The sequence below is a fragment of the Microvirga flocculans ATCC BAA-817 genome (genome assembly GCF_000518665.1).
In the GTDB taxonomy this organism is placed as follows: Bacteria; Pseudomonadota; Alphaproteobacteria; order Rhizobiales; family Beijerinckiaceae; genus Microvirga; species Microvirga flocculans.
This window is the reverse complement of the sequence record NZ_JAEA01000007.1, coordinates 1-115,343: the sequence shown is the minus strand read 5'-3', so window position 1 is coordinate 115,343 and position 115,343 is coordinate 1. Positions and strand designations below refer to the sequence as shown.

101 protein-coding genes, 1 tRNA gene and 1 pseudogene (1 of these 103 running past the window's edge) are annotated in these 115,343 nt (G+C 61.6%); 47 read left to right on the top strand and 56 right to left on the bottom strand.

Annotated elements, in window-relative coordinates:
* A protein-coding gene (locus L879_RS0108890; RefSeq protein WP_154664151.1) for a S8/S53 family peptidase crosses the window boundary here: on the top strand, positions 1-760 show its 3' portion. The gene continues 887 nt to the left of window position 1, outside the view; only the last 760 of its 1,647 coding nucleotides appear in the window; its start codon lies off the left edge, out of view; it ends in the stop codon at positions 758-760.
* 15 nt (positions 761-775) lie between these two features.
* On the opposite strand, the gene fdhD is transcribed toward L879_RS0108890, so the two are convergent.
* Positions 776-1,771 carry a formate dehydrogenase accessory sulfurtransferase FdhD gene (gene fdhD / locus L879_RS21045; RefSeq protein WP_084020890.1) on the bottom strand — a complete coding sequence of 332 codons (996 nt, stop codon included), beginning with the start codon at positions 1,769-1,771 and terminating at the stop codon, positions 776-778.
* 167 nt (positions 1,772-1,938) lie between these two features.
* On the opposite strand from fdhD, the gene selD reads away from it, so the two are divergent.
* The gene (gene selD / locus L879_RS0108880) at positions 1,939-2,985 is read left to right on the top strand and encodes a selenide, water dikinase SelD (protein ID WP_027315794.1); all 1,047 of its coding nucleotides are present in this window, start codon (positions 1,939-1,941) and stop codon (positions 2,983-2,985) included.
* Positions 2,986-3,053: 68 nt separating this feature from the next.
* Complete coding sequence (locus L879_RS22735) at positions 3,054-3,389, top strand: hypothetical protein (protein ID WP_051435172.1); 336 nt, start codon at positions 3,054-3,056, stop codon at positions 3,387-3,389.
* 63 nt (positions 3,390-3,452) lie between these two features.
* Here the strand turns inward: L879_RS22735 and L879_RS23615 are convergent.
* The 10 genes and pseudogenes from L879_RS23615 to L879_RS21035 all read right to left on the bottom strand — a co-directional run bounded on the left by L879_RS23615 (position 3,453) and on the right by L879_RS21035 (position 17,282).
* Positions 3,453-3,548 (bottom strand) — tRNA-Sec (locus L879_RS23615).
* Between the two features lie 117 nt (positions 3,549-3,665).
* Positions 3,666-5,501: pseudogene (selB, locus tag L879_RS0108870) on the bottom strand (selenocysteine-specific translation elongation factor); the annotation flags it as partial.
* The gene (selA, locus tag L879_RS0108865) at positions 5,498-6,901 is read right to left on the bottom strand and encodes an L-seryl-tRNA(Sec) selenium transferase (protein ID WP_027315792.1); all 1,404 of its coding nucleotides are present in this window, start codon (positions 6,899-6,901) and stop codon (positions 5,498-5,500) included. The gene selA and the pseudogene selB, both read right to left, overlap by 4 nt.
* 2 nt (positions 6,902-6,903) lie before the next feature.
* Entirely contained in the window at positions 6,904-7,821 is a 918-nt protein-coding gene (gene fdhE / locus L879_RS0108860) for a formate dehydrogenase accessory protein FdhE (protein WP_027315791.1), read from the bottom strand.
* A 40-nt stretch (positions 7,822-7,861) separates the two neighbouring features.
* Positions 7,862-8,557 (bottom strand): formate dehydrogenase subunit gamma, encoded by a 696-nt coding sequence (locus L879_RS0108855; RefSeq protein WP_027315790.1) that lies wholly within the window; start codon positions 8,555-8,557, stop codon positions 7,862-7,864.
* A complete protein-coding gene (gene fdxH, locus L879_RS0108850; protein ID WP_027315789.1) occupies positions 8,557-9,507 on the bottom strand; it encodes a formate dehydrogenase subunit beta in 951 nt (316 codons plus the stop codon). Before fdxH ends, L879_RS0108855 begins: the two co-directional genes overlap by 1 nt.
* A gap of 11 nt (positions 9,508-9,518) precedes the next feature.
* Positions 9,519-12,602 carry a formate dehydrogenase-N subunit alpha gene (gene fdnG / locus L879_RS0108845; protein WP_154664150.1) on the bottom strand — a complete coding sequence of 1,028 codons (3,084 nt, stop codon included), beginning with the start codon at positions 12,600-12,602 and terminating at the stop codon, positions 9,519-9,521.
* Between the two features lie 143 nt (positions 12,603-12,745).
* Positions 12,746-13,636, bottom strand: coding sequence for a DMT family transporter (locus tag L879_RS0108835; RefSeq protein ID WP_035459131.1), 891 nt, complete (start codon positions 13,634-13,636; stop codon positions 12,746-12,748).
* Between the two features lie 6 nt (positions 13,637-13,642).
* Positions 13,643-16,039 (bottom strand): PIG-L family deacetylase, encoded by a 2,397-nt coding sequence (locus L879_RS0108830; RefSeq protein ID WP_027315785.1) that lies wholly within the window; start codon positions 16,037-16,039, stop codon positions 13,643-13,645.
* Entirely contained in the window at positions 16,029-17,282 is a 1,254-nt protein-coding gene (locus tag L879_RS21035; protein WP_035459128.1) for an ROK family transcriptional regulator, read from the bottom strand. The genes L879_RS0108830 and L879_RS21035 overlap by 11 nt, the downstream gene beginning before the upstream one ends.
* 155 nt (positions 17,283-17,437) lie before the next feature.
* On the opposite strand from L879_RS21035, the gene L879_RS0108820 reads away from it, so the two are divergent.
* Genes L879_RS0108820 through L879_RS0108795 form a run of 6 tightly spaced genes read left to right on the top strand, consistent with a single transcriptional unit; the run spans position 17,438 to position 23,982 of the window.
* Positions 17,438-18,703 carry a sugar ABC transporter substrate-binding protein gene (locus tag L879_RS0108820; RefSeq protein ID WP_438268098.1) on the top strand — a complete coding sequence of 422 codons (1,266 nt, stop codon included), beginning with the start codon at positions 17,438-17,440 and terminating at the stop codon, positions 18,701-18,703.
* A 24-nt stretch (positions 18,704-18,727) separates the two neighbouring features.
* On the top strand, positions 18,728-19,654 hold the full coding sequence (locus L879_RS0108815; protein ID WP_027315783.1) for a carbohydrate ABC transporter permease: 927 nt from the start codon (positions 18,728-18,730) through the stop codon (positions 19,652-19,654).
* The gene (locus L879_RS0108810; protein ID WP_027315782.1) at positions 19,654-20,505 is read left to right on the top strand and encodes a carbohydrate ABC transporter permease; all 852 of its coding nucleotides are present in this window, start codon (positions 19,654-19,656) and stop codon (positions 20,503-20,505) included. The genes L879_RS0108815 and L879_RS0108810 overlap by 1 nt, the downstream gene beginning before the upstream one ends.
* Positions 20,506-20,510: 5 nt before the next feature.
* Entirely contained in the window at positions 20,511-22,019 is a 1,509-nt protein-coding gene (argH, locus tag L879_RS0108805) for an argininosuccinate lyase (RefSeq protein WP_027315781.1), read from the top strand.
* A complete protein-coding gene (locus L879_RS0108800; RefSeq protein ID WP_027315780.1) occupies positions 22,019-23,089 on the top strand; it encodes an ABC transporter ATP-binding protein in 1,071 nt (356 codons plus the stop codon). Before argH ends, L879_RS0108800 begins: the two co-directional genes overlap by 1 nt.
* Positions 23,086-23,982, top strand: coding sequence for a carbohydrate kinase family protein (locus L879_RS0108795; protein WP_027315779.1), 897 nt, complete (start codon positions 23,086-23,088; stop codon positions 23,980-23,982). The genes L879_RS0108800 and L879_RS0108795 overlap by 4 nt, the downstream gene beginning before the upstream one ends.
* Before the next feature lie 53 nt (positions 23,983-24,035).
* Here L879_RS0108795 and L879_RS23965 read toward each other — a convergent pair whose 3' ends face one another.
* The 4 genes from L879_RS23965 to L879_RS0108775 all read right to left on the bottom strand — a co-directional run bounded on the left by L879_RS23965 (position 24,036) and on the right by L879_RS0108775 (position 26,721).
* On the bottom strand, positions 24,036-24,629 hold the full coding sequence (locus L879_RS23965; protein WP_027315778.1) for a nucleotidyltransferase family protein: 594 nt from the start codon (positions 24,627-24,629) through the stop codon (positions 24,036-24,038).
* A complete protein-coding gene (locus tag L879_RS23960; protein WP_027315777.1) occupies positions 24,626-25,645 on the bottom strand; it encodes a molybdopterin-binding protein in 1,020 nt (339 codons plus the stop codon). The genes L879_RS23965 and L879_RS23960 overlap by 4 nt, the downstream gene beginning before the upstream one ends.
* Positions 25,642-26,334 (bottom strand): XdhC family protein, encoded by a 693-nt coding sequence (locus L879_RS0108780; RefSeq protein ID WP_027315776.1) that lies wholly within the window; start codon positions 26,332-26,334, stop codon positions 25,642-25,644. The genes L879_RS23960 and L879_RS0108780 overlap by 4 nt, the downstream gene beginning before the upstream one ends.
* Before the next feature lie 63 nt (positions 26,335-26,397).
* A complete protein-coding gene (locus tag L879_RS0108775; RefSeq protein ID WP_027315775.1) occupies positions 26,398-26,721 on the bottom strand; it encodes an XdhC family protein in 324 nt (107 codons plus the stop codon).
* A 213-nt stretch (positions 26,722-26,934) separates the two neighbouring features.
* On the opposite strand from L879_RS0108775, the gene L879_RS0108770 reads away from it, so the two are divergent.
* The 7 genes from L879_RS0108770 (at position 26,935) to L879_RS0108740 (ending at position 34,816) form a co-directional block, all read left to right on the top strand.
* Complete coding sequence (locus L879_RS0108770; RefSeq protein WP_027315774.1) at positions 26,935-27,396, top strand: SRPBCC family protein; 462 nt, start codon at positions 26,935-26,937, stop codon at positions 27,394-27,396.
* A gap of 174 nt (positions 27,397-27,570) precedes the next feature.
* Positions 27,571-28,065 carry a (2Fe-2S)-binding protein gene (locus L879_RS0108765; RefSeq protein ID WP_027315773.1) on the top strand — a complete coding sequence of 165 codons (495 nt, stop codon included), beginning with the start codon at positions 27,571-27,573 and terminating at the stop codon, positions 28,063-28,065.
* 150 nt (positions 28,066-28,215) lie between these two features.
* On the top strand, positions 28,216-30,579 hold the full coding sequence (locus L879_RS0108760; protein WP_027315772.1) for a xanthine dehydrogenase family protein molybdopterin-binding subunit: 2,364 nt from the start codon (positions 28,216-28,218) through the stop codon (positions 30,577-30,579).
* A gap of 12 nt (positions 30,580-30,591) precedes the next feature.
* Positions 30,592-31,398, top strand: a complete 807-nt coding sequence (locus tag L879_RS0108755) for an FAD binding domain-containing protein (protein WP_027315771.1) — start codon at positions 30,592-30,594, stop codon at positions 31,396-31,398.
* Between the two features lie 111 nt (positions 31,399-31,509).
* A complete protein-coding gene (locus L879_RS0108750; protein WP_027315770.1) occupies positions 31,510-32,424 on the top strand; it encodes an AAA family ATPase in 915 nt (304 codons plus the stop codon).
* A complete protein-coding gene (locus L879_RS0108745) occupies positions 32,421-33,638 on the top strand; it encodes a vWA domain-containing protein (RefSeq protein WP_027315769.1) in 1,218 nt (405 codons plus the stop codon). Before L879_RS0108750 ends, L879_RS0108745 begins: the two co-directional genes overlap by 4 nt.
* A gap of 359 nt (positions 33,639-33,997) precedes the next feature.
* The gene (locus tag L879_RS0108740; protein WP_027315768.1) at positions 33,998-34,816 is read left to right on the top strand and encodes a pseudouridine synthase; all 819 of its coding nucleotides are present in this window, start codon (positions 33,998-34,000) and stop codon (positions 34,814-34,816) included.
* A gap of 103 nt (positions 34,817-34,919) precedes the next feature.
* On the opposite strand, the gene pbpC is transcribed toward L879_RS0108740, so the two are convergent.
* Positions 34,920-37,022, bottom strand: coding sequence for a penicillin-binding protein 1C (gene pbpC, locus L879_RS0108735; RefSeq protein WP_035459125.1), 2,103 nt, complete (start codon positions 37,020-37,022; stop codon positions 34,920-34,922).
* Positions 37,023-37,024: 2 nt separating this feature from the next.
* Positions 37,025-42,214: an alpha-2-macroglobulin family protein gene (locus L879_RS0108730; RefSeq protein WP_245265205.1), complete on the bottom strand. Its 5,190-nt coding sequence runs from the start codon at positions 42,212-42,214 to the stop codon at positions 37,025-37,027.
* A 172-nt stretch (positions 42,215-42,386) separates the two neighbouring features.
* Here L879_RS0108730 and L879_RS21030 point away from each other — a divergent pair, with 172 nt between their 5' ends.
* The 8 genes from L879_RS21030 (at position 42,387) to L879_RS21020 (ending at position 52,497) form a co-directional block, all read left to right on the top strand.
* Complete coding sequence (locus tag L879_RS21030) at positions 42,387-43,778, top strand: peptidoglycan-binding protein (protein ID WP_035459122.1); 1,392 nt, start codon at positions 42,387-42,389, stop codon at positions 43,776-43,778.
* 199 nt (positions 43,779-43,977) lie between these two features.
* Positions 43,978-44,799, top strand: a complete 822-nt coding sequence (locus L879_RS0108720) for a universal stress protein (protein WP_027315765.1) — start codon at positions 43,978-43,980, stop codon at positions 44,797-44,799.
* A 25-nt stretch (positions 44,800-44,824) separates the two neighbouring features.
* Positions 44,825-45,997, top strand: a complete 1,173-nt coding sequence (locus tag L879_RS0108715) for an ABC transporter permease (RefSeq protein ID WP_084020847.1) — start codon at positions 44,825-44,827, stop codon at positions 45,995-45,997.
* 7 nt (positions 45,998-46,004) lie between these two features.
* Positions 46,005-47,366 (top strand): nicotinate phosphoribosyltransferase, encoded by a 1,362-nt coding sequence (locus L879_RS0108710; protein ID WP_027315763.1) that lies wholly within the window; start codon positions 46,005-46,007, stop codon positions 47,364-47,366.
* 136 nt (positions 47,367-47,502) lie between these two features.
* Complete coding sequence (locus tag L879_RS24070; RefSeq protein ID WP_210163815.1) at positions 47,503-48,318, top strand: hypothetical protein; 816 nt, start codon at positions 47,503-47,505, stop codon at positions 48,316-48,318.
* Positions 48,319-48,379: 61 nt separating this feature from the next.
* Positions 48,380-49,348 (top strand): phosphoribosyltransferase, encoded by a 969-nt coding sequence (locus L879_RS21025; RefSeq protein WP_368086315.1) that lies wholly within the window; start codon positions 48,380-48,382, stop codon positions 49,346-49,348.
* Positions 49,349-49,384: 36 nt separating this feature from the next.
* Entirely contained in the window at positions 49,385-50,872 is a 1,488-nt protein-coding gene (locus L879_RS23190) for a ribose-phosphate diphosphokinase (protein ID WP_084020884.1), read from the top strand.
* Positions 50,873-50,916: 44 nt separating this feature from the next.
* Positions 50,917-52,497, top strand: a complete 1,581-nt coding sequence (locus tag L879_RS21020; RefSeq protein WP_084020843.1) for a bifunctional aminoglycoside phosphotransferase/ATP-binding protein — start codon at positions 50,917-50,919, stop codon at positions 52,495-52,497.
* On the opposite strand, the gene cysQ is transcribed toward L879_RS21020, so the two are convergent.
* Genes cysQ through L879_RS0108680 form a run of 3 tightly spaced genes read right to left on the bottom strand, consistent with a single transcriptional unit; the run spans position 52,425 to position 53,981 of the window.
* Positions 52,425-53,321, bottom strand: coding sequence for a 3'(2'),5'-bisphosphate nucleotidase CysQ (gene cysQ, locus L879_RS23185; protein WP_275944454.1), 897 nt, complete (start codon positions 53,319-53,321; stop codon positions 52,425-52,427). The two genes, L879_RS21020 and cysQ, sit on opposite strands and share 73 nt — an antisense overlap.
* The gene (locus tag L879_RS23865) at positions 53,290-53,529 is read right to left on the bottom strand and encodes a hypothetical protein (RefSeq protein WP_161634649.1); all 240 of its coding nucleotides are present in this window, start codon (positions 53,527-53,529) and stop codon (positions 53,290-53,292) included. The genes cysQ and L879_RS23865 overlap by 32 nt, the downstream gene beginning before the upstream one ends.
* Positions 53,530-53,558: 29 nt before the next feature.
* Positions 53,559-53,981, bottom strand: a complete 423-nt coding sequence (locus L879_RS0108680) for a DUF2267 domain-containing protein (protein ID WP_027315760.1) — start codon at positions 53,979-53,981, stop codon at positions 53,559-53,561.
* 265 nt (positions 53,982-54,246) lie between these two features.
* Here L879_RS0108680 and L879_RS21010 point away from each other — a divergent pair, with 265 nt between their 5' ends.
* Together L879_RS21010 and L879_RS24605 are read left to right on the top strand one after the other, a co-directional pair.
* Positions 54,247-54,438, top strand: coding sequence for a hypothetical protein (locus tag L879_RS21010; RefSeq protein WP_035459116.1), 192 nt, complete (start codon positions 54,247-54,249; stop codon positions 54,436-54,438).
* A gap of 190 nt (positions 54,439-54,628) precedes the next feature.
* A complete protein-coding gene (locus L879_RS24605; protein ID WP_368086314.1) occupies positions 54,629-57,160 on the top strand; it encodes a hybrid sensor histidine kinase/response regulator in 2,532 nt (843 codons plus the stop codon).
* Positions 57,161-57,184: 24 nt separating this feature from the next.
* On the opposite strand, the gene L879_RS0108670 is transcribed toward L879_RS24605, so the two are convergent.
* The 3 genes from L879_RS0108670 to L879_RS0108660 all read right to left on the bottom strand — a co-directional run bounded on the left by L879_RS0108670 (position 57,185) and on the right by L879_RS0108660 (position 60,055).
* The gene (locus L879_RS0108670; protein WP_027315759.1) at positions 57,185-57,928 is read right to left on the bottom strand and encodes a response regulator; all 744 of its coding nucleotides are present in this window, start codon (positions 57,926-57,928) and stop codon (positions 57,185-57,187) included.
* 776 nt (positions 57,929-58,704) lie between these two features.
* Positions 58,705-59,454, bottom strand: a complete 750-nt coding sequence (locus tag L879_RS21000; protein ID WP_051435169.1) for a Crp/Fnr family transcriptional regulator — start codon at positions 59,452-59,454, stop codon at positions 58,705-58,707.
* 151 nt (positions 59,455-59,605) lie between these two features.
* Positions 59,606-60,055, bottom strand: a complete 450-nt coding sequence (locus L879_RS0108660) for a host attachment protein (RefSeq protein ID WP_027315758.1) — start codon at positions 60,053-60,055, stop codon at positions 59,606-59,608.
* Positions 60,056-60,415: 360 nt separating this feature from the next.
* Between L879_RS0108660 and L879_RS0108655 the strand changes: the two genes are divergently transcribed.
* Positions 60,416-60,739 carry a c-type cytochrome gene (locus L879_RS0108655; RefSeq protein WP_051435168.1) on the top strand — a complete coding sequence of 108 codons (324 nt, stop codon included), beginning with the start codon at positions 60,416-60,418 and terminating at the stop codon, positions 60,737-60,739.
* 9 nt (positions 60,740-60,748) lie between these two features.
* Positions 60,749-61,282: a CDP-archaeol synthase gene (locus L879_RS0108650; protein ID WP_084020839.1), complete on the top strand. Its 534-nt coding sequence runs from the start codon at positions 60,749-60,751 to the stop codon at positions 61,280-61,282.
* A gap of 58 nt (positions 61,283-61,340) precedes the next feature.
* Here L879_RS0108650 and L879_RS0108645 read toward each other — a convergent pair whose 3' ends face one another.
* From L879_RS0108645 to L879_RS0108625, 5 genes are all read right to left on the bottom strand, one after another.
* The gene (locus tag L879_RS0108645; protein WP_245265196.1) at positions 61,341-62,009 is read right to left on the bottom strand and encodes a protein-L-isoaspartate(D-aspartate) O-methyltransferase; all 669 of its coding nucleotides are present in this window, start codon (positions 62,007-62,009) and stop codon (positions 61,341-61,343) included.
* A gap of 62 nt (positions 62,010-62,071) precedes the next feature.
* Complete coding sequence (locus tag L879_RS0108640; RefSeq protein WP_027315754.1) at positions 62,072-62,419, bottom strand: GYD domain-containing protein; 348 nt, start codon at positions 62,417-62,419, stop codon at positions 62,072-62,074.
* Positions 62,420-62,670: 251 nt separating this feature from the next.
* Entirely contained in the window at positions 62,671-63,792 is a 1,122-nt protein-coding gene (locus L879_RS0108635; protein ID WP_027315753.1) for an ABC transporter permease, read from the bottom strand.
* A 3-nt stretch (positions 63,793-63,795) separates the two neighbouring features.
* A complete protein-coding gene (rbbA, locus tag L879_RS0108630) occupies positions 63,796-66,543 on the bottom strand; it encodes a ribosome-associated ATPase/putative transporter RbbA (protein WP_035459113.1) in 2,748 nt (915 codons plus the stop codon).
* Between the two features lie 8 nt (positions 66,544-66,551).
* The gene (locus L879_RS0108625) at positions 66,552-67,619 is read right to left on the bottom strand and encodes an HlyD family secretion protein (protein ID WP_027315751.1); all 1,068 of its coding nucleotides are present in this window, start codon (positions 67,617-67,619) and stop codon (positions 66,552-66,554) included.
* 303 nt (positions 67,620-67,922) lie between these two features.
* Here L879_RS0108625 and L879_RS0108620 point away from each other — a divergent pair, with 303 nt between their 5' ends.
* From L879_RS0108620 to L879_RS0108610, 3 genes are all read left to right on the top strand, one after another.
* Positions 67,923-68,411, top strand: coding sequence for a CreA family protein (locus L879_RS0108620; RefSeq protein ID WP_027315750.1), 489 nt, complete (start codon positions 67,923-67,925; stop codon positions 68,409-68,411).
* 619 nt (positions 68,412-69,030) lie between these two features.
* The gene (locus L879_RS23605; RefSeq protein WP_154664148.1) at positions 69,031-69,648 is read left to right on the top strand and encodes a hypothetical protein; all 618 of its coding nucleotides are present in this window, start codon (positions 69,031-69,033) and stop codon (positions 69,646-69,648) included.
* Between the two features lie 103 nt (positions 69,649-69,751).
* Positions 69,752-70,198 (top strand): GNAT family N-acetyltransferase, encoded by a 447-nt coding sequence (locus tag L879_RS0108610; RefSeq protein WP_027315748.1) that lies wholly within the window; start codon positions 69,752-69,754, stop codon positions 70,196-70,198.
* A 96-nt stretch (positions 70,199-70,294) separates the two neighbouring features.
* Here L879_RS0108610 and lpdA read toward each other — a convergent pair whose 3' ends face one another.
* The 7 genes from lpdA to L879_RS0108575 all read right to left on the bottom strand — a co-directional run bounded on the left by lpdA (position 70,295) and on the right by L879_RS0108575 (position 77,446).
* Entirely contained in the window at positions 70,295-71,692 is a 1,398-nt protein-coding gene (lpdA, locus tag L879_RS0108605) for a dihydrolipoyl dehydrogenase (protein WP_027315747.1), read from the bottom strand.
* A 5-nt stretch (positions 71,693-71,697) separates the two neighbouring features.
* A complete protein-coding gene (locus L879_RS0108600; protein ID WP_027315746.1) occupies positions 71,698-73,023 on the bottom strand; it encodes a dihydrolipoamide acetyltransferase family protein in 1,326 nt (441 codons plus the stop codon).
* A 1-nt stretch (position 73,024) separates the two neighbouring features.
* A complete protein-coding gene (locus tag L879_RS0108595; protein WP_027315745.1) occupies positions 73,025-74,038 on the bottom strand; it encodes an alpha-ketoacid dehydrogenase subunit beta in 1,014 nt (337 codons plus the stop codon).
* Positions 74,039-74,041: 3 nt separating this feature from the next.
* Complete coding sequence (locus L879_RS0108590; RefSeq protein WP_027315744.1) at positions 74,042-75,274, bottom strand: 3-methyl-2-oxobutanoate dehydrogenase (2-methylpropanoyl-transferring) subunit alpha; 1,233 nt, start codon at positions 75,272-75,274, stop codon at positions 74,042-74,044.
* Positions 75,275-75,442: 168 nt separating this feature from the next.
* The gene (locus L879_RS0108585; protein ID WP_027315743.1) at positions 75,443-75,811 is read right to left on the bottom strand and encodes an SPW repeat protein; all 369 of its coding nucleotides are present in this window, start codon (positions 75,809-75,811) and stop codon (positions 75,443-75,445) included.
* A gap of 57 nt (positions 75,812-75,868) precedes the next feature.
* The gene (locus tag L879_RS0108580) at positions 75,869-76,702 is read right to left on the bottom strand and encodes a universal stress protein (protein WP_027315742.1); all 834 of its coding nucleotides are present in this window, start codon (positions 76,700-76,702) and stop codon (positions 75,869-75,871) included.
* Positions 76,703-76,810: 108 nt separating this feature from the next.
* Entirely contained in the window at positions 76,811-77,446 is a 636-nt protein-coding gene (locus L879_RS0108575) for a GntR family transcriptional regulator (protein WP_161634648.1), read from the bottom strand.
* Between the two features lie 461 nt (positions 77,447-77,907).
* Here L879_RS0108575 and L879_RS0108565 point away from each other — a divergent pair, with 461 nt between their 5' ends.
* On the top strand, positions 77,908-79,425 hold the full coding sequence (locus L879_RS0108565; RefSeq protein WP_027315740.1) for a UxaA family hydrolase: 1,518 nt from the start codon (positions 77,908-77,910) through the stop codon (positions 79,423-79,425).
* Between the two features lie 231 nt (positions 79,426-79,656).
* Here L879_RS0108565 and L879_RS24235 read toward each other — a convergent pair whose 3' ends face one another.
* Positions 79,657-80,466, bottom strand: coding sequence for a hypothetical protein (locus tag L879_RS24235; protein WP_245265207.1), 810 nt, complete (start codon positions 80,464-80,466; stop codon positions 79,657-79,659).
* On the opposite strand from L879_RS24235, the gene L879_RS0108555 reads away from it, so the two are divergent.
* From L879_RS0108555 to L879_RS0108535, 5 genes are all read left to right on the top strand, one after another.
* Positions 80,347-80,979 (top strand): MotA/TolQ/ExbB proton channel family protein, encoded by a 633-nt coding sequence (locus tag L879_RS0108555; protein WP_245265202.1) that lies wholly within the window; start codon positions 80,347-80,349, stop codon positions 80,977-80,979. The two genes, L879_RS24235 and L879_RS0108555, sit on opposite strands and share 120 nt — an antisense overlap.
* On the top strand, positions 80,979-81,425 hold the full coding sequence (locus L879_RS0108550) for an ExbD/TolR family protein (RefSeq protein WP_027315737.1): 447 nt from the start codon (positions 80,979-80,981) through the stop codon (positions 81,423-81,425). The genes L879_RS0108555 and L879_RS0108550 overlap by 1 nt, the downstream gene beginning before the upstream one ends.
* Positions 81,426-81,440: 15 nt before the next feature.
* Positions 81,441-82,298 (top strand): energy transducer TonB, encoded by an 858-nt coding sequence (locus L879_RS0108545; protein ID WP_084020837.1) that lies wholly within the window; start codon positions 81,441-81,443, stop codon positions 82,296-82,298.
* Between the two features lie 321 nt (positions 82,299-82,619).
* Positions 82,620-84,224 (top strand): FAD-dependent oxidoreductase, encoded by a 1,605-nt coding sequence (locus L879_RS0108540; RefSeq protein WP_027315735.1) that lies wholly within the window; start codon positions 82,620-82,622, stop codon positions 84,222-84,224.
* Positions 84,221-84,457, top strand: coding sequence for a DUF2783 domain-containing protein (locus L879_RS0108535; protein WP_027315734.1), 237 nt, complete (start codon positions 84,221-84,223; stop codon positions 84,455-84,457). Before L879_RS0108540 ends, L879_RS0108535 begins: the two co-directional genes overlap by 4 nt.
* Here the strand turns inward: L879_RS0108535 and L879_RS0108530 are convergent.
* From L879_RS0108530 to L879_RS0108510, 5 genes are all read right to left on the bottom strand, one after another.
* A complete protein-coding gene (locus L879_RS0108530; RefSeq protein WP_027315733.1) occupies positions 84,454-85,155 on the bottom strand; it encodes an ABC transporter ATP-binding protein in 702 nt (233 codons plus the stop codon). The genes L879_RS0108535 and L879_RS0108530 overlap by 4 nt on opposite strands.
* Positions 85,148-85,930 carry an ABC transporter ATP-binding protein gene (locus tag L879_RS0108525; RefSeq protein WP_027315732.1) on the bottom strand — a complete coding sequence of 261 codons (783 nt, stop codon included), beginning with the start codon at positions 85,928-85,930 and terminating at the stop codon, positions 85,148-85,150. The genes L879_RS0108530 and L879_RS0108525 overlap by 8 nt, the downstream gene beginning before the upstream one ends.
* Entirely contained in the window at positions 85,927-86,874 is a 948-nt protein-coding gene (locus L879_RS0108520) for a branched-chain amino acid ABC transporter permease (protein ID WP_027315731.1), read from the bottom strand. The genes L879_RS0108525 and L879_RS0108520 overlap by 4 nt, the downstream gene beginning before the upstream one ends.
* Before the next feature lie 2 nt (positions 86,875-86,876).
* On the bottom strand, positions 86,877-87,749 hold the full coding sequence (locus L879_RS0108515; RefSeq protein ID WP_027315730.1) for a branched-chain amino acid ABC transporter permease: 873 nt from the start codon (positions 87,747-87,749) through the stop codon (positions 86,877-86,879).
* A gap of 72 nt (positions 87,750-87,821) precedes the next feature.
* Complete coding sequence (locus tag L879_RS0108510; RefSeq protein ID WP_027315729.1) at positions 87,822-88,988, bottom strand: ABC transporter substrate-binding protein; 1,167 nt, start codon at positions 88,986-88,988, stop codon at positions 87,822-87,824.
* Positions 88,989-89,303: 315 nt separating this feature from the next.
* On the opposite strand from L879_RS0108510, the gene paaG reads away from it, so the two are divergent.
* Genes paaG through L879_RS0108490 form a run of 4 tightly spaced genes read left to right on the top strand, consistent with a single transcriptional unit; the run spans position 89,304 to position 92,573 of the window.
* Entirely contained in the window at positions 89,304-90,098 is a 795-nt protein-coding gene (gene paaG / locus L879_RS0108505; protein ID WP_027315728.1) for a 2-(1,2-epoxy-1,2-dihydrophenyl)acetyl-CoA isomerase PaaG, read from the top strand.
* Positions 90,098-90,571: a hydroxyphenylacetyl-CoA thioesterase PaaI gene (gene paaI / locus L879_RS0108500; RefSeq protein WP_027315727.1), complete on the top strand. Its 474-nt coding sequence runs from the start codon at positions 90,098-90,100 to the stop codon at positions 90,569-90,571. The genes paaG and paaI overlap by 1 nt, the downstream gene beginning before the upstream one ends.
* Before the next feature lie 23 nt (positions 90,572-90,594).
* Positions 90,595-91,929 carry a phenylacetate--CoA ligase PaaK gene (gene paaK / locus L879_RS0108495; RefSeq protein WP_035459109.1) on the top strand — a complete coding sequence of 445 codons (1,335 nt, stop codon included), beginning with the start codon at positions 90,595-90,597 and terminating at the stop codon, positions 91,927-91,929.
* A gap of 8 nt (positions 91,930-91,937) precedes the next feature.
* Positions 91,938-92,573, top strand: a complete 636-nt coding sequence (locus tag L879_RS0108490) for a TetR/AcrR family transcriptional regulator (protein WP_027315725.1) — start codon at positions 91,938-91,940, stop codon at positions 92,571-92,573.
* A gap of 40 nt (positions 92,574-92,613) precedes the next feature.
* Here L879_RS0108490 and L879_RS0108485 read toward each other — a convergent pair whose 3' ends face one another.
* From L879_RS0108485 to L879_RS0108455, 7 genes are all read right to left on the bottom strand, one after another.
* Positions 92,614-93,378, bottom strand: a complete 765-nt coding sequence (locus L879_RS0108485) for a Phenylacetic acid catabolic protein (RefSeq protein WP_027315724.1) — start codon at positions 93,376-93,378, stop codon at positions 92,614-92,616.
* A 16-nt stretch (positions 93,379-93,394) separates the two neighbouring features.
* Positions 93,395-94,474 carry a 1,2-phenylacetyl-CoA epoxidase subunit PaaE gene (gene paaE / locus L879_RS0108480; protein ID WP_027315723.1) on the bottom strand — a complete coding sequence of 360 codons (1,080 nt, stop codon included), beginning with the start codon at positions 94,472-94,474 and terminating at the stop codon, positions 93,395-93,397.
* Positions 94,475-94,490: 16 nt separating this feature from the next.
* The gene (gene paaD, locus L879_RS0108475) at positions 94,491-95,000 is read right to left on the bottom strand and encodes a 1,2-phenylacetyl-CoA epoxidase subunit PaaD (protein WP_210163813.1); all 510 of its coding nucleotides are present in this window, start codon (positions 94,998-95,000) and stop codon (positions 94,491-94,493) included.
* A 15-nt stretch (positions 95,001-95,015) separates the two neighbouring features.
* The gene (gene paaC / locus L879_RS0108470) at positions 95,016-95,774 is read right to left on the bottom strand and encodes a 1,2-phenylacetyl-CoA epoxidase subunit PaaC (RefSeq protein ID WP_027315721.1); all 759 of its coding nucleotides are present in this window, start codon (positions 95,772-95,774) and stop codon (positions 95,016-95,018) included.
* Positions 95,774-96,061 carry a 1,2-phenylacetyl-CoA epoxidase subunit PaaB gene (paaB, locus tag L879_RS0108465; RefSeq protein WP_027315720.1) on the bottom strand — a complete coding sequence of 96 codons (288 nt, stop codon included), beginning with the start codon at positions 96,059-96,061 and terminating at the stop codon, positions 95,774-95,776. Before paaB ends, paaC begins: the two co-directional genes overlap by 1 nt.
* A gap of 16 nt (positions 96,062-96,077) precedes the next feature.
* Complete coding sequence (paaA, locus tag L879_RS0108460) at positions 96,078-97,073, bottom strand: 1,2-phenylacetyl-CoA epoxidase subunit PaaA (RefSeq protein WP_027315719.1); 996 nt, start codon at positions 97,071-97,073, stop codon at positions 96,078-96,080.
* 219 nt (positions 97,074-97,292) lie between these two features.
* Entirely contained in the window at positions 97,293-98,189 is an 897-nt protein-coding gene (locus L879_RS0108455; RefSeq protein ID WP_027315718.1) for a PaaX family transcriptional regulator, read from the bottom strand.
* A 211-nt stretch (positions 98,190-98,400) separates the two neighbouring features.
* Between L879_RS0108455 and paaZ the strand changes: the two genes are divergently transcribed.
* Genes paaZ through L879_RS0108440 form a run of 3 tightly spaced genes read left to right on the top strand, consistent with a single transcriptional unit; the run spans position 98,401 to position 102,992 of the window.
* Positions 98,401-100,428 (top strand): phenylacetic acid degradation bifunctional protein PaaZ, encoded by a 2,028-nt coding sequence (gene paaZ, locus L879_RS0108450; protein WP_027315717.1) that lies wholly within the window; start codon positions 98,401-98,403, stop codon positions 100,426-100,428.
* Complete coding sequence (locus L879_RS0108445) at positions 100,425-102,518, top strand: 3-hydroxyacyl-CoA dehydrogenase NAD-binding domain-containing protein (protein ID WP_027315716.1); 2,094 nt, start codon at positions 100,425-100,427, stop codon at positions 102,516-102,518. Before paaZ ends, L879_RS0108445 begins: the two co-directional genes overlap by 4 nt.
* Before the next feature lie 54 nt (positions 102,519-102,572).
* The gene (locus tag L879_RS0108440; RefSeq protein ID WP_035459107.1) at positions 102,573-102,992 is read left to right on the top strand and encodes a PaaI family thioesterase; all 420 of its coding nucleotides are present in this window, start codon (positions 102,573-102,575) and stop codon (positions 102,990-102,992) included.
* Between the two features lie 15 nt (positions 102,993-103,007).
* On the opposite strand, the gene L879_RS0108435 is transcribed toward L879_RS0108440, so the two are convergent.
* Positions 103,008-103,463 (bottom strand): Lrp/AsnC family transcriptional regulator, encoded by a 456-nt coding sequence (locus L879_RS0108435; protein ID WP_027315714.1) that lies wholly within the window; start codon positions 103,461-103,463, stop codon positions 103,008-103,010.
* Positions 103,464-103,612: 149 nt separating this feature from the next.
* Here L879_RS0108435 and L879_RS20990 point away from each other — a divergent pair, with 149 nt between their 5' ends.
* Positions 103,613-107,083 (top strand): indolepyruvate ferredoxin oxidoreductase family protein, encoded by a 3,471-nt coding sequence (locus L879_RS20990; RefSeq protein WP_051435167.1) that lies wholly within the window; start codon positions 103,613-103,615, stop codon positions 107,081-107,083.
* Between the two features lie 37 nt (positions 107,084-107,120).
* Here L879_RS20990 and L879_RS0108425 read toward each other — a convergent pair whose 3' ends face one another.
* Together L879_RS0108425 and L879_RS0108420 are read right to left on the bottom strand one after the other, a co-directional pair.
* Positions 107,121-108,713: an ABC-F family ATP-binding cassette domain-containing protein gene (locus L879_RS0108425; protein WP_027315713.1), complete on the bottom strand. Its 1,593-nt coding sequence runs from the start codon at positions 108,711-108,713 to the stop codon at positions 107,121-107,123.
* 259 nt (positions 108,714-108,972) lie between these two features.
* Positions 108,973-110,646 (bottom strand): methyl-accepting chemotaxis protein, encoded by a 1,674-nt coding sequence (locus tag L879_RS0108420; RefSeq protein WP_368086313.1) that lies wholly within the window; start codon positions 110,644-110,646, stop codon positions 108,973-108,975.
* A gap of 151 nt (positions 110,647-110,797) precedes the next feature.
* Here L879_RS0108420 and L879_RS0108415 point away from each other — a divergent pair, with 151 nt between their 5' ends.
* Positions 110,798-111,433 carry a hypothetical protein gene (locus L879_RS0108415; protein WP_027315711.1) on the top strand — a complete coding sequence of 212 codons (636 nt, stop codon included), beginning with the start codon at positions 110,798-110,800 and terminating at the stop codon, positions 111,431-111,433.
* A gap of 47 nt (positions 111,434-111,480) precedes the next feature.
* On the opposite strand, the gene L879_RS0108410 is transcribed toward L879_RS0108415, so the two are convergent.
* Together L879_RS0108410 and L879_RS23600 are read right to left on the bottom strand one after the other, a co-directional pair.
* Complete coding sequence (locus L879_RS0108410) at positions 111,481-112,110, bottom strand: transglutaminase-like cysteine peptidase (protein ID WP_027315710.1); 630 nt, start codon at positions 112,108-112,110, stop codon at positions 111,481-111,483.
* Between the two features lie 249 nt (positions 112,111-112,359).
* Positions 112,360-112,497 (bottom strand): hypothetical protein, encoded by a 138-nt coding sequence (locus tag L879_RS23600; RefSeq protein WP_154664147.1) that lies wholly within the window; start codon positions 112,495-112,497, stop codon positions 112,360-112,362.
* Positions 112,498-112,703: 206 nt separating this feature from the next.
* Between L879_RS23600 and L879_RS0108400 the strand changes: the two genes are divergently transcribed.
* A complete protein-coding gene (locus L879_RS0108400; protein WP_154664146.1) occupies positions 112,704-113,072 on the top strand; it encodes a hypothetical protein in 369 nt (122 codons plus the stop codon).
* Between the two features lie 51 nt (positions 113,073-113,123).
* Here L879_RS0108400 and L879_RS0108395 read toward each other — a convergent pair whose 3' ends face one another.
* From L879_RS0108395 to L879_RS0108385, 3 genes are all read right to left on the bottom strand, one after another.
* Entirely contained in the window at positions 113,124-113,909 is a 786-nt protein-coding gene (locus tag L879_RS0108395) for a DUF1217 domain-containing protein (RefSeq protein WP_027315708.1), read from the bottom strand.
* A gap of 38 nt (positions 113,910-113,947) precedes the next feature.
* On the bottom strand, positions 113,948-114,532 hold the full coding sequence (locus tag L879_RS0108390) for a hypothetical protein (protein ID WP_027315707.1): 585 nt from the start codon (positions 114,530-114,532) through the stop codon (positions 113,948-113,950).
* A 75-nt stretch (positions 114,533-114,607) separates the two neighbouring features.
* Positions 114,608-115,343 (bottom strand): flagellin (locus tag L879_RS0108385; protein ID WP_027315706.1); only part of this gene is annotated, 736 nt, incomplete at its 5' end.

The window sequence follows — 115,343 nt, the reverse complement described above, 5'->3', positions numbered from 1 at the left end:
GAGCGGCAACCAAACTTACGCCAAAGCCCATTACGTCATCTCGCCGATCACGCAGCGCGGCATGTTCCTGATTGCACTCGCGCCGACCGCCCAGCTCGATCCAACGGCAACGCTTTCTCCCGCAGGAACATGGACAATCGAGCTCAGGAACAGGGGTCTTTCACGGGCCGATACGATCCATGCCTGGATTCAGCGGGATGACACGCTCTATGGCTTTCCCTCCCAAGGACGACAGTCCTGTTTCGACCATGCGTGTTATGCACGCTACGATCATGCCGGACGCGACAACGAGATGGACGACGCGGCCTGCGTGGTGAAGCGCGACAGCACGATCAACGGAATCGCGACGGGACAGCACCCGATCGTGATCGGCGGGTACCTGGGGAAGGAGATGGTGGCCGCCCCGTATTCCGCAGCGGGCTCTTCAATCCCATCGGCCTCCTCTCCGCGCAAACCCGATGCCCTGGCGATCAGCGACAATTCGCGTGTTCACCGCGGGGTTCTCGCAGCCGGGACACGCAGCGGATCCGTGGTCGCGATTGGGGGAACCAGCGTTGCGGCTCCCCAGGTCGCAAGGTGGTGCGCATCGCAGTTGGCTTCAGGAAACGCAGGCAATCGCGCGAGCGTCCAGGCGCTTGCGGCGCAGGATGAAGCGGGCTTGCCCGCAGGAACACCGGCGGTCCCATCGCCTCAGCGGGGCGGTTCGGGACGCTTGCGTCTTCCTTCGCCTGGTCCCTTGAAAGGACGAATGGACCCGTGATGGCCGGGCATCGTCCTAAGGCAGGTCCAGGCCGGATGTCTGTTCATGCAGAGCCTCTCGAACCCGCTCGAGGCCATGAAAGACCGTCACCGAGTCACGGCGGGCGATTCCGATAAGCGTGATGTCGAGCTTGCGGGCCCGTTCCAAGGCGAGCGCGGTTGGGGCCGAGATCGCGACAAGCGTCCTCGCGCCGAAAGCGGCGATCTTCTCGACGAGTTCGAAGGAGCAGCGGCTCGTGACGACGACGAAGCCGGTGTCGGGCCTTATGTCTTCGCGGCACAGGGCGCCGAGAAGCTTGTCGAGGGCATTGTGCCTTCCCACATCCTCGCGGACATGCCGGATCGTCCCGTCGAGATCCGCCCAGGCCGCCGCATGCACGGCATGCGTCAGTTCATTGAGCGCCTGCTCGCGGTCGAGACCCAGAAGGGCCTGCTGGATGGCCGATGCCGAGAGACTCGGGGCAGCCCCTTCCATGTTCCTGGCCTGAGGAAGGGAATCGAAATCGTCGACGCCGCACAAGCCGCACCCCGTCCGCCCGGACAGGGCGCGCCTGCGCGCCAGATGCTCGTGCAGCCGGTTCGGCACCAGGTCGATGGCGAGCCGGATCCCGCGCTCGTCGGGCTCGATGCGAATGCCGCGAATGTCGTCTCTCTGCCGGATCACGCCTTCGGTCAGGCTGAACCCCACTGCGAAGTCTTCGAGGTCGGAGGGGGTCGTCATCATCACGGCGAACGGAATTCCGCCATAGACGAGATTGACGGGAACCTCAGCGGGGATCGCCCTCGTGCCGGAAAGCGCACGATCCTCGTCGAAGGAGATTACGGCAACCGGCACCTCAGCCGCCGTCGGCTCTCCGCAAGCATCGCGCCCTTCACGCCGGGCGGCATAGCAAGCCTCCGGCACGGCTGTTGTCTCAACCGTCGGATCGGGGGCGGCGTCACGGACCGCTCCTTCCGCGCCGGGCCGCGACGCACCCGCCACATCTGCCAGATCCGCGCTCTTTACCGGCATCATGCGCTCCTTCGCTTCCGGCCAATCCTCTCCAACGCTTGACTCACTGCGCCCGGTCCTTGCCGCATTCGGCGCCCTCCGCGTCAGCGCTGGGCTTTTTCGGCGATCTCTGGAAGATTATCGTTCATGCGCCCTATCTTCCAAGGTCTGATACCGGGAGGGTTTCTATGGACATCCAGAACGTTCAGCTCAGTCATTTGTCCCATGGCGGCGGCTGCGGCTGCAAACTCGCCCCCGCCGTTCTCCAGAAACTCCTCTCGGATCAGCCGGTTGCCGGACCCTTCAGTCAGCTTCTCGTCGGCACGGAAACGGCGGACGATGCCGCCGTCTGGCAGCTCGACGACCGGACCTGCATCATAGCGACCACGGACTTCTTCATGCCCATGGTGGACGATCCGTTCGATTTCGGGCGGATCGCGGCCACGAATGCCATTTCCGACGTTTATGCCATGGGCGGGCGGCCGGTCATGGCGCTCGCGATCCTCGGCATGCCGCTCGGCAAGATCGCGCCGGAGACCGTCCGCGAAATCCTCAGGGGCGGCGCTGCGATCTGTGCCGAAGCCGGCATTCCGGTGGCGGGCGGCCATTCCATCGACTGCCCCGAACCGGTCTATGGCCTCGCCGTGATCGGCACGGCCAAACCCGAAGACATTCGCCGCAACAGCGGGGCGAGGCCCGGGGATGCGCTCATTCTGACGAAAGCTCTCGGCGTCGGCATCTATTCCGCCGCCTTCAAGAAGGACGCGCTTTCCGCCGATGCCTATGCGGAAATGATCGCCTCGGTCACGCTTCTGAACAGAATCGGAGCGGAACTGGCGCAGGACCCCGATGTGCATGCGATCACGGATGTGACCGGCTTCGGCATCCTCGGTCATGGCCTCGAAATGGCGCGTGGGTCCGGATTGACGCTTGCCATCGACAGCGCGCGGCTGCCCCTGTTCCGCGAGGCCGGGGCTCTTGCCGCGAAGGGCTATGTCACAGGCGCCTCGACGCGGAACTGGGACAGCTACGGCGAGAGCATCATGCTTCCCGACGGGCTCGAGCTCTGGCGGCGGCAGCTTCTGACGGATCCCCAGACTTCAGGCGGACTTCTCGTGGCCTGCGCGCCGGAGAGGGCGGAACGGATCCTCGAAAACATCGTTCGAGCCGGATACCCCTCTGCACGGATTGTCGGTCGCGCGGAGGAAGGGCCGGCGCAGATCAGGGTGGCCTGACACCTGCCGGAACCCGCCGCGCCGCGCCACGTTGCTCCGAAAGACTTGTCCAACAGGAGCCCCGCCCGATGCGTGCCCTTCTGATCATCGCCGTCACCGCCAGTCTTTCGACGCCCGCCTGGGCGCAACCGGCGGCCCAGTCTCCTTGCCGGGCGGAGCCTTCGACCACGGCCGCGACGCCTACCGATCCGAACAGCCCCGCCTCGGGCACCTCGCCGGGAACGGCCGGATCGACCGGATGGACGGGCGGAACGGGCGGCTCCTACATCGGCACGGCTCCGAAGGGCCCCACCCCTCAATCGCCATCGGAGCATGCCGAAACCGCGAGCGGCCTCGATCCGATCAAAGGCTCTTCCGCCGCAGCCGCGGCGCAGCCTTCCGGCGATTGCGGGCCGCTTCGTTGAAGTGGCCGCTCAGCCTCATGTGCAGCAGGCGATGCGCCGTGCCGCATTTCACACCGGAGATGATGGCGGAAGAGAGTGGGAGTCGAACCCACCTAAGACCGGCTCGCGGCCCCACCCGGATTTGAAGTCCGGACGCCCCACCGGGGACGCTTCTCCTCCATGATCCTTCTCATGCGGCTGGGAGATCGCAAAAAGGTCCAGCCGATGCGGATTGATGCGCCGAAGATCGCCACGGCGCAAGGTGACGCCGTGACGATCGAAGAATTCCAGGATCTGGATGGCGACCTTGCGGCCGTTCAGCACGCGGTCACGGAACTGCGCCGCCGTGAACTGCCCGTCAGGGGCGGCGAGCGCGAGTTCCTGGACGATCCCGACCATCTCGGAGACGGTGCCTCGCAAAAAGAAATGGTCGTGCGCCACCTCGTCCACGTGCCCAAGGCGACCGAGCAGCTTGCACAGGGCGCGGATCTCATCCTCCGGCACACCCGTCACGCCCGCGATGTCCCGCACGCGTGGAGGGCGAAAGCGCTCCTCGCCTTCACCGGCAAGCAGCGGCCGGATTTCCTGCCACAGGCGCTCCTCGCGCTCGGCCAGGCGGACCTCATGCCCGGGCAGGCGCACCCACGAGCCCTCGACCTTCAGTCGCCCCGCCACCACCAGAACCTGCAGAGCGGCGCGGAAGGCGGGCGCAGGCAGGCGCGGATCGCATTGCAGGCGCAGACGCTCGAAGCCCATGCCCTGGAGATCGGGATTGTCCGCATGAAACCTGTCGAGGATGTCGAGCACGGCGGCCTCGAAGGCCGCCCAGCGGCCCTTTTCGAGGGCAAGCAGGGTCGGACCGATCGTCAGGCGCATCAGTCCGAGCCCGTCGGCGATGGCCGTCGCCGCGGCGCGGGACATGGCTCTGTCCCGCGCGAAAGCCGAGATGTCGAAGTAATGCGGTGGGGCCGCAGCGAGGCTCGCCATTGCAGCGGCCGGATCCGCCTGCGCGAGCGCCCGAATCTGGACACGCCGCTCATCCGTGCGCCGATGGCGCGAAGGCGCGCGCAGATCGATGAAGACCCCTCCCCCGATCGTCCGCTGGGCAGAGGTATCCCGCAGCACGAAGGTGTCATGTGCGGCCGCGGCGATCGGGCGTTCGAGGACGAGTTGGACCATCGCCCTTCCACCGGGTGGAACCGGATCGTCTTCCAGAAGCACGATCCGCGCCCCGACTTCCTCTGCCGCATGATGCAGACGAACCGGAAACCATTGGCCGACGGGCTTTCGTTCGCTCGTCAGGATGCGCAGGCTTGCATCGATCCGGTCGGTCGGCGCGTGAAGCTCGGGCGCGAGCACCATGTCGCCCCGGGCAACGGCATCCTTGGAGATGCCCTCTCCGGCCAGGTTGAGGGCGCAACGCTGACCGGCGACGCCCTGCTCCGCGGGACGGTTCTGAGCATGGATCGAGCGCACGCGGGCCATTCGCCCGCAGGGGCTGACCATGACGGGATCGCCCACCCGTATGGCACCGGACAGAACGGTTCCCGTGACGACGGTGCCCGCGCCGGACAGGGTGAAGCTGCGATCCACGGACAGGCGGAACAGGCCGGAAGCGTTCCGCTCTTTCTGGGTCAGAGCTGCCTCGCGCAGATGACGCCGCAAGGTATCGAGCCCCTCGCCCGTGTATGACGAGACGAGGATGATCGGGCTATGGGCGAGCGTCGTACCGGTGAGCGCATCGCGGATTTCGGCCGATGCGGCCGCCCGGCGATCTTCTCCCGCGAGATCGGCCTTGCTGAGCACGACGACGCCCTTGTCGATCCCGAGGATGTCGAGGATCGCCAGGTGTTCCAGGGTCTGCGGCATCACGGCGTCGTCCACTGCGACCACGAGCATGGCGAAATCGATGCCGCTTGCGCCGGCCACCATCGTGTGCACGAAACGCTCGTGGCCGGGCACATCCACGAAGCCGATGACATCGCCATTGTCCTGCGGCCAATAGGCGAAGCCGAGATCGATGGTGATGCCGCGCGCCTTTTCTTCCTTGAGGCGATCAGTATCGGTGCCCGTCAGAGCTTTGACGAGCGCCGTCTTGCCATGGTCGATATGTCCGGCCGTGCCGACGATCATGACGCGTTCCCGAGACGAAGGGACGAAAGAGCCTGACCGAACAGCTCTTCGTTCTCCAGGCACCTGAGATCGAAGACGAGCGCGCCCTCGGTCACGCGGCCGATCACAGGCCAAGGCAGGGCCCGGAAGGCGGCGCTGAGTTCTTCGACCGCTCGCCCTCCTCCTCTCGGCTGCAACGACAGGCCGAAGCTCGGGATGGTATCGAGCGGCAGCGCTCCCGATCCGATCTGGCTCCGGCATGGCACGGTTTCGACGGTGACACGGGAGCCGAGGTGGCAGGCCACGACAGGCGCGAGACGCTCGGCCTGATCGCGTATGTCTTCCACGGAGCGCGACAGGAAGCGCATGGTCGGCAGCCTCTGCGCGAGGCGCTCGGGATCGCGGTAGAGCTTCAATGTCGCCTCGCACGCCGCAAGGCGCAGCTTGTCCACCCGCAACGCGCGTTTCATGGGATTGCGGTTGATGGCGGCGATGAGGTCCTTCCGCCCGACGATGAACCCCGCCTGCGGCCCGCCGAGGAGCTTGTCGCCGGAAAAGGTGACGAGATCGGCGCCCTCCTCCACGGCCTCGCGAACGGTCGGCTCCTTCGTGAGACCGAAGCGGGAGAGATCGACGAGCGTTCCCGAACCGAGATCGTTGACCAGGGGTATGTCGTGCCGATGGGCGATGGTCGAGAGCTCGCGAGCGCCGACTTCCGCCGTGAACCCTTCGATGCGGTAGTTCGAGGTATGGACTTTCAGGAGAAGCCCCGTCTGGGGTCCGATGGCCTCCACGTAATCGCGCGCATGGGTGCGGTTCGTCGTCCCGACCTCCCGCAGCTGTGCTCCTGCCCGCGCCATGATCTCCGGCATGCGGAAGGCGCCCCCGATCTCGATGAGCTCTCCCCTGGAGACGATGGCATCCTTGCCCTGCGCGAGCGTGTTCAGGACGAGAAGAACCGCGGCCGCATTGTTGTTGACGAGGGTCGCATCCTCTGCGCCCGTCAACTCGCACACGAGGGAGCGAACGTGATCGTCGCGCTCTCCCCTCTTGCCGCTGGCGAGATCGAATTCAAGCGAGACCGCATGACGCATGGCGGACGTTGCGGCTTCGATGGCCTCTTCGGCGAGGATCGCCCGGCCGAGATTGGTGTGCAGCACCGTCCCGGTGAGATTGAAGAGCGCTTTCAGCCGTGGGCTTGCCCGCGCCTCGACACGGGACAGGACGGAGGCGGCGATGACACCATCGTCGATGTCCTTGCCGGACCGCATCGCCTCACGGAGCTCTTTGAGAGTTTCGCGAACGGCCTGCGTTGCCTCTGCACGCCCATGCTTCTCGATCAGAACGGCGATGTCCGGATTCCGCAGCAACCGGTCCACGGAAGGAAGGCTGCGCAAGGAAGGCAGGGCCGAAACCGCCATGCTCAGATCCCCAGCAGGAAGGGGTTGAAGCTGCCCCGGCGGTATTCTCCTTCCTGCAGGAGAAGATCGAGCCCGAGGCTGGCGATGTCGTCCGCAACGGGATCAAGGGCCGCATCCTTCTGCTGGTAGAGAAGCTTGACGTAGCCGCGGCAATTGTCGCAGCACTCCGCCTTGACCGTTCCAGGCCCACCCTCGATCTCCTTGTAGCCGATGCCCTTCCCCGAACTGCACAGCACGCATTTGACGCGCACCACATTCCACAGTGTGCCGCAGAGAGAACAGGAACAGTAGCGCGCGCCCTCCGCCTCCATCCACCCGACGACAAGGGACGAGGTCGGCGCGCCGCCGCAGCAGGGGCAAGTTCCGTCTCCGATCCTGACGAGCTGGGCGGAGCCTAGCTTTGCCGCGAGCCTGGCGAAATGAACCTGCAGCCCCGCCGCCACGTAGACATGCTCGGCAATTGAATCGGCAGGGATAGCCTCCATGAGAACGCTGTTGAGCATTCCACCCATCTGCTCAGGCGTTGCAGCCTTCACCCGCTCGAGTGCGGCCTGTGCCTCGAGCGGCTTGGTCAGAGGTGAAACCGCATCGAACAGACGGGTCAGTGTCTCGCTCAGAACATCGTCGTGCGCGATCCGATTGCGGTCGAGCGGCGGCATTCCGAACGCGCGGGCGCGGTCGAGGGCATCGGCAGGGGGAAGTTCCGGCTCGGGCAGAGCTTCCTGTATGGCGCTCTGCGCCGATGCAATGCCTGCGACGAAGCGCAGATAAGGGGCAAGTTCGCTCGCCTGGGCCAGGAATTCGAGACGCTCCCTGCGCGCCTCGAACAGTCTTCCCGGGTCGGGAAGGCGAACGAAGGGAGGGGCTGGAACGCGGCCGATGGCAGCGGGATTGGGCTCGATGGAACTTGAATTCGTCATTCGACCTCACGAACCGCACGGGTCACGTGGCATGAAGGCCCTATTCGGCGGGCGCCGCCGGCTTCTTGAATCTATGGCGCTCCGCCAGTTCCTTCAACCAGCGGCGATGATGTCTCCAGGCCCAGCCGCCCGTCACCGAACCGCGCGTCATAGCCCGGAGCGTGCCGCGCGCCCAGATCACCGCATAGACATGAACGATCCAAACGCAGATAAGCGCGACCGCCGCGAGGGAATGGACGAGAACCGCAGCGCGCTTCTGAGGAATAGTGGTCCAGTCGTAGAAGTACTGATCCCAGATCGCGAGACCGGTCAGGATGAGGGCGATGATCAGGAGGGACATGGCCCAGAAGTTCACCTTCTGGATCGGATTGTACCGTCCGGCCTCGGGCAGCTTCTCCTCGTTTCCGGCAATCACGTCATTGGCATGCGCGAGCCATTCCCTGTCGGACTTCTCCGGCAGGTTGGCTCTCCAGAAGCGGATGAAGAGACCTGCGAAGCTGAAGAACAGAACGACGCCGATCCAGGGGTGGAGGGCGCGGGCGCTTTGCCCGCCCCCGAAGAGGCCCGTGAGGAAGAACAGGGACGGATGGAAGAAGGCCAGTCCCGACGCTGCGAGAAGAATGAGCGATATCGCCGTGATCCAGTGATTGATCCGCGCTGCCAGGTTATAGCGGTCGACGACGACCGGCTTGCCGGGATGGATCGCATCTTCATTCTCGATGCCGGTCGTTGCCATCAGGCCTTCTCCTTCACCAGATCCTCGGCCTTCTCCTCATCCTCCCGCGTGACGCGATTGGGACCGGCCAGCGCCGCATGAACCACGCCTGCCGCGGCCGCCAAGCCCATGGCCGCGAAGCCAAGATACTTCGCCATGCCCTTCCAGGCATTGACGACGGGACTGATCTTCGGGTCCTTTGGCAGGCCCGAATAGATTTCCGGCTGGTCGTTGTGATGGAGCACATACATCACATGCGTTCCGCCGACCCCGGGCGGATCGTAGAGACCCGCCTTCTCATAACCGCGGGACTTGAGGTCCTCGATCCGGCTTGCAGCCAGCTTCTTCATGTCCTCCTTGGTGCCGAAGGTGATCGCGTGGGTCGGGCAGGCCTTCGCGCAGGCCGGCCCCTGCCCCACCGCGACACGGTCGGAGCAGAGCGTGCACTTGTAGGCCGTATGATCGACTTTCGAGATGCGCGGGATGTTGAAGGGGCAGCCCTTGATGCAATAGCCGCAGCCGATGCAGTTCTCGTGGACGAAATCGACGATGCCGTTGGAGTACTGGACGATGGCGCCTGGCGCCGGACAGGCCTTCAGGCAGCCCGGGTCCTCGCAATGCATGCAGCCGTCCTTGCGGATCAGCCATTCGAGATTGCCCGTCTGCGGGTTCTCCCATTCGGAGAACCGCATCAGAGTGAACATGTCGGGAGTGAGATCGTGCGGATTCTCATAGATGCCGACATTGGTCTCGACCGCCGGGTGCGTGTCGTTCCATTCGATGCAGGCCGACTGGCAGGCCTTGCAGCCGATGCACTTGGAGACGTCGATGAGCTTCGCCACCGGTTCGAGCTGCCGCACTGGCGCCGGAACGGACGAGGCGGAGCGGCGCACGAGATCCCGCTCCGTCAGGTTCGCAGGGGTGACGGCGACCGGCGGATTGCTTTGAGCGGTATGGGGACTTGGTTCCATTCCACTTCTCCTCAAACCGTCGCCGGAGCCGTCGTGGGCTCGATATTGACCAGGAACGCCTTGTATTCGGGCGTCTCGATATTGGCGTCTCCGACGAAGGGCGTGAGGGAGTTCGGCCCCCAGCCCTTCCGGGCCTGGCCCGTGAAGCCCCAGTGGAGCGGAATGCCCACCACGTGGACGGGCTTGCCGTCACAGATGAGAGGCTTGATGCGCTTCGTCACCACGGCCTTGGCCTTCACCTCGCCGCGTTTGGACCACACCCGCACCCAGGAGCCGTGCGCGATTCCTTTCTCCGCCGCGAGCTGTTCGGAGATCTCCACGAAGAATTCCGGCTGAAGCGTCGCATTCACGCGGTTGTGCTTGGTCCAGTAATGGAAATGCTCGGTCAGCCGGTAGGAGGTCGCCGCATAGGGGAACTCCTCGGAAGTCGCGAATTGCGGCACATCGCTCTGGAAGATGCGCGCCACCGGGTTGCCCCGGATCTTCGGCGCGATGACGTTGGCGATGGGGGCCTCGAACGGTTCGTAATGAACCGGGAACGGTCCGTCCCGCATGAGCCCCCGGGCGAAGAGGCGCGACACGCCCTCCTGGTTCATGATGAAGGGGCCGACCACATCGGGCTTTGCATTGGGCGCGATGTCCGGAACGTCATAGCCGGACCACTTCGTCCCATCCCAGGCGATGAGCTTGCGCGTCGGATCCCACGGATTGCCCTGCAGGTCCGCCGAGGCGCGGTTGTAGAGGATGCGCCTGTTGAGCGGCCACGCGAAGGTCCAGTTGAGATAGGCGCCCGTGTCGTCCGGATCGGAATTGTCCCGGCGCGCCATGTTGTTGCCGGCCTCGTTGAAGCAGCCGGAATAGATCCAGCAGCCGCAGGCCGTGGTGCCGTCATCGCGCAGGACGGAGAAGTTGACGACCTGCTTGCCCTTCTCCAGCACGACCTTCGTGGGGTCGGCAGGATCATAGAGGGTCTCGACCGCATAGCCGTTGATCTCCTTCGCCAGCTCCTCCGGAGACGGCTCACCGGGATCCTTGTAGTTCCAGGTGAGGTTCAGAATCGGATCGGGGAAGGCCCCGCCCTCTTTCTCATAAAGCGCGCGCAGGCGGCGATGGATCTGCGCCATGATCCAGGTATCGTGCTTCGCCTCGCCGGGAGGCGTCCCGCCTGCCCAGTGCCATTGCAGCCAGCGTCCGGAATTGGTGAGCGATCCGTCATCTTCAGCGAAACAGGTGGAAGGAAGCTGGATTACCTCCGTCTGGATCGAGGCGGAGTTCACATTGTTGTACTCGCCATGGTTCTCCCAGAACCGGGACGTTTCCGTCTCGAGGGGATCCATGGTCACGAGCCATTTCAGCTTGGACAGGGATTCCGTGATCTTCTGGCGGTTCGGGAAGGCCAGAAGCGGGTTGAAGCCCTGGCAGAAATAGCCGTTCACCTTTCCCTGATGCATCATCTCGAAGGTGCGCAGCACATCGTAGGCCGGCACGTCGAGCTTGGGCAGGAAATTGTAGGCGAAGTCGTTTTCCGCCGTCGCCGCCCCGCCCCACATGGCTTTCTGGAAGCTCACGAAGAACTTCTTGTAGTTCTGCCAGTAGCTGGTCTGGTTCGGCCGCAGCGGCTTGAACGCCCGGCTCGACATGTAGGTCGCGAGATCCGTTTCCCGTTCGACCGGAATGTTCAGGTATCCAGGCAGGAGATTCGACATCAGGCCGACGTCGGTCAATCCCTGGATGTTCGAATGCCCGCGCAGGGCATTCATGCCGCCGCCGCGCACGCCGATATTGCCGAGGATGAGCTGCAGCATCGCCATGGAGCGGATATTCTGCGATCCCTTGGAATGCTGCGTCCACCCCAGCGCATACATGGACGTCATGGTCTTCGTCGGCGAGGAGCACTCCGCGATCATCTGCGCAACCTTCAGGAACTTGTCCTTCGGCGTGCCGCAGATGCGCTCGACCATCTCTGGCGTATAGGCCGCCACGTGAGCCTTGAGCAGGTTCCAGACGCAACGCGGATTCTGAAGCGTTTCGTCGACGACCGCGAATCCGTCCGGACCGATCTCGTATTCCCAGGTCGAGCGGTCGTAATCGCGCTTGTTTTCGTCATAGCCCGTGAACAGGCCGTCCTTGTAGGCGAAGCCGTCCTTGACGACATAGGCCGCGTTGGTGAACGCCTTCACATACTGCCACTGCACCTTGTCGTTCTGGATGCAGTAATTGATCACGCCGAGCAGGAACGCGATATCGGTCCCCTGCCGGATGGGCGCATAGAAATCGGATACCGATGCCGAGCGCGTATAGCGCGGATCGACGACGATGAGCTTGGCGCCGCGATTGGCCTTCGCCTCGGTCACCCACTTGAAACCGCACGGATGCGCCTCGGCGGCATTGCCGCCCATGATGATGACGAGATCCGTGTTACGGATATCCGTCCAAGAGTTGGTCATCGCGCCACGACCGAAAGTTGGGCCCAGACTGGACACCGTGGGGCCGTGTCAAACGCGCGCCTGATTATCGAATGCGACGATTCCTGTGCTGCGAACGACCTTGTAGGTCAAATAGGCGGTCTCGTTCGTGGTCGCCGAGGCGGCGAGGAAGCCGACCGTCGTCCACCGGTTGACCGGAACGCCCGCCGCGTTCGCGGCAATGAAGTTGGCGTCGCGATCGTCCTTCATCAACCGGGCGATGCGATCGAGCGCCTGATCCCACGAGACCCGCTCGAACTTGTCCGATCCGGGCTTGCGGATCATGGGATATTTCAGCCGAGTTTCGGCCTTCACGAAATCCTTGAGCGCCGCACCTTTCGGACACAGCGTTCCGCGGTTGGTCGGATGGTCCGCGTCGCCTTCGATGTGGAGGATCTCGGCCGTTTCGCCCTTCCGAAGGTCGCCCTTCGAATACATGATGATGCCGCAGGCGACGGAGCAGTACGGGCAGGTATTGCGCGTCTCCATCGTGTTCGCCAGCTTGAAGGGCCTGATCGCCGCGGCGTGCGCCGCCTCAAGTTCTGCGAACCCGAAGGCTCCAATAGTGGTCCCTGCAACACCCACGCCGGCAGCTTTGAGAAAGCCGCGTCGTGAGAGTTCCACATTCATGGTAACCCTCCCTCTGGTTTTGCACTGCAGCAACTTATCTCTTTAAAATAGAGTAGTTTCGATCATTTCCAGTGTCAAACAACCCGATTATTGGCAATTGCCGACCAGGCGCGCTGCAGACCCGAGCTTGCGCCCGGGCTCCATCACCGGCTTTTGAACCACCGTTCGGCCGGCGTCGCGAGGATCGTTGTCATGACGACGATGGCGGCGCCGATGCACAGGCCGAGCGACGGCACCTCCCCGAAGAAAAGCCAGCCTGCGGTGCCCGAGAAAACGATCGACAGATAGCCGATGGGAGCCAGAAGGCGTGCCTCCTGTTTCTGATAAGCCTGGAGCCAGCAATATTGCCCCAGCTGGGCAAGAACGCCGACGAGGATGATGTTCGGCGCCTCGGACCAGGGGATCGGAACCCAGGCGATGGCCGCGGGAACGGCTGTCAGAACGGTCAGCCCGACCGTGTAGAACAGCATCAGCACCACTGTGTCCTCGCCGGCGAGACGCCTCGTCTGCACCACCGCCAGCGCCCCGAAGAAGACGGACCCGAAAGCTGCCAGGATTCCCATGTTCCACGGAATCGCATCGGGCCGAATCATCATGACGATCCCGAGGAAGCCGAGTACCGTGAAGGCATAGCGGATTCGGCTGATTCTTTCCCCGAGCAGAATCGTCGCCATCGCCAGCAGCACGAGCGGCCGGGTGAAGCCGATGGCCGTCACCGATGCGAGCGGAAGCGCCGCGAAAGCCGCGAAGTTGAGCGTCAGCGCCGCGGAGTTGAACGCGACGCGGGCGAGGTGGCCGCGAATGTTGGAAAGGTCCGTCAACTTACTGCGGTGACGCCACACCAGCGGCGTCACTGAGAGGAATCCGATGAGCGAGCGTAGGAAGACGAGCTGGATGGCCGGATAGACCTGTCCTTCGGCCCTGACGATGGCCTGCATGATCGTGACCAGCGCCATGTCGAGCAGCAGCCATCCCACGCTGGTCCAGAGCGGAACGGGGGGTTGCGCCGGGCTGATATGAGGAGCGTCCGGCATGTCCTCTCAGGCCGGCTGGACCAGGTTCGCCAGGAGGCGGAAGGCTCCAGGAACGAGCTTGTCCAGCTGATGATGCAGCACGAGCGCGAGATGGGTATGACGCCCGCGCCCGATCCGCGCCGAAACGAGGGAGCCCTTGAGAGGCTTCTCTCCCGGATCGTTCAGGGCGAGCAGCTCGTCGTAGGCGGCATCGTAGTCCGATGCGAAGTAGAGTCCCCGCTCCTTGTCCCAGCCCTGCCAGTCCGCCTCTCCGATGCGGTTCGGGTAGGTCAGCAAGGGGCTGTCCGGCTGCAGAACCGTGACCGGCGCCGACGGATCCGTCACGCGCCAGCGAAGCGAGGGCGATCCGATGACGAGGCGGCGGGGAGGCGTGCGGTCAGGATCCCAACCGTCGGTGGGCCGGTGATAGAGTGTCACCAGATGCCCGCCCTCCTCGACGAAGCGATGCAGGCGCTCCGTCGCGGCCTGAAGATCGCGCCGCAATCCGAAGGCGAAAATTCCGACGACGAGGGTGGTGAATTCAGACAGAGCCCCCGCCTTCAGATCGGCCTCCCCGAGATCCGTGACATCGAGGCCGAGGCGGCGCATGTGGATGCCGACATTATCACTTCCGGCCCCGATATAGCCGATGCGCGCCCTGCTCGGAAGGAAGACATCGAGGGACAGGACCTTGAGTTCCGCAGGCGCGATAAAGGTTGCCGGTCGAATGTGAGGATAAGCGATGACCTCAACCCGGCTCGCAGGCCTGCCGTCCAGAAGGGGGACGAGCGTTGCAACACCGGCATCCATCCGTTGCGGCGGCTCGACGATCCAGTCCGCCCCATCCTTTCGGACGTTCCAGCCTTCCGGCACCTGCCACTCCGCCGGATCGCCCCCCGCGACCTGCACCCGAAGGCCGGCGGGTTTCTCTCCGCTCCGGACGAGGGCGACGGCGGGATCGAGCGTCAGCGAATGTGGCGGAGCGATCTTCAGAGGCTCCTCGGGGTCGAGATCGACACAGACCTCGCGGCCGCCGACCCGGCCCGAAACGCGAATGCCGGCCTCTCCGTTATTGCCCATGGAATCGAAGAATTCCGGATAATTGCCGGAGTGCGATGCCGAGGCCGGGATTGTCAGCGCAAAACGAACATGCCCCGGCTCCTTCACCGTCTCGACGGCTCCGATCCCGGCTGGAAGCCTTGGGGTAACCGTCACGTCGGAAAGGCCGGGCGCCGTGACGTGGACATCCAGTGACGCCTGCGCGCCCGGATGGCACGCGCCGCTGAAAGCGGCACGGAAGGTGCTTGCATTGGCCTCGAAGATGGCCGCATCGATCTCCCGCAGCTTGCGGTCGAGACGATGTCCCATCCGGTCGAGGATCTCCTGCCCCAGACCTTTCCTCACCTCTTCGATCAACTGCGCCGCGCGAACGAGCGCCGCGCTGATCCTCACACGGTCGGGAAAGGCTCCGATGGCTGCATAGATATGCTCCTGCGCTTCCCGCAGAGCGGCGGCATCCGCCTTCTCAAGTCCCGGCTCGGCTGCGAGCGCGGCCACGCTGGCGGGGAGCCGATCGCGAATGTCGTTCTCGATCCCGGCCTGGCCGCCGGCCAGCAGCTTCAGGTGGAGGCTCCACTGATCGATGCGCTTGTCGCGCCACACGCCCATGCCCTGGGACGCATGCGCCGCGCGCGACCATTCGCCGAGCTGACGGAAAGCCAGGCCGGTCACCTCGTCGCCTCCGGCCATCGCGACGCTCAACGTCGCGGGCGGCGGGGGCACCTCGTCGTCATAGGCATAGCCCGCACCCGACCAGGCCGGGAGATAGAGTTTCGACACCTGCCAGGGCCGGAGCCCCTCTCGAGCGTGCTCCGGAAAGGCGAAAGGATCGGCGGCGAGCGTCCATGCGGTCTCGGCGGCGCGGGTCATGGCGCGGTGATGACCGTGCTGCCCCGGCACGTCGAGGAAGGTGGGAATGACGATGTCCGGACGGTATTGCCGATAGGCGCGCACGAGCCGCTCGACGATGCGCTCTTCTCCCCAGCGGCGGAGCGTATCGTCCCCGTTCTTCGAGAAGCCGAAATCATGCACCGGGTCGTCCGGCCCGTGCCCGAGCCACGCCACATCGGCGTCGATGCGGCGCGCGGCCTCTTCCATTTCGGCGGTTCTGAGCACGCCGAGAGCCGCTCCCCGCTCCGGGCCGAGCGCATTCTGGCCGCCCTCACCTCGCGTGGAGCAAGCCACCACGATGCGCATTCCATGCGAAAAGCGGAGGGCCGCCAACATGCCATTGATTTCGTCGTCCGGATGCGCCCCCGTATTCATCACCGTGAGGACGGATCGCAGCCTGCTCAGGGCGCGATGGAGACGGACGAGAGCCGGTTGATGAACGGCGCGGGCGAGACGGCTGTGGTCATCCAGCAAAGGTGATCTCCTCGTTCGGTTGTTCGCGTTGGGCAGCCTGAGCGGTGTCGAGCCGGGGCGTCATCGCGTCGAGAAGCGGCAGGGCCGCAGCTCCGAGAGCAGCCGTGAGCCGGCCGGTGCGCCCGTGAATGAGCCGCGCTTCGCTTCGGTTCCTGCGGCGTGCAACGGACAAGGGCAACGGCTGCATGGCTTGGGTGAGATTCTCCAGAAGTCCTGGCGGAAGAGCGCCGCCGATCACGATCGCTTCGGGATCGAAGAGGTTTTCGAGCATGGCGATCTGAGGCGCGAGGTACGCGGCCGCCTCCTTGATCCAGGCCTCGACGACGGGATGCCTGTCACGGTGAAGCTGCTCCAAGCCCGGGTAGTCGACCCCGTGGATACCGGCCGCGGCCAGCCTTTCCGTCAAGGCATGGATAGAGGCATAGGCTTCGAGGCAACCATGCTGCCCGCACGAGCACCGCCGCCCGCCCTTCTCCACCAGCACATGGCCGATCTCGCCCGCGTTGCCATTGGCACCCCGATAGGGACGGCCGTCGATCATGATTCCCAGACCCAGCCCCTGCCCAAAGAAGATCAGGCAAAAATTCTTCAGGTCCTTGGCCGCACCGTGGAGGCGCTCCCCGACGGCGGCGGCGGTGGCATCGTTCTCGAGCGTGATGGGAGCATCCAGAATCCTCCCGATGCCGGCAACCGCGTCGAAATCCAGCCATCCCGAAAGCGTCGTCGGACCGACCGAGGTCATGCCCTCGACGTTGAAGGGCCCGGGCATCACCACGCCCACGCCGAGAAGCTGCGGCACCGGCGGCTTCAACTGGGCCTGAGCCAACTCGATCTCAGCCCTGATGACCGGAAGCACGGCTCCAGGATCGTTCCGCTGGATCGGCAGGGTCCGCTGGGCACGGACGCGGCCGCCGATATCCACGAGGAGTGTCGAGACATGGTCCGCCGCGATCTCGATTCCCGCCGTCATGCCGCCGTTCGGGTTCACGGCGAACTGAATCGGCGGCAAGCCGCGGCCGGCCCGCAGCCGCCCCGCCTTGATGAGCAGGCCGTCCTCCACGAGTTCCTCGACGATGTTCGAGACGGCCTGGGTGCTCAGATGGGCATGGCGCGAGATTTCCATCCGCCCGACGGGGCCGAGCTGCCGCACGACGTCCAGCACCACGCGACGGTTATGGGAGCGGTTGCGCTCCGGATTGCTTCCGATGGTCGATTGCGCCCCGGCTTTGGATTTTCTCGGCATCTCCGACACTCCGCAATGTTACGATGGCGCGGACAAAAGAATAACTCAAGTGAATTATCTTATTGACAGGTTGATGACTCTCGACGAGCCTTGAGGCCGGACGGTCCTTGCGAAGGCCGCACCAGAGAAGAAGTAGGGGCTTCGCGCCCAGCATAATGGAGAGGGATATGCGTTTTCGTCATCTGCTTGCGAGCGTCGCTTTAGGCTTCGCCACCCTTGCCGCATCCGGCGCCAAGGCCGTCGAGATCGAATACTGGCAGTATGTCTTCGACACCCGGGTCAAGGCGATGAACCAGCTCATCACCAAGTTCCAGGAGGCCAACCCGGACATCAAGGTCAAGCAGACCACTTTCCCTTACGCGGACTATCAGACCAAGGTGGCCGCCGCTATTCTGGCAGGCCAGGGACCGGACGTTGTGCAGCTGTTCTACGGCTGGACCGACAATTTCATCGCCGGCAAGATGATTCGCCCCCTGCGCGCCGAAGCGTTCCCGGCAGCCGATATCGAGCGTGACTTCTTCCCGATCGTTTCCGCAATGAAGCGCGGGAACGACTATTACGGCCTGCCGACGGCCGTTCGCTCCCTTGCGCTCTTCTATAACAAGAAGGTGTTCAAGGAGGCGGGCCTCGATCCCAACAATCCCCCCAAGACCCTTGACGAGCTCGTCGCCGCAGCCGAGAAGACCACCAAGCGCGACGGCAGCGGCAACATCGTCTCCGCCGGCATCACGCTCGACATGGGCGGGCAGGATCATCAATGGTGGCGCGAAGTGCTGGTCCGCCAGTTCGGTGGCGTGCCCTACACGGACAACGACACGAAAGTCGCCTATAACGATGAGGCGGGCCTGAAGGCGCTGACCTTCTACACGGACCTTCAGAAGAAGCATAAGGTCGGTCAGGCCGGCTTCATGGACGAAGGACAGGCCGCCTTCCGCGCCGGCCTTGCCGCCATGACCATCGACGGCACCTTCCGCCTCGGCTCGTTCAACACGATCAAGGGCTTCGAATGGGGCGTGACCGAGCTTCCTGCGAATGCCCAGGGCGTGCGCAGCAACTATGCCAGCTACTTCGCCAACGCGATCACCACGAAAGCCGAAGGCGAGAAGCTGGCCGCCGCAGAGAAATTCCTGGCCTACATCTCCTCTCCGGAAGCCATGAAGATCTGGCTGGAGGTCGTGGGCGAGCTGCCGGCGCGGCGCACTGCGGCTCTGACGCCTGAGAATATCGCTCATCCCGTCTACGGCCCGTTCCTCAAGGGACTGGAATACGCCCACACGACCCTGTTCAAGGACGAGGCCGCGCAGCGTCAGGGCGCTATCGACATGGTCAACCGCATCCTGATCGGCGGCGAGGATCCCAAGACCTCGCTCGCCAAGGCCGCCGAAGCCGAACAGGCCATCATCGACCGCGCCAAGCGCTAAGCTGCATCCGCGAGGATTGAACCGATGTCCGCTGTCGCACATCGAGAGGCCGCCACCGGCGGCCTCTGGTCAAGGATGAGCCTCGGCCAGAAACAGGTCATATGGGCGTGGGGCTTCCTCGCGGTTCCGCTTGTCTTTTATGCGGTGATCCGCTTCTGGCCGACCTTCCAGGCCTTCTACCTGTCGGTCACCGACTGGACGATTACCCGGCCCGCCTCCTACGTCGGGCTGGAGAACTACAAGAGGCTGTTTGCGGATCCCCTGTTCTGGGAGGTGTTCCGCAACACCTTCATGTATCTGATCCTCGGCACCCCGATCAGCCTGCTGATCTCCTTCGTCGTCGCTTATTACCTCGACCGGGTGCGTTTCATGCACTCGTTCATCCGCGCGCTGTACTTCCTGCCGTTTCTGACGACGGCAGCCGCGATGGCATGGGTGTGGCGCTGGTTCTACCAGCCGGTTCCCATCGGCGTGATCAACGACATTCTCGCCGGTCTCGGCATCCCGCAGCAACCCTTCCTGCGCTCGACTTCGCAGGCGCTTCCGGCCGTGCTGGCGCCGGCAGTCTGGGCAGGCCTCGGTTTCCAGATCATCATCTTCCTCGCGGGCCTGCGGGCGATCCCCGTCACCTATTACGAGGCCGCACGCATCGACGGACTTTCGGAAGGTGCGATCCTACGAAAGATCACCATTCCGCTGCTCAAGCCGACGCTGGTCTTCCTGGTCGTGTTCTCGTCGATCGGGTTCCTGCGAATCTTCGATCAGGTCTACAACATCAACTCGAACGATCCCGGCGGCCCCCTGAATTCGACGAAGCCTCTCGTCCTGATGATCTATCAGACGGCTTTCAGCTCCTATGAGATGGGATATGCCGCCGCGCAGACGGTCGTCCTGTTCATGATCCTGCTCGTCATCTCCCTCGTTCAACTGCGCCTCATGAGAGACCGCTGATGAGTGCTGCCGCAACCTCCCCTGGCCTTCCCATGTCGCGGATCAAGCCCGGACGGATCGTCGCCTGGACGTTCCTGTTCATCGGAGGCGTCATCATGGTGACGCCTCTCCTCTTCATGCTGTCGACATCCCTCAAGGACGCCTCCCAGGTCTACGATCTGCGCGTGATCCCGCAAGCGCCGACGCTCGACAACTATATCGAGATCCTGGGGGACGGACGTTTCACGCGATGGTTCGTCAACTCGGTCATCGTCGCGGTAATCGTGACGATCTCGAACGTCTTCTTCGACAGCCTCGTCGGCTACACACTGGCGAAGTTCCGGTTTCGGGGACGCTACATCGTCTTCATCGCGATCTTGTCGACTCTGATGATCCCCACGGAGATGCTGGTTCTGCCGTGGTACCTGATGGCCAGCCAGTTCGGGTGGCTGGACAGCTACTGGGGCATCATGTTCCCCGGCATGATGACGGCTTTCGGAACCTTCCTGATGAAGCAATTCTTCGAAAGCGTGCCGGACGACTTCCTGGAAGCCGCCAGGATCGACGGCCTGAACGAGTTCACCATCTGGTGGAAGATCGCCATGCCACTCGTGACCCCGGCCCTGTCGGCGCTAGCGATCTTCACGTTCCTCGGCAACTGGACAGCGTTCTTCTGGCCCCTCATCGTGACCACGAGCGCAGAGCTCTACACCCTGCCTGTCGGCCTCTCCAGCTTCGCGGTGGAGCAGTCGATCCAATGGGAGAAGATCATGACGGGCGCGAGCATCGCAACCCTGCCGACCCTCATCATCTTCCTGTTCCTCCAACGCTACATCGTCCGAGGCGTGATGCTGGCCGGACTTAAAGGCTGAAGCCGATGACCGCAGGCCCTTTCAACGATACCTCCGTCTTCCCGGACCCGGTCTACAAGGAGACCGTCCTGCGCCCGCTCTTCGATGGCGCGAAGGACCATCATGTGGACGGGTTCCGGCTGATCGACCGAGCCCATCTCGTGATGCTCCACGAGACCGGCATTCTGACCATCGAGCAGGCGCGACCCATCGCACAGGCTCTCGAGGCCATCGACCGCGAGATCGACGTCAGCACGCTCACCTATACCGGCGAAGTCGAGGATTTCTTCTTCCTCATCGAGAAGCAGTTGCGCACCCGCCTGGGTCCCGATCTGGCCGGTCGCCTGCACACGGCGCGCTCCCGAAACGACATCGACCACACCCTGTTCAAGCTCGGCCTCAAGCACCGGATCGATCCGCTCCTGGAGCGCCTGACGCGGCTCGCCGAGACCCTGGCTTCCGTCGCGGAGCGGGAGAGCAACACCCTCATCGTCGCCTACACCCATGGACAGCCGGCGCAGCCCACCGTCTTCGGCCATTATCTCTGTGCCGTTCTGGAAACCCTGCTGCGCGATATCGCCCGTCTTGAATCGGCCCGCGACATCGTCGACCGCTGCCCGATGGGTGCTGCTGCCATCACCACGAGCGGATTTCCCATCGACCGGGAGATGATGGCCCGCCTCCTCGGCTTCAGCCGCCCCTTGCAGAATTCCTATGGCTGCATCGCATCCATCGACTACATCACCTCGACCTATTCTGCGATCGAGCTGATCTTCCTGCATCTCGGCCGCTTCATTCAGGACCTGCAATTCTGGACGAGCTTCGAGGTCGGCCAGATCTATGTTCCGAACGCGTTCGTGCAGATCAGCTCGATCATGCCGCAGAAGCGCAATCCCGTTCCCATCGAGCATATGCGGCATCTGGCTTCGCAAACCGTCGGGCGCGCGCAGGCCATGCTCACGATCATGCACAACACGCCGTTCACCGACATGAACGACAGCGAGGGCGAAAGCCAGGGATTCGGCTATGGCGCCTTCGAGAGCGGCGGGCGTGTCCTCGACCTGCTTGCGGCCCTCGTCCCCGCCCTGAGGATCAATCCCGACAGGGTTCGCCAGAATATCCGCCGCAGCTGCATCACAGTCACCGAGCTCGCGGACAGCCTGGTGCGCCGCGAAGGCCTGTCCTTCCGCGAAGCGCATGAGATCGCAGCCGAGGTTTCTCGCGCCGTGGTCGCAATCGGCGGCGATATCGCCGCCGACGGCTACGAGGCCTTCCAGGAGGCTTTCGAGCGCTGCACGAAGCGCAAAACGGCTATCGACAAGGCTCTCTTCGCGGATATCGTCTCGCCGGAAACCTTCGTCGCCGTTCGCGACCGCTTCGGTGGGCCGGCCCCGGCCACACTGTCCAGGGCGATCGCGGGATACAACCAGGAAATTTCCGGCATCCGCAGCCGCATGCAGGAGACGCAGCGCCGCACCGATGCCGCCCTGCAGGATCTCAAGACCCGTTTCACCGCACTTCTCGGAGCACGTTAATGGCGACCATCGAACTCGATCGCCTCGTCAAGCGCTATGGACAAACGACCGTGGTCCACGGAATCGATCTGTCGATCCAGGATGGCGAGTTCGTCGTTCTGGTCGGCCCATCGGGATGCGGCAAGTCGACGACCCTGCGTATGATCGCAGGGCTTGAGGAGATCAGCGGCGGCGAGATCCGCATCGCCAACCGCGTCGTCAACGACCTGCAGCCGAAGGACCGGAACATCGCCATGGTGTTCCAGAACTACGCCATCTATCCCCACATGACGGTGGCCGAGAACATCGCTTTCGGCCTCTACCGCTCCACGCTCTCGAAGAGCGAGAAGCGCCAGCGCGTCGAACAGGCCGCCGAGACGCTCGGCCTATCGCATCTCCTGGAGCGCCGCCCCTCGGCCCTGTCGGGCGGCCAGCGCCAGCGCGTCGCCATCGGACGCGCCATGGTCCGCGATCCCGCCGCGTTCCTGTTCGACGAACCCCTCTCCAACCTCGATGCCCAGCTGCGCACTCAGATGCGCATCGAGATCAAGCGTCTCCATCATCGCCTCGGCACCACCTCGGTCTTCGTGACGCACGATCAGGTGGAAGCCATGACCATGGCCGACAGGATCGTGGTGATGCGCGACGGCCACATCCTCCAGGTCGGCACCCCCCTGGAGCTTTACGAAAAGCCTGTCGACGTCTTCACGGCGCGCTTCATCGGAAGCCCGACCATGAACCTGTTGCCGGCCACTCTCAAAGAGGGCGGAGCCGAGCTGTCGACCGGCGGTCTTATCCGTGTTTCGCCTCCCTCGGCCCCGCGCGCGGACGTTCTTATCGGAGCACGCCCGCAGGACCTCGTGCCCTCGTCGCCGGATACGCCGGGCCTGACCGTGTCCGGAAATGTCGTGGTCGTTGAGACCCTGGGTTCCGAGACGCTCGTCCATATCGAGAATGCAGGACAGACCATCATCGGCTCTGCGCCCGGACGGCAGATCCCGAAGGTCGGCGAGCATCTGACGCTCCATGCGCCACTCGATAGGCTCTATTGCTTCGACAAGTCGACCGAGAAGGCACTGGCCATCCGATGACAGAAACGCCTATCGGCCGGAACAAGGTCCTGTGCCTTGGCCGGACATATTGCGACATCATCTTCACGGGACTGCAGCACATGCCGCAGCTCGGCCGGGAGCGATTTGCGGACGACGTGACGATCACGGCGGGCGGCGGTGCCTATATCACGGCGGCCCATCTTGCCGCGCTCGGCCGGTCTTCGGCTCTCCTCACGCGTCTGGGCAATGACCCCCTGTCGCGCAGCCTGGACCCCGAACTTGGAGCCAGCGGTATCGATCTTTCCTTCGTGGAGCGATCGGACGACGCCGGGCCGCAGCCGACGGTCGCCCTCGTAAAGGATGGCGAACGCGCTTTCGTTTCACGCCGCGCAGGCGGATCGCGGCCCCTCACCCTCGAGCGGGCTCTCTCGGCCGATGACATCGCTCATCTGCACATCGCGGAATTTGCCACCCTCAAGGACAGCCCGGATGCGATCGCTCTGGCCAAGAGCCGAGGGCTGACGGTTTCGCTCGATCCGAGCTGGGACGATCAGCTGATCCACCAAGGCGCGGACTTCTTCGCGCTTTGCCGCGGCGTCGATATCTTCCTCCCCAATGTGGAGGAAGGCAAAGCCCTGACCGGCGCGGATAGGCCGGAAGACATCCTGCAGAGGCTGCAGGAGCACTTTCCTCTCGTCGTCCTGAAGCGCGGCCCGTCCGGCGCCATGGCGTCGCGCGGCTCGTCCTGCGTCTCGGCAGAAGCGCTCCCCGTCACTGTTGTGGATACGACAGGAGCAGGCGACGCGTTCAATGCAGGCTTTCTGCACGCGTGGCTCCAGGCCGCAGATCTCGAGCGAAGCCTGGCCGCCGGCATCGAAGCGGGCACGCTGTCCGTCCAGTCGGCAGGAGGAGCCCCGGTCCGTTCCTCCTGACGGATCCCCGCCGGATCGCAACCCGGCGAGTGCTGTTTCCGGCCGGTTCGCGTTCACGAGGACTGCTGATGCTTGCTCAGCTCGTCCCGCGTATCGATATCCTGAACGATTGCGGAATCCGTCGTCGGCCATTCCAGGACGTCCGGCCTTCCACGGAGAATCGGACCCGCACCGGCATCTCCGGACAGTCCTTCGATCACGGCCTGGAGTTCGCGCGCGATGATGACAGGATTGCCGCGCTGCCCTTTGAAGGTAGGGACGAGCGCCGGCGGCTCTCCCTTTTCCCGCCAGCCGGCGACGAGAGCGTCGATGAGACCGGCCGTCACGAACGGCATGTCCCCGAGGAGGATGACGGCAGCGCGCGTCGTAGCCGGAAGAGCGGCGAACCCGGCCTTCAGCGATGTCGACATCCCTTGCGCGAACCGAGCGTTATGAATCATCTCGACAGGGAGGCCTTGCAGCGCGGCCGCGACTTCGCCGGATCGATGCCCAGTCACCACGATGACCGGATCGACGGATGAACCGACGGCAGCTTCTGCGGCATGTCGCACCAGAGCCTTGCCGCTCAGCGGGGTCAGCAGCTTCGGCTCTTCACCGAACCGCGTGCCGCGTCCGGCGGCGAGAAGAATGGCTGCGACATCGCTCATTCCTCATCCTCGCTCTCGCCGCCTCCACGTGGTTGCGGCCGTGACACGATCTCCATGAGAAGTCCGCCGACCCCGAGGGACATGATATCGGCGCGCGTAACAGGCAGATCGGCCAGAAGACGATGCAGGATCCAATCGAAACCGTTCTCCCTTGGCGACCGGGCGCAGCCCGGAGCACCGATAACAGGCTTGCCTGCGATGGAGCCGAGAAGAAGCAGGTTGCCCGGATCGACCGGCATGCCGAAATGCTCGACCCTTCCCCCAGCGCTTTCAATGGCGGAAGGAATGACGTCGCGACGATCGGCGATGGCCGACGCGCCGAAAACAATGATGAGCTGCGCATCGCTCGACGCCCGCGCAGCAAGCTCCTGCGCCAAGGCTGCCGTGTCATGAGGCACGCGGCGCTCCCATACGATGCTTGCATTCGCGGGCTGGAGTCGCTTGGCGAGCACTGCAACGGTCTTATCGACCACCCCCGGCTTGAGCCCAGGAAGCATCGTCGAGATGACGCCGACCGAGCGGCGGCCATAGGGAGCGACGCGCAAAGCATCCCTGCCAATTCTCGATAGGCCCTTTTGCACGAGAGCCTCCGGGATGGCGTAGGGAATGATCTTCACGGTACCGACCATTTCTCCTGCGACGACGGGTTTGTAAGCCAGCAAGGTGGCGGTCGTCATGGCTTCGTCGATGGCGTTGAAGCCGTCAATCGCATCGGCATCGACGACGAGCACGCCCGAGGTCTTCGCATAAAGGTTGGACCGACCTGTAAAGGGCGCTTCCACCCTCACGTTTTCACCCGCGAGCGCCTGAGCAAGGCGTGCGGCGGCCTCATCCTCGCCCATGTCACCGGGCTCCAGCCGTGCCGAGATGATCGTCTCGACACCGGCTTTCTTCAGTTGACGCGCGATATCCGGCGAGACGAGCGTTCCTTTTTTAACGACCATCTCTCCGGCCCGCACACTGTGAGCAGCCAAGGCTCCGATGGCCTCATCGACCGGAACGGCACCGAACTTCACGCCGAGCGCCTCCGCTCCTTGCGCAGGGCCGAGACGATTTCGGCCAGAATGGAAACGGCGATCTCCGCCGGAGAGACGGCTCCGATGTCGAGCCCGATCGGCGCATGGATACGGGCGATGTCCTGTTCGGAAAAACCGGCAGCGGTCAGGCGTTGGATCCGGCGCTCATGGGTTTTGCGCGAGCCGAGCGCACCGATATAGAAGCATGGCGACCGCAAGGCCGCAGCCAGAGCGGGATCGTCGATCTTGGGATCGTGCGTGAGCGTTGCGACAGCCGTGTACCGATCAATCTTGATCTCCGGCAGGACGGTGTCGGGCCATTCGGCCAGCACCGGTACATCCGGGAAGCGTTCAGGGGTCGCGAAGGCCGTGCGCGGATCGATGATCGTGACGTCGAGATCCACCCCCTTGGCCATGGGAGCCAATGCCTGGCTGATATGCACGGCTCCAACGATCACAAGCCGAACCGGCGGGGTCTGCACGGCCAGGAAGAACTGGCGGCCATCCTGTTCGACGAGGGCGCTCTTGCCCTGGCGCAGGCGCTCCTGCAGTTCCAAGGCCAGAGGATCGCTGTCCACCTCGTCGTCCAGAACGAGGCGCTGCTCGCCCGAAGCGGTGTCGGTCACCAGCACGGCCGCCCGCCGGGCGGCTCTCTGCGCATTGAGATCGGCCAGGAGGCTCAGGCGCATAGGGCGCTCTCGCTTTCCATCCGGACGCGGAGACGCGAAAGGGACATGCAGGAGGCAACCATGCTAATCCACACGCTCCACATAGATCCTGATCCGGCCGCCGCAGGACAGACCGACCTGCCACGCGGTCTCGTCGGCGACACCGAACTCGAGGACACGCGGGTTGCCATCGGCAATGACGTCGAGAGCCTCCGTGATGACGGCGCCTTCGACACAGCCGCCGGAAACGGATCCCAAGAAATTCGTGTCCTGGTCGATGACCAGATGGCTTCCGACAGGGCGAGGCGCCGAACCCCAGGTCTCGATTACGGTCGCGACCGCAACGCCCCTGCCCTCGCGCCGCCAGGCTTCCGCGGCTTGCAGGATATCCGTATCGGTCGACAGCATGAGACGTCCCGCCGAATGTGCATTCCATGCGGATACTGCCATCACCGCCCCTCGGACCGCAACCGGAATGCGAGAAGCCCCCCCTGAACCGCCTCCGATGATCCCGCGCCGCACCAAATCCGGAGTGCGACGCAACAACGCTTGGCAGGTGACGCATTGCCCGATTTGCTCATACTCTGTCCTGAAGGCTCGCAGATACGAGGAGAGCGAAACATGGCGATGACGATGCAGGGTGAAGTCACGCTTCCCGCCGACCGGGCGACGGTATGGGCAGCCCTCAACGATCCGGAGGTTCTGAAGGCGTCCATTCCCGGCTGCCAGGAACTGAACAAGATCGGCGACACGGAATTCCAGGCCACGGCCAAGGTCTCCGTCGGCCCCGTCAAGGCGACCTTCAAAGGCGGCGTGACCCTTGCCGATCTCGACCCGCCCAACGGCTACACCATCAGCGGCGAAGGACAGGGCGGGATCGCCGGCTGGGCCAAGGGGGGAGCGAAGGTTCGCCTGGAGGAGATCGAGGGCGGCACCAAGCTGGTCTACGATGTCGAAGCCAATGTGGGCGGAAAGATTGCCCAGCTCGGTGGCCGGCTGATCAACGGCGTAGCCAAGAAATACGCGGACGAGTTCTTTGCGAATTTCGCCAAGATTCTCTCCCCCGCGGAGACCGCCGCATAGCAGAAACCCGGAGATATTCCTGCCGGTTCTCCGATACTTGACCGCTCAGTCGGGGCGGTTCACACTTGCCGTCGACCGGCCGCATTCATGCGACCGTCCAATAAGAATACCTGCCGGTGCCTGAGACCACCTGAAGGTTGGCCTGGTTGCCGGCATTTGAGGAGGATAGCACGCATGACCACCGTCTCCCTGACGGTGAACGGTCAATCCGTCACCGCAGACGTCGATCCCCGTACCCTGCTCGTTCAGTTCCTGCGCGACAATCTGAGGCTTACCGGAACCCATGTGGGCTGCGACACCAGCCAGTGCGGCGCCTGCGTCGTTCATCTGAACGGGCAAGCCGTGAAATCCTGCACGGTCCTCGCGGTTCAGGCCGATGCCGGCACCGTCACCACCATCGAAGGCCTTTCCCAAGGCGGCGACCTCCACCCGATGCAGGCCGCCTTCCGTGAACACCATGGCCTGCAATGCGGCTACTGCACGCCGGGCATGATCATGTCAGCCGTCGATATCGTGAACCGTAAAGGGCACTCCCTCGACGAGGAAACCATTCGCGCCGAGCTGGAAGGCAACCTGTGCCGTTGCACGGGTTATCACAACATCGTCAAGGCCGTTGCAGCCGGAGCCCAGGCCATGGGCCAGACACCTCTGCCGCAGGCGGCAGAGTAAGGCAGGCCGATACGCTCGTCCAAGGCACGACGCGCCTCCCGAACAGGTGCAAGCTGCAGGCGAGCCTCGGAACAGGGGCCTTCTCCAAAGCCCTCTTCGAGGTTCCTGCGTCTCTCCACGGTGAGGCCAACGAAGACAAGGGAGAAGATCATGAGCGCAACAGGGATCGGCGCGCCGGTACGCCGGAAGGAAGATCAGCGTTTCGTCACCGGGCAGGGACGCTATGTCGACGATTTCAACCGGCCTGGCCAGGCTTACGCATACTTCCTCCGCTCGCCGCACGCTCATGCGGCCATACGGTCCATCGATGTCAGTCAGGCCAAGGCCATGCCGGGCGTTCTCGCCGTTTTCACGGGAGACGATCTCGCGGCAGACAGGATCGGGGGCCTCATCTGCGGCTGGATGATCCATTCCAAGGACGGCACGCCCATGAAGGCCGGGCCGCATCCGGCTCTCGCCCAGGGCAAGGTGCGTTATGTGGGCGATCACGTCGCGGTCGTGATCGCGGAAACTCTCGCACAGGCCAAGGATGCGGCGGAAGCCATCGCGGTCGATTACGACGTGCTCCCGGCGGTCGTGGATACGGCCCAGGCCACAAAAGCCTCGGTTCAGGTGCACGACGTCTCGCCGGACAACACAGTGTTCAACTGGCATCTCGGCAACAAGGACGAAACGGATGCCGCCTTCGCCCGCGCGAAGCACGTGACGAAGATCGACCTGATCAACAACCGTCTGGTGCCGAACCCGATCGAACCCCGCGCGGCTTTGGGCGAGTATGATCCCGGAACCGACAACTACACGCTCTACACGACGAGCCAGAATCCCCATGTGGCGCGCCTCGTTCTGTCGGCCTTCATCGGTGTCGCGCCCGAGCACAAGCTGCGCGTCATCGCCCCCGACGTGGGTGGCGGCTTCGGTTCCAAGATCTTCATCTATGCCGAGGAGACGGTTTGCGTCTGGGCCGCGAAGAAGGTCAAGCGGCCCGTGAAATGGACGTCGGACCGCTCGGAAGCCTTCCTGTCCGATGCGCATGGGCGCGACCACGTCACTCATGCGGAAATGGCGACCGACGAGAACGGAAAAATCATCGGCCTGAAGGTGCACACCATCGCCAATCTCGGCGCCTATCTTTCCACCTTCTCCTCATCCGTGCCGACCTATCTCTACGCCCCGCTCCTTTCGGGGCAATACGATATCCCGGCGATCTATTGCGAGGTGGACGGCGTCTATACCAACACCGCGCCCGTCGATGCCTATCGCGGTGCAGGGCGGCCCGAGGCCACTTTTGTGATCGAGCGGCTTGTCGAGAAGACGGCGCGCGAGCTCGGCCAGGACCCGGCGGAGTTCCGCAGGAAGAACTACATCACGCAGTTCCCGCATGCGACACCCGTCATCATGACCTACGACACGGGCGATTATGCCGCCTCCCTCGACAAGGCGCTGGAACTCGCCGACTACAGGAACTTCCAGGCGAGAAAGCAGGACAGCGCCCGCCGCGGAAAGCTGCGGGGCATCGGCTTCTCGAGCTACATCGAAGCCTGCGGCATCGCGCCATCTCAGGCCGTCGGGTCCCTCGGCGCAGGCGTGGGCCTTTGGGAATCCGCCGAGGTGCGGGTCAACCCGACCGGCTCCGTCGAGGTGCTCACGGGTTCGCACAGCCATGGCCAGGGCCACGAGACGACCTTCGCGCAGCTCGTCTCGGACCGGCTCGGCATTCCCATCGATCAGGTCAGCATCGTCCACGGCGACACCGACAAGGTGCAGTTCGGCATGGGCACCTATGGATCGCGCTCGGGAGCCGTGGGCATGTCGGCCATCGCCAAGGCTCTCGACAAGGTGATCGCCAAGGGCAAGAAGGTCGCCGCCCACGTTCTCGAAGCCTCCGAAGGCGATGTCGAGTTCAAGGACGGGCGTTTCGGCATCGCCGGGACGGATCGCTCGCTGGCCTTCGGCGAGGTCGCCCTGCAGGCTTACATCGCCCACAAGTTCTCCGGACAGGAACTGGAGCCCGGGCTGAAGGAGGGGGCGTTCTACGACCCCACCAACTTCACCTTCCCGGCCGGGGTCCATATCTGCGAGGTCGAAATCGATCCCGAAACCGGCGTAGCCAAGATCGAGCGGTGGACGGCCGTAGACGATTTCGGGGTGATCATCAATCCGATGATCGTCGAAGGCCAGGTTCATGGCGGCATCGCGCAGGGCGTCGGGCAAGCGCTTCTCGAAGGCGCCGTCTACGACCAGAACGGCCAGCTCGTGACGGCCAGCTTCAACGATTACTGCATGCCGCGCGCGATCGACCTGCCGTCGTTCCAAGTCGGCATGACGGTGACGCCCTGTCCCTCGAACCCGCTCGGAATCAAGGGCTGCGGCGAAGCGGGAGCCATCGCCGCCCCGCCCGCCGTCATCAACGCGATCACGGATGCGTTGGGCCATGAGGACATCGCCATGCCGGCAACGCCACAGGCGATCTGGCGCGCGGCGCAGAAAGCGCGCATGCCCATGGCGGCGGAATAAGGAGGGACAGGGATGTACGCTTTCGAATACCATCGCCCGGCAAGCGTCAAGCAAGCTGCCGATCTCGCCTCCCAGTTCGAGGACAGCAAGTTTCTTGCCGGGGGGCATACCTTGCTGCCCACAATGAAGCTGCGGCTCGCAGCCCCTGCCAATCTGGTCGATCTCGGCCAGATTGCAGAGCTTCGCGGGATCGAGCGCTCCGGCAGTACCGTCACCATCGGCGCCATGATGAAGCATGCGGAGGTCGCAAACTCGGGCGACATACGCTCTTCCATTCCGGCACTGGCAGAAATGGCGGAGCTCATCGGCGATCCTCATGTGCGCAATCGCGGCACCATCGGGGGCTCGATCGCCAACAACGACCCGTCTGCGGATTACCCGGCTGCCTGCCTCGCCTTGAATGCGACGATCGTCACCGACAGGCGGAAAATCGCAGCGGACGATTTCTTTCAAGGCATCTTCAGCACGGCTCTGGATGAGGGAGAGCTCATTACGCGGGTCGCCTTTCAAACTCCCAAGCAAGCCGCCTATGCGAAATTCCGGAACCCCGCCTCGCGCTACGCCCTTGTCGGCGTGTTCGTCGCCAGGCATGCGGACGGCGTGCGCGTGGCGGTGACCGGAGCAGGCTCCAATGGCGTGTTCCGCGTACCGGAGATGGAAGCGGCCCTGAACCTCAGCTTCACGCCGGAAGCGCTCGATGGCATTTCCGTGTCAACCGATGCGATGAACAGTGATATCCATGCGGATGCCGCCTATCGGGCACATCTGGTCGGCGTCATGGCTCGCAGGGCGGTTCAAGCCGCAGCCTCCCGCAGCTAAGGCTTCCATCGGTCTTGCCCTGGAACGCCACAGCTGCAAACCTGACGAAGGCGCTGAAGCATCCATGCCCGGGATTTCCCGGGCATGTCCTCTTGGGGAGCATTGAGACCCGTGGCTGAACAACCCGGCTCCATCGACGAAACGCTCGCTCTCCTGAAAGGCGCGGGCTATGTCGCAGACCGCCCGCTGGCGACGGTTCTGTTTCTCGCGCTGAAACTCGGACGACCGCTCTTCCTGGAAGGCGAAGCCGGCGTCGGCAAGACGGAAATCGCGAAGGTCCTGTCATCTGCCCTCGAACGCCGTCTGATCCGACTGCAATGCTACGAGGGCCTCGATATCACCTCCGCGGTCTACGAGTGGAACTACGCTGGACAGATGATGGCGATCAGGCTTGCCGAAGCTGGAGGGACGGTGGACCGGGATCTCCTGGAGAGCGACCTGTTCTCCGAGCGTTACCTCGTGAAGCGGCCCCTTCTGAAAGCACTCGAACCTGATACGTCAGGTCCTCCCGTTCTCCTGATCGACGAGCTCGACCGCACGGATGAGGCTTTCGAAGCCTTCCTTCTGGAGGTTCTTTCCGATTTCCAGGTTACGATTCCGGAACTCGGCACCGTCAAGGCTGAGCATCCGCCGATCGTCATCATTACGTCCAATCGCACGCGAGAGATCCATGACGCGCTCAAGCGGCGCTGCCTCTACCATTGGGTCGATTATCCAGACGCGGAGCGGGAACTCGCCATTCTCAGGAGCCGCGTGCCGCAGGCTCCCGAGCGACTGTCCCAGGAGATCGTCGCCTTCGTCCAGGCAATCCGCCAGGAAGACCTGTTCAAAGCCCCTGGCGTCGCCGAAACTCTCGACTGGGCTTCGGCGCTGGTGGAACTCGACGCCGTCGCGCTCGATCCGGAGCTGGTATCCGACACGCTTGGCGTTCTGCTGAAATACCAGGACGACATTCAAAAAATGCAAGGCAGCAGGGCCAAGGACATGCTCGACCGGGTCCAGGACGCCTTGAGGACAGCAGGTTGACCGCCGCTTTCTCTTCACAAGGCGAAGGCCATCTTGCTGACAACATTGCCTATTTTGCGCGCGCCCTTCGGCATGCCGGCCTTCCTGTTGGACCAGGCGCGATTCTGGATGCCATCGTGGCAGTCGAAGCTGCCGGCATCGGCACGCGCGAAGATTTTTACTGGACGCTCCACGCCGTCTTCGTGAAGCGTCACGAGCATACCATTCTCTTCGATCAAGCCTTCAGAATCTTCTGGCGACGCCGCGCGCTGATCGAAAAGCTCATCGCTCAAATGTCGCCGATAGCCCCTGGAAGGCAGGAAGACAAAAAGCCTCAGGCTGGCGCGCTGCGCGTTGCGGAAGCCTTGACGGCACACCGACAGGATGAGCCTAAACCGGTCGAGAAGACAGAATTCTCTGCGCGCCTCACCGTGTCCGATCGGGAGGTTCTGAAGGCGAAGGACTTCGCGCAGATGTCGGCCTCCGAAATCACGATCGCAAAACGTCTGATCGCCACCATGTCCTTGCCCGAAGACGAGGTGACGACGCGACGTTTCCTGCCGGACGCGAGAGGGCGACGGATCGACCCGCGCAGAACCTTTCGACGCTCACTGCGTGGAGGCGGTTCCATAATCGATCTCTCCTACCGCTCTCCTACCGTGAGGCATGCCCCGGTTGTGGCGCTGATCGATATCTCGGGGTCCATGGCGGAATACTCGCGACTATTCCTGCACTTCCTGCACGCGATCGCCGAAAAGAGGCGAAAGGTTCACTCCTTCGTCTTTGCAACACGCCTGACCAACATCAGTCGCGAACTGACGAGCCGCGATCCGGATGAGGCGCTCGCACGTGCGGCGAAGCGCGTTCAGGATTGGGAGGGTGGGACGCGCATTGCCCAAGCCCTGCACGACTTCAACCGCCATTGGTCGCGCCGGGTTCTCGGTCAGGGCGCCATCGTTCTGCTGTTCACGGATGGTCTCGAGCGTGAGGTAACGACAGATCTGACCTTCGAGATGGACCGTCTCAGACGCTCATGCCGCCACCTGATATGGCTAAATCCTCTCCTTCGCTTCGAGGCCTTCGAGGCTCGCGCCTCCGGTATCCGCGCGATGCTTCCTTATGTCGATGAGCTTCGCCCCATTCACAATCTGAGATCCATGGAAGAGCTCTGCCAAGCTTTGTCCGGAAAGTCTCTCAAGCCAAGCAATCCCCGCCATTGGCTCCGCGCGTCCTGATGAGCAGGATGAGTTAACGCCAAATGAATCTGCCAGTCGCACGCGGGACAGGCGATCCATTGTCCAGAAAACGCAGTCCGATGACTTCGAGAGGGTTGCATTGTCTATGCCAACACGACAAGAGATATGGATCGAAAGTCAATTTCTCAGGAGCGAGATAGATTGTCTGTAGTCCCCATGCCGGAACGAACCTTCATTGGCAAGGCCGTCAAGAAAGGCATTCTGAGTCGGGCGCGACAATCTTGGACGAAGCCAGGCTCGCCTATTAACCCGCAATGTCGAATTTCCTGATGAGCTTGAGCGACAAAGCCTGCAGCTTCCTATTGCACTTTTCGATCTAACTCAAAGACGATACCATTATGACCCATCCGCCTCGGGTGAGAGGCGTGAAAGGCGCGCGGCGCAATGACGGCGCTGTCGTGAGCCTTGCGCGCGCTTTGTCAAAACTCGGCTTCTGTTCCCGAACGCAAGCTGAAGCCCTGATTGCCGAAGGGCGCGTGCGTGTCGACGGTCACGTCGTCCGTCATGCGACGGTGCGCATCGATCCGCGTCGCGCTCGCATTGCCGTAGACGATCAACCGGTCGCGGCCGAGCGCAAAGTGTACCTGATGCTCAACAAGCCTCGCGGATTGGTGACGACACGCGACGATCCCCAACAGCGTGGAACGGTGTACGACTGTCTCACAGGGCTCGATTTGCCGTTCGTTTCGCCCGTCGGGCGCCTCGACAAGGCCAGCGAAGGCCTGTTGCTTCTTACCAACGACACCCGCTGGGCGCAGCGTATACTGGATCCCGCCTCCAATGTCGAAAAAGTCTACCATGTTCAGATCGACCGCATGGCTGACGATACCCTGTTCGACCGGCTTGAGACGGGCATGGTTCTCGAGGGTGAGCGTCTCGCCACGAAATCTGCAAGGTTGCTTCGAGCAGGAACCCACAATGCATGGCTTGAAGTGGTCCTGAGCGAAGGAAAGAACCGCCAGATCCGCCGTCTGCTTGCCGCGTGCGGTGCCGATGTCATGCGCCTTGTCAGGATCGAAGTCGGTGGGCTGCAGCTCGGCGATTTACCGAGGGGTGCGGTCAGGCTCCTGAGGCCCGAGGAAAAAGCGCTGCTGGATGTTCCTGACCGCCGGACCTCTCGTAATCGCCAAGCCGTTGAGCGCCAGAGAACCATATAGGGAATTCGAGGTAGGCACAGCGATGGAGAGTTTGGCGCAGATCGGTCGAGGGGCTGGCCCTACCTGGAGCGCAGAGAAGTTTTATCGAGACGGGTTCTAGTCCCTACTCCACTCGCACCATGACGCTGTCCGTCGCTCCCTTTGCATCGATCACGGACAGGCGAACGAACCCAGCCCCATCCGGCTGCCAGTGAGCTTCACGGCGCATGGTGCCGGCCTCCACAGGGGCTCCATCCACAAGCCACGTCATCGGAGGTACGCCGCCGGACGCCTTGAGGACGAGACTTCCCTTCCCCTCCGACGGTTGAGACAAGCCGAGTTCCACACGCGATCCGTCGAGCGGGAACGCAATCTTGAGAGGAGCCTGGATTGTCGAGGCAATGGTCTTTGGCACATCCTTGCGGACATGGCGCAGGGGCGGCGGCAGTGTTGCAGTCGTCGCCTGGAGAGCGAAGGGAGGCATCGTCAGGGCTTCCGGCTCAAGGCCCAGGCGGCCATAAGCATCGAACAGGATCGGCGCGGCCGCGAGGCGGCCGACGAGCCCTGGAACCGCCGTGCCGTCGGGCCGCCCGACCCAAACCCCGATCGTGAACTGCCTGTCGTACCCGACGGCCCACGCATCGCGATAGCCGTAGGACGTACCAGTCTTATAGGCGATACGCCCGGCAAGGGCGTTATCAGGGGGTGGAGCGCCACGAAGAATGTCGAAGACATACCAAGCCGAAACAGGATCGGCGATACGACGCTCAGGCCCCGATGATGCGGCGTCATCGGCATAGCGCTTGAGATTCGGCACCGATCCTCCCCGCGCAAGGCCGCTGTAGAGCCGCGTCAGATCCGTAAGCGTGATGCCGAGGCCGCCGAGACCGACGGCAAGCCCGGGGGCGGCCTCCTTCGGCAGCGCAATGGCGGTTTCCGTATCCCGCAGTCGCGCCAGCAGGCGGGCAGGCCCCAATTCGTTCAGCAATTCGACCGCAGGCACGTTGAGAGACAATTGCAGGGCCTTGCGCGCCGTCACTGTCCCCTGGAACGCGAGGTCGAAATTCTCCGGCTGATAAATTCCATAGCGGGAGGGCCTGTCGTCGAGCAGCGTCTCGGGGTGTGCCAGTCCGCTCTCGAATGCAAGGGCATAGATGAAGGGCTTGAGAGCGGAACCGGGCGAACGCAGCGCCAGCGTCATGTCGATGGCTCCGGACCGATCCCGGCTCATGTAATCGGGGCTGCCGACCTGCGCGCGAATCTCGCCCGTCACATTGTCGAGCACCAGGATCGCAACAGATAGCCTTGGATCGAGCCTCTCGATCCGTTCGCGTGCCAGGCGTTCGAGGCTCACCTGCAACCGGGCATCGATGGCGAGCCGATGCATGGTCCGGTCCGGCCGCGCCGCGATGGCCGCTTCCGCTGCATGAGCCGCCAGCATCGGAAAGGGACGGCGGGTGTCAGGCACAGGCGCGGCTTTCGCGGCCTCGGCTTCGGCTGCGGAGATCACGTTGCTCTCTCGGGCCCGGTCGAGCACCCGGTTGCGCGCAGCCGTCGCATGTCGGACGAAGCGATCCGGACGCCGCGTCTCCGGTGCCTGCGGCAGCGCCACGAGAAGGGCGGCTTCGCTGAAGGAGAGACGTTTCGGCTCACGCCCGAAATAGGAGAGGCTCGCCGCGCGAATCCCTTCCAGATTGCCGCCATAGGGCGCCAGGGTGAGGTAAAGCCGCAGGATCTCGTCCTTCGAGTAACGGCTCTCAAGCTGGATTGCCCGAACCATTTGACGGAATTTTGTCGTCAATGTCCGCTCGTCGCGCGGTTCCAGAAGGCGCGCAACCTGCATGGTCAATGTCGAGCCGCCGGAAACGATCCGGCCATTGCCGGCAAATTGCGCGGCCGCTCTCAGGAGCGCCAACGGATCGACGCCGAAATGCCGGTCGAAGCGCGAATCCTCATAGGCCTTCAGGATCGCGAAATAGCGCGGGTCGACATCGGAGACTTCAACCGGAAGCCGCCAGCGCCCCTCGCGGGTCGCGAAGGGGCGAAGCAACTGTCCATGGCGATCGAGCACGACGGTCGAGCGGTTATCGGCAATCGTCAGGTCGAGCGGCCCCAGACCTTCAACGGCCCGCCACAGCACGAGAGCGCAAACAATGAGGGACAACGCCACGGCCACGGCGAGAATTGTCACTCGCTTCAGCTTTAGGTGCTTTCCCTCGCCCTTCATCGTTATCGCGCCTGAACCACCTCAACGGAGCCGAATGCCGTGCGGCCGTAGCGCTCGGGCCTGTACATATCCTCGACGAGGGCCGAGGGATGCACGTAAACGCCGGGCGAGACGGCGCGGATCATGTAGGCCACTGAAAAGAAGGCCGGTTGATCCGGCTGCCGGTCGAAGGCGGCGACGAAGCGATCGTCACGGTACTCCGTGTGGGCCGGCTCCACATCCCGCTTCAGCCATGCAAGGTTTGCCACCGTGTCGCTGTCCACGAGCTTCGGATTGTCGATCTCGAAGCCGGCGGGCAGACGATCCACCAGAAGCAGCCTCGCCTCGCGCGCTTGCGCCTCGGTGACTTTCAGCACGACGACGAGACGCTCGTTCTGCCGTACGGCGGACGGCTGAATTGGACTGCCGTCGAGGCGATAATAACTGCGATCCAGCGTATAGCCCCGCGATATGGCCGGCTCAGGCTCGATCGGATTGCCCGTGACCGTCACCACGGCCTGAACCGGCACCGATCCAGCATTTGTGAGAGCGACCGAATCGTTGGCCAGCGTCACATCCTTATAGGTGCGGTAAAAGGCCCCGCGATGGTCCGCGCCGTTCGTTCGCAGGACGATGCTCTCCGCATCCCTGGCCACGGCTTGAGCGGCAAGAACGAGCCATGCTTCCTCCTGAGTGCTGGTGCGCCGGGTGCCGCGCTCTTCCTCGATAACTCTCGCCACCGGCTGCATGAGGGAGGCAGCATTGTCCACCTCCGATGCAAGCGTGAGAAGTCCTGCCCCATCACGCAGGCGAGAACCGTAATCCGCACGGTATGCGCCCGTATCGCGTTCGCTTCTGAGAAGATCGACCGCCGCACCGAACGCCGCCTGCGCACGTGCCCGGTCTCCCAAAAGTGCAAGAGCGGCTGCGATCTGCCCGCGGGACAACGGCGACGTAAAGGCATCCATCTTCGTGTCGGCGAGATAGCGCAGATCCCCCATTACCGGACGGCCGTTGCGCGCCAGAACATAAGCCGCATATGCAAGACCGGCCGCATTCTCTTCCACCTGCGTCGTATTGGCGACGAAGTTCCGCAACCGTTCAATCGCGAGGTTGAAGGCTACCTGAGGCACCGAGAAGCCGCGCTCCCGCGCACGCGTCAGGAAGTCGCCGACATAGGCATCGAGCCACAGATCGTCTCCGCCAACCGACCACAAGCCGAAAGAGCCGTTGGAATCCTGCCGCGACAGCACCCGTTCGATGGCGCGCCGCACACGCTCGTCCGCCTTGTCGTCGAGGGAGAGATTTTCCTCCCCGGCAAGCCGGTTGACATAGAGCAGCGGCAACGCGCGGCTGACGACCTGCTCCGTGCAGCCATAGGGATAGCGGTCGAGTGTCTTGAGCAGGCCCGGCACGTCCAGGCTCGCAAGGGGCGAGACGGAGACGGATACCGTGCCGGTACCCGACAAGATGTCCGCAACGAGGTCCTGAGAGAGGGAAAGGCTTGCTCCCGGAACGATGCTTTGCACCGTTCGACGCACGAGCGCCCCGGTCCCGGGCTGGATGGCGACGGCAAAGCTCTGAGACAGGGGCTCGATGTTCGGCCCTTTGAGTGTCACATCGATCACGGCCAGCCCTTGACCTGCCGCAGTGACCGGAATGATCGTGCTGCCCCTGGCCTTGGCGTCGAGCCTGACGGTCGAGCGCAGAGCGTCCGCCGCCACGAGAACTGGACCGCGAATGTCGAGATCGACAGTGTAATCACCCGCCGGCCCCTCCACATTGTCGAACTGCATGAAGAAGCGGGACCGGTCGCCGACGGACAGGAAACGCGGGAGCGTGCCGGTCAGGACCACGGGATCACGAACGATCACGTCGGCGCTGGCACTGCCGACACGATCTTTCGTCCATGCAACGGCCATGACCCGGACGGTGCCGTTAAAGGCAGGGATGTCGAAATCCACATTCGCGGACCCGTCCGCCTCCACCTTCACCACGCCGGAGAAGCGCGCCAAGGGTTCCTGTGTCGGCGGGATGCCGTCAAGGGCCTTCGGCTCCATGTCGCCGCCGGAACGAATGGCACCGCGCGAGCCTTGCATCCCGTCGATGAGATAGCCGTAAAGATCGCGGATTTCCGAGGATAGCTGCTTCTGACCGAAGAAATACACGGAGGGGTTGGGCGCCTCGTAGCGCGTGAGGTTGAGGATGCCCACATCGACGGCGGCAACGGTGATGCGCGCCTCCTCACCGGGCGCCAAACCCGCAACCTTGATCGGCAGAGCCAGGCTGCCGCGCGGCTTGATCTTGTCCGGAGCGTTCAAACTCACCTGCAGATCGCGCTTCTCCCGGTCGATCTCGAACCATGCCGTTCCGAGCGAACGGCCGGGCATGCGCTTTGCCGCCTGATCGAGCGGCCGGTGGGCCAGGGCGACGACATAGGCTCCCGGACCCCAGGCAGTCTGCACAGGCAGACCGATCGTGGAGCCCTCCGCCGCGACATCGATCACCCGGATATCGTGCACCCGGTCGCCGACGATCGCCAGGGTCGCCTTGCCCTTGAAGCGCGGGTTGAGGCGCAGTTGCATGGTCTCACCCGCCCGATAGCCCGCCTTGTCGAGGGTCATATCGAGAAGATCCGGCGTATCCGCCGTCTGGTCGCCCGACCATCCCACCGTGAACGAGAGGCTGGTCTGAGCGGTTTCACCGAGATCGGCGGCGCTGACATCGAGCCTGTAGGTCCCCCACTCCACCGGAGCCGAGATACGCGACGCCGCATCGGCTGCAACACCGATGCGCCCATCGGCCACGCGGCGTGTCGTCTTGACCGGTTCGTAGCCCCAGCGCCCATCGGAATTGTACCATTGATAGCGCCGCTCGATCTTATAGAGGCTCCAGGCGACATTGCCGCTCGCGAGCCGCCGGCCTGCGGCATCGGCCAGAACCACATCGAAGGTCGCATTCGCGCCTTCACCGAGCTGACCGCTGAAGTTCTTGCGCACGGCCACGACAGGGCCCTTGGGCAGGATCGGCAACGTGACGCTGCGCTCGACAGCGCGTCCACCCGTCTCGGCGACACGCAGCGTGATGCGCGCTTCCGTCGGCCGCGGAGCTGCCAGGTCCTGCACGGGAATCTGCAAGCTGGCGCGACCCTGCGCGTCCGTGGCGACGCTCTGTTCGATCTCGGCCGTTGCGGCCTCCACCGGCTCGTCGTCGAGACCGATGATATAGCCTTCGAGTCCCTTGATTCCATGGATCGAAGAGACCGCCACCGAAACATCGCCCGTAACGGCCAGATTGGCTCCCGGCGCGCCATAGAGATAGCGTGCCGCCAGCTCGATAGGAGCCGGTTGCCCTGGACGCAAGGCTTCCACCTTCGGCGTCAGATTCACCTCAAGACGCTCGGGCACGTAATCTTCGACGAGGAAGCTGACCTCACCGACCGAGGGGCCCTTGGGATCGGTGTAAGCCGCCACGCGCCACGTGCCCCGCAAAGAGCCCGGCAGAATGGGAATGGACAGAGCACGTCCACCCAGGCCTTGATCCTGAACCAGCTCGCGGCGATATTCGACGCCGTCGGGACGCCGCACCACGAGCGTCAAAGGTACGCCCGGCACTGCTGCACCGCTGCCATTGCGCAGAAGCGCGGTCAGCGCCACCGTCTCCCCGGTGCGATAGACGCCGCGCTCGGTATAGAGGTAGGCGTCCACGGCACCGGAGACCGTGCGCCCCTTCACGCCGCGATCCGTAAGGTCGAAGGCGGCAGTGCCGAGATCGAGGAAGCCGTAATCGCCCCCCTCATTCGCTACGACGAGTCCAGGGGCAAGGCCTCCCTCGCCCCGGGCAAGCCCCGGATCGAAAGCGGCGACACCCAGTGCGTCGGTTTTCTTCGTCGCCAGAACCTCGTTGTTGCGGGCGACCAATCTGATTTCCACATCGGCACGAGGCTCGGCGCTGGCGAGAGAGCGCACGAAGACCTGCACACCGCCCTTCCCCGTGAACGCGGTCAGACCGAGATCGGAGACCACGAACCATTGCGTGGCAATGCTACCCCATTCCTCAGCGCTTTCATTGTCCATAGCCGTGCCGTCATGGGGCTTGGCCGTCATGACATAAACGCCCGGCTCGAGCCTCCCGACCGCCTCGATGACGGGGAAGGCCGTGATCACGTCTCGATTGACGTCGGATGCGGTATCGAGCGTGCCGTTCCAGATTTTTACGCCCTTCTCCCGCGCGATCTCGGCCGCGGAGTACCGGCTGAGCTGGCCGAGAAAATCATAGGACCGGACCGTGGGCAGAAGATTGCGGTCCCCGATGCGATAGACCTCGATGTCGACCTTCGCCGTGTTCACGGAGACGACCGGAATCCCCTCCTGTCCGGTGCTCGGCAGAACATAGTTGCGCCCCGTGAAGCGCGCCTGAGGCGACCGGTCGCGGACATAGATCTCGTAATCTGCGGATTTCAGAAGGCTCTCGCCCACGGAAGACGGCAGCCCCTGCCGCAACACGACGGCATAGCGCTCGCTGTGCTTGAGTCCATCGACGCAAAGCTGCTGCGCCTCGGCGGAAACGGCGGCGTTGGCGTTCCCGGAAACGGCTACGTAAGGCGCGAAGTCCACCTTTCCTGCCGCGAGCGGATCCGAGAACTGGAAGCAGACACGCGGCGAAGCGGAATCCGAATCGACCTTGAAATCCGTGACCCTGAAGCCGTGCTCCTCGCGCAACTGCTCATAGGTCGAACGGACGTTCGGATCATCCTGAATCCTCAGGCTCGCCGCATAGGCGTTCAGGGATGGACGCCATGCTTCCTGGGCCGCGTAGACTTCACCGAGAAGAGCCAGCGCCGCAGCCTCGTCTGCAGGCGTCCCGGCCCGCTGATAGGCTGCATAAGCCGCCGCTGCCCGGCGCAGATCGAGCCGCTCGCGCTCCTCCCAGTTATTGCCTGGATCGACGGCGAGGGCGGCCCGGGCATAGCCGTACCAGCCTGCAGAGGCTCCCGGCTCGGTCGCGATGGCGGCGGCAAAGAGGTTCAACGCCTGTCGGGCATTGCCCCGCGCCAGGATAGCATCGCCTTCCCGTCGCAACTGCGTGGCAGACCTGCCTCCGCTCAGCCGCCCGCCCTCGGTGGCCAAAGCCTGCTCCAGCCGAACGGCCTGGCTCGCCAGGTCTGCCTGGACAAAGCTTTTCTGCGCGTGAGCGACACCCCCACCTCCCATCAAGCCCGCGACGACGAGGGCAGCGCGCAGCAGAGATCGGACCATGGGATGCTCCTCGTGTTCTCACACGTTTTGATAAGGCATCCGACCTTAGCACCGCGTCGCTCGCTCGACACTAGCGTCAGCGACGAGAGTTTGGGAAAATGGTCCAGTTTTTTGAAGGATCCCACCCATGGGCTACCCACGCCTGCGAGCACTCGCTCTCTTCCCTCTCGTGCTCGCCCTGTTCACTCCCTTCGTCCTTCAGGCCTCGCGAGCGCAGCCGCTCCTCTCTTCACGGGTTGTTCCCGCCGATGCCGCCATCGATGCCGCGCGCATCGCCTTCGAAGAATTGTCCGAAGGTGACCGGAAGGCGCTCCAGGAGGCCTTGATATGGACGGGAGACTACAGCGGTGTGGCAGACGGGGCGTTCGGTCGCCAGACCTTTACCTCCATCGCCGCCTATCAAGCGCGGCTGCGCCAACCACCGAACGGGATTCTCCCCCTGCAGGCCCGTACGGCCCTGCTCGATGCCGCCCAGCAGGCTCGCAAGGCCGCCGGCTTTACGCTGGTCGACGATACCAAGAGCGGGGTCCGCATCGGAATCCCCCTGAAGATCCTTCCCAAGCAAAGTGCGAACACGAACGGTGGCAGCCGCTGGCAGAGTGCGGATGACAAGGTGACGCTCGACACGCGAACGGCGCCGCCGGACGCGACCCTCCAATCGCTCTACGACCGCAATGTCGCCATCCAGACACCCGGCCGGGTGGTGAGCTACAAGGTGCTCCGCCCCGACTTTTTCGTCGTTGCCGGCGAAACGGCAACCGGTCGCTTCTATACCCGCTACAGCAGCGGCCCCGAAGGCCTGCGCGGATTCTCGATCGGCTACGACAAGGCAATGGCGTCTCAGATCGACCGTCTCGTCGTGGCGATCGCCAACAGCTTCACGCCCTTCCCAGCACAGGCCGGCGCGGCTTCCATCGCCCAGGCTCCGGAACCCGCACTCCCGGCCAAGCCGCAGGCGCTGAATTTGATCGGCACCGGCATTGCCGTCGGCAGCCGCCAGGTCGTGACCGCGGCTCCGCTTGCTTCCTGCAAATCGGTACGGGTGTCCGGCCTCGAACCGCGCCACGTCGCCGGCCGCGGTCCCTTTGTGCTGGACTTCGCCGAGGATCTGAAGGCGCAACCGCTCAAGGCCGCACGCGGACCCCTTGTGGAGAGCTCACCGCTCCTGGTCGTCGGTTTCGTTGGCGAGGGAGAGAAGGCGAACCTCTTCGCGTTGCCTGCGCAAGCCGAGGACGCCGGCATGATCTCCGCCCCGCTGCAGCCTGGAATGGGCGGGGCGCCTGTTCTGGACATGTCCGGCTCCCTCGTCGGATTGGTCGGCACGGTGCCCTCGGGACGTCAAAAGATTGCAGGCATCATTCCGGCCGCCAAGTATCCAGTTGTCCCAAATCCCGAACTCGCTGGGATGCCTCCTCATTCTCCAGCTCAGCCAAGCGGAGCGGCTTCCCAGCCCCTCGCGGCGGCCGACATCGTCGCCTCCATAAGATCCGCTCTGGTCCCGGTCACATGCGCTCCGTAGCGTCCGGCCCTGTGGAACGGCCCTCCAATCCGCAGCACGGCGGGCTGCGGACTTCCTTCCGGCGATCTTTGGACATTGAAGCCCGCCATGGCCGAAAGCGAAGATTGCGCTAGATCAAAGTTCGAATCCAACTTTACACCATGCTCGGCCGTGCGAACCGTAATCGGCCGTCTCGTCCGCATGGCCATGGGAGAGAAGGATGGCGCTCAAGGATCTGCTCGTTTTCGTCGATACCGGCGCGAGCAAAGCCGGCTCCTATGGGCTTTCGCTCGCGGCAGCTTGCGGAGCCTCCTTGACGGCAGCTGTCCCCGTCGTCGAGCCATCGCTTCCTCCGCACCTGCCTGCGGAACTCTCCGAGGATCTGCTCGCCCGCATCAGGGAAGATGCGGAGGCCTCCGCCGACAAGGCCATTCAAGAATTCTCGCACGCCGCACGGCAAATCGGCAGGTCCATCGAAGTTGCGCGTTTCAAGGCCATCGCCGGAGAGGTCGGCGATGGCCTGAGCCGCCTCGCGCGCTGCTTCGACACAGTCATTCTGCCTCAACCCGATCCGGACGGGGTCGACAGTTCGGATCTGATCGAAGCATGCCTCTTCGGAGCGGGGCGCCCGCTGATCGTCGTGCCGTATATCCCCATCCGTGAGGAGATCGGTTCCGTGATGATAGCCTGGGATGGAGGTGTGCCCGCGGCGCGAGCGGTTGCCGATGCCCTGCCGTTCCTTACGCTCGCACGGCGTGTGGAAGTCGTCACGGCCACCAAGGGGGAGAATGCGAGGCTGCATCTCATGGAAAAGAACCTGGTGCGCCATCTAGCGCGTCACGGGATCCAAGCCGAGGCGACGTCTCTCCCCGTCGATGAGATAGACGTGGCCGACATGCTCCTCTCCCATGCGGCCGACAGCGGTGTTGATCTGATGGTGATGGGAGGCTACGGCCACTCGCGCTTCCGGGAAGCCGTTCTGGGAGGCACGACGCGAGAGGTCCTTCGCTCCATGACGATCCCCGTGCTGATGTCGCACTGAGCCAAAGGCGGGAGAGTGAGTTGCCATGACCCTCAAGGGCCCCACTCCTCCGCCGGATACGCTGGTGAGCCCCTCGCCTAGCCTGCCTCGTTGGCGATTTGGTCCGGATGGCAGAGAAATCGTTCTCTCCGGTTCGTGGGTCGCGCAGCAGGCCACGGCAATGGAAGACGCCGTGACGGAATTCATCCAGGAGGCTCGGGACAAGATTCTGACGTTCGACCTCTCCCCTATCGAACGCCTCGACACGGCAGGTGCCTGGCTTTTGGATCGCACCCGGCATGAACTCAAGACCAAGGGTTATGCCGTGACCTTCAAAAGCGCCCATGACGAGCACCGGATTCTGCTTGACGAAGTGGACCATTACGAGGTTCCGCCGAAGCAGGAAGCGGAGCGTCATATGGTCTTCGACATCCTGGCCGGTCTGGGCCAAAGGGTCATCGATATCGGCAGGGAGACAATGAACGGCCTCGCCTTCCTGGGCGAGTTCATGACTTCGCTAGGACGCGTTCTCATCAGACCGAGCCAGTTTCGAGCGACATCGCTCATCAATCAGCTCGATCTCATCGCTCTCAGGGGCGTGCCGATCATTGCCTTGATCTCGCTTCTGGTCGGGGGCATCATTGCCCAGCAGGGCATCTTCCAACTGCGACAGTTCGGGGCAACCTCCTTCGTCGTCGATCTCGTCGGCATCCTCGTCCTCCGGGAACTGGGCGTTCTCCTCGCCTCGATCATGATCGCTGGTCGCTCGGGCTCTGCCTTCACGGCCGAGCTTGGCTCCATGAAGATGCGCGAAGAAATCGACGCAATCAGGGTCATGGGCCTCGACCCTATGGAAGTCCTGATCATTCCGCGTCTTCTGGCTCTGATCATCGGCCTGCCGATGCTGACTTTCCTGTCGGATCTGGCCGCACTTCTCGGCGGCGGTCTCGTGGCCTGGATCTATGAAGGAATCGACCCCCATATCTTCATGGCGCGTCTGAAAGACGCCATCGGTCTCAATACATTCCTCGTCGGTCTCATCAAAGCGCCGTTCATGGCGCTGATCATCGGACTGATCGCCTCCATCGAAGGCTTCGCCGTCGAAGGGTCCGCAGAATCTCTCGGACGTCACGTCACGTCGTCCGTCGTGAAGGCGATTTTCATGGTGATCGTGGTCGACGGCCTGTTCGCAATGTTCTTCGCCGCCATCAAGTACTGACGCTCCGATGTCCGCCAGTTCTCCACTTGAGAAACCGGATAGCAGTACCGCTCTCTTCGCGGATCTCTATGAGCTGACGATGCTCCGGGCTTATGCCGAACATGGCATGGACCAGATCGCCGTATTCGACCTCTTCTTCCGAAAGGTGCCGCCGGGGCAAAACTACCTTTTGACCTGCGGCCTGGAACCGCTTCTCGAGGAATTCGAAAGCTTCCACTTTCAGGAAAGGGATCTGGAGTATCTGTCCTCGCAGGCCTTTTTCCCACAGAGCTTCATCGAACAGCTGAAAGACTTCCGTTTCACCGGCGATGTCTATGCAATCCCCGAAGGAACACCTGTCTTTCCCCATGAGCCCATCGTCGAGATCGTCGCACCCATCGGCCAGGCGCAAATCTTGGAGACGCTCGTTCTCAACCAGATCGGATTGCAAACGATTCTGGCCTCCAAGGCCGCACGGATCGTCCACGCTGCGCAGGGACGCGCCGTGGTGGACTTCGGAAGCCGCCGCGCGCAAGGCTTCGATGCGGCGATCAAAGGAGCAAGAGCTTTCTACATTGCAGGCGTGGCGTCCACCTCGAACCTTGCTGCGGGACTGAAGTGGAATATTCCCGTCGCAGGAACGATGGCCCACAGCTTCATCCAGGCTTTCCCGAACGAGATCGCAGCCTTCCGCGCCTTTGTCACGACCTTTCCCGAAACGATCCTGCTCGTCGATACCTACGACACGCTCGATGGTGTGCGGCGGGTCGTGGAACTTGCGAAGGAGCTTGGCACCGCATGCCGGCTGCGCGGCGTGCGTCTCGATTCCGGCGACATCGGAGCATTGGCCGTCGCCTCCCGCGCCATCCTGGACGAGGCAGGACTGCACAAGCTCCAGATCTTCGCCAGCGGCGGCCTGGACGAGCACAAGATTGCTCAGCTCCTTGGGCAAGGAGCTCCTATCGACGCATTTGGAGTTGGAACCAGCATGAGCGTCTCCGACGACGCTCCCGCGCTCGATATTGCTTATAAACTCGTCGAGTATGCCGGACAGGGGCGTATGAAACTCTCGCCGGGCAAGCGCACCCTTCCAGGCAGAAAGCAAGTCTTCCGGAACTTTCACGATGGCGAAGCCCAGGAGGACATCATTGCAGGATGCGACGAGGCCGCTGCGGGGATTCCGCTTCTCGAGTTGGTGATGCGCGCCGGACGACGGATCAGGCCTGCGCCGGCATTAACCGGGATCCGCGATCGTGCCCGCCGTTCCATGGCGCAGCTACCAGAGAATTTTCGCTCTCTGCCGCCGCCACCTTCGCCCTACCCGGTCAGGATCAGCGAAAAGCTTCAAGCCTATGAGCAACAGATTCGCAAGACCTTAGCGCGGTCTTGAGGCTCGCATCGGTCTTACACCTGGAACCCACGAAGCTATCTCATTCCTTCGCAACGAGAGCATGCTCTGCCAGGGCAAGATATTGTTTGGCCAGTGGAACCCATTTCCGAGGCTCGCGAGGAACGGGATCGAGAAGATGGGCGAGCGACAAGCGGGCTCTCAGGACGGCGTGGAGCGCCGTATAGACCGGAATGAGGTCATCGGGAACGCGCTCCCCCATGAGCGCAGCGACGCGCGCAATCAAGGCAGGACCGAACCAAGCGGCCTCGAGCCTCGCGCACTCCATCCCAAGAAAAGTCATCTCGTCGAAGGGATCGAGCAGCCTCAGGTCGCGGCTGAACTCCAGACAATCGAAAATCACCACGGGTTCACCGAGGCAGATATGCTCGGGTCGAAGATCGCCATGGCCATCGACGATATGCCCGGATCGTGCTCTTTCCCGAAGGCGTTCCTGAACGCCTCGCAAGGCCGCTTCCACCCGGTCGAGAAGAGCGGACAGGCCATCCCGGTCGGAAAGGAGGTCGGTTCGCAGCAGGACGGCGCGGTTTTCTGCCATTTCCGTCAGAAAATGTTTGAACGGCATATCCGGATCGACGGCGGGGTGTTCGGCAGACAGGTAAAAATCCGCGAGGGTTCGAGCAAGGCGTTCGACATCGTCTTCGCCTACGCTCCCTTCCTTCAGGCGGGCTTCCAGGATGCATTCTTCCGGAAGCCGATTCATCTCGACAAGCCAATCGACCGTTTCACCCTTCCCCCCCAGAGCCAGGGCACCGGACAGGGATCGGGTCATTGCCACCACTCTCCGATAAATGCCGGGCGCGAGGCGGGCATTCAGCCGGACCTCCTCGCGGCAATAGCGCTCACGGGCAGCCAAGCTTGTAAAGTCGAGATAAGGATAACGCACGGGCTTCTTGAGCTTGAACACCTTGTCCCCGGCGAGGAAGACCCATGACATATGGGTTTCCTTGGCCGTGACCTGATCCGGCGGATGAGGATAGGACGAAGCGTTGCTCATGAAGCGGACTTTTTCCGCGAGCTCAGCCGCGCCTGCTTCCGAAAGTCCCAGCGCGGGAGCGACATGGTCGGCGCTTTCAGCTGTCATGGCTTCAGGAAAGGCCGTTGCAGACAACCGGACCTTGATTATGGTCAATATCCCAACGGCGGAAAGGACTAATCATCAGGCGCACCCTGACTGGCTCGAGTGCTCGCGAGGCATCGAAAAGCTGCCACGCTTGCTTCCACGGCCCTGGAGGCTTTCGTCGATGTACGAGTTTCAGGATCGCACAAGCGCCGGCCGCCTTCTGGCTGCCGAGCTTGTCCCGATGCATCTCAAGGATCCAGTGGTGCTCGCGCTCCCTCGCGGAGGCGTTCCTGTCGGATTCGAAATCGCCAAGGCCCTGTCGGCCCCTCTCGACCTGCTCCTCGTGCGCAAGATCGGCCTTCCCTCTCAGCCGGAACTGGCGGTTGCTGCAGTCGTCGATGGAGAACGGCCGGATCTCGTGATCAATGAAGAGGTCATGCCCTTGTCAGGCTTGAGCAAGAGCGATCTGGATATCCTCGCTCACAAGGAGCTCGAAGAAATAGAGAGACGCCGCAAGACTTACCTGTCCGGCCGCCCTCCGGTTCCGATTGCAGGGCGCACGGCGATCGTGGTCGACGACGGCATCGCCACTGGCACCACGGTGCGCGCAGCCCTGAAAGCGCTCACCCGCCGGGGTGCAGCCCGGATCGTCCTTGCCGTTCCGGTGGCGCCCGCAGACGAAACCGTTTCCCTGCGCAGTCTTGTCGATGATGTGGTCTGCCTCCTGGCGCCACGCACTTTCTACGGCATCGGCGAGTTCTACAGCGACTTTCACCAGCTGACGGATGCGGAAGTGTCGCATCTGCTTCAGTCTTCTTCGAGACCTGTTGTTCCTGCCTCCGGCCATGACAAAGTTCAGCCCTCCAGAAGCAGCGCCCTGAAAAATGACACCGGGCTATGAACCGTCCCCCGCATGCACTCAATGACGAGGTCGATCATGACGGTCTTCGCGATGACGGAGCCTGCTCTTCTCCGGCTCTTCGAGAGGCTTGACTTCGCCCCCCAACCGAAGGACCAGGCTCTTTCGCGCCTGTTTGAGCGCTGGCAGCAGAAAAGAAACGGTCGCATTGCCCCGACGGCCAAGGAAATGGGTGTGCCGGAGCTGGGCGAGGACGCGGCAAGTGCTTTCATGCTCCAGTGGGATTCTCACCAGGATGAACCGGAACTGACTTTCTCTGGAGCAGCCTTCGACAGCCTGATGGGGCCATGCGATCCTGGCGCTGCGGTTCTGATTGAAGCACCGGAGCGGCGCAACGCCGCCAGGCTTCGCCGGCTCGGGCGACTGGTCAAGGAGCGCGCGGAGCCGGTCCTCGCCGAGTTCGACGCGACTCTTGGGGACGATATCAGGATCCGCGCTGAGATCGTTCTTACGCCGCTCTCCAGCCGAGGCAAGGATATCGATGGTCTGTTCGGCGGTGTCGCCGTTCGCCATCACCATGCGCCCGAGCCTCGTCTGAGGCATGCACACAGAATTCCGAGCGGGACAGAGCCGCTTCTGTTCTCCCTGAAATCGGGAGCCGCAATCGGCCAGCGCATTGCGCAGCATCTCGGGCAGTCGCTCCAACCTCATGAAGAGCGCGATTTCGAAGACGGTGAGCATAAATCGAGACCGCTGGTGGATGTCCGTGGGCGTGATGTGATTGTGTTCTCCGGTCTCCATGGTGGCTTTGGCCAGAGCGTCAATGACAGGCTTTGCCGCCTGCTCTTCTTCATCGGCGCCCTCAAAGATGCCGGAGCGCGGCATGTCACAGTTATCACGCCCTACCTTTGTTATGCTCGGAAGGATCGTAGGACCAAGACATCCGATCCGGTAACGACACGCTACGTCGGCCAGCTTTTCGAGGCAATCGGCACGGATCGGCTCATCACGATGGAGGTTCATAACCTCGCAGCTTTCGAGAATGCGTTTCGCCTCAGTACGACCCATCTGAACCCCTATGCCGCCTTTGGCCGTCATATCGCTGCGGTGGCGGGCAGCGAGCCGGTCGCCGTCGTATCGCCCGACATCGGAGGCGCCAAGCGCGCCGAACTGTTCCGCCAGGACCTGGAAGACATCCTGCAGCGTCCTGTTTCCAAGGGGATCGCCGATAAGCAACGCAGCATGGGGCGCGTTACCGGCGACCTCTTCGCTGGCGACGTTTCGGGTTGCACGACGGTGATCCTGGACGATCTCATCAGCACGGGCACGACGATGGCGCGGGTCGCGCAGCAATGCCGCGACCACGGCGCTACCCACGTGATCGTCGCGGCAACACATGGGGTCGGCGGGGAGGCCTCTCTGCGGAACCTGACCAAGCCCGCCATCGACGCAGTGATCCTGGCCAATACCATTCCTCAGACCCCAGCTTTCATGATATCGCTGGGGAGTAAGCTCACAATACTCGATGTGTCGGATGTCTTTGCACAGGCTATTGGAAGTGCTTAATCTAAGGCTGAAATGAAAACCCCTCATGAAACCGGGCGGTAGGAATGGTCGTTGAAGAGCAAGCCGAGACCATCGCCTTTCTTCAGAAGCTCCGCGGCAATAATGAATCCGTCGAGATCATCACGACGCACGCATCGATGATCTTCCTGACCGACGGCAAGGTCTACAAGATGAAAAAAGCCGTGCGCTATCCCTATCTCGATTACTCGACGGCAGAAATGCGTCTCAAGGCCTGCATGGCAGAGTTCGCCTTGAACCGCCGCACGGCTCCAGACCTGTACATCGGCGTTCACACCATAACTCGGGCCCCCAATGGAGAGCTTGCCTTCGACGGAACAGGAACCATGGTCGATGCCGCACTTGAGATGTTCCGCTTCGACCAGGAGTGCTTGTTTGATCGCATGGCGCAACAGGGAACTTTGACGCCAGCTCTCATGGAAGATCTTGCCTACCGCATTGCTGCCTTCCATCGGGATGCAGCCGTCAGCCTGAATGACGGAGGCGTCCAGGGGATGGCCGGCGTTCTCACCATCAACGAAGAGTCCTTGCACGCGACGCGGCTCGTTCCCGATCGTGAGGAAGCTGCTTTCTCACAACGGTTCCGTCAGGCTCTTCAGGACCATGCGACGCTGCTTGAGCACCGCCGGATATCGGGCAAGGTCCGGCACTGTCACGGCGATCTTATCCTGCGCAACATCTGCCTGTGGCATGGCATCCCGACCTTGTTCGACTGCATCGAGTTCGACGAGAAGCTCGCCAAAATCGACATTCTCTACGATCTTGCTTTCCTTCTGATGGATCTATGGCACAGGAATTGTCATTCTCTGGCCAATATATTGCTAAATCGATATCTTGACGTGACCGATGAAACGGACGGACTGAAACTTGTCCCGTTTTTCATGGCCATCCGTGCAGCGATCCGTGCCCATGTCACAGCGACACAGGTGCAGAGTTCACCTGCCGCTGCAAATCCCAGTCTTCTGTCAGAGGCGGGAGATTATCTCACCCTGGCCTTGTCTCTGCTCAAGACTGTCTCGCCAAGCTTGATCGCTATCGGAGGCCTCAGCGGAACCGGAAAATACACCATTGCCTCTCTCACTGCCCCTTGCCTCGCTCCGGTTCCTGGGGCACGCGTCCTCAACAGCGACCGTATCCGCAAGCGTCTTTACGGCGTCCGATCCCACGAAAAGCTGCCGGAAGAAGCCTACCGACCTGATATATCCGAACGCGTCTACGAGATCATGCGCGAAGAGGCCGGACAGGCCCTTGAGAGCGGCTTCACCGTGATCGTCGACGCCGTGTTCGATCGACCGGAGGAACGGGACAGAATTCGGCAGCTCGCGGATCGGCACAACGTCCCTTTCAACGGCTGCTGGCTGCAAGCGCCCATCACCTTGCTGCTGTCGAGGGTGTCCAACCGGAAGAGAGATCCTTCCGATGCAACGAAGGACGTTGTTGAGCGGCAAGCCGAGCGCGACTGCGGCATGATCGACTGGGTCAGGCTCGATGCAACGCAGGAAGCAAGCCTCATCCGGGATGAAATCCTGAACCTTCACGAGCTCAAACGAACATCGTCCCAGTCCCAGGATGGCCTGAATCCACCCAAAGCAACAAACCCTTCGTGAAGAAAGCCTGACTTGGCTTTACCGTAGCGCAATGGAACTCCGCTCGGATCGAGAACCAGCCCACCCGCCGCCGACAGGATTGCATCTCCCGCAGCCGTGTCCCATTCATGAGTAGGAGCAAGGCGGACATAAAGATCGGCGTCCCCCTGGGCAATCCGGCAGAATTTCAGGGATGAACCCATAGGCCGGCGGTTCTTCAGTGATAGCCGATCCAGAAAGTCTTCGGTCGCAGGATCACGATGAGAGCGACTGATCAGCACGACAAAGCTGTCGGCCAAAGGCTGCCGGACCCGAACCCTCACTACGGGAGAATCTGCCGCGATCTGAACGCCAGGCGCGACTGACAGCCGAAAACTTTCCGATCCCGCGTACCAGAGTTCATCAAGGGAAGGAGCATAGACAGCGCCTGCAACAGGGCGTCCTTCCACGATCAATGCGATGTTGATCGTGAATTCGTCGCGCCCGGAAACAAACTCCCGCGTGCCATCGAGAGGATCCACCAGAACAAAGGCGTCACCCGGAGGGGCAATTTGGCTCTGGGGACACTCTTCCGAAACAACAGGGAGTCCAGGAAGCAGCATTCCAAGACCTTCAATGATGATGGTTTCTGCGGCCAGGTCCGCCTCCGTCACCGGAGAAGCATCGCGCTTGATCGCAACCGAAGGGCTTCTTCTGTAGATGCCCATCACGATCTCTCCCGCCCTGACGGCTAGTTGTCCCAGGGCAAGTCCCAACGTATTGCGCTCAGCAGATTTCAATGCCGCAACCCTAAATCGAAAAGGAAACGACCCTTCACAATGGGCGCGCCTCTGAACCCGATTCATCGACTGCATCATAAAGCCGGGATCGTTGAGCGTGTTCCTCTTCAATCGATCTGTCGACGACATCAATGGCGTCTTGGACGATCTTGAGATCAAGCGCATCGTCGATTGAGATCTTTTCCATCGAGGCAATGTCGTCCAGCAGGCCGCGTCTACGGACGACCAGTCGCTCACGCGCGGCTCTGGCAGTCTCAACCGGGTCGGAAGCCATCGGTATCTCCCAGGGACAAATGAGCAAATTCAGGGCCAGAGTGCTCGGACTTCATGAGAAAGCGTGTTGCGGACTTTCTCAACCTGACCGCCTGTCAGGTGACGGTTCAGGACGCCGAAGACAGTCCGGGCAGCTTCAAGCCGGTTGATCGGCCTGATGTTCTTCAGCCCCTGATCGATATGATCGAGGAAATGCTCGAGAGATCGTTCCTGACCGGCCTCGCGCGAAAAATGCCACTGGTCGTAATAAAGGCCACGGACGAGAAGGGGTAATTGTGCCCCGAGATGAACGGCGAGCTCCGCCGGCAGGCGATCTCTCACCGCATGAAGGACGGCGCCGAGGATGTGCCAGGCCGTCTGCCGGTCGGGACCATGCTCCGCCATGATCTCGTCCAGCCAGAGATTTGTCGTCTGAAGCGTTTTGTCGAAGACATCGAGACCGGTCGCACTCATGGTTTCCCTCTAAGAGCTTGATCTAGGCTGAATGCTCGCAGCATACGGGCGGATTCACGAAAAAAGTTGAGCAAAATCAAAATGCACTGGCCATTCGATGCAATGCAAAAAGGCCCTTACCCGGGCTCCCGACGGTCGCCACGCCGCTTTAGGCCTAACCAGGAATCTCTTGATAGAAATCAAACTTTATAGGTGGTTCCGCCCTAAGATCTCGGTGCGTTTGAGAGGTTGGTCAGGGCTATCCTAAGCACCAGGAGGTCGGGACATGGAAAGTGAGAGCAACGATAATCCCGGCAGAATTACGTCTGTAGTAGGGGGCTCCGTTGCGACGCTCACCGCCCATGGTGAACAGGGGTTACAGATATCGCTTCCAGGGAACCGCTCTCTTGCGCCTGGAAGAGCCAAGATCATGATCGGCATGGAGCTTGTCATGATTGCCAGCAATACGGCACAGTAACATGGCGCATTGGGAAACCCATCACGATTACCTCACTCTGGTACCGACGACCATGACAAGCGCTACGCGTCGGCCTCTCCTTCACGGGCGAGGTACCCATGAGTTCATCCCTGACCCCTTTGACAGTGCTCGCTCCAAGCAACCTCGTAGTCCCGGACTGGGGCAGGCATGGTCGGCCCGCGCACATCTTTTGACCTTTGCCGTCGTCCTTCTCATTCCGGTTATCCTGTTCGCTGCCGTGCTGACCTGGTTCTATGTCGAATCGCAGCAGAGATGGGCGGACGAGCGCGCCCGGCTTCTGGCGCGTGAGCTTGTTCAGACCATCGACCGAGAACTCACATCTCCTCTTCCGATGTTGCAGGCGCTATCAACTTCACCGCTTCTCCAAGAAGGTGATCTCAAAGGCTTTTATGATCATGCAGTCGAAATATCGCGCACACTTGGGGTCACGATTGCCCTGCATGACCCAGGCCTGATGCAGCAGGTTATGAACACGGCTCTGCCGTGGAATACCGCGATAGACGATAGCAATCCGCATCTTGCGCCGGTTGAGAAGGAGATCATCCGCACAAAGCAACCGGCCATCACGGATTTGATGAAAAGCTCTATCGAGCAGACCTGGATCGTGAACGTCATGGTGCCCGTAATTAATAACGGCGACGTTCAGTATCTTCTGGCAATCGAAATTCCAGCTACTCACTTGTCAGAGGTCATTCAACGGGTCCGGCTGTCTCCGGAATGGCTCTCCATCGTCGTCGATCGCAACGATGTCGTCGTCGCTCGATCGACCGACCACGACCGGTTCGTGGGAAAGCCTACACCTGTCGATTGGAGCACGCGGGCGACGGGAGCGGAAGGCTTCTGGAGCGGCCGAAACCTTGAAGGAATCGAGGTACGAACAGCCTATGTGCGCTCGCCGAGGACAAACTGGACCATAGCGGTTGCCGTTCCCGAGCGGGTTTTCAATGCTCCCCTGCGACGCGCCCTTATCTCGCTTACTCTCATTGGTGCCTTGCTGTTTGTCGTAGCTGCGATCCTGGCCTATTGGACGGGTTCAAACCTCTCGACTGCGATCTGGAGCCTCAAGGGGGCGGGCGTCGCGGTCGGACGCGGAGAGAGCGTTCCCAGCGTCAACACACCCGTACGCGAGGTCAACGAAGTTGGCGAAGCGCTCTTGGTCGCCGCCCGTGAGGCACGAGACAGAGAGGCTCATCTGCGGTCCATTCTGGAAACTGTTCCGAGCGCCATGATCGTGATCAACAGTCATGGGATCATTCAATCCTTCAGCCAGACTGCGGAGAAGCTCTTCGGGTATGCTGCGGAAGAGATGTCAGGACGCAATGTAAGCCTGTTGATGCCCGAACCTGACCGCAGCGCCCATGATGACTATATCGCCCGCTATCTGAGGACCGGAGAGCACCGTATCATCGGTAAAGGCCGGATCGTGACCGGAATGCGCAAGGATGGCTCGCTTTTTCCGATGGAGCTCAATGTCGGCGAAGCCCGCAGCAACGGGGAGCTGGTCTTCACGGGGTTCATCCGCGATCTCACCGAAATGCGACAAATCGAGCAGGAACTGCGGCAAACTCAAAAAATGGAAGCCATCGGCAAACTCACGGGCGGCGTAGCGCATGACTTCAACAATCTTCTGACCGTGATCAAGGGCAACCTGGAGATTCTCGAAGCCCGCCTCCCCGATCAGAGCTATAGGGAACTCATCAACGATTCTCAGGAAGCCGCCGACCTGGCTGCACAGCTGACGGCAAGTCTTCTGGCTTTCGGCCGCCGGATGCCGCTCAATCCTAAACTCGTGGATGTCGGTCATCTCGTCTCGGGAACGAGCGATCTTCTGCGCCGAACTCTTGGCGAAACGATTACGATCAGAACCGTCGTCGAAAGTTCCCGGCAGGCGATGATCGATCCTGCGCAGTTGCAGAATGCTCTTCTCAACCTTGGAATCAATGCAAGAGATGCAATGCCTCAGGGAGGACGACTGACCATCGAGGTCTCCGATGCACAGCTCGATGCGGATTACGCTGCAGCCCACGCCGACGTTAAGCCTGGAAGCTATATCCTGATTTCCGTGACCGATACGGGAATCGGAATGTCTCCGCAGGTGCAGGAGCGAGCCTTTGAACCTTTCTTCACCACGAAACCGACAGGATCCGGTACAGGACTCGGACTCAGCACGGTTTACGGCTTCGTCAAGCAATCGGGTGGGCACGTCGCGCTCTACAGTGAGCTCGGCCGTGGAACGATCATCCGGATTTATCTTCCATATGCCAAGGATCGGGAAGAAGAGACTGTATCATCCGCATCCGAAAAGCCTCCGATGCCCCGTTCGAAAGGCGAGACGATTCTGGTCGTTGAGGACGAGGAACGTGTTCGACGTATCACAACGGCGCGGCTTATCGAACTGGGATATAAGGTGCTGGCCGCCGGGAACGGCCCGGAAGCCCTCTCCATCCTGCAGCAAAGCCCCGATATCGATCTTCTGTTTACCGACATGGTGATGCCAGGAGGCCTTTCGGGGGCGGAGCTTGCCGCCGAAGTCCATCGAACCCGGCCCGATCTGCAGGTACTGTATACATCAGGCTACGCGGAGCTCGACGTGATTAAGCAAGCCGAGACGGAAAGCCGTAACTGGATCAGGAAGCCTTATACCGCTGCCGACCTCGCCTCGAAGCTACGCGCCATTCTCGACGACACCCCGAGCGACTGAAAAGCTCCTGAACTTACAAGGTTCTCATACGGAGGGCGTAACCTTGGCAGTGAAGATATAGCCGACTCCCCTCACGGATTTCAGCATCCTCGGATTTTGCGCATCGCCTTCGATCTTGCGCCTGAGTCTCGACACCTGCGCATCGATAGACCGGTCAAAGACCTGCCAAGATCTCCCGCGCGTCCGATCCATCAGATAATCGCGGGTCAACACGCGTCCGGCATGACCTACAAGAATGCTCAAGAGATCGAACTCACCTGTCGTGAGAGAAATCTCCCGACCGTCCGGGGAAGTCAGAAGTCTCCGGTTTCGGTCCAGGATCCAGCCGTCGAAGCAAATAACTTCCTCCGCGACCGGCAGCTTTGGCTCCTGCGTCGGGACAGCCGGTTGCAGTCGCCGGAGCACGCTCCTGACCCGAGCCAGAAGCTCCCTCAGGTTAAAGGGCTTGGAGACATAATCGTCAGCGCCCACCTCCAGGCCAACGATGCGATCGACATCATCGCTGCGGCCCGTCATGATGATGATGCCTACTTCCGAGCGGGCCCGAATATCCCGTGCCAGCGCCAAGCCGTCCGTATCGGGAAGGCCAAGATCCAGTAGGATAAGATCGACCGGAGCTTTCTCCAGCCTCTGCCGCATCTGTGCCCCGCTCTCGGCAAGACTGACTTGAAAGCCTTCGCCTTCGAAGTAGCGAGACAGCATCGACCGTATCCGGGCATCGTCATCGACGACAAGAATATGCGCGGGGTGAGCGGGATGATGCGACATGCCATTGGCGCTTTGGCCGTGTTCTGCAACAAGCATCGAACGACCCATACGAAGAGGGGGCCCGCCTGAAGCAGGCGGGGCGGACCGGTTACCCTGAGGGTAAACCAATCTTTGCCGGGAATCGGCCCAAAAAAAGGCCCTCAGGCTCGAACAGCCCGGAGCAGACCCACCCTTAAGGATAAATACCACGCTAGCGCATGTGAACGCCTGCGGTCTGAACGTGAATCCGTCGGGAAAATCGTCCTTTAAGAGCCATAACCCTTATGAGGTATGCACATCCAATGTAATCGATACGGCAACGCCGACGATCAGAGGAACCTGGCATCGGGGCCTCTGCGCCCGACGACCGATGCAAGGCCAAGGCTCCGCAGACTCGCTCCTGCGGGTTTCCAGGAACCCTGCTGACCGCTTGCCCGATGAAAGAATGTCACGCAGGTGGAGGATATCCTTTTCATTGTCGTTGAACACTGACGCATCGAAGACAGGCATGGCAACCTCCTGGAAATGAGGTTTAGTGACCGCTTAGAAGGAATTGGAACGTATGACCGTCGCTCCCAAAGATGCAGGCGAAATATGGCGCGTGGCTCTCTTTATTCTGACCTGGACTCTGCTCTGAGTGAAAGCCATGCACGTCATGCAATCGGCTCTCCACGTGAGGGCGATGAGTGGGAGAGCAGGACCTGGCCAATGTGTCAGACGCAACTGAAGGCGACCACAAGACATGGCTCTCCCTTCAAAATCAAGCGACGTTCGATTTTGGAAAATAGCACCTGATGTCAGTTGGGAAGTTGCGCAAGCGCACATTGATCGTGAAAGCCGGAAAGATCGTCCACATCGCCGGCCATGCTTCGTAAATCGGATAGGCGCAGTACCGTCACGCTATGGCGGCCATCCAAGGCGATGATTCCATGGTGCTTGAGCTTGGACATCGCCCGACACACGGTCTCGATCGTCAGACCCAGATAATCGGCGATATCGAGGCGTGTCATGGGAAGGTCGATAAGCACCGCCTCTCCTTGCTCTCCCCCCATGCGCATCGCGGCGGAGACCAGGAAATGGGCGACACGCTCCTCAGCGCCAAGCTGGCCGAGCACGATGATGTGCCTTTGAGCTGCGTCCATCTCCTGAAACATCTTTGCCATAACAAGGGGGCGTATCTCAGGGATCTCCTGCTCGCGGGCCTGAAGGCGCGTACGAGTGATCCGCCGGATCCGCACGTGCGTCACGGCTTCAGCCGTATAACTATAGGAACCATAACAGGAAATGCCGATCAACTCGCCTACAAAGCGAAAGCCGATCACGGCACGCCGTCCATCTCCCAGGACCCTGTAGAGCCGCAGGCACCCTTCGGCGACCTGAAGCAGGTGTGTCGCCGGATCTCCCTCCCAGAACGCGGCGGCGCCGCTTGGGAGCCTTTCAGCCGGCTGCGCCGCGAACAGGCTCTCCAGGGTCAATTCATTGGATTGGAGAGCAAAGGCCGGATGGGCAGCGCCACGTGCTAGGGATGTGAGATGGGAAGAGTACATAGGAAGCTCCGGTCCAGGCGCCAGGCCCCCTACTCAACCAGCTCATTGTCACACGCGTAGCGCAAGCCGGTAACATTTCGTGTGCGTTTGTAACGAACTGTAACACATTTGATGGCATTTGAGGTTGTTAGGACATAATTCTTGAAAGATATCATCCGCCAGTCAGGTGACGCTCGATCTCGTAGACCGGAATCTTTGTCAGGTCCTTGTCGATCTCTGCGATAATACGCTTCGCGATAGCGTCCGGCATAGCTTGCCTGATGGTGGCCAGCATGCGAGGTGGAGCGACAATAACAATACCCTCTACCTGCCTGTGACTGCAAACCTCCTCCAATGCCGATACGGCATCCTTGGCAAACTGCACCTCGGCCAAGTCATGCCAATCCGTTTGCTCAATCGCACTCCGCTGGCTAGCCGTCGTCACCATTCTTGTCGGCCTGTCGCTTCCTTGAAGCCGGGTGCGCGGGTTATCGGGCGCATTCAACTCCTGCTCCACCTGTAGGTTAGGATGAACTTCATCTCCCTGATTTCTCAACAAAAGAACCTTGTGACCGTCACCCACAAGCACGCAGCCATCTCGGGGAATCTGCAGCTTCATCATAATTCTCTCACCTGTCAGGTTGCGCTACATGTCGATCACTATTCGCGCATCGAGAGAAGTGTTCTTTGACGAATATCATTCTGACGCGCCCCATATCGAGTGCGGGTCCTTGTGAAAAAGCAGATTAGACCGAATGAAGGCTGCTCCTTCGCAATCCTACCGTAGTCTTCTAGACTGAACGAGTTCCGACAGCGGATCGAGATTGCGAATAATCAAAGACAACGCACGCTGATCGACCACCTTACAAGTGTTCAATTTGCTGACAGGGGAAACAATCTTGCCCGTTGAGGGGGCAGCGTACTCTCATGCCGAAGTTTGCCCGAACGCTCCGTAAAAGGAGCCGCTTGCAGGAGCCGGTTCATGATTCGCATTATCGGCATTCTTATTAGCCTCTTCATGGCACCCGATCTGCTTTACGCTCAAGATGCCGGCAATCCCAAGGAGGGACTTCGCCTGTCTCGAGAAGCGTGCGCTACCTGTCATGCAGTTGAAGCTGGTCAGGGCCGATCCCCCCGTGAACAGGCACCAACCTTCATGCGTATCGCTCAGACGCCCGGCATGACAACGACCGCTCTCACAGTTGCCTTGCGGACGTCGCATAAGACGATGCCCAATATCATGTTGGAGCCAAGGGAATTGCGAGACGTGACAGCCTATATCACAAGCTTGAACAAGAAGCCTTGATCGATAGCGATGGATGACTGGACGCCGTCTGTGAGGGTTGAGGCCTCGAACGTGGACGAATTCAGGCTGAACTTGACGGTTCTGTTTCTGCTGGGAGCGGCCAATGGCACGCCCATCTTCATCAAGAAGCTTTTGAAGGATCGCTTGGCAAAACCTCTCGATTTCGGCCTGAAGCTGCCAGATGGGCAACCCCTTCTCGGATCATCCAAAACATTTCGTGGTCTCGCAGCATCGATTGCCGCTACCGCCCTCTGCGCCGAAGCCCTAGGAATCGGCTATAAGATGGGAGCCTGGATCGCCACTCTATCCATGCTCGGGGACCTGTGCGCGAGCTTCCTCAAGAGACGCTTACGCCTTCGACCTCATGCCCGCGCCTTCGGAATCGACCAGATTCCTGAAGCCTTGCTTCCGCTTGTACTACTACGGAAGGAACTAGGTCTGGATACGCTGAATATTCTCGTTCTAACGACCGTCTTCATTCTGTTGGAAATCTGGCTTTCTCGCCTTCTCTTCAAGCTTCGTATCCGTGACCGGCCTTACTGACAGATTTTGGAGAGCGGCGAACATGCGTCGGAGCTTGATTCTGAACGGGTTCTACCTCTCAACTAAACTTTTCCAGGCAACCGAACCGAGCGGGGAGGGATTCCTGGAGAGTTACTCGACCATTTTCATCCTTCATGACGACGGTCAGCCGCTGCATCTCTTCAGGACCGAGCGGCATGACAAGGCGGCCACCTGGTTTGAGTTGCGCCAGAAGCGGACCAGGCACATCGTCGGTCGCAGCCGTCACTAGGATCTTGTCGAAAGGCGCGTGCTCGCTCCATCCGCGCGCCGCATCACCGACCCTGGTCTCGACATTCATATAGCCAAGTTGATGAAGGGTTTCACGCGCAACGCCAGCAAACTCCTCGATGACCTCTATGCTCCAGACCCGGCCTGCCAGCTCTGCGAGAATTGCGGTCTGGTATCCCAGCCCCGTACCGACTTCGAGCACTTTATCGCTGGGCTGGATAGACATCATGTCTGTCATGAGTGCGACGATGAAAGGTTGCGAAATCGTCTTGTCGAATCCAATGGGCAGAGGTGTATCATGATAGGCATAAACGGCAAGAGGTGCCGGAACGAAGAGGTGTCGCGGCACTTTGCGCAGAGCATTCATCACTCGCTCATCCAATGCCGACTTGCCGATTTCATTGCTGGCCAGATCGGCATGGATGGCGATAACCTCAGCCATATGTCGGCGCAGAACCGTAAAGTGAGCATCGCTCATTGGCTTCATAGCCATTAACCTTCTCGATGCTCAAACGGAATTCACCTGCTGAATCCTGTCCTTCACGAAGATCGTTGACTCTGCGCTCCAGCCGGCCTGAACCGTGCGGCAACCGGACCGGCCTTTGCGAAAGCCAACTGCATGTCCGCTGACGTCATGGCAAGCGTCGTCTTCATGTCAACGACACCTCCAGAAGCTGCTGCGACAATGGCGGATGTGGCAACACCTTCGTAAGGCCCCTCCGATACGATCAGGAAGTCGTACTCGCCGAATGTCATGTAATACGATAAGAGCTTTCCGCCCGATTGCGCAAAAAGCTCACGTACGGCTTCCTCGCGGTTCTCAGGCTTTGCCAGCATTCCTCTAACGGCATCCGGCGTGAAGCGCCCTTGTGTGACGAAGATCGGCATGTCTTTCTCCTCTTCGGTTCACTATCTCTAAGTAATGCCGCAAACATCTTCCTTGCGAATTATCAAGCAAGAACACGCTGTCAAATTCTGGCCTCGAAAATTCAAAAGGCATGCATCGCTGTCATTGCAGAGTATTCAGATTAGCCGCAATTGAGGAGCGGAATTGTCAAGGTGGTTGCAGATGCAGACCGTTTCCAGAATCGCATGGAACGCTTATGCCGCTGCTTGGAAGTACCGCGACAGATATCATTCTATGCCATATCGCTGATCGACTTGCGGAAGCGAGCAAGTGAGAAGCTGAATAGAATGGTTCCGATAGCGGCCAGAGCAAGAATCTGAGGCCAGACGACTGAGAACTCAGCCCCTCGATAAAGGATCGCCTGCGCGAGCATAATGAAATGGGTCGTGGGTGCGGCGAGCATTACAGTCTGGACCAGTTCTGGCATGCTCTCTCTCGGGGTCATTCCCCCCGAGAGCATTTCCAGAGGTATCAGCACGAGAATCATCAGCATGCCGAATTGCGGCATGGTCCTGGCCACGGTCCCTAAGAAGATTCCCATCGATGTCGTCGCGAACAAATGGATGGCCGCGCCGATCAGAAACAACCAGACAGGCCCTGCGATAGGTACCGCCAGCAAACCTTGTACCACGAAGGCAAGAGACAGAGTACAAGCGATCAGCACAACCAGCGCCATGGACCAAATCTTGCCGGCCATGATCTCGAACGGCGTCACCGGCATGACGAGCAGATGCTCGATGGTGCCGTGCTCACGCTCACGGATCAAGGCGGCGCCGGTCAGAATGATGGACAGCATGGTGACCTGGTTGATGACCTCGATGACCGCACCAAACCACGCCTTGTTCAGTTCCGGATTGAAACGGGCTCTCAAAGCTAGGTCCACCGGCAGGGTCGGAATGGAGCGATAACCTTGAGCAAACGCATTTACCTCGCCGATGACGATCTGCTGAACATATCCGCTTCCTGTGAAAGCCTGGCTCATCCGCGTCGCGTCGACGTTGAGCTGGATGACGGGCTGGCGTCCGGCCAGCATATCCCGTTGAAAATTGGGCGGAATATCGATGGCAAAGGTATCGATGCCGGCATCCATCCGGGCATCCATCTCAGCTGCCGTGATCAGCTTTGGAGTTATGAAGGACGGGGGCAGAAAGGCGCCGACGATACGATTCGACAGAGGTGAACGGTCTTCGTCGACGATAGCGATCGGCGCTCTGTTCAATGTCTCCGGCATTGCCGTTGCAGCTGTATAGACGGCGACAGTGAAAGTATAAGCGACAAGGAAGAGCATCATCGGATCGCGGGCCAGACTGCGCAATTCCTTGACGCCGAGATAAAGGATATTGGCCGGGTGCATCTTTCATGTCTCCTGTTTTTTAAGGAGAAGTGCGCTCACCGTGATGAGAATCGGCATGGTGATGATAAGCGGCCAGAAGGATGCCTGAAGATCAGAAAAATTCAGCGCCTTGGAAAAGGTGCCGCGCGAGATGGTCAAAAAATGTGTTGTCGGATAGATCTGGCCGATGAAAGCGCCGAAGCCTTCGAGAGACGAGACCGGATCGATCATTCCAGAAAACTGGGTGGCGGGTATCAGAGTGGCGACAGCCGTGCCGAAGATCGCCGCGATCTGGCTGCGCATGAAGGAGGACATCAGAAGACCCATGGCGGTCGCTACATAGATATAGGCTAAAGCGCTCACGGAAAGTGTCAAAAAGCTGCCGGTCAGTGGAACGCCGAAGATTGTGACAGCCAGTCCGGTCATCAGAAGGAAGTTGAGCAGAGCGAGCCCCACATAGGGAATTTGCTTCCCTAACAAGAATTCCAGCTTGGTGACCGGTGTCACATAAAGGTTCACGATAGAGCCAAGCTCCTTTTCACGCACAACGCTCAAAGCCGCCAGCATGGCGGGGATCAGCATCAAGAGAATCGGTATGATCGCCGGCACCATCGCCTTGATGCTTTCCACATCCGGGTTGTAGCGGAACCGCGTCTCGATGGTTGCAAGGCCTGTCGACTTGACTTTCGAGGCCAGCCACTGGCTATGCATGCCGAGAACATAGCCTTCGACGGTTTCGGCCCGCATCGGCATGGCGCCGTCGATCCAAGCGCCGATTTGGACTTCTCGGCCGCGGGCAACATCGCGTCCGAAGCCCGGCGGGATCTCAAGCGCCAGGGCAAGTTCGCCAGACCGCATGCGCCGGTCGAGATCCTGATAGTCAATGATCGGCGGTCGCTCGATGAAGTATCGGGACCCTGCCAAGTTCAAGATATACTCGCGGCTCACCGTGGTCTGGTCCCTGTCAAGAACCGCAAAGTTCAAGTCCTCCACGTCCATGCTGATGCCATAGCCCATGATGAACATCAGAAGGATACTTCCGAGGAGAGCAAGGGTGGCACGAATTGGGTCGCGCCGCAGCTCCAGCGCCTCGAGCCGAGTATAGCTGAACATGCGACGGGGATTGAAGAAGCGACGTTTCATCTTTCCTTCAGAATTGCTCTCACCGGATTCGAAAGCCTTCTTCACCCCTTCCCTGACAAGCGGCGAACTTTCCGTTTCGTCTCTACGCTCGGCTATCGCATTCTCCAGATAGCCGATGAAAGCTTCCTCCAATGTCGTGACCCCACGCCTTTCGATCAAAGCAGCAGGTGTATCGCTAACAAGAACACGGCCTGCATGCATGAGCGAAATCCGGTCGCAACGCTCAGCCTCGTTCATGAAATGGGTCGAGATGAAAATCGTCACATTATCTTTGCGAGCAAGATCGATCATCATCCGCCAGAATGCATCACGCGCGATGGGATCGACGCCTGACGTAGGCTCGTCGAGGATGAGCATGGCGGGTTCGTGAATCATTGCCACCGCCAGAGACAGGCGCTGCCGCTGCCCGAGCGGCAGCTTATCCGGCAGGACTTCCATCACTTCGGTGAGATCGAAACGGCCGGCCATTCTCTCGATGCGCTCAGCGATTACATCCTTCGGCACATGGAACAGGCGCGCGTGCAGTTCCAGGTTCTGCCGGACCGTGAGTTCACCATAAAGCGAGAAGGATTGTGACATGTAGCCGACACGGCGCCGCGTATCGAGATCCTGCGCATTGACCGGTTGCCCGAAAAGCCAGGCTTGACCTTCGCTCGCCTGTAAGAGTCCGGTCAGCATTTTCATCGTCGTCGTCTTGCCGCATCCATTCGACCCCAAAAAGCCGAAAATCTCGCCGCGCGGGATCTGAAAGCTCACATGATCGACCGCCACGAAATCGCCGAAGCGCATGGTGAGGTCCTTGGCCTCGATGGCGATCTCATTCTCACCTTCCCGTCTCGGAACGATCTCTACAGGCTGATAGCCGCGACGCTTCTCCTCAGGCATCAATGCGATGAACGCGGTTTCCAGTGTCGCGGAGTTCGTGCGATCGAGGAGATCCCGAGGCGTCCCCATGGCCAGCACACGCCCCTCGTCCAGGGCCACGAGCCAATCGAACCGGGCCGCCTCTTCCATATAAGCGGTCGCCACGATCACGCTCATCCCTGGGCGTTCGGATCGAATGCGGTCGATCAACTCCCAGAACTGGCGACGCGAGAGCGGATCCACGCCTGTCGTCGGCTCGTCGAGAATGAGAAGATCGGGATCGTGGATCAACGCACAGCAGAGGCCGAGCTTCTGCTTCATTCCCCCGGAAAGCTTCCCGGCCGGCCGATCGACGAAAGGGGAAAGTCCCGTGCTTTCGACCAAAGAGGCGATTCGACGCTCACGCTCGGCACGGCCATGGCCGAACAGACGCCCGAAGAATTCGAGGTTTTCAGAAACCGAGAGAGTGCGATAGAGGTTCTTGCCCAAACCCTGAGGCATATAGGCGATGCGCGGGCAGACGTTCTGCCGGTGACGCGACTTGGCCATGTCGCCACCAAGGACCTCGATATGCCCTGTCTGGATCGTCCGGGCACCTGCGATGAGGGAGAGAAGGCTCGACTTGCCGACACCGTCAGGACCGATCAGGCCGACCATGCAGCCAGCGGGCAGGTTGAGGGAGATGCGATCGAGAGCCCGCGTCTTGCCATAGATCAGACTGACATCCTGCAAGCGGGCGACAGGAGACGGCGCCGGGCTCATCATGGCACCTGTCACGGCACGATGTTCTGCAGGTTGGCCGGCCAGGCGACATCGGGTTCGATTCTCACATAGGCCACTCCCGGCAGTCCGGCCTTCACATCACGGATGTACTTCTTAAGCAGCTCAGGTGGAATCTGCGCCTTGATGCGGAACATCAGCTTCTGGCGCTCGCTAGCCGTCTCAACCGTCTTGGGTGTGAACTGAGCCACGTCGGCGACGAACGTCGCCTTGGCCGGGACGACATATTGCGGAAGCGCGTCGAGAACGATCCTTACCTCGCTTCCGAGCCGTACGCGGCCAGCGGCTTCCGTAGGCAGGAAGAAGGTTATGTAGACATCGCTGAGATCGACCATGTTCAGCACGCGGCCGCCGGCCCCGAGAACCTCGCCGGGCTGGGCCACCCGGAACTGCACGCGGCCATCCCGCGGGGATCTCAGCGTGCTGTCGTCGATATCGGCCTGAATACGTTCAATGGTCGCCTGGGCGGCATCGACCGCCGCCTGCGCATTGATGACAAGGGCCTCCGCCGTCCCTATGGCAGCCTCCGCAGCCGCGACCTGGGCTTGCGCGGCACTGACGGCGGCCTTCCTGCTCTCGAACTGTGCCCGATCATCGTCCAGCACCTGCTGGGACGTGGTGCCGCGCGCAGCAAGATCCTGCGATCGCGCGTAACGCTTCTCAGCCGCGTCTCGTTCGGCCTCGCGCTGCGCGACCAGGGCAATCGACGCCTGCCGTTCAGCACGGCGCTGCACGACCTGGTGCTTGGCCGTCTCGATACTGACGAGGGCCTGCTGACGCTGTGCCTTGGCCTCCCTGAGTTGCGCCTCGAGCACCGCCGTATCCATCCGGGCCAGGATCTGGCCAGCTGTCACGAAATCACCTTCGTTGACGAGAATGTCCTGAACCCGTCCGGCTCCCTTCGTTGCAATGTCGATCTCGACCGCCTCGATCCGGCCGTTGCCGCTGGCCAATCCCGCAGGCAGGCTCACCGGTTGAAGAAAACGCCACAGGCCATAGACGGCTCCGGCAGCGACCGCGAATACCGTAATCCTGAGAAGCCATCTGCTGGTCGTCTTCATCGCTCACCACAATCGCCGCTTTGCAGGCTATGAGCCCGCAAAGAATCATAGAGATCGGACCGCCTCGAAAAGAACAGCCAAGATCCTTGGACGGCACTCTCCGGAACAAGGCCGGTTCGCCGAGAATGGCACATTCCTCGAACTGGCGGGAAAAGGTATTTTTGCTTATACTTATTCCATCTCAATGGACGTTGATATGTATCAAGGCTGCCATTCGTGAGGATCGATAGGTATATCATCGCTTGACTGAGCGAGGGCCTTGAACCCGCGTTCCCCACATTTTCTCAAGAGGAGACCGCTTCCATGAGGGTCCTGTTCTCGGCCACGATCCTGGCGCTTGCAGGCATCCTTGGCCGCCCAGCCCTGGCCGATGTCGTCGGGAAGGTCAGGACGGACTGGGTCGGAAACGACATCGTGGTCGAATCTATTCAGGACCCTAAGGTCCAGGGCGTCACCTGCCACATTACCTATTTCGAGCGGAGCCTGATCGACCGGTTGCAACAGGGGAACTGGTTCGAGGATCCCTCGAACTCCGCGATTGCCTGCCAGACGACTGGCCCTGTGGTTGTTGGCGACATCGACCTCGGCCGGAGCGGTGAGAAAGTGTTCCATGAGGGTCGCAGTCTTATCTTCAAGAAACTGGTCGTCAATCGCATCTACGACCGGCAGAACAACACACTGATCTACTTGGCCCACACCCGTCAGGTTCAGCAAGGCAGCGCCAAGATGTCGATTGCGACCGTTCCCTTGTACAATGTGCAGGCAACCTGGGTGAAGGCACGTCCGCAATAGAACCTGTACCAAAACGCCGCGATATCTCGTAAATCATGTGAGACGTGCGGAGGATAGAATGCTGAATTGGGTCGTCCGTGGGTTATTGGTCATAGCCGGTATTGTCACCGGAATATTCATCGCTGAGGATGCTCCGAATTTCGGCGTCATTCAGATGATGGTAGCCCTTCTCTTGCTAACGTTGATCGTCGCCGCCATTGCCTTCTGGCCGTCCCGATGGAGAACCAGTTCAAGCAGGGCCGACGATCCGCGACGGAGATGATCGGCAATCATCATTGCCTGAAGACCTTAAATCCAGGAGAGGCAACGACTGAACCGCTTGCGCCTTCCATGTGAGAAGTTATCGAGTTTTCTCCAGCGCATTAACCTGCACATATGTTGCATGATATGAATGCCAAACAGCATCCGAAAGCTGGAGCTATCCGCAGGCATCAAGGATATTTCGCCTCTTAGGCTGCGCAATGGAAATGTCACAACCTGAATGCGCATTGAGTTACTGATCTATTTGCAGATGATAACCAGAACAGGGTTTCTAACTCTCTTTAACACATCATCGAGCCCAGGCCGTCCGGAACTGAAATAGCGTGGCCACGTTGCTTCTTCGAGCAAGGAGAAGGGCATGCCCGAGCTTGGCTTTCATCTCCGATTCCCCGCACGTCTGCTTGGTTCCCTAACCTTAGCCGTACCTTTTTTATTTGCACTGACTGTCAACACTGCACAAGCTCAGGGTCTGTTGAACTTTTTCAAGGCTATCTTTCAGCCGCCGGCACCAGTCTCCCAACCTCAATTCCTCGGCAATGAACCCGGCCCGGCTGGCAGCGACACGAAACGCCAAATCAGATCGCGACCCAAACCGGTCGCTGCGGAGAACGAAGAAGTCAGGAAGCCCATCGAACCGAGGCCTCCCGGCCAATTCACCAATCCTGTCGCCGCACTTCTCAGTGACAGCACATTGCGCCCTGGTGACATGGTGATGTTTCCGGATGGGCTGCGTGTCTTCACAGGACGCGTTGGCCAGACACATAAACTGAATGACTTCAAGCCTATAGCCCAGATGGCCAAAGGACTTTCCCGCTCCACCCGGAAGCTGGTTTCAGGGCTGCTTCCAGGCGATAACGTGACATGGAATACGAGCGCCGTCCCAAAGAACGAGAAAGTTGCATCGAAGACCACCGACGTCGCAACTACCGGGAGCGTGAAAAAGCAGAACCCGGGAAAAGACCCAAAGTATCCCTGACACCTTCACCGCCACCGCATTTCCGCTATAAGGCACGATTCACGCAGATCTCTCTGCTGAAATCTACGCCAATCACAGAATCGTTTCGCTCACCGAAGACACAATGACGCTCGATCTGAGACCGGCCTCCTCAGGCGATTACACCTTTGCTCTCAAACTCTACCTTGAAACAATCAAGCCTCTCGCAAAAGTATGGGACGACTGGAACGATGAAGAACAAGCCGCTCGGTTCAGATCTTTGTGGCGCCCGCAAGACACCTGGATCGTGACGCTCTCAGAACGCAATATCGGCTGGCTTGAGTTCAGGCGAACAGCGGACGAGATTTTTTTGAAGCAGCTTTATATCGATCCGGCACATCAGCGCTACGGCATCGGGTCGCGTGTCTTGGAGAGAATCTTCAAAGAACATGCGGGCATGGCTAAGTCGATTGCGCTCTTTGTTTTGAGAAACAACTCGGCGCTTTCTTTCTATAAGCGCCATGGCTTCAACATCGTGAGGGAAATCTCCTCCACCTTCGTCATGCGCCGTGCTCTAGAAAGGGTGATTTAAGACTCTTACCTGTCTTTCAGGTGAACCGACATCCGGGCTGCACATTCTCCGGACTCGCAGGATCGATCCTTCTAATCCAAGACGGAGGCGGATCAATCAAATGTGCAGTTCATGCCCTAAAGCCTTCAAAGCCGCTTCCTGAAAAGCTTCACCCTGCGTAGGATGGGCATGGATCGTGCCCGCAATATCCTCAAGGCGCGCTCCCATCTCCAGTGCAAGACCGAAGGCGGCAGAAAGTTCGGAAACACCCTGCCCTACGGCCTGTATACCGAGAACCATATGGTTGTCAGCTCGCGCAACAACACGCACGAACCCTTCCTCTTCCAGCTTTGTCATCGCGCGACCGTTTGCTGAGAAGGGAAAGTGCCCTACCTTGATCTCGGTTCCAGACCGCTGCGCTTCATCGGGCGCCAAGCCTATTGTGACGATCTCGGGATCGGTGAAGCAAATGGCCGGGATACCACGCTTATCCCAAACACGGTTGTGACCCGCGACGATCTCGGCCACCATCTCGCCCTGCGCCATAGCCCGATGGGCCAGCATCGGCTCTCCCGTCACGTCGCCGATGGCATAGATGCCGCGCATGGATGTCTGGCATTTTTCTCCGATGCGAATGAAAGGGCCATCCATATCGAGTACCAGCTCTTCCATACCCCACCCTTGGGTGACGGGCTTGCGCCCCACCGTCACGAGAACTTTGCTTGCCTGTAGCGCTTTCTCCGATCCGGACTCGGTCTCGACGATCAACGCATCGCCCGTCTTCGACAAACCTCTGGCATTCGCGCCGGTCAAGACATCGACACCAAGATCTTTCAGCCTTTTGCTCACCGGTCGCGTCAGCTCCGAATCGTATTGAGGCAGAATACGGCTCTGCGCTTCAACGATTGTGACACTCGAACCCAGCTTCGCGTAAGCCGTTCCAAGCTCCAGCCCGATATAGCCACCTCCAATGACGACGAGCCTTTCCGGGACTGTCGTGAGTGCCAGCGCCTGAGTAGAGGAGATGACGGACCCGCCGAAAGGCAGATCGGGCAACTCGACTGGCGCTGCTCCCGTTGCGATCACAACATTCTCGGCGCGTATGGTCTGAGGCCCGGTTTCCGTCTCGACCTCCACCGTCTTGCCGTCCCGGAAGCGCGCCTGCCCCTGTACCATCTTGACTTTTGCGCGCTTAAGAAGAACGGAAACACCGTTGTTCAACCGACCCACGATGTCGTTCTTCCAGGCTACCGTCTGAGACAGGTCGATCTTCGGTTTCTCTGCTTCAATTCCCAGGACGTTCCGGGCGTATGCGAAGCGACCGATTCTGTCGAATTCCTCCGCCGCATGAATGAGCGCCTTCGAGGGGATGCATCCGATATTGAGGCAGGTCCCGCCCGCTCTCTGCGTGTCGACGATGACTGTATCGACGCCAAGCTGTCCGGCACGAATGGCGCAGACATATCCTCCTGGACCGGCGCCGATCACGAGAAGCTTGCAGGAAATATCCTTCATCGAAATCAAGCCTCCACGAAGATCAGAGCCGGTGTTTCCAGGAATGTCTTGATGCGCTGAATGAAGACCGCGGCATCCCACCCATCGATGATTCTATGGTCGAAGCTGGATGACAGATTCATCATCTTGCGGGGAATGAAGGTCGCCCCGTCCCAAACGGGTCTCATCATCATTTTGTTGACGCCGATGATCGCCACCTCCGGATGATTGATGACGGGTGTCGTGACGACGCCTCCCATAGGCCCCAGGGAGGTGATGGTAATGGTCGACCCGGTCAGTTCATCGCGGGTGGCCAATCCAGCCTTTGCAGCCTCCGTAACGCGACCCAACTCCGCAGCGCAGCCCCAGATGTCACGCGCCTCTACATGCCTGACCACGGGTACCATGAGGCCGGAAGCGGTCTGGGTTGCAATGCCGATATGAACGCCGCCGTACTGGTGAACCACTCCGGCTTCATCGTCATAAATAGCATTCAGATGAGGTTGCTCGAAGATGGCTTTCGCCATCGCTCGCATCAGGAACGGCAGGACCGTCAGCTTCGGTCGATCCGATCGCCTGTTCGCATTGAGTGCAGCCCGCAAGTCCTCGAGCGCCGTCATATCGATTTCTTCGACATAGGTGATGTGAGGAATTCGCGACTTCGCAACCGCCATCTTCTCGGCGATTTTGCGACGCAGGCCGATGACCTTGATGTGCTCGACCGAGGTATCCTGGATCAGTTTCGATGCTCTTGCGACTTCGGGTCCACGAGCCAGGAAGTCATCAAGGTCTTCATGGGTGATTCGCCCTGCAGGACCTGTACCGGCGACCTGCCGGAGATCGATGCCCGCTTCACGGGCTCTGAGCCGAACGGCGGGCGAGGCAACCGGTTTCTCCCCCTCAGGGCGTGGGACCGCCGGCCGCCGTGCCCGCATGGCGGCACGTGGAACAGCCTCTGCGGGCGAAGGATAGGGAGCGCTTCTCGCTGGACCCTCGACGGCGACCTTCGAAGCCTTGCCCGCCTGATCGGCCTGTGCCTCTTTTCTCTCCAATGAGAGAGAGGGCTCAGCCTCCTCCCTCGGTTCGCTCACAGGGATGTCGCTCCCCTCACCCGCTACCTTGAGGCGGATGAGCGGAGAACCGATGGCCACCACATCGCCGATATCCGCCCCGAGCCAAACGACTTCGCCGTCGACGGGCGATGGGATCTCGACGGTCGCCTTATCCGTCATCACCGCCGCAAGCACTGCGTCCTCGCGAACGATGTCACCGACTTTCACATGCCATTCGACAAGCTCGGCCTCGGCAATTCCTTCACCGACATCGGGCATCTTGATCAGGTGCTCGCCCATGTCAGGCCTCCATCGTTTCGACCAGAGCCCGCCCTACGCGAGCCGGACCCGGGAAGTAATCCCATTCCTGCGCGTGCGGATAAGGTGTGTCCCACCCGGTGACGCGGGCAACCGGCGCCTCAAGCTGGAAGAAGCAGTTTTCCTGAACGAGGGCAGCCAACTCAGCGCCGAAGCCTGACGTGAGCGTCGCCTCATGGACGACCACGCAGCGGCCAGTTTTCCTGACCGATGCGGCGATGGTTTCCAGATCGAGCGGAAGCAATGTGCGCAGGTCGATGATCTCGGCGTCGATTTCCATTTCGGAAGCTGCCGCCTGCGCCACATAGACCATGGTTCCATAGGCCAGAACGGTTATGGACGAACCCTGGCGGACGACCGAGGCCTTGCCGAGCGGGAGACTGAAGTGTCCACTCGGGACCTCGCTCAGCTCATGCTTCGACCACGGGGTGACGGGTCGATCATGATGACCATCGAACGGGCCATTGTAGAGACGCTTAGGCTCGAGGAAGATCACCGGATCCGGGTCTTCGATGGCAGCGATCAGGAGGCCCTTGGCATCGTAGGGGTTCGACGGAACGACCGTCTTCAGTCCCGACACGTGAGTGAACAGCGCCTCAGGGCTCTGACTGTGGGTTTGTCCGCCAAAGATGCCACCGCCGGTCGGCATTCTGATGACCAGTGGACAGGTAAAATCTCCATTCGACCGGTAACGCAGACGGGCGGCCTCGGAAACGATCTGGTCATAGGCCGGGTACATGTAATCGGCGAACTGAATCTCGACGCAGGGGCGAAGGCCGTAAGCCGCCATGCCGATCGCCGTTCCTACGATTCCGGATTCACTGATCGGCGTATCGAAGCAGCGTGTCTTTCCGTATTTCTGCTGCAAACCGGCAGTGCAGCGAAAGACACCGCCGAAATACCCGACATCCTCGCCAAAGACGACCACCTTCTCGTCGCGCCCCATCATCACATCCATGGCGTCGCGAATGGCCTCGATCATTGTCATGCGCGGCATGGTTCAAACTCCTGCCTGCTGACGCTGCCGGCGCAGGTGCGGCGGCATCTCGGCGTAGACCCCATCGAACATGTCGCGCGCGGAGGGCTTCGCGCCTGCATGAAGGGTTCCGTAACTCTCAGCCTCCTTCTGGGCGGCGATCACGGTGTCCAGGATTTCGGCTTCCGCCTGCTTGTGCCGCTCCTCAGACCAGACACCGCGCATGATCAAGTGATTCTTCAAGCGGATGATAGGGTCGCCCAAAGGCCAGGCATCCGATTCCGTTTTGGGGCGATACGCCGACGGATCGTCCGAGGTCGAATGCGCGCCGACGCGATAGGTCACATACTCGACCAGCGTGGGGCCGAGATTGCGCCGTGCGCGCTCGATTGCCCATTTCGCAACGGCATAAACCGCGAGATAGTCGTTGCCGTCCACCCGGAGCGAAGGGATGCCGAAGCCGAGACCGCGCGCGGCAAAGGTGCCGGCCCCCCCGCGGGCAATGCCCTGAAAGGTGGAAATGGCCCATTGATTGTTGACGATATTCAGGACCACGGGCGCCTTGTAGGTCGAGGCAAAGACCAGAGCGGCGTGAAAATCGGATTCCGCGGTTGAGCCGTCGCCGATCCAAGCGGCCGCGATCCTAGTGTCGTTCCGGATCGCCGAGGCCATCGCCCAGCCGACGGCCTGCACATATTGCGTCGCCAGATTGCCTGAAATCGTGAAGAAGCCATGCTCCTTGGAGCAATACATGACGGGCAGCTGCCGTCCTTTCAGGGGATCCCTGGAATTCGAATAAACCTGGCACATCATGTCCACCATGGAATATCCGTCTGCGATCAGAAGCCCCGCCTGACGGTAAGTCGGGAAGTTCATATCTCCCGGGGACAGTGCCTTTCGAAAGGCGCAGCTGATGGCCTCCTCGCCCAAATGCTGCATGTAGAAGGATGTCTTGCCCTGGCGCTGGGCGATCAGCATCCTGGCGTCGAAGGTTCGCAACGTCATCATATGTCGCATGCCTTCGATGAGCTCCTCATCGCTCAGAAGCCCTGCCCAAGGGCCCACCGCCTCTCCGCTGCGGTTGAGCACGCGGATGATCGAGAAGGCGAGGTCGCGGATGCTCTGCGGGTCGACATCCACTTCCGGCCGGGGCACGGCTCCAGCCTTGGGAATTTTCACGTTCGAGAAATCGGGCGCCCCTCCCGGCCGAACGGCTGGTTCAGGAACATTCAGGGTCAGCGGTTCGTCAGCGCTCATGGTCTTTCGTTCTCCCTTCTGAACAACTAGGAGCGAAAAACCACTCGGCCATAGGCTCGGCCGTTTCTAAAAAGGACGAGCCGCTACCGGCGCAGCCAGGAAGCAGGGATGAGGGACCCGGACCGGGCTTTGACCGCCCAGCCTGTCCTCCTGAGCGCGGCCCTGAGCTCAACGAGCCCCTGTGTCATCGGGCGCGTGATAAAGCCGGCGCAGTTCGAAGGCCGCAACGGCCACGATGCAGAAACCGGTCATGACATGGGCCCACCGGGCAGAAGGCACATCGTCAAACCACAGGAGCCAGGGGGCCCCCATGATCCAGAGTCCTGCGATCACGTTGAGCCACTCTTCCCAATCATGGGTCCGGATCACGGCGAGAAGCGCCAAGAGCACAACGACACCGCCGCTGAGCCTCGCATTGAGAGCTGCCCAGGTCTCGTGACCGAATCCGAGCAGCCACGGCGCTGCAAACAGAGTGGCCCCGAAGACGGCATTGACGATATTGATCGTCATATCGGAGCGGTTGCTGACGACACTCATGGTTTCCTCCTCCCGATGAGGGGTCTCATGATCCCGCCATGCGGCCTGAAGCGATGCCTAATGAGTCATCAGGATCGGCAGCTCCGCATGGGCGAGGATATGGCTCGTCGCACCGCCGAAGATCATCTGTCTCAAGCGGCTCTGGGTATACGCACCTTTGACGAGCAGATCCGCGCGGAGCCCGGCCGCATCCTCCAGGATCGCCTCGCCCGGGGAGCGCGCGTTCAAGCGGCGCGCGGCGACCTCGACACGGATTCCGTTTCTCCTCAGTCGGTCCGCCAGCTCAGCGCCGCTTGGACCGTCGGCCTCCCAACCCTCCAGGGTGAGCACGATGACCCTGCTGGCTTTCGCCAGAATCGGCATGCCAAGCGCAACGGTCCGCGCCGTTTCGGTGCTTCCGTTCCAGGCAATGACAACCGTTTCCCCGATCGTCGCATGCGTTCGGGGCGGCACCACCAGAACAGGCCGTCCGCCCTCGAACAACGCAGCTTCCAGCGTGGTCTGCCGCGGCGGCTCCTCGTTCTGCCCTGGACGCCCGATGACGATGAGATCGAAGACGCGGCCGAAGCTGCCGATATAGCTGTCCCCGTAGAGCTGATGGCCGAGCCAGCCACAGGAAACGTCTCCCGGCACCTCGCTTTTGAACGGCACGGCGCAGGAACGCATGAAGTCCTCGAAGACCTGTCGGGAGCGATCCACGAATTCACGCTGCTCCTTCTCGCTCAGAATGGTCCAACCCACCGGAACGTCGAAGGCGATGACATCGGGAATGTCCGGGCCGAGCGCGAGCCCCTCGACATGACTTCCAAAGCGCCCAGCAACCAGCAGAGCCGCATCGAGGACGGAGCGCATATAGCCGTGCTGCTCCACCGGAACCAGAATGGCCTTCATGACAACCACCTCGGCAGCCGTCGAGCCAGAACCTATCTGAATTATATGTAATTCAGGTTTGTTTCGGCAAGCACCGGCGCCAGATCCGCTCTGCCTTTAGGCTCTCCGTCAGGTATCCACGAACACATCCGCGTGCTCGGTCGAAAACTGCTTCAGCTCGTCCATGACAGCATTGAGATGGGCCTCCATGGCCCTGCGGGCCGCATGAGCATCGCGGGCCTCGAGTGCGCGAAATACGTCCAGATGCTCGGAAAGCGTCACGGCATGGCGGCGGGGTGAGGACAACAATCTCCTGACCCGATCGATATTGGCGCGCGATGCATCGATCGCTGCAGCCACACGGGGCAGATTCAGCCCATCGACAAGGAGCGTATGGAACTCCAGATCCAAGATATAAAAGCCGGGCCGATCACCCCTTGCGACCGCTTCCTGTTGCGCTCCAAGGTTCCTGCGAAGCTCATCGATCCTCGAAGCAGAGAGGAATTCCGCAGCTTTCTCGGCGACCATGCCCTCCAAGGCCTGGCGGATCAGCATCGATTCCCGGATCTCCGACAGGCGTATCCGAGCGGCGCGGCTGCCGCGCTGCGGCAGGATCTCGACCAGCCCTTCCGCCGCTAGCTTGGCCAAAGCCTCGGAAACCGGAAAACGCGAAACCCCAAGGGCAGCGCAGACGGCCCCTTTGTCGATGAACGCCCCGGGCGCAAAGTCGAGGGCAACAATGGCGGCTCGGAGAGCCTGCTCCACCTGCCCCGTAGTCTGCCCCCGCGGCCCTCGCTCCAGAGGGGCGAGGAACTCGTATCTTTTTCTCTTGCCGAACGGTTCCATTGTACTAACATGTTAGATGAATCGATAGGCTTACGCCACCATTTTGTCGCTCTTCCGCCACGACCGACCGGACGCGGATCATCATATGCCGGCCGGAGAGCCGAACTTTCTGGGAGGAAGGCCTATGCCATCGTTAACCCGCCCAGCTTCTGGCCAGGGAAGAATTCGAGAAGCGGGCCGATGGCAAGCACGCTATTGAGGTCTTTCCGGTCTCCTCTCTCGACAAGGAGAGCAAAGTCAACGAGGACCTGCCGCTCGGGCGATGAGCCTATCGCCATCGGTGGCATGCCCTGTGTTCGGCGACTTCGCCCTTTGGAACGCGTTCCGGAAGTCCGATCTCCTTATGGAACTCGGCTAACTTTGACATTGAAAAGAAAACCATGAACTCGCCTCGCACCATCCGCCTCTCCTTCGACGACAATGTGGTCGTTGCAATCGATCCGGCCGATCGGGGGAGCAGCATTGCTGGGTTCACGGTTCGTGACCGGATTCCGCGCGGTCATAAGATGGCTATCGTACCCATCCGCGAAGGAGAACCGATACGAAAATTTGGCCAGATCATCGGCTTCGCAAAGACCTATATCGCACCTGGTGAGTGGGTGCATGAACATAATGTCGGCCTGCATGACTTCGAGCGCGACTATGCTTTCTGCGCCGATGCGAGAGACGACGATGTCCTGCCGCCGGAGATGCGCGCCACCTTTCAAGGGTACCGGCGCGCATCCGGCAAGACGGGGACGCGCAACTATATCGGCATTCTGACATCCGTGAACTGCTCGGCGTCGGTCGCCCGCTTCGCGGCGATGGAAGTAGAGCGCTCCGGTATCCTCAAGGACCATCCCGGCATCGATGGTATCGTCGCCATCGTGCACGGAACAGGCTGCGGCCATGCCGCCTATGGCGAAGGTTTCGACATCCTGAGACGCACCCAGTGGGGTTATGCCAGCCACCCCAACTTTGCCGGCGTGATCATGGTCGGCCTCGGCTGCGAGGTTTTTCAGATCGGCCGCATGAAGCAGGAATACGGCCTGACGGAAACTGAGACATTCCGCACCCTGACCATTCAGGAGACAGGCGGCACCCGCCGGACGGTACAGGCGATCGTCGAGGCGGTGAAGGACATGCTGACCGTCGCGACAAAGGCCAGGCGCGAAACGCGCCCTGCGTCGGAACTCGTTCTCGCCCTCCAATGCGGGGGGTCCGATGGCTATTCGGGCCTCACCGCGAACCCTGCCCTGGGCATGGCCTCTGATCTGCTCGTGCGCCATGGCGGAACGTCCATTCTCTCCGAGACACCTGAAATTTATGGCGCAGAGCACTTGCTGACCCGCCGCGCTGCAACCCGGGAGGTGGGCGAAAAGCTCGTCTCGCGAATCAGATGGTGGGAAGCCTATACGGCACGCAACGGCGGCGAAATGAACAACAACCCATCACCCGGCAACAAGGCCGGTGGGCTCACGACCATCCTCGAAAAGTCGCTTGGAGCTTCGGCCAAAGGAGGCCGCTCGACCCTGCGAGCCGTATATGAATATGCCGAGCGGATCACGGAACATGGCTTCGTTTACATGGATACCCCTGGATACGATCCCGTAGCCGCGACCGGCCAGGTTGCAGGAGGCGCAAACCTGATCGCTTTTACGACAGGGCGCGGATCGGCTTTCGGCTGCAAACCCGTTCCATCGCTCAAGCTTGCCACGAACTCCGATATCTATCGCCGCATGATCGACGACATGGACATCAATTGCGGCGATATCCTCGACAGTGTTTCTCTCGAGGATAAAGGGGTCGAGATTTTTCAGTCCCTGCTGCGTGTCGCATCAGGAGAACGCACCAAGTCCGAAGAACTTGGCTATGGCGATCTCGAATTCGTGCCATGGCAAGTTGGCGCGGTCATGTGAATGCGACCTGCTGGCCACGCGTCTCGACCGCTGAGGCACCGGTACGCCTCCCTCACGAGGCCATGTTTGCGAAAGCGGAGAATAACGTTTTCCGAGCCCCGGTTTGAGGAAAGCAGCAAGCATCGTGAGTGGTTATCGGCTCGAAAGCAAAAGCGGAAGCCAACAAAAGTTACTTTGAATAGTTTTTAAAGAGGCGAATTCCTTATCGTTCTCAAGATCATAAATAAACTTTTAGAACATATCTGATTTTTCAATAAGACATTGATTAATATGAACTCTTTCAGCTAATTCATTCGTGTTGCCCCAGGCTTTTCTCGCCCAAGGCCTTCTTCCAATCTGCAGGTTTTCGGCAACGGGTGTGCAATGGCTAGTCGCTACGAGGAGACGTTCATGAGGATGGCCACATGGAATGATCCTCTTGTCCCGGCCCATGTCGTGTGGGCATGCCTTAGCCTTCTCATCCCTTTCGGCGGAGCCGCTTTGGCCCAAGGCCTTACGCCTCCTGACGCTCCTCTTCGGATCGAGCTGAACAGGATCGAGGCTTCCGGAGAAAATTGCCGAACGTACTTTCTGATCGACAATCAGAAGGGACAAAGCTGGAGATCTATGAAGCTCGATCTCTTTGCTTTCGATAGCGACGGCATTGCCGCCAAGAGACTTGCCGTCGAGCTTGGCCCGGTACCCGGTCGCAAGACGCTTGTTAAACTCTTCGACTTTCCTGGCTTGACCTGCTCGCGCTTCGGGCGCGTCCTGCTCAATGACGTCCTTTCCTGCGAGGGAGCTGCGACGTCGCGGGAAGAGTGCCTCGATCGAATAGAGACATTCTCCAGGATCGATGCCGTTTCCTTCGTGAAATGAGATGCAATCATGAATAACGCCGTTAGTGCAACACCGCACGATCTGTCCTTTCTGAGCCTGTTCCTGCAGGCGGACCCCATTGTCAAAAGCGTCATGATCGTGCTTGCTCTGGCATCGCTCGCCTGCTGGACGATCATCATCGAAAAGCTTCTCCGCTTCCGGATGATCCGGCGTCAGACCCACGCCTTCGAGACCGCGGCGCGAAACGGCGAAAGGCTCACCGCAGAAGCTTCGAACCTTGCGGGAAGGATCGTTGCCGCCGGATACGGAGCGTGGCGTGACCAGGATCCGTCCGAGAGCCGTATGGAGAGGCGTGAGCGGATCGAGCGCGCCATGCGCTTAGCGCTTTCCTACGATATGCGTCATCTTCAAACGGGATTGCCGTTTCTGGCCACCGTCGGCTCGGCGGCGCCATTCATCGGTCTGCTCGGGACCGTATGGGGGATCATGAATTCGTTCTCCGCAATCGCGGCGAGCCAGGACACGAGTCTCTCAGTCGTCGCTCCCGGCATCGCCGAGGCGCTCTTCGCGACGGCCATCGGGCTTGTGGCCGCCATTCCCGCCGTGATCGCCTACAACAAGCTCACGACCGACTTAGGTCGCCTGCAGCAGTCTTTCATCGGTGGGATCATGATGCTTGGGGATCATTTGGCTCGTGATCGCAACCATTACCTTCGAGCCGAGGCTGCGGAATAATGGGAATGAATCCGCTCCAGTCGCCGGTTTCCGAAGACGAGCTCGGCGCCCCTCCGCTTTCTGAAATCAACATCACCCCCCTTGTCGACGTGATGCTGGTGCTGCTCATCATATTTATGGTGGCGGCGCCCCTCATGACCGTCGGCGTGCCCCTCCAGCTGCCAAAGACGGCGGCACCGAAAGTATCCCAACCAAAGAACCCGGTCGTGATCAGCATCGATGAAATGGGCCAACCATTTCTGGACAAGGAGCCTCTTCATCCGGACGCCCTGATGCCGCGCCTGCGACAGCTTGCAAGCGTCGACCCCAACCAGATCGTTCTGGTGAGAGGGGATAAGGCCGTGCCCTATGGGCGCATCGTGGAGATCATGGGGTTGATCAGCGCGGCTGGCTTTACAAAAGTGTCGTTGATTGCGCAGGCCCCGAGCGGGCCTTCTGCCCGATAGAATGCCTGTCAGGTCATGCCCGCTCAGAGCTTGCGATCAATACAGGAGCCAAACCGGCGAGCCACCGCCTTTCTGACAGCGCTCGTGATGCACAGTGCGGTTCTGGCTCTCCTGGTCGTCTGGCCCCCGCGCGACGCGGCACGCCCTCCCGGAGAGCAGGAGATCTCTGTCGATCTGGCTCCTGCCATCGAGGAAATCGCGTCCATTGCGCCGGCTTTTGTATCGGCGGCCATGTCCGAAGATGCGCCTCCGGAGGCGAAGACCATCGACGCGCAGGTTCCGGAAGAGGCTATGGAGGATCATCCGGATGAAGCGACCGCGTCTCCCGAACCTGTTGAAGCATCGGCACCGCTCGATCCGCAGGCTGCAAGCGCCATTCCGCCTCCCGAGGAGATCGCTGCCAGGCCTCCAGAAGAAAAGACGACGCGAAAGGCTGAAATGCATGCCCCCCTGAAAATCAGGGAGCGCAAGCCTCCTCCTCCCCAGGCCGTTGCAGAGCCAAGACCTGCCTCGAACCCGCGTCAGGGTCAGACATCATCCTCGCGGGAGAATACGGGAGGCGCAGCGGCCTCCGCGGATCCGACCGTGCTTAATCGTTATGTGGCAAGCCTTGCAGCTGCCCTGCGCAAACGCCTGCGTTATCCAGAGGTAGCCAAGAGCCGCAACATTGAAGGTATTGCAACCCTGCGGTTCGCGATGGATCGTTCGGGCCGGATCATCAGCGCATCGATCGTTCGCAGCGCAGGCCACCCCGCACTCGATGAGGCCGCCCTCGCGACAGCAAGCCCCGGCTCTCTCCTTCCTGCGGCGCCGGAGAGCTTGCCTCAGCAGCAATTTACCCTCACGGTCCCGCTGCGCTTCAATCTGCGTTAGGGTGATTTTTCTCGTTCACCGACTCCGGTCGTCATCCGAAAGGCCAACGCCACCTGGCTCTCGCAAATTTCATATGCACCTTTCGCACGATATCGGGATTATCCTCATTCCACCAGCTTGACGCTTATGGGATCGTGACTAACCTGTGCTCCAGAAGCGCGCTCGTTTCACGCTGACGCCTCTCGCCGCGAGGCTATAGATCCGTACGCAAGTATAAGGCAGCGGCTCTGCTGTGAGGATGAGCAGCGAATTTGCGCTCTATACTCGGAGGCTCGCCTCCCCTCCGCAAGAGCATTGGAGCGAGACGGGAAGAGATACGCCATGAACACTCGCAAGGTTCTTTACCAATTCGGCTATCGCCGAAGTCCCGATCAGGATTGCCCATCGCCGGTTCGGCACCCTGTCATTGTCGTCGGCGCGGGACCTATCGGCCTTTGCACAGCCATCGATCTCGCCCAGCGGGGCGTGCCTGTGGTACTGCTCGACGATGCGGATCGGATAGGAGAAGGATCTCGCGGCATCTGCTATTCCAAGAGAACTCTCGAGATTCTCGATCGACTCGGCGTTGCTGCGCCCTGCCTCCAGAAAGGCGTGACCTGGAAGATCGGCAAGGTTTTCCAGCGAAACGACCTGCTCTATGCCTTCGACCTTCTGCCCGAGGACGGGCACAAGATGCCCGCCTTCATCAACCTCCAGCAGTATTACCTCGAGCACGCGCTCGTGAAACGAGCCGCGGAACTGTCCAATCTCGACCTGCGCTGGCGCAATAAGGTGATCGGCCTGAGGCGTCGCAACGATGGCGTGACGCTCACGGTCGAAACGCCGGAGGGGGCTTACGATCTCGATGCCGACTGGGTCGTTGCCGCAGACGGCGCACGCTCCGCCATCCGCGACATGCTCGGCCTCGCATTCCGCGGGGAGGTCTTTGAAGACCGTTTCCTGATTGCAGATGTCAAAATGAAGGGCGCGTTTCCGCCCGAGCGCTGGTTCTGGTTCGATCCTCCATTCCATGAAGGCCATTCTGCTCTTCTGCACAAGCAGCCAGACGATGTCTGGCGGATCGATCTCCAGCTCGGCCCCGAAGCGGATGCAAAGGCCGAGCAGAGCCCTGAGCGGGTGATCCCGCGGCTACGGCAGATGCTGGGGCATGAGGACTTTTCGCTCGAATGGGTTTCCGTCTACACCTTCCAGTGCCGCCGCCTTGAGCGCTTCGTGCATGGCCGCGTCATCTTCGTCGGTGACGCCGCCCATCAGGTCTCGCCGTTCGGCGCTCGGGGCGCGAATTCCGGAATTCAGGATGCCGAGAACCTAGCTTGGAAGCTCGCCCTCGTGATGAAGGGCGATGCTCCTGGGAGCCTGATCGACACCTACGACCTCGAACGCTCGGCGGCAGCGGACGAGAATATCGGCCATTCGACCCGTTCGACCGACTTCATTGCGCCGCGCTCCGCGCAGGAATTGCGTTTCAGAGACTCCGTTCTTGCCCTCGCGCGCCATGCGCCTTTCGCCCAGCGCATGGTCAATTCGGGACGGCTGTCCACGCCGTCCACATATGAAACGCCTCTCTCGACCCCGGATCGCGACCAATGGTCAAGCGGGCTGCGTCCAGGCGCGCCGCTCCCAGACGCTCCCATGCTTCAACGCAATGGACAGCCGATCTGGCTTCTGGAAGCGTTGGGTGGAGAGGAAACCATCCTGCATGTGCAAAATGGCGGCACTGTCCCGCAAGGATCGCGTGTTCTTGTCATCGGCGAAGACCTTCGCGACGAGCATGGGTTCTTCATGCAGCGCTTCGATGCGAAACCTGGGAGCACCTACCTCGTGCGACCCGACCAGCATCTTGCCGCTCGCTGGCGCTCTGCCGATCCTGCAGCAATCGAGAAAGCTTCACGCCGCCTGAAGGGGTTCGACGGAGAACACGCATGACCGCATTGATCGTCGAGAACCGGTTTTCCGATCCGGATCGCGCCTATCGCGCGCTGATCGAGGCACATCGCGGATTATCGGACCAGAAAAGCGCTGCCCTTAACAGCCGCGTCGTACTGATCCTGGCCAACCATATCGGGGACCTCGCCGTATTGCAGGAAGCGCTCGGCTTGGGGAAGCAGAGCATGGAGCAGACGATCCCGGACCCCTCCCGATTGAAGAGTAACGATTAGATGCCGAGATAAGCGGCTTTTACCTGTGGGTCGGCGAGTAAGGCCTGACCCGTCCCGCTATGAGCGACCTTGCCGGTTTCAAGGACATAGCCGCGATCGGCAATCGCCAGCGCGGCACTGGCATTCTGCTCGACCAGAAGCACCGTCATGCTACCTTTCCTGAGCGACACGATCGCGTCCAGGATCTGATCGACGAGCAGCGGCGACAATCCTAGCGACGGCTCATCGAGAAGCAGGAGCTTGGGCCGTCCCATCAGCGCCCTTCCGATGGCCAGCATTTGCTGCTGCCCTCCCGACAAGCCGCCGGCAAGGAGATGTCGTTTCTCGGCCAGGATCGGGAACATCGCAAAGACGCGGTCGCGGTCATGGCTGATATCCTTGTCGCGTCGCCTGTAGGCGCCGAGGCGCAAATTATCCTCGACGGTCAGCGGCCCGAAGACCTGCCGGCCTTCTGGCGATTGCGTAATGCCAAGCTCCACTCTCTGATGCGGAGGAAGCCGGTCGATGCGCTGCCCTTTGAAACGTATCTCGCCGCCCGTGACCGGCTGGACACCTGAAAGGGCCCGCAGAAGCGTCGTCTTTCCTGCACCGTTCGATCCGACGAGCGCCACGACTTCGCCCGCGCTGACATCGAGGGTCACACCCTTGAGCACCTCGATGCGGCCATAGGCACTGCGCAGATCTCTCACCTCAAGCACGTGCGGCCTCCCTGGCGCCGTGCTGTCCCAAATAAGCCTCAAGGACTTTTGGATCATCGCGCACCTCTTGCGGCGTTCCCTCGGAAAGCGGCCTTCCTCGCTCGAGAACCAGGATCCTGTCCGAGATCCTCATGACAAGCTTCATGTCATGCTCGACCAGAACGACGGCGACGCCTCTGTCGGCAACCTGCCGGATCAAGTGATCGATTTCTTCTGTTTCGACCGGATTGCAGCCGGCCGCAGGCTCGTCCAGAAGAAGCACGCGCGGCTCGGCAGCCAGTGCGCGGGCAATCTCAAGACGTTTGCAGGCGCCGTAAGGCAGAGACCCGGCCGGCAGATCCGCGACATTCTTCAAGCCAACTTCGGCAAGAAGATCGAGAGCGGCGGCCCTCGTTTCCCGGTTCTGGCGAGTGACGGATGGCGTTCTGAACAAGGCAGGCACGAGGCTGCACTTCTCACGCAGGTGGCGCCCGACCATGACGTTCTCGCAGGCCGTCATGCGTTGAAAGATCTGCAGATTCTGGAAAGTCCGGGACAGTCCTCGTTCTGCAAGCTTGTGAGGAGCAAGTCCCGTCACGTTCTCTCCGGAAAGATGGATTGTGCCGCGGCTTGCCGTGTAGACGCCGGAGACAATGTTGAAAAGCGTGGTTTTACCGGCCCCGTTCGGACCGATGATCGACAGTATCTGACCGGGGCTCACTGAGAAGCTCACTCCATCGACCGCCTTCACGCCACCGAAGGAGATCCCGACATCCGTTGCCTTGAGGATGGTCATGAGCGCCCCCTCTGAGAAAGGAGAGCCGAAAGGCTCGGCACGATCCCGTTCCGCATGAAGATCATGGAGACGATGATAATGAGACCCAGAAGAAGGTGCTCATATTCATGAAAAACCGTCAGCGCCTGCGGCAGCGTCACCAGAACGGCGGCACCGACGATGCTGCCGACGACAGATCCCAGGCCGCCGAGAACCACGATGGTGACGAGTTCCACGGAGTGGATGAAACCGGCCTGATCCGGATTGATGAAGCCGTTCATGAAGGCCAGCGCCGAGCCCGCGAAAGAGGCATAGACAGCCGCAATCACGAAGGCCTGCAGCTTGAAGCGCGCGACATCGACGCCCACCACCTGCGCCGCCACCTCGCTGTCATGCAGAGCGCGGAAGGCCCGTCCCGTCGGCGTGTCGTCGAGGTTGAGCGCGATCCAGGTCCCGAGAAGAAGAAGCCCGCCTGTCACCCAATACCACGTATAGGACCCGCTCACACGCCAGCCGAACAGGGACAGCCTTTCGACAGGCATACCGTCCGGGCCGCCCGTCCAACCGCTTTCCGTCGTGATGACGAGTGCCATGAGAACTCCAAGACCTAGGGTCGCAATGGCGAGGTAATGTCCCTTCAGTCGCAGAATCGGTCGCCCGACGAGATAAGCCAGGACCGCCGAGAGCACGGCACCGAGGAGGAGCGCCGCCCAGGACGGGATGCCGAAATGCGCAGGCCCAATGGCGACGGCATATGCACCGATGCCGAAGAAGGCCGCATGACCGAGACTGACCTGTCCCGCCTGCCCCATCAGGATGTTGAGACCTATAGCGGCCAGAGCCGACACCCAGACCAGGGATGCCACGCGGAAATAATAGCTCGACGGGAACACGAACGGGAGAACGGCTATCACCAAGGCCAGAACGGCAAGGATGATGAGTCGTTGGCTGATGAGGGCTCGCATGATCACACCCTCTCCACAACGCGGCGTCCGAACAGCCCTTGAGGAGCGGCGAACAGGACAACGAGAATGACCAAAAAGGCAAAGGCATCCTTGTAGGTAGAACTCAGATAGCCTGCGCCAAAGGCCTCCAGCAGGCCCAGGAGGAGTCCGCCGACCACAGCGCCGATAGGGTTGCCCATGCCGCCCAGCATAGCAGCGGCAAAGCCCTTCAAGGCCAGCAGCGTTCCGGCGTCATAACTCGTGAGCGTGATCGGCGTCACGAGAATGCCGGCAATCGCGCCAATGGCGGCAGAACCGCCGAACGCGAGCGCCATGATGGTCGTGGTGTTGATGCCGACAAGACGGGCCGCCAAACGGTTCGCAGCTGTTGCCAAAACGGCTTTTCCAATGATGGTGTGCTCAAGAAAGACATAGAGCGCAAGGACGACGATTGCGGCGCCGCCGAGAACCCAGAAGCTTTGCGGCTGAACGGCAGCGCCCAGGATATCCACCGGCGCCTCGCCCGTGAAGGCCGGGAGCTTGTGGAATTGCTTGTCGAAAACGACGGCCGCGAGACCTCGAAGAAAAATCGACGCCCCGATCGTGATGATGATGAGCGTGACAGCCGATGCCCCTCGCGCCGGCTCGATGGCAAGACGGTGCAGAAGAAGCCCAATCACCACAGCGATGCCGATGGCAAGGAGTGCGGCCAGCGGAAGAGGCAAGCCGAGGGACACTGCGAATACCGTGACCATCCCCCCCAGCATGACGAACTCGCCCTGGGCGAAGTTCACCACACCGGATGCGTTGTAGATCAGGGTGAAGCCAAGGGCGACCAGCGCATAAACGGCCCCCACCGTCAAACCGGAGATGAGAAACTGGAGGAACTCGGCCATGATCCTGTCTCACGATTTTCAGAATGCCGGACGAAGACAGCGCGCCTCCGTCCGGCCGGTGACAAACGAGGATCAGCTGCCTGAGGCCACCAGATTCCAATCGCCTCCCTTGATTTCCAGCATGCGGAAGGCAGAGAGGTCGAGGCCGAGGTGATCGGTGGCGGACATGTTGACGATGCCGCCGGTACCGACGAAGCCTTTGGTCTTTTCGATCTCATCACGGATCTTCTGCGGGTCGGTGGAGTTTGCCCGCTTCATGGCCTCGACCAGAAGGAAGAGGCCGTCATAAGCGTGCCCTCCGAAGGTCGAGACAGGCTGCTTGGTAGCGCTCTCATAGGCCTGCTTGTAATCCGTGACCACCTTCTTCTGCGGATCGTTCTCCGGCAGCTTGTCCCCGACGAGGAGCGCCGCGGCGGGCAGCCTGACGCCTTCGGCGGCTGCACCGGCCAGATCGATGAAGCTCTTCGAGGCAACCCCGTGGCTCTGGTAGAATGGGATGTTGGTCATGCCGAGCTGCGCATAGTTACGCGTCACGATGGCTGGGCCTTGACCGAATCCCGGATTGACCACGGCCTGAACGCCGGCCGTGTTCTTGATCTTCGTGAGCTGAGCCGTCATGTCGCTATCGCGCGGGCCATAGCTCTCGTCGATGAGAATCTGCATTCCGTAGTTCGGCGCAACCTTGACGCATTGCGCCCGCATGGAAGCCCCGAAGCCATCCGTTCCAGAGATCATGCCGATCTTGGTGAGATTGCGCTTCTTGAGATCCTCGAAAATCTTTTCGCAGGCCATCTTGTCCGTATGCGGCGTCTTGAAGACGAACTTTCGCACGGGATCGATCACTTCGATGGCGCCCGCGAGGGAAATAAACGGAATCTTGGCATCCTCGAAAACGGGGATCATCGCCATGGTAGAACCGGTCGTCGTGCCGCCGACCATGGCAATCACTTCGTCATCCTCGATGAGGCGCGTTGCAAAGGTGCGCGCCTTGTTGGCATCGCCGCCATCGTCGTAAATCACAAGCTCGATCTTCTTGCCGCCAACACCGCCGGCAGCATTGATCTTGTCCACGTAGATCCGAAGCGTCTTGTCCTCGGGCTCCCCCAGGAACGATGACGGACCGGTGACCGAGAGGACCGAGCCGATCTTGATCGTATCCTGTGCAAGCGCGCCATGAGAGGCGCCGAGTCCCATGACACCGGCAGCCATCAGAACCTTGAGATTTACCTTCGATTTCATTTGTTTCCTCCTGGTTTGTTATCGATTGTTTTTATTGTTGTTGCGCAATCGGCCAGCGTCCCGGAACCTGCGGATCATTGCTGGATCCTCGCGGATGAACAGCCGGACGGCGGCCACCCGCCGACGGAGCCTGCGGGCCCGATCAAGCTGCTCCTTGGGCCGTCGTAGCATGCCATCCCGTGCTTCTCCCTGAAGGGCCGAGTGTTGGCTCATTGACGCTGTTTCTCTCATCAATATAATTGACCGGACGGTTGGTCAATACTAAACAAGACAGCAGCAATCCGCTTGCCATCAGCCAAATTCGGGAGGGCCATGGTGGAGAACGATCTTATCCTCACGGAGAGGCGGGAGGGATACCGCATCATCACCCTCAACCGGCCCGATCGCCTGAACTCCTTCAATGAGCCCATGCATAAAGCCCTCATGTCCGCCCTGATCGAGACGGAGGCCGACAGCGAGTGCCGGGCGCTCATCCTGACGGGAGCAGGACGGGGGTTCTGTGCCGGACAGGATCTGGCCGACAGGCTCACCAGTCCCGGCCAGCAGCCCCCGGATCTCGCTGCGACCATCGAACAATTCTACAATCCCCTCGTGCGCAAACTCAGAGGGCTGCGGATCCCCATTATCGCCGCGGTCAACGGCGTTGCGGCCGGTGCGGGCGCCAATATCGCGCTGGCCTGCGATATCGTCCTGGCGGGCCGCTCGGCGAAGTTCATCCAGGCCTTCGCGAAGCTGGGTCTCGTTCCCGATTCCGGAGGAACCTGGTTCCTGCCGCGCCTTGTCGGGCCTGCGCGCGCCCGTGCCCTTGCCCTCCTTGCAGAGCCGGTTTCCGCCGAACAGGCGGAGGCCTGGGGGATGATCTGGAAAACAACCGACGATGCCGGCCTGATGGACGAGGCCCACCGTCTCGCCTCCTATTTCGCGACCCAACCGACCATCGGGCTTGGCTTCATCAAGCAAGCGCTGGATGTATCCGAGACGAACGATCTCGACCGCCAACTCGAGCTGGAACGGGACCTGCAGGGCCGTGCGGGCCGAACGCCGGACTATCGGGAGGGAGTTGCTGCCTTCTTCGAAAAGCGGCAGCCGAAATTCACCGGGAGAGCCTGATGCACGCCCCGTCTGGCCGCCACGCGGCAAACCCGAACCAGATCGCAGAAGCCTGCGCCAAAGCCATGTGGGCCGACGATCGGGCAAGCCAGGGGCTCGGCATGGTGATCGAGCACGTCGCTCCAGGCGAAGCCGTCATATCCATGACGATCCGCCCCGAGATGACCAATGGACATGGGATCTGCCATGGCGGTTTCATCTTCACGCTGGCCGACTCGACCTTTGCCTTCGCCTGCAACACCTATAATCAGCGCACCGTCGCACAGCATTGCGCCGTGACGTTTCTGAAACCCGGTCGCCGGGGCGATACGCTCACGGCCCATGCCGTGGAGCGCAACCGGTCGGGACGCTCCGGCATCTACGACGTCACCGTTCGAGACAGCGAAGGCGATATCGTTGCAGAATTTCGCGGTCACTCGCGGACCATCGCCGGCACGCTGCTCGCCGCCGATGCCGATCGAAACAGCCAATAACAAAGAAAGAATGGGAGGTTCCCTTGTTCCAGATCCCGCTTCGCAAGCTGTCCGAACTCAAGCCTCAACCGGCCCTTCTCGACCGGTTCGAGCTGGCTTCGCGCGATGAGCTCGCCGCATGGCAGCGCGAGCGCCTCGCCTGGTCCCTGCGCCACGCCTATGAAAACGTCCCTCATTACAGGGCGAAGTTCGACGCGGCAGGCGTTCATCCAGACTACTTCAAGGATCTTAGCGACCTGGCGAAGTTTCCCTTCACCACTAAGTCCGACCTTCGGGACAATTATCCTTTCGGCATGTTTGCCGTTCCCCAAAACCAGATTGCCCGTATCCACGGCTCATCGGGCACAACCGGCAAGCCGACGGTCGTCGGCTACACGAAGCGGGACATCGACACCTGGGCCGATGTTGTGGCCCGCTCCATCCGGGCCAGCGGCGGACGCCCCGGCATGAAGGTTCATGTCGCTTACGGCTACGGTCTATTCACCGGCGGACTGGGAGCCCATTATGGCGCCGAGCGTCTCGGCTGCATGGTCATTCCCATGTCGGGCGGCATGACAGAACGGCAGGTTCAGCTCATCAACGACTTCAAGCCCGACGTGATCATGGTCACGCCGTCCTACATGCTGGCCATCCTCGACGAGTTCCGGAAGCAGGGCCTCGACCCGCGCCAGTCCTCCCTGAAGATCGGCATCTTCGGAGCCGAGCCGTGGACGAACGCCATGCGCTCGGAAATCGAGGAGGCCTTCGATATCCATGCCGTCGATATCTACGGCCTCTCCGAGGTCATGGGGCCGGGCGTCGCCTGTGAATGCATCGAAACCAAGGACGGGCTCCACATCTGGGAAGATCATTTCTACCCCGAGGTCATCGATCCCCTGACGGGCGAAGTGCTGCCAGACGGAGCCGAGGGCGAGCTGGTCTTCACGTCGCTCACCAAGGAAGCTATGCCTGTCATCCGCTACCGCACCCGCGACCTGACGCGCCTCATGCCCGGCACGGCACGGAGCATGCGGCGCATGGAGAAGGTGACCGGGCGCACCGATGACATGATGATCATTCGAGGCGTGAACGTTTTCCCCAGCCAGATCGAGGAAAAACTCCTGGCGATCGAGGCCCTCTCTGGCCATTACCAGATCGTGCTGACCCGTGAGGGGCGCATGGACCAGATGGAGATCAGGGCCGAGATCAGGCCCGAAGCTGACTATCCGGAAACCCGGAAAGCCGCCTCTGACCGCTTGAGTCAAGCCATCAAGGATACTATTGGCATCACGGCTCAAGTAAACGTTCTTGAGCCTGAAGGCATCGAGCGCTCTCTCGGCAAGGCGAGACGCGTGATCGACCGCAGACCGAAAGAATAGAAGACCCCATGGCCCGCACCCGCGCCACCGACTACGACGACAAACGCCGGGCGATCCTCGATCGCTCGGCCGAACTCTTTGCCGAGTATGGCTACGACCGCGCCTCGATGAGCAAGATCGCAGAGGCGTGCGGCGTCTCCAAAGCGAACCTCTACCACTACTACAAAGACAAGGAAGAGCTGCTTTTCGACGTCATCCGGTTTCATCTCGAGGAACTGCTCGAGGTCGTCGAGGCTGCCGACAATCCGGACCTGCCTCCCGGGGATCGTCTAAGAATCCTCATTGCCGCGATTCTGGAAGCTTATCGGGACGCGGATGCCCAGCATAACGTGCAGATCAACGGCCTGCGTCTTCTGCCACCCGACCGTCAGGCCGAACTCAAGGCCATGGAACGCGAACTGGTGCATATCTTTTCCGATGCGGTGGCGGGCGTTGCGCCGCAGCTTAAAGGAACCAGGCTGCTCAAGCCCGTGACCATGTCCCTGTTCGGGATGATCAACTGGCATTACCTGTGGTTCAAGAGCAGCGGCGGCGTATCTCGCGCCGATTATGCCGAACTGGTCTCTCAATTGCTCGTGGATGGAACACGCAATCTTCATCCCGAACCGTCGGCGGATGCCTCACGCATTCATGCGGCAGAATAAAGCCTCAGAACTTTTCGTCAATCAAAGCACTTGAGAGGACTTACCTCGGCACATCGAGCCCCAGCTCCGCCAGGATCGGATGAACGATACCTTGCCATTGCGGAAGGAGCTCCTCTCTTCCCTTTTGGCGCAGCGCATATTTCCGGTGCTGTATGAAATGGTCCGATGAGCCGGTGCCGAACGTGTCCGCCACGCGAGAGTACCAGTAATTGACGGAGGCCTGGGCGTCGGTCCGGTCATGCCCGCGTTCAAGGGCAACGCGCAATCCTTTCTCACCGAGTTCCGCATGCCGCTTCTCGACGGGAAGGATGGCGGTCAGCGTATCGGCAAGCGGTTGATAGGAACCGCGGGTCAACTCACCGAGCTGAACAACGGTTGCCTGTCCCATCAGGAAGTTCATCACCACGGCATCGACCCAGCCGTTAACCGGGTAGTGGAAGACGTTGAGCCGCATATCGCCATCAATGCGGCGCGTTCCAAGATTGACGCTGCGGTCGAGGCGCGAAGCCCAGGGATGGGCCCCGACATACTGGGCGGTATTGGCTCCGAACTGCTCCATCAGGTTCAACACCTGCCGTGCGTGATCGAACTTTTCAAGGACGATGCGCGTGGCCGTCATGCGTTCCTTCAGCCCAGGGGCCAGATTGATGCAATCGGCAAAGCCCGAGGCACCGGCCATTTCTGAATCGACGAAGATCGCCATAAGGCGCATGAGCTCGCCACGATACCGGGGCGTCACATTGTCCGGCGCGCTCAGGCGCCCGCCGCCAGTCACGAAACTGACAAGGCTATCTTCATCGACCATGGCAGCACCTTTCGTGTCATTTATCGAAATCGACAACGATCCTGTCGCTGACCGGATAGCTCTGGCAGGTCAGGATATAGCCTCGGGCAATTTCGTAATCCTCGAGAGCGAAGTTGGCATCCATGTCGACCTCGCCCTCGACCAGCATGGCGCGGCAGGTGGAGCAGACACCGCCCTTACAGGCATAAGGCAGCTCCAGGCCTTCATTCGTCGCGGCATCGAGCACGGATTCCGTGCCCTTCTCGAAGGATAGGGTGCGAGACCGCCCATCGATGACGATCGTGGCTTCGCAGAGATCCTTCTGACGATCCTCCGCCTTCACCTCTTCAGGTCTGCGTTGACGACGGCTCGGCGTCGATGTGGCGAAAAGCTCGAACTTGATATTGCGTTTGTCGAGGCCATGCTCTTCAAGGCTCTGCGCGACGCCCAGCATCATGTCCTGCGGGCCGCATATGAAAGCCGTATCGATCGATGAGGCATCGACCCAGTGATCGAGAAGCTGGTCGCACTTTTCCTTGGTCAGTCGTCCATTGAAGAGATCAATATCCTGCTGCTCGCGGCTGAGGATATGGATCAGGCTGAAGCGCTCGAGATGCTCATTCTTGAGATCCTCGAGTTCCTCACGGAACATGATGGAACTCGACGCGCGATTCCCATAGAAGAGCGTGAAGGAGGAGAGCGGCTCGGCCACAAGCGTCGTCTTGACGATGCTGAGAAGGGGCGTGATCCCGCTGCCGGCTGCAAAGCCCACAAAATGTCTTTTCCGATCCTTTTCGAGCGGAACGAAAAAGTTTCCCATCGGAGGCATGGCCTCGATGATCTGTCCCGGCGCCAGTTTCTCACTGGCCCAGCTCGAGAAGACACCGCCCGAAATTTTCTTGATCCCCACCCGCAGTTTACCGTCCATAGGCGTGGCGCAGATAGAGTAGGATCGGCGCACCTCGTCTCCGTCAATCTGCGTGCGCAGGGTCAGGTATTGGCCCTGGGAGAATCGGAATGCCTGCTTATGCTCATCCGGCACATCGAGCGTGAGGATGACGGCATCGCGGGTTTCACGCCTGATATCGGCAACAGTGACGGGGTAGAACTTTGTCATGGAGCAACCGCTCGTTTCAAATGCACTTGAAATAGTCGAAGGGCTCGAGGCAATCGCGGCACTGGTACTGCGCCTTGCAAGGCGTCGATCCGAACTCGCTCACCCGATGGGTATTGACGGACTTGCAACGCGGGCAGGCGATCGCCGGGGGCTTTCGGAGAAAGCGTTCGAAGGGCGAAGGACCTCCTGCAATCTCGGCAGGCGGTGCAATGCCATAGGCTTCGAGCTTTTGCCTTCCTTCCGGCGTGATCCAATCCGTCGTCCAGGGCGGGGAAAGGCGGCGTTCGATGCGCACGCGCTCGATGCCCTTTGCCCGCAGGGCAGCTTCGATCTCGATGGCAATGACGCTTGTGGCAGGGCAACCTGAATAGGTCGGCGTGATGGCGACGACGAGTTCGCCCTCCTCCCACTGCACCTCACGCACGATGCCGAGATCCATCACCGACACGGCCGGAACCTCAGGATCGGGAACTTCCCCGAGCCAAGATCTGATCTGGCTCAGATCGGGATGTGTCAGGCTGTCCATCATCCACCTGCCCGCTCACCATGTCGCGTTGGGATAGGCCCGCTGCAGAAACTGGAGATCGGCCAGGATATAGCCGAGATGCTCAGAGTGAATGCCGCGCTTGCCGCCGCGCTGGGCCCAGCCGGGCTGAGGCAAAGACAATGTCGCCTCCTCGAACGTCGCCTTCACGAGTCCCAACCAGGGCTCATGGAGCGCCGCAGGATCCGGCCCAAGTCCTTCGCGGAGCATGGCACGGTCGATCTCATCGGCTTCGAAGAGCTCGCCCGTATACATCCACAGATCGTCGATGGCGGCCTGCATGCGGCGATGGCTTTCTTCCGTTCCATCGCCGAGCCGCAGGACCCAATCCCGGCTCCGCTCCAGATGATATGTCACTTCCTTGAGACTTTTTGCGGCGATCTCTGCAATCCGGCCATCCTTCGACCCGGCGAGTTCCCGCAGCAGAAGGTAATGCCAAGCATCGAAGAAAAACTGCCGCGCCATGGTCACGGCGAAGTCGCCGTTCGGTTGCTCGACCAGGAGGATATTGCGGAAGTCCCGCGCATCGCGCAGATAAGCGAGCTTGTCGGCGTCCCGTCCCTTGCCTTCGACTTCGCCTGCCAGGTTCAGCCAGAGCTGCGTCTGCCCGATGAGATCGAGAGCGACATTGGAGAGAGCCAGATCCTCTTCGAGAGCCGGCGCATGTCCACACCATTCCGACAGGCGGTGACCCAACACCAGAGCATTATCTCCCAGGCGCAGCAGGTATTCGAAGAGAGCTTCCTGGTCGCTCATCACATATGCCCCAGCTCTTCGGGAATCTCGTAAAATGTCGGGTGGCGATAGACCTTGCTGTTGGCAGGCTCGAAGAGCGGCCCCTTCTCGCTGGGCGAGCTTGCAGCGATGTCGGACGCTTTCACAACCCAGATGCTCACGCCTTCATTACGGCGCGTATAGACGTCGCGCGCGTTCATGATCGCCATTTCCGCATCGGGTGCGTGGAGGCTCCCCACATGGCGGTGAGCCAGGCCATGCTGGCTGCGGATGAAAACCTCCCAGAGAGGCCATTCCTTCTTGTCCATCGTCGGCATCCCCCGTTCATGCGGCCTTGGCCTGCGCCCGGGCCGCTTTCTTGGCGGCATAGGCATCGGCGGCTTCGCGCACCCAGCGTCCTTCCTCATAGGCATTCACGCGCGTGCGCAGGCGCTGGCGATTGCAGGGCCCGTTGCCGCTGATCACTTGATAGAATTCATCCCAGTTGATCTCGCCGAAGTCGTAATGCCCGCGCTCGGCATTCCACTTGAGATCAGGATCGGGAACGGTGAGGCCGATATACTCGGCCTGCGGCACCGTCTGGTCGACGAATTTCTGGCGCAGCTCGTCGTTGGAATTGATCTTGATCTTCCACATCATCGACTGGGCACTGTGCACGGAATCGGCATCGGACGGGCCGAACATCATGAGCGACGGCCACCACCAGCGATTCAGCGCATCCTGCGCCATCCGCTGCTGCTCCGGCGTTCCGCGCGCGAGCTTCATCATGATGTCGTAGCCCTGCCTCTGGTGAAAGCTCTCCTCCTTGCAGATGCGGATCATCGCCCGGGAGTAAGGGCCATAGGAGCATCGCTGCAACGGCACCTGGTTCATGATCGCAGCACCGTCCACGAGCCAGCCTATAGCGCCGATATCGGCCCAGGTGAGCGTCGGATAATTGAAGATGCTCGAATACTTCGCCTTGCCGCTGTTGAGCTGCTCCATGAGTTCGTCGCGGCTCACGCCCAAGGTCTCGGCGGCGCAATAAAGGTAAAGGCCATGACCCGCCTCGTCCTGCACCTTGGCAAGCAGGATCGCCTTGCGCTCGAGTGTGGGCGCACGGGTGATCCAGTTGCCCTCCGGCTGCATGCCGATGATTTCGGAATGGGCATGCTGGGAAATCTGCCGTATCAGGGTCTTCCGGTAAGCCTCCGGCATCCATTCCTTGGGTTCGATCTTGATGTCCGCATCGATCCGTTCCTGGAAGGAGCGCTCCTCCGGAGACATCTCCTCCTTGGACTGGATGCGTTCGAGGCCCGTTTTCACCATCTGTGCGTACACGGCGCTTCTCCCTGCCTTCATTCCCTTTCCCGCCCCGCGCCCTCTCTTGAGGAGGGCGAGCTGTCGCTGGGGCGGGAGCGCGCCCAAGGCGCGGTTATTCAACGCTTTACGGATCGTCGGCGCTCCACGGACAAGCGGCATTGGCCCATGAACGCCTCACGTGCCCGCTTAATATGTCACACAAAATTAAATTTTCAAGAAATTTTTGTAACGTATTCGTCAGACAGCCTTTGAGATCGTGACCGGCGGGATGGACGCGAACCGTTGCCTGAAGCCGCTGTCGGCCTCCGGCAGCGCTCCTTCGTCGTTCTGGGCATGGGCATCGATCCATCGCTCGGACGCAGGCAGAAGCGTCTTGTAAATCGTGCCGCAGAGAGAGCGGGCGGCCGTGCCGGCCCAGGGCCTGGGAAGAAGCTGGACCGGCAGCTGCGGGTCCTTCAGGACAGCACGGCGGTAATCGTGGATGAGCAGGATGCGGACCAGGAGGGCGTCCAGATTGGTGAACCCGGTGCCCCTTTCGAGGGCGGCAAGTGTGCCAGAGTAAGAATCGATGAAACGCGCATAACGGCTCTCGATCTCCGCCAGCGGCCAAGCCCGTTCCACGAGCCTTTGAGCGGTCGGCAAATCGGCCGGCGTCGCCGACAGCTTCAAAAAGGAATCGGCCTTCTCGACTGACGCGGAGGCGGCAATCAGGAGGTCGGCGCTCAAGCTGCCGTATCCGGCCTCCGTGAGCCTGGCCTTGAGGACTCCGCGATCCTGGACGGCCTCGAGCAGGAGAAGGTCGAAGGTGCCCTGCCAGTCCTGAGGCGGGCCGGCATAGATCCGCTGGGTTGCCTGGGCGAAAGCCTCCTGTCCCTGAGGAGCCAGACGGTAGTAGCTGTTGCGCCCCACCTTCCAGCGCTCGAACCAGCCCTCGGAGACAAGGCGGGACAAAGCCGTCCTGACAAGCGTGTCACTGATGCGGAAGGCGCGCATGATATCGTGAAGCGAGGCCAGGGACAGAACCCCGCCCCTCGGAACGACAGCGTCTCCGAAGACAGTAACGATCAGGGAACCGGCTCGAATCGGTGTCCGCTCATGGAAACGGTCCAGGAGAGTTTCGACAAACGCGGCCATTGAAGCCCACTCCGTTTCCCAAAGGCCAAGACATGGCCAGCCACGAGCCTCTGTTACGCTTCTCCCCTACCCATTCCACACCGATCCTGTCGAGCGATTGCTCGTCCTGTCGTCCAATATGCCTTGACTAACCGACCGGTCGGTCAATAATGCAGCAGCGGTGCGGCAAGGCCAAGGCGGCTGCACATTCATTGCATTTCAAGGTGTCACAATGAGACTCGAGAGCTTCGTTCGCGGAAGTTGGGTGTCGCCCGGCCAGGATCTGGGCGTTATCCGTAGCGCCATCACCAGCGACGTGGTCGCCGAGGTTGCCAATGGTGGGCTCGATATGGGCGAAGTGCTGGCCTATGCCCGGCGGGTGGGCGGTCCCAATCTGCGGCGCCTGACCTTCCATCAGCGCGCCGAGATGCTCAAGCGCCTTGCCCTCTATCTGACCGAGCGCAAGGATCAGCTCTACAAGCTCTCCTATCAGACGGGCACTACGCGGACCGACAACTTCATCGACGTTGACGGGGGCATCGGCACCCTCTTCGTTTACGCCTCCAAGGGCCGCCGCGAGCTTCCCAACGCCACTTTCCTCATCGATGGCGCCGTGGAGCCCCTCTCGAAAGGCGGAAGCTTCGTCGGGCAACATGTGATGACGCCGCTCCAAGGTGTCGCCGTCCATATCAATGCCTTCAACTTCCCATGCTGGGGTATGTTGGAGAAACTTGCGCCGGCGATCCTGGCAGGCGTGCCGGTGGTCACGAAACCGGCGACGATCACCTCCTATGTAGCGCATGCCCTGGTGCGGATGATCGCGGAATCGCGCATTCTCCCGGAGGGCTCGCTTCAGTGCATCATCGGCTCGACGGGCGATCTCTTCGATCACCTGACCTGCCAGGACGTGGTCTCGTTCACAGGCTCTGCCGAGACGGCCCAGAAGCTGCAGCGGCATCCGGTGATCGCCCGCGAGTCGGTGCGCTTCATCGCTGAGCGCGATTCGCTCAATGCCGCGATTCTCGCCCCCGATGCCGCACCGGGCACACCCGAGTTCGACCTCTTCATCAAGGAGATCGCGAAGGAGATGACGGTCAAGGCCGGCCAGAAATGCACTGCCATCCGCCGCGCCATTGCGCCGAACAGCCATGTGCCCGCTGTGATCGAAGCCCTGCGTGAGCGCCTGTCGAAAATCACGGTCGGCAATCCGGAGCTCGAAAACGTCCGCATGGGGCCGGTCGTCGGCCTCGATCAGCGCCGTGACGTGCTGGCTCAGGTGGCGAAGTTGCGCAGCGAAGCGGATATCGTCATCGGCGATCCAGACAATTTCACGGTCGAAGGGGCGGACCGCGAACGCGGCGCCTTCATCCCCCCTCTCCTGCTGCATTGCCCGGATCCGATCCGCGCGACCCATGTGCACAGCGCCGAAGCCTTCGGCCCGGTCTGCACCGTGATGGGCTATGACGGCATCGACCAGGCCGTCTCGCTGGCGAACCGGGGCGACGGCAGCCTCGTCGCCTCGGTCTACACTTACGATCCGGCCATCGCTTCCGACCTCGTTTTCGGCGTCGGCGCGTTTCACGGACGACTGGTGCTGATCGACCGCGATTGCGCCAAGGAGCAGACTGGACACGGTTCGCCGATGCCGCATATGGTCCATGGCGGGCCGGGACGTGCCGGCGGCGGTGAGGAATTGGGCGGCATGCGCGGCGTGCACCATTACATGCAGCGCACGGCGCTCCAGGGCTCGCCCGCGATGCTCTCCCGCGTGACGCAAAGCTGGATCAAGGGTGCCCCCCAGATTCAGGAAGGCCGGCATCCCTTCCGCTACTACTTCGAGGATCTCGCCATCGGCCAGACCTTCATCTCGAAGGAGCGCACGATCACGCTGGAGGACATCGAGCACTTCGCCACGTTCACCGGCGATACCTTCTATGCCCATATGAGCGAAGAGGCGACGAAGAACCATCCGTTCTTCCCCGGCCGTGTCGCCCATGGCTATCTCCTGCTCTCCTTCGCGGCCGGCCTCTTCGTCGATCCGGATCTGGGGCCCGTGCTGGCAAATTACGGGCTCGACTCCTTGCGCTTCCTCAAGCCGGTACAGCCGGGCGAGACCATCAAGGTCCGGCTGACGGCGAAATCCAAGTCTCCGCGCAACGCGGAATACGGCGAGGTGCGCTGGGATGTGGAAATCATGACCGACAAGGATGAAACGGTCGCAACCTACGAACTCCTGACCATGAATGCGGTGCATCCATGACGGAAGCCTCACGGCCGGCAGCGGGAAATGTCCCCGTCCGGCTCACGCCATCGTTTCCCATAGCCTTGATCGAAATCGATAGCCCACCGGTCAATGCCACATCGCAAGCGGTGCGTGCGGGATTGCTGGCAGCGATCGAGGACGTCGACCGGGATGCGCGGATCGAGGCCGTCGTGCTTGCCTGCGCGGGTCGCACCTTCGTGGCCGGTGCGGACATCCGCGAGTTCGGTCAACCTCCGCGTGAGCCGCACCTGCCCGACGTCATAGACGCCATCGAGAATTGTTCGAAGGCGATCGTTGCCGCCATTCATGGAACGGCTCTCGGCGGCGGCTGTGAGATCGCGCTGGCCTGTCATGCCCGCATCGCCGAACCCGGCGCGAGCCTCGGCCTGCCGGAGGTCAAGCTGGGGCTGGTTCCGGGCGCCGGCGGGACGCAGCGCCTGCCCAGGCTCGTGGGACTGGACGCGGCACTGGAGCTCGTATCGACCGGACGCAACGTGAAGGCGGAAGAGGCCCTGCGCCTCGGCCTGATCGATCGCATCGCGACAAAGGATCTTCGTCAGGAAGCCATGGGCTTTGCCCGGGAGCTGATCGGCAAGCCGATCCGGCGCACGGGCAAGCAATCCGTCGTCGGCATGGAGGCCAGTGCGGCCGCGGCAAAGCTCGCCGAAGTCAACCGCAAGGCCAGAGGAGCGCAGGCACCGGGAAAGGCTGCCGAGCTCGTCCTGCTGGCTGCGAACCTGCCGCTCAAGGACGGCATGGCGCGGGAACGGGAAACCTTCCTGGCGCTGCGCTCGTCCGATCAGTCGGCTGCGCTGCGCCACGCCTTCTTCGCCGAGCGGGAAGTGACGCGGGTGCCGGGTCTTGAGGGCGTTGCTCCGCGCTCTGTTCAGAAGATCGGCGTCGTAGGAGCCGGAACCATGGGCTCCGGCATTGCAATCGCCTTTGCCGATGCCGGTTTCGATGTCAGAATCGTCGAGACGAGCGAACAGGCGCTGGCTGCCGGACAGGCTCGGATCGCGGATGTTTACGACAAGCAGGTTGCAAGCGGCCGCCTGACGGCGGACGTGCGGGACGAACGCCTTGCCAGGATCGGCTATGGTGTCGGAATCGACACCCTGTCGGACCGCGACCTCGTGATCGAGGCGGTGTTCGAGGATCTGGCCGTCAAGCAATCCCTGTTCCGCGCGCTCGACGCGGTTCTCAGGCCTGGAACCATTCTGGCAACCAATACCAGTTACCTTGACATCTCCCTGATAGGAGATGCCACGTCGCGGCCCTCAGACGTGGTGGGGCTGCATTTCTTCAGCCCCGCCCATGTGATGAAGCTCCTCGAGATCGTCCGGACAGAGAAGACGGCGGCCGATGTGGTGGCGACGGGCTTGGACATCGCGAAGCGCCTGCGCAAGATCCCCGTGGTCTGCCGGGTCTGCGACGGGTTCGTGGGCAACCGCATCCTGTCCCGCTATCGCCTGCAGGCGGAGTACCTGCTCGAGGAAGGCGCGCTGCCGCACGAGGTCGATGCGGCTCTGGAGACTTTCGGTTTCCCGATGGGCCCCTTCGCCGTATCGGATCTCGCAGGTCTCGACATCGCCTGGGCCCGCCGCAAGCGGCTTGCCCCGACACGCGATCCGCGGGAGCGCTATGTGGACATCGCCGACCGCCTCTGCGAGGCGGGCCGTTTAGGGCGCAAGACGGGAGCGGGCTGGTATCGATACGAAGGCGGAAAGCGGGAGGTCGATCCGGTGGTCACGGCCCTCGTCGAGGAATCATCGCAGCGGCGCGGGCTGACGCGGCGGCCGATCTCTCCCGAGGAGATCCAGGCGCGCATCCGGGCCGCCATGGTCAACGAGGCCTGCAAGATCCTCGACGAGCGCATCGTCGAACGCCCGCTCGATATCGATGTGGTGATGATGCACGGCTATGGCTATCCGGCCTGGCGCGGCGGACCTCTTTTCGAGGCGGATCGCGTGGGGCTTGAGGCCATCCTCGGTCAGGTGAAGGAACGCGCCGCACAGGACGGGCCGGGCTGGGAGCCCGCCGCAGGTCTCGTCAGCCGCGCCGCTTCGGGAGTGCGTTTCTACCCTTAATCCATGCGGGTTCGGGGATCGGGAAACAACAACGTTGGGGGGGAACTCGTGTCCATGTTCGATCGCGCCGATGCCGAGCGGATGCTCGCGGATGTCTTTGCGCCCTGGGTGCAGGATCTCGACCTTTCCATCGAGAGCCTTGGCGCCGAGGGTGCCGTGCTGCGCATGGGATTCTCGGAACGGCTCTGCCGCGACAACGGCGTGATCTGCGGACAGGCTCTCATGAGCCTTGCCGACACCGCCATGGTGTTTGCCGTCTCCTCCGCCGCAGGCGGATACCGGCCCATGACCACGGTCGATCAGACGATGCATTTCCTGCGCCCGGCCGCGAAGGCCGATGTGCTGGCGGACGCCAAGGTGATCCGCCTCGGGCGCACCATGGCCTTCGGCAGCGTGACGCTCACGGCGGACGGCGACGACCGCCCCGTCGCCATCGCGCAGCTCGCCTATGCCATACTGCCCGAGAGCAAGTAGCGCGCTCCGCTTCGCTCAGAACGGAAGCGCCACGCTGGTCTTGATCTCCTTGAGGATCACGTTGGTGCGCACGTAGCGAATCCCGGGCAACCGGAACATGAACTCGTCGAGGAAGCGGTTGTAGGCCTTCATGTCGCGCACGACGACGCGCAGGTGATAATCGGCGTCGCCCGTAGTTGCGAAGCATTCGAGCACCTCCGCGCGCGCCGTGACGCGGGAGACGAACTCGTCCACGAATTTCGCATCGTGCCGTTCGAGCGAGACGTGAAGAATGGCGGAGGTGGAAAAGCCCGCTTTTTCCCGATCCACCAGGGCCGCGTAGCCCGTGATCACGCCCGCCTCTTCGAGCGCGCGCACGCGCCGCCAGCAGGCCGAAGTGGACATGCCCACATCCTCCGCCAGCTGCTGGTTCGTCCTGCGCCCCTCCTTCTGCAGCTGCGTCAGAATATGCTCATCCTGATTTTCAAGCATGCCGCCCTCCCTGGTATTTTTTATCAGTTATAGCCTTGATGCGCGGAATATCTACCGCAAACCGCTTTCTGGAAGGAACGAATAGGAAGCACCTACCAGCCGTTCGGGATTACTCTGAGGGCTCACGATTGCGCTTCAGGACAAGGCCGATGAAACACGCTCCGTCACTCGACTCCTATGAGCTTGCCGACCGCTACGCCCGCGAGACGGGCCGTGTGTTTCTCACCGGCACGCAGGCCATCGTCCGGATCGTGCTCGACCAGGCCAGGCGCGACAGGGCGGCGGGCCTCGACACGGCGGGCTTCGTCTCCGGCTATCGCGGATCGCCCCTGGGCGGCGTCGATCTCGAGCTCTGGCGCGTGAAGGAGCAGTTGAAGGCGCACCGCATCGAGTTCCTGCCCGCCGTCAACGAAGACCTCGCCGCGACCGCCGTTCTCGGCTCGCAGCAGGTGGAGACGGATCCGAACCGGAAGGTCCAGGGCGTCTTCGGTCTCTGGTACGGCAAGGGACCGGGCGTCGACCGCTCGGGCGATGCGCTCAAGCACGGCAACGCCTATGGCTCCTCCCCGCACGGCGGTGTGCTGGTGGTCGCAGGCGACGACCATGGCTGCGTATCCTCCTCGATGCCGCATCAATCCGACGTCGCGTTCATGAGCTGGTTCATGCCGACGCTGCATCCGGCGAGCGTCGCCGAGTATCTCGCCTTCGGTGAATACGGCTATGCGCTGAGCCGTTTCTCCGGCATGTGGGTCGGCTTCAAGGCCGTATCGGAGATCGTGGAATCCGGCGCTTCGGTGGAGCTGCACCCGCCGCGCCAGTTCATCGAGCCCGATTTCACGCCGCCGCCCGGCGGATTGCATTACCGCTGGCCGGACCTGCCGGGGCCCCAGATTGAAGAGCGCATGGAGGCGAAGAAGCACGCGGTCTATGCCTTCGCCAAGGCCAACCCCATCGACCGGCGCATCTACGACATCCCGCACGCATCCTACGGCATCGTCACCGCCGGCAAGGCGCATCTCGACCTGATGGAGGCGCTACGCCTCATCGGCCTCGACGAGGCCGCCTGCCGCGCGCACGGCATCGACATCTATAAAGTCGGCATGGTGTGGCCGCTCGCCCTGCACGACGCGCTGGAATTCGTGAAGGGCAAGCGCGAGATTCTGGTGATCGAGGAAAAGCGCGGCATCATCGAAAGCCAGTTCAAGGAATATTTCTACGATTACCCGGGCTCGAAGCCCGAGCGCATGGTCGGCAAGCACGACGAGACCGGCGAGCGGCTGATCCCGTGGACGGGCGAGCTCTCGCCGCGCTTTCTCGCAGGCGTTCTCGCCAAGCGCCTCGACCCGTTCTTTCCCGATCTGAACCTCGTCCAGCGCGCCGCCGGGCTTGCGCCGGATTCCGACCGCGTGATCGCCGTGCCCGGCGCCACGCGCACGCCCTATTTCTGCTCCGGCTGCCCGCACAACACCTCGACGAAGGTTCCGGAAGGCTCCAAGGCGCTGGCTGGCATCGGCTGCCACTTCATGGCGAGCTGGATGGATCGCGAGACCTCGTCGCTGATCCAGATGGGCGGCGAGGGCGTCAACTGGGCCGCGTCGTCGAAGTTCACCGGCCGCGGCCATGTCTTCCAGAATCTCGGCGAGGGCACCTATTATCATTCGGGCTCCATGGCGATCCGCCAAGCCATCGCGGCGGGCGCCAACATCACCTACAAAATCCTCTTCAACGACGCGGTCGCCATGACGGGCGGGCAGCCCGTCGACGGACCTGTGAGCGTCCACGCCATCGCCCACAGCGTGCGCGCGGAGGGCGTGTCGCGCATCGCGCTGGTATCGGACCGGCCCGAAAAATTCGCGCCCGCCGACCTGCCGAAGGGCGTGACGATCCACCCGCGCGAGGAACTGGACGCGGTTCAGAAGGAACTGCGCGAGATTCCCGGCGTCACGGTGCTGATCTATGAACAGACCTGCGCCACCGAAAAGCGCCGCCGCCGCAAGCGCGGACAGATGGAGGACCCGAATCGCTTCGCCTATATCAACGACCTCGTCTGCGAAGGCTGCGGCGATTGCTCCGTGGCGTCGAACTGCCTGAGCGTCGAGCCGAAGGAGACGCCCTTCGGCCGCAAGCGCAAGATCAACCTCTCCACCTGCAACAAGGACTTCTCCTGCCTGGAGGGGTTCTGCCCCAGCTTCGTCACCGTGGAGGGCGGCAAGCGCCGGGCAAAGACAGCCTCGGAATTCGATGCCGTCGCGCGCGCCGCGACGCTGCCATCCCCCACCCTCCCCGACCTTGCGAAACCCTTCGACCTGCTCGTCACCGGCGTCGGCGGAACCGGCGTCGTCACCATCGGCGCGCTCGTCAGCATGGCGGCGCATCTCGAGGGGCGCGGCGTCTCGGTTCTGGACTTCACCGGCTTTGCGCAGAAATTCGGCCCCGTGCTGAGCTATCTCCGCATCGCGAGGCAGCCGGAGGCGCTGCATCAGGTGCGCATCGACCAGGGCGCGGCCGATGCGCTGATCGGCTGCGATCTCGTGGTCAGCTCGTCGCCCAAAGCCTCTGGCACCTACCGGCACGGCACGCGGGCGGTGATGAATACGGCGGAGATGCCGACCGGCGACGTGGTGCGCTTCCGCGATGCGGATCTCGCGAGCCGGGCGCGGCTTCGCGCCATCGAGCGGGTGATCGGCGCGGGCAACATGGCGACGGCCAACGCCAATGCGCTCGCCGAGACGTTGCTCGGAGACACGGTCTTCGCCAATGTGATGATGCTGGGCTTCGCCTGGCAGCAGGGCCTTGTGCCGGTCTCGTTCGAGGCGCTGTCGCGCGCCATCGATCTCAACGGCGTGGCGGTGGAACGCAACAGGCAGGCCTTCGCCTGGGGGCGGCTTCTGAGCACCGATCCCGGCTTCGTTCACCGGGCCGCGAAGGACGAGCCGGAAGCGCCCGAGACGCTCGATCAGGCCATCGCGCGGCGCACCGCTTTCCTCGCCGCCTATCAGGATGCGTCTTATGCCGCACGCTTCGAGAGAACGGTGGCGCGGGTACGCGAGGCGGAAAAATCGCTCGGCTCCGAGGCCCTGACCGAGGCGGTGGCGCGCGCGCTCTTCAAGCTCATGGCCTACAAGGACGAATACGAAGTGGCGCGCCTGCATATGGAGAGCGGCTTCCTCAACGAGCTGCGGCGCGAATTCGAGGGCGACTTCACGGTCAACTATCACCTTGCGCCGCCGCTCCTGCCATCGAAGCGCGACGCCAGGGGCCGCCCGAAGAAGCGTGCCTTCGGCCCCTGGATCCAGACCCCGATGAAGGTTCTGGCCAAGCTGAAAATCCTGCGCGGAACGCCCCTCGACATTTTCGGCTACACGGCCGAACGGCGCATGGAGCGTGCCTTGATCGGCTGGTACGAGCGCGAGACCGAACGCATTCTCGGCCATCTCACTTCGGAGCGCCTTCCCACCCTGCTGGCGATTGCGAAAGCCCCGCTGGACATGCGCGGCTACGGCCCCGTGAAGGAAGAGGCGGTCCGTCGCGTCCAGGCCGAAGTGGAACGGCTTTGGCAGCAGCTCGGCGAACAGACCGCGATGACCGGCACCGGATTGCGGAAAGCCGTGAGCGCATAGCGCATCGAAGAAATCAGCTCCCAGTGAGCCGGAAGGGTCAGGGTCGTGCCTCGCCGAAATCCACCCTGCGCGAGATGCCGATTGCGTCCAGAAAGGCCTCGTCGTGGCTGACGATCAGCAGCGCGCCGTCATAGGCCCGCAAACCGGCCTCGACGGCTTCGATGGAATCGATATCGAGATGGTTCGTGGGCTCGTCGAGGATGAGCAATGAGGGAAGCGCGACGCCTCCCAGCACGCAGGCCAGGCCCGCGCGCAGCAATTGCCCGCCGCTTAAGCTCGCAACGGGCTGCAGCGCCGCATCGGCCCTGAACATGAATCGGGCGAGCGCCGCGCGGCAGGCGTTCTCGTCCGCTCCCGGATTGAGGCGTCGGAAGTTGTCGCGAATCGAGAGCGAGGGATCGAGCAGGCTCACGCGCTGATCGAAGAATGCGAAACGGGTCATGACGCGCACGCTTCCGCGCCAGGGACGAAGTTCTCCCGTGACGAGCGCGAGCAGCGTCGACTTGCCCGACCCATTAGGCCCCACGATGGCGACGCGTTCCGGTCCGCCGATCGACAGGGAGAAATCGCGCAGGATCGGCTGCTCGGGCTCATATCCGGCGCTCACCCCATCGACAGCGAGAACGAGCTTGCCCGCAGGCAGATGCGTCGGCGCAAGAGCGACGGAGAACGGCTGCAGGATTTCGATGCGTTGACGGGCCGAGGCCGCCGCTTCGAGGGCTTGCGCGCGCCGACGCTCGGCGAGTCGTGCATTGTCCCCGCCGGTGTCCTCGCTTCGATCCTTCTTCATGCCCATGAGGATGCGCGGCATGTCGCCCTTGGCTCTTCTCCTGCGACCGGCCCGATCCTTGCGCGCCTTGCGCTCCACGAGCTCCTGCGTCTTCCGGTCGATCTCGGCCACGCGCCTTTCCGCATCCGCCAGATCGTGCCGGGCCGCCGCCAGCTCCAGGGCCTTGCGCTCGCGGTACCGGCTCCAGTTGCCGCCATAGCGGGTGGCGCCGAGCGAGGTGAGCTCGACGATGGCATCCATGGTCTCGAGCAGTTCGCGGTCGTGGCTGACGACAAGGGCGCCGCCGCGCCAGCCGGCGAGAAGCGCGATCACCGCCTCGCGCCCCTCCCGGTCGAGATTGTTGGTCGGCTCGTCGAGGAGCAGGAAGTCGGGACGCGCGAAGACGAGAGCGGCTAGACGCGCCCGCGTGCTCTGCCCGCCCGACAATGTTGCAAGAGGCGTATCCGGCCCGGCTTCGAGACCGGCATCGTCGAGGACGGAGGCCATGCGCGCCTCCAGCGTCCAGTTCGCATTCGCCAGCTCCTCTGCCGAGGCTTGGCCGTTCTCGGCACGGCGCAGAAGGCGGAGCGCATCGGTCACGCCGAACAGGGACGCGATGGTTTCGGCAGGATCGGCCTGAACGGTTTGATGCAGGATGCCGACGCTGCCGGTCACGGCGATGCTGCCCGAATGGGGGCTCAGCTCTCCGGCGATCAGCTTGAGGAGCGTCGTTTTACCGATGCCGTTCCGGCCGACGAGACCCGTCCGCTCCGGGCCGATACTGAGAGTGAGATCCCTGAGAAGGAAGCGGCCGTCAGGCGTGGCCCATGAAAGACGGGAGAAGGAGATCGAAACAGGCATGATGATGGATTGTCCCCGTGGCAAGGCGAAGCGGCGTTGCGGTCGGGTTGAAATCCATGCTGGTGCATCCTGTCGAAAAAAACGGCCCGGCAAACCGGGCCTCGAACGACAGCTATATACCGGAGCCGCTGCCCACGGCAAGGTTCCGGCTTCGCTCGGCACGAGCCTTTGCCGTTCATGTGAAAGGCGCAGCACCGGAGCGCTGCGCCTTCTCAAACGCTTAAGCCTGCGCGGAGGCGGAGTGTCCGCCCCCGTCACGTCATGCTGCGCGCACTTCCTGCAGGAAGTTCTCGACCTCGCGGCTCAGGGTCGTCGAATTGGCCGCGAGTTCCCCGGCCGCCGCGAGGACCTGGGACGCGGCCGAACCCGCATGGGTCGCAGCGCCCTGAACCTGCACGATGCTTTCGCTCACATCCTGCGTGCCGCGGGCAGCCTCGCTGACATTGCGCGCGATCTCCTGGGTCGCCGCCTGCTGCTCCTCGACCGCCGCGGCAACGCTCGTGGCGATCTGGTGCACCTCCTCGATGGTGAGGCCGATCTCGCGGATGGCCTCGACGGCGCTCTTCGTCGATTGCTGGATCTGGTCGATGTGGGAGCTGATGTCCTCCGTCGCCCGTGACGTCTGGTTCGCGAGTTCCTTCACCTCGGCCGCCACCACGGCAAAGCCCTTTCCGGCCTCGCCCGCGCGTGCCGCCTCGATGGTGGCGTTGAGCGCGAGGAGGTTGGTCTGGCTGGCGATGGAGTTGATGAGCGCGATGACCTCGCCGATCTTCTGCGCGCCGTCGGCCAGGTTCTCCACGAGCCCGTTTGTTCGGCGCGCATTCTCGACGGCCCGGGCGGCGGCCGCCGAGGTCTGGGAGACCTGGGCGCCGATCTCGTTGGAGGATGCGGCGAGCTCCTCGGCTGCAGCAGCGACGGCCTGGACGTTGTGGGAGGTTTCCTCGGCCGCAGCAGCCACCGAGTTCGATTGCACGTTGGTCTGCTGCGCCGTCACGGCCATCGAGCGGGCCGTCGCCTCCATCTGCTGGGCGGCGCTGGAGAGATGCTGCACGAGGCCGCCTACGCTGCCTTCGAAGCTCTGGGCGAGCGCCATCATCTCGGCGCGGCGGCGTTCGCCGGCCTTGCGCTCGACCTCCGCCTGGTTATGCCGGAGCTCTTCGGCCTCCTGCATGGCGACGGCGAAAACCTGCGTCGCCTTCCAGATATCGCCGATCTCGTCCTTGCCGACCTTGGCCTTGGGAAGGTTGTAGTCGCCCGCGGCGAGTTTCTGGATCGCCTCCGTTACTGCCTTCAGCGGACGCGCGATCTGCCGGTTCCCCACGAGCCAGCCGATGAGCAGCGCGAGGATGGTGCCGCCCAGGGCTATCGCGATGAGCAGCGTCAGGCGCTCGCCATACAATGCGACGACACGGGCCTGCACCGCGACGATTTCCTCGCTGCCCCGCTGGGTGAGAGCGTCAATGCTGGTCTGAAAGGCTTTCCTGTTGGCGCGGTTGGCCTCGTTGTTGCCCTGCGCATTGGCGGCCTCGGGCGAAACCTCGGAGCCGAGGCGAACGGTTTCGGACCGGAAGACCTTGAACTGCGCGGCATCCTTGACCACGGCATCGAACAGCGCGCGGTTGGAAGGCGGCACGATCGGATCCCAGGCCTTCAGAAGCTCGTCGATCTCCTTCAGGCTCGCGGTGAGCCCATTGCCGAACTTGCGCGCCTCCTCCGTGTTCTTCGAGGCATAGATGCCACGGGCCTCCATCACGACGTTCGTCACGAGCCGGTTGAGGCGCTCCCCGTAAAGCGCTCGCGTGGCCGCCTGCTGCACGTCGTCGACGGCCTGATGGTATGTCTGCAATGTCACGATGCCGACGCCCGCCGTGATCACGGCGACGATGCTCAACGCGGCAACTAGTGCGAATATTTTCGTTCCGATCTTCATCATCCCCCCTTGCGAGCGCGTCCCGCTGCGGTCGCTTGAATGGCATTTCACCCTATACCGGCGATCCTTGTGCGGAGCTTGCTCGGGCTCCTCCCGCCCACAGCGGTCCGCCGGTCGAAGTGACGGAATGTTAAGCATGTGCCCCTAGGAATGATTGCGCGCGATTCTCTACGTGGCGGTTTCCATGGGCATTCGGTTCGACAAGGTTTTGGAGCAGGTGGCCCGCGCAGCGAGCGCCAGGCGCGACGATGCGTTCCTCGATAGCCGGCAGCGGAAGGTGCAGCGCCTGGAGGAACACATCCGGGCCCGCGAGGCGACGGGCGACCGCATCGTGATGTTCCTCGGCCTCGCGCTCACGCTCTCCGCCATCGGTCTTCCGGTCTATGCCGTGTATCTGAGCGAAGGCGCCACGCAGAGCATCGGCGGCGGCGGAATGCTTCTCAGCCGAGGTCCCGCCGTAAGCCAGGCGCGCCAGGCCGACCTGCAGCCGACGACAACGGGCTCACTGGCAAAAGCGGCGGAGGATACGGATCTTCCACGAGGACGCGAGGGGACAGCGGCCGCAGGCAACGCCGATCGCGGCTCCCTGTTCCAGCGCTATGTCATTCACCGCGCCACGACCGAATCCGCGCTCATCGAAGGCCCGGAAGGATTGTGGTGGGTCACGCCGGGCATGACTCTCCCGAGCATTGGACAGGTCATCTCCATCGAGCGCTCGGAAAATGGCTGGGTGGTCCTCACCTCCGAGACGATGATCACGCAGATCAAGACGGCCAGGGCTTCGCTCTAGCGCATCGCCTTTCGAACCCTGAGTCATGATCGAAGCCGGGATGGCCGCTATTTGGTCGCCGTCATGAGAGGCGCAGCCTGATTGCCGAGCCAGACCCATTCCTCGCTTTCGGCCCCCTCGCGCTTCACATAACGATAGCCGGTCTCGTGCCAGGGCAGAACGTCGTTGCGCTTGTTGTCGAGGATGTAATCGCCGCGATCCGTTCGCACCATGAGAACGGCATGGCCCGCTCCCAGCTCGTCGATCACGACGGTCATCCGCAAGGCGCGACGGGGCAGGCCCGCCTGGGTCAGCAGACGGCGCTTGAGCAGCTGGATATCCTCGCAATCTCCCATCCCGTCATCGGGATAGTCCCAACGATCGGCGACGCCCCAATGATCCTGATCGGTCACGGACAGGATCGAAGCGTTTACATGCGCGTTGACGGCGACGATAGCGTTCCAGCTCTCTGCATCGAGCACGATCATCGCGGGCTCGGATGCATCCGTCGCGCATTCCTGCGGCAACGCCCGGCAGAAAGCGATCCATGCCGGCGTCGGTCCCGCAGGACCGACCGGTTCGATCGTTGCATTTGCGACCGGCATCTCCGTTCCCGAGAAAGCGCGCGCCGGAAGAGACAATGCGACGACGGAGAGGCACGCGAGAAAGAGGCCCATCCCGGCGAAGGCTTTTCCCATTTGGGGATGCCGTTCCCTCGAAAGCTGAGATTGAAACCCGCCCATGCCGCGCATCCGTGCCGCCCGTCCTGAAGAGAAAGGCTGTCAGTTGTGCGGGTTCCGCGCAAGTCCGCACGCGAGGGCAAAGCCAAAACGCGCGCAGGTGTAGACTTCCGGCAACACGGCCGAAACGGATGGTTTACCACGCTTCGCGCCATCGCTTGCGCGATGCAGAAATCCTACGCCGTCGATCCATGAACAGGGATGCGATCAGTAGCGGCTCTGCACGCCGTTCTGGGTTCTCGCCCAGGTCTTCGTACGCTTCGAGGAAATCATCAGGCGGATGGCAGGCGTCCCGATGAGGCCCACGAGCGAAGCGGCAATCACCGGCACAAGCACGACAGACATCGATCCCTCCTCACGATGCGCATGCACGCATCTCACCTGCCTGTCGTTCTACCCCTGCAAGCTTGCGCGAGACTGATCGAACGCGGCTGAAAAGGCCTGCAAGGTAGAAGCTTGCTTTGATTTTTCACGCGCCGATGCGGTATGATGATCCACTCGGAAGTCAGCATGTTCGAACGATGCGCTCCGCATCGCCCCAGGAGGATTGCTTGAGATCACTTTTGACGATACTCGCGCTCGCCGCCCTCACCGGCGGATGTGCTCCGACCGTTGTCGAAACCGTCACGGCATCCTGCTCGGACTATATCGGCAAGCCCATCTCTGCCCGCATTGCGGCCTTCGGCCCGCCCCGCTCGGTTTATCGCATCGACCGGTTTCAGGTCGGCTATCTCTTCGAAAGCAGAGAGACCACCTATGTGGGCGGCGTTCCCTACTACACGGTGAACTACCTCACCGGATCCGACAAGCACCGCACCCCGATCCGCCCGCTCACCACCACCTGCCGCGTCTTCGTGGTCAGGGCTCCGTCGGATGCGACGCCGGTCTCGGAGCGGATCATCGTGGATGTGCGCCCCTGACGCCGTGCGCGTGCGCCGCTCCGTTGCCCGGAGCGGGTCGCTTTGCTTCTCTTACTTCCCACCGAGTCTCAGCTTGGCGATGCTCATCATCAGATCGACGCTGATCCCTTGATCGGAAGACTGCCCGAACAGGGACAGCACGGGCGCGACGGTCGTCGTGCCGGCGTTGTTGACATCCCACATGGCGTTGAAGCGCTGGATAAGCTTGTCGACCTTCTTCGGATCCTGAAGATCCTTCACGTCGATATGCTTTTCCAGATTGCGAACCTGGAAATCGATATCGGCTCGCGAGGCCGCCTCCGGAATGTTGAAGGTGGTCTGCACGAATTTGAGAAGAGCCTTGTCGGCCAGAAGGCCCATCGTCGAGGTGACGGATGAGGCCTTTCGCTTGAAGTACATGGCAAGCTGAACGCCCTGGTTCTGCTCGCCTTCCTTCTTCTCCAGCGTCATCTGGACATACCGTTCGACGGCTCCGGTCGAAGCGCTCGCTTCCGCCGTCGCTGCGGCGCCTTTGCCGGCGAAGTCGAAGGCCCTGGCGAATTCCTTGTAGAGAGGATTGGTCATCTTGTTCGCCATGCTCAGAGGGTTTGCAACGCCCTCCTGCAGCAGTTTCTTCATGAGACCCTTGCCGAAGATCATGTCTTCGAGACCATAGGCCTTCATGGCATATTTGAAGATCCGGTCGTTCTTGATGAACTCGTCGATCGTCTTGATGGTCTTGATGTTCGCGAGATAGTACTCGGTCTCGCGCTTGACCGTGGGATCCTTCTCGATCAGCGCCTTGCTTCGCGCGAGATTGTTCGTGATCACCTGGTAGCGTACGGACGTGCTGATCATGTAAGAACTTCCCATGCTCGAGTGCGATGGAGGACGGCTCAGGACTGGGCGCCGCTGAGATCCTGCCCGAGAATAGCCCGACAATCCTTCCTGAACCTGTCGGCCAGATTGCGGGTATCGTCCTTGTCGAAGCGGAACGTGAAGGCTTTCGTTTCATAACGATAGTTCGACAGTTCCACGACGAGGCTCTGCGCCTGGGCCAAGCGGTCGATGAAGGCTTTCACCTCCTGCGGGTCCGGAATCTGCCCGGAACGGTCGCGATAGATCCAGTGCCCGACCTCGGGACTTCCGCCGTCGAACCAATAGATGGTGCTTCTCCCGCGCGGATCGCTCCGCCCGAGAAACTGCTTCTGTACCACGGCCGCCGTCACCACGGCCTGGGAGGGCTTTTCATCCTCCATGGCCTGCCGCGAGCAGCTCAGCCACAGCGTGGACCCGGCCTCTCCCCGCAGGCGGGCCAGCGCGGCCTGAGGCGCGCCTTCCGCATCCTGCCTCAGCACATAATCCCAGGCCCCGAACCAGGCGGCCGCCGCATGGGTGCCCGTCATGGAAACGGCGCAGCCGGCAAGAGCGACCCCCGCCATCGCGGCGAATCTGACGATGAGCGAAACACGACGAACCATCGCAGCACCCTGTTCCAACCAAGAAAGCCCCGCCTTGTAGGAGGCGAGGCTTCCTTCAGGATCTGGCCGAACCTCTTACTGGAAGAGCTTCAGGATCATCTGGCTGTTCTGGTTGGCCATGGAGAGGGCCTGCACGCCGAGCTGCTGCTGGGTCTGCAGCGCCTGGAAGCGGGTCGAGGCCTCGTTCATGTCCGCATCGACGAAGGCGCTCACGCCCGCCGTCAGCGAGTCGGAGAGCACGCCGATGAACTCTTCCTGGGTCTCCAGCAGGGCCTTCGTCGCGCCCAGCGTCGCAGCCGCCGTCTTCACCACGTCGATGGCACTATCGGCGAGGTTGAGCAAGGCGGTCGAGGTAGCCGCGTCGGTGATGCCCGTGTTGAGGGCGGTGATCAGGGCGCCCAGCTTGCCACCCGTACCGCCGGCCGAGAGGAAGATGTCGGTCTTGGTCATGTCGACCGCGAGCTTGCCCACCGTGTCGGCAGCGCCGGCATTCGAGGCGAAGGAGAAGACGAGGTTCTTGGCGGGAGTAGCCGTGGAGTCCTGCACGAGCCAGTTCTCGCCGTTGAACTTGGCCGAATCGGCGCTGTTCACGATGCCCTTGGCATGGGCGGCGAGCTCGGAGCTGATTTCGATATACTGAGCGCCGGGCTGCTGACCGCTCACCGCCGACTGCTTGATCTTGTCGAGGTAGGTCTGGATCTTGGAGAGGGCGGAGCTGAAGGTGTCGATCATGGCCTTGGACTGCTTGATCGAGTCCTTCACGGCGCTGAGCGCACCGTTGTCCGACTTCATCTGGGTCGAGATCGAGAAG

Bases quoted from the DNA above. Each gene is read 5' to 3' on its own strand.
- fdhD (WP_084020890.1), bottom strand. From the start codon at position 1,771: ATGCCGGTAAAGAGCGCGGATCTGGCAGATGTGGCGGGTGCGTCGCGG.
- selD (WP_027315794.1), top strand. From the start codon at position 1,939: ATGGACATCCAGAACGTTCAGCTCAGTCATTTGTCCCATGGCGGCGGC.
- L879_RS22735 (WP_051435172.1), top strand. From the start codon at position 3,054: ATGCGTGCCCTTCTGATCATCGCCGTCACCGCCAGTCTTTCGACGCCC.
- selA (WP_027315792.1), bottom strand. From the start codon at position 6,901: ATGGCGGTTTCGGCCCTGCCTTCCTTGCGCAGCCTTCCTTCCGTGGAC.
- fdhE (WP_027315791.1), bottom strand. From the start codon at position 7,821: ATGACGAATTCAAGTTCCATCGAGCCCAATCCCGCTGCCATCGGCCGC.
- L879_RS0108855 (WP_027315790.1), bottom strand. From the start codon at position 8,557: ATGGCAACGACCGGCATCGAGAATGAAGATGCGATCCATCCCGGCAAG.
- fdxH (WP_027315789.1), bottom strand. From the start codon at position 9,507: ATGGAACCAAGTCCCCATACCGCTCAAAGCAATCCGCCGGTCGCCGTC.
- L879_RS0108835 (WP_035459131.1), bottom strand. From the start codon at position 13,636: ATGCCGGACGCTCCTCATATCAGCCCGGCGCAACCCCCCGTTCCGCTC.
- L879_RS21035 (WP_035459128.1), bottom strand. From the start codon at position 17,282: ATGCCGAGAAAATCCAAAGCCGGGGCGCAATCGACCATCGGAAGCAAT.
- L879_RS0108820 (WP_438268098.1), top strand. From the start codon at position 17,438: ATGGAGAGGGATATGCGTTTTCGTCATCTGCTTGCGAGCGTCGCTTTA.
- L879_RS0108815 (WP_027315783.1), top strand. From the start codon at position 18,728: ATGTCCGCTGTCGCACATCGAGAGGCCGCCACCGGCGGCCTCTGGTCA.
- L879_RS0108810 (WP_027315782.1), top strand. From the start codon at position 19,654: ATGAGTGCTGCCGCAACCTCCCCTGGCCTTCCCATGTCGCGGATCAAG.
- argH (WP_027315781.1), top strand. From the start codon at position 20,511: ATGACCGCAGGCCCTTTCAACGATACCTCCGTCTTCCCGGACCCGGTC.
- L879_RS0108800 (WP_027315780.1), top strand. From the start codon at position 22,019: ATGGCGACCATCGAACTCGATCGCCTCGTCAAGCGCTATGGACAAACG.
- L879_RS0108795 (WP_027315779.1), top strand. From the start codon at position 23,086: ATGACAGAAACGCCTATCGGCCGGAACAAGGTCCTGTGCCTTGGCCGG.
- L879_RS23965 (WP_027315778.1), bottom strand. From the start codon at position 24,629: ATGAGCGATGTCGCAGCCATTCTTCTCGCCGCCGGACGCGGCACGCGG.
- L879_RS0108780 (WP_027315776.1), bottom strand. From the start codon at position 26,334: ATGCGCCTGAGCCTCCTGGCCGATCTCAATGCGCAGAGAGCCGCCCGG.
- L879_RS0108775 (WP_027315775.1), bottom strand. From the start codon at position 26,721: ATGCTGTCGACCGATACGGATATCCTGCAAGCCGCGGAAGCCTGGCGG.
- L879_RS0108770 (WP_027315774.1), top strand. From the start codon at position 26,935: ATGGCGATGACGATGCAGGGTGAAGTCACGCTTCCCGCCGACCGGGCG.
- L879_RS0108765 (WP_027315773.1), top strand. From the start codon at position 27,571: ATGACCACCGTCTCCCTGACGGTGAACGGTCAATCCGTCACCGCAGAC.
- L879_RS0108760 (WP_027315772.1), top strand. From the start codon at position 28,216: ATGAGCGCAACAGGGATCGGCGCGCCGGTACGCCGGAAGGAAGATCAG.
- L879_RS0108755 (WP_027315771.1), top strand. From the start codon at position 30,592: ATGTACGCTTTCGAATACCATCGCCCGGCAAGCGTCAAGCAAGCTGCC.
- L879_RS0108740 (WP_027315768.1), top strand. From the start codon at position 33,998: ATGACCCATCCGCCTCGGGTGAGAGGCGTGAAAGGCGCGCGGCGCAAT.
- pbpC (WP_035459125.1), bottom strand. From the start codon at position 37,022: ATGAAGGGCGAGGGAAAGCACCTAAAGCTGAAGCGAGTGACAATTCTC.
- L879_RS0108730 (WP_245265205.1), bottom strand. From the start codon at position 42,214: ATGGGAGGTGGGGGTGTCGCTCACGCGCAGAAAAGCTTTGTCCAGGCA.
- L879_RS21030 (WP_035459122.1), top strand. From the start codon at position 42,387: ATGGGCTACCCACGCCTGCGAGCACTCGCTCTCTTCCCTCTCGTGCTC.
- L879_RS0108720 (WP_027315765.1), top strand. From the start codon at position 43,978: ATGGCGCTCAAGGATCTGCTCGTTTTCGTCGATACCGGCGCGAGCAAA.
- L879_RS0108715 (WP_084020847.1), top strand. From the start codon at position 44,825: ATGACCCTCAAGGGCCCCACTCCTCCGCCGGATACGCTGGTGAGCCCC.
- L879_RS0108710 (WP_027315763.1), top strand. From the start codon at position 46,005: ATGTCCGCCAGTTCTCCACTTGAGAAACCGGATAGCAGTACCGCTCTC.
- L879_RS24070 (WP_210163815.1), top strand. From the start codon at position 47,503: ATGGGCGAGCGACAAGCGGGCTCTCAGGACGGCGTGGAGCGCCGTATA.
- L879_RS21025 (WP_368086315.1), top strand. From the start codon at position 48,380: ATGAAGCGGACTTTTTCCGCGAGCTCAGCCGCGCCTGCTTCCGAAAGT.
- L879_RS23190 (WP_084020884.1), top strand. From the start codon at position 49,385: ATGACGGTCTTCGCGATGACGGAGCCTGCTCTTCTCCGGCTCTTCGAG.
- L879_RS21020 (WP_084020843.1), top strand. From the start codon at position 50,917: ATGGTCGTTGAAGAGCAAGCCGAGACCATCGCCTTTCTTCAGAAGCTC.
- cysQ (WP_275944454.1), bottom strand. From the start codon at position 53,321: ATGAATCGGGTTCAGAGGCGCGCCCATTGTGAAGGGTCGTTTCCTTTT.
- L879_RS23865 (WP_161634649.1), bottom strand. From the start codon at position 53,529: ATGGCTTCCGACCCGGTTGAGACTGCCAGAGCCGCGCGTGAGCGACTG.
- L879_RS0108680 (WP_027315760.1), bottom strand. From the start codon at position 53,981: ATGAGTGCGACCGGTCTCGATGTCTTCGACAAAACGCTTCAGACGACA.
- L879_RS21010 (WP_035459116.1), top strand. From the start codon at position 54,247: ATGGAAAGTGAGAGCAACGATAATCCCGGCAGAATTACGTCTGTAGTA.
- L879_RS0108670 (WP_027315759.1), bottom strand. From the start codon at position 57,928: ATGTCGCATCATCCCGCTCACCCCGCGCATATTCTTGTCGTCGATGAC.
- L879_RS21000 (WP_051435169.1), bottom strand. From the start codon at position 59,454: ATGTACTCTTCCCATCTCACATCCCTAGCACGTGGCGCTGCCCATCCG.
- L879_RS0108660 (WP_027315758.1), bottom strand. From the start codon at position 60,055: ATGATGAAGCTGCAGATTCCCCGAGATGGCTGCGTGCTTGTGGGTGAC.
- L879_RS0108655 (WP_051435168.1), top strand. From the start codon at position 60,416: ATGATTCGCATTATCGGCATTCTTATTAGCCTCTTCATGGCACCCGAT.
- L879_RS0108650 (WP_084020839.1), top strand. From the start codon at position 60,749: ATGGATGACTGGACGCCGTCTGTGAGGGTTGAGGCCTCGAACGTGGAC.
- L879_RS0108645 (WP_245265196.1), bottom strand. From the start codon at position 62,009: ATGAGCGATGCTCACTTTACGGTTCTGCGCCGACATATGGCTGAGGTT.
- L879_RS0108640 (WP_027315754.1), bottom strand. From the start codon at position 62,419: ATGCCGATCTTCGTCACACAAGGGCGCTTCACGCCGGATGCCGTTAGA.
- L879_RS0108635 (WP_027315753.1), bottom strand. From the start codon at position 63,792: ATGCACCCGGCCAATATCCTTTATCTCGGCGTCAAGGAATTGCGCAGT.
- rbbA (WP_035459113.1), bottom strand. From the start codon at position 66,543: ATGATGAGCCCGGCGCCGTCTCCTGTCGCCCGCTTGCAGGATGTCAGT.
- L879_RS0108625 (WP_027315751.1), bottom strand. From the start codon at position 67,619: ATGAAGACGACCAGCAGATGGCTTCTCAGGATTACGGTATTCGCGGTC.
- L879_RS0108620 (WP_027315750.1), top strand. From the start codon at position 67,923: ATGAGGGTCCTGTTCTCGGCCACGATCCTGGCGCTTGCAGGCATCCTT.
- L879_RS23605 (WP_154664148.1), top strand. From the start codon at position 69,031: ATGCCCGAGCTTGGCTTTCATCTCCGATTCCCCGCACGTCTGCTTGGT.
- L879_RS0108610 (WP_027315748.1), top strand. From the start codon at position 69,752: ATGACGCTCGATCTGAGACCGGCCTCCTCAGGCGATTACACCTTTGCT.
- lpdA (WP_027315747.1), bottom strand. From the start codon at position 71,692: ATGAAGGATATTTCCTGCAAGCTTCTCGTGATCGGCGCCGGTCCAGGA.
- L879_RS0108600 (WP_027315746.1), bottom strand. From the start codon at position 73,023: ATGGGCGAGCACCTGATCAAGATGCCCGATGTCGGTGAAGGAATTGCC.
- L879_RS0108595 (WP_027315745.1), bottom strand. From the start codon at position 74,038: ATGCCGCGCATGACAATGATCGAGGCCATTCGCGACGCCATGGATGTG.
- L879_RS0108590 (WP_027315744.1), bottom strand. From the start codon at position 75,274: ATGAGCGCTGACGAACCGCTGACCCTGAATGTTCCTGAACCAGCCGTT.
- L879_RS0108585 (WP_027315743.1), bottom strand. From the start codon at position 75,811: ATGAGTGTCGTCAGCAACCGCTCCGATATGACGATCAATATCGTCAAT.
- L879_RS0108580 (WP_027315742.1), bottom strand. From the start codon at position 76,702: ATGAAGGCCATTCTGGTTCCGGTGGAGCAGCACGGCTATATGCGCTCC.
- L879_RS0108565 (WP_027315740.1), top strand. From the start codon at position 77,908: ATGAACTCGCCTCGCACCATCCGCCTCTCCTTCGACGACAATGTGGTC.
- L879_RS0108550 (WP_027315737.1), top strand. From the start codon at position 80,979: ATGGGAATGAATCCGCTCCAGTCGCCGGTTTCCGAAGACGAGCTCGGC.
- L879_RS0108545 (WP_084020837.1), top strand. From the start codon at position 81,441: ATGCCCGCTCAGAGCTTGCGATCAATACAGGAGCCAAACCGGCGAGCC.
- L879_RS0108540 (WP_027315735.1), top strand. From the start codon at position 82,620: ATGAACACTCGCAAGGTTCTTTACCAATTCGGCTATCGCCGAAGTCCC.
- L879_RS0108535 (WP_027315734.1), top strand. From the start codon at position 84,221: ATGACCGCATTGATCGTCGAGAACCGGTTTTCCGATCCGGATCGCGCC.
- L879_RS0108525 (WP_027315732.1), bottom strand. From the start codon at position 85,930: ATGACCATCCTCAAGGCAACGGATGTCGGGATCTCCTTCGGTGGCGTG.
- L879_RS0108520 (WP_027315731.1), bottom strand. From the start codon at position 86,874: ATGCGAGCCCTCATCAGCCAACGACTCATCATCCTTGCCGTTCTGGCC.
- L879_RS0108515 (WP_027315730.1), bottom strand. From the start codon at position 87,749: ATGGCCGAGTTCCTCCAGTTTCTCATCTCCGGTTTGACGGTGGGGGCC.
- L879_RS0108510 (WP_027315729.1), bottom strand. From the start codon at position 88,988: ATGAAATCGAAGGTAAATCTCAAGGTTCTGATGGCTGCCGGTGTCATG.
- paaI (WP_027315727.1), top strand. From the start codon at position 90,098: ATGCACGCCCCGTCTGGCCGCCACGCGGCAAACCCGAACCAGATCGCA.
- L879_RS0108490 (WP_027315725.1), top strand. From the start codon at position 91,938: ATGGCCCGCACCCGCGCCACCGACTACGACGACAAACGCCGGGCGATC.
- L879_RS0108485 (WP_027315724.1), bottom strand. From the start codon at position 93,378: ATGGTCGATGAAGATAGCCTTGTCAGTTTCGTGACTGGCGGCGGGCGC.
- paaE (WP_027315723.1), bottom strand. From the start codon at position 94,474: ATGACAAAGTTCTACCCCGTCACTGTTGCCGATATCAGGCGTGAAACC.
- paaD (WP_210163813.1), bottom strand. From the start codon at position 95,000: ATGGACAGCCTGACACATCCCGATCTGAGCCAGATCAGATCTTGGCTC.
- paaC (WP_027315721.1), bottom strand. From the start codon at position 95,774: ATGAGCGACCAGGAAGCTCTCTTCGAATACCTGCTGCGCCTGGGAGAT.
- paaB (WP_027315720.1), bottom strand. From the start codon at position 96,061: ATGGACAAGAAGGAATGGCCTCTCTGGGAGGTTTTCATCCGCAGCCAG.
- L879_RS0108455 (WP_027315718.1), bottom strand. From the start codon at position 98,189: ATGGCCGCGTTTGTCGAAACTCTCCTGGACCGTTTCCATGAGCGGACA.
- paaZ (WP_027315717.1), top strand. From the start codon at position 98,401: ATGAGACTCGAGAGCTTCGTTCGCGGAAGTTGGGTGTCGCCCGGCCAG.
- L879_RS0108445 (WP_027315716.1), top strand. From the start codon at position 100,425: ATGACGGAAGCCTCACGGCCGGCAGCGGGAAATGTCCCCGTCCGGCTC.
- L879_RS0108440 (WP_035459107.1), top strand. From the start codon at position 102,573: ATGTTCGATCGCGCCGATGCCGAGCGGATGCTCGCGGATGTCTTTGCG.
- L879_RS0108435 (WP_027315714.1), bottom strand. From the start codon at position 103,463: ATGCTTGAAAATCAGGATGAGCATATTCTGACGCAGCTGCAGAAGGAG.
- L879_RS20990 (WP_051435167.1), top strand. From the start codon at position 103,613: ATGAAACACGCTCCGTCACTCGACTCCTATGAGCTTGCCGACCGCTAC.
- L879_RS0108425 (WP_027315713.1), bottom strand. From the start codon at position 108,713: ATGCCTGTTTCGATCTCCTTCTCCCGTCTTTCATGGGCCACGCCTGAC.
- L879_RS0108420 (WP_368086313.1), bottom strand. From the start codon at position 110,646: ATGATGAAGATCGGAACGAAAATATTCGCACTAGTTGCCGCGTTGAGC.
- L879_RS0108410 (WP_027315710.1), bottom strand. From the start codon at position 112,110: ATGGGAAAAGCCTTCGCCGGGATGGGCCTCTTTCTCGCGTGCCTCTCC.
- L879_RS23600 (WP_154664147.1), bottom strand. From the start codon at position 112,497: ATGTCTGTCGTGCTTGTGCCGGTGATTGCCGCTTCGCTCGTGGGCCTC.
- L879_RS0108395 (WP_027315708.1), bottom strand. From the start codon at position 113,909: ATGATCAGCACGTCCGTACGCTACCAGGTGATCACGAACAATCTCGCG.
- L879_RS0108390 (WP_027315707.1), bottom strand. From the start codon at position 114,532: ATGGTTCGTCGTGTTTCGCTCATCGTCAGATTCGCCGCGATGGCGGGG.